This is a genomic window from Nocardia sp. XZ_19_369, from assembly GCF_015355715.1.
Classification (GTDB): domain Bacteria; phylum Actinomycetota; class Actinomycetes; order Mycobacteriales; family Mycobacteriaceae; genus Nocardia.
The window spans coordinates 401239-511683 of record NZ_JACVED010000009.1; the positions used below are offsets into that span (position 1 = coordinate 401239).

Genomic DNA, 110445 nt, shown 5'->3' on the forward strand with positions numbered 1-110445 from the left:
GGCACAGCACGAACGGCGGGTGCCTCGCCGACGACGACGTGCGCGGTGGAGCCACCCGCGCCGAACGAGCTGATACAGCCCACCCTGGGCACGTCGGTGCCGCTCGCCTGCCAGGCCGTTCCGTACTGCTGCACGTGTACGGCAGCGGCGGTCCAGTCGACAAGTGGATTCAGTTCTGCCGCATGCAGTGTCGGTGCCAACCAGCGGTGCCGAAGCTGCAGGATCACCTTCATCAGGCCGGCGATCCCCGCAGCCCCCTCCAGATGACCGATATTCGACTTCACCGATCCGATCGGACGCGTCGGATGGCCCGTCCCGAGCACCCGGGTCACCGCCTCGACCTCGATCGGATCGCCGATCCGCGTCCCGGTGCCGTGTGCCTCGATATAGCCGATCTCGGCAGGCTCGACACCCGCGTTCGCGAGCGCGGTTTTCATCACGGCGGCCTCGGCGGCGGGATCAGGCACCTGATAGCCGTTTACGCGGCCGGTGTGCCCCACTGCCGACCCTCTGATGACGGCGTGGATGCGGTCACCGTCGGCGACGGCCTGCTCGAGCGTCTTGCAGACCAGCACGCCCGCGCCCTCGCCCGGCACGATGCCATCGGCACCCGCACCGAACGGCTGACAACGACCACGGTCCGACGTCATACCGAGCTGGCGCTGTTCGATGAGGCGCATCGGGTGCGTGACCAGGTTGACGCCCCCGACCAGAGCGACCCCGCATTCGCCCGCACGCAGGCTGTGGCAGGCGAGGTGCACCGCGGTGAGCGAAGCCGAGCACATCGAATCGACGGTCATGCTCGGTCCGTGGAAGTCGAAGGCGTAGGACACTCGATTGGCGATGCCCGCGGTGGACGAACCGGTACTCACCAAGCGCCCGTTAGCCCGCTCCTCGACTCCGACGAACGAGTAGTCGCTGTACATCGTGGCGGCGAAGACACCGACCGAGCCGTCGTACTCACGCGTGAGGCGAATCGGCGGATACCCGGCATCCTCCAGCGCTGCCCACGCGACTTCGAGGAACACCCGCTCCTGAGGATCCATCAGGTCGGCGTCCATCGGGGTGATGCCGAAGAACCCGGCGTCGAATTGTTCAGGTGCGTCGAGGAATCCGCCGCGCAGAATCCCTTCGGGCCATTCGTAGCCCTTGCGGCCCGGCGGCATCGCCCCCACGGCATCGACGCCGTCGCGCAGTAGTCGCCAGAAGGAGTTGAGATCGGATGCGCCCGGGAATCGGCCGGCCATGCCTACTACGGCGATGTCCGAGGCGGAATGTGCGACGCGCGCCGGTTCGATGCCGAGCACGGTCTCACTCCGATCGGTGCGCTCGATCGCGACGGCATCGGCGACCACATCGCGCAAGGTGCGATGCGCGAAGAATGCGGTGGCCTCGACCGGCATGTCACGATCGGTCAGTGCCGCGGCGAGGCGCTCGAGCGTGAAGGACGACCAGGCGCTCGTCTCCAATGGCACGTCCAGTTCGCCGTCGTGCGGCTGCCGACCGGTCGCCTCGACGAAGGCGTCTACGAACCTTGTCCACACTTCGCCGTCGAGGCTTACCGCTGCCGGGACACCCTCGGGGACGGTGCGGCGATCCCGCGGTAGCCGCGTCCTGAGCAGTGCCGTCCTCGGCAACGAGACCGGCTGCCCGGGCGCGGTATCGGGAGTCCAACTCTCGAGCGATCCCCGCAACCACAGCTCGAGGCGTTCGGCATCGTCGTGTCCCGGCTCGACCTGACCCCGCCGGGTGGGGCGGGCCAGGTGTTCGTCCGGAAACAACAGTGCAGCTTCGATATTCGCCCGCAGTTCGGCGACGGTCCGGACAGTGCTGCCCCACCGCCAGTTCAGTGCCGCCCGCCCGCGTTGCGTGCTGAACGCCAGGTCGTCGAGCGACACCGCGGTACTTGTGGCCAGCCACTCGCCGAACTGCCTGAGCGAAGCGATCAGCTGGTCACGAGTGGCCCCGGACCAGACCACGGCTCGCGGCTCGCTCGACTCGACACTGCCGTCACTGCGATCGTGCTGCCGATGATGCGCACGCAGGAGCAGATGGGCGAAACCACCTCCGGCGGCGAAACCTTGGACGACGGTGAGTGGTTTGCCTGCGCTCAATGGCTCACCAGTCCGGCTGACCCGCACCGGAAGGTACGGCCAGGGCACCATCGGATTCAGTTCCGCAGAGGCCGCCGTCGGCAGAATCGTGCCGTTCCCAAGTTGTGCGACGACACGGGCGAGCTGGGCGATCCCCGAAGCCGCTTCCGCATGTCCCAGAGTCGATTTGACGGTACCGATCGGAACGGGCGCACCGTCCACGCCCCGCTCACCTAGGACGCGCGAGAGAGCCTCGACCTCGGCGGCGTCGGCCAGGGGTGAACCGGCGGCCGCGCACTCGATGTATCCGATGTCGTCCGGGGCGGCCCCGGCGCGGGCAAGCGTCTCGTGCAGCGATCGGACCATGCCTTCCACCGACGGCGACTCGAACCGCTGGCCGCCGCCGTGGTGCCCGGCGTGCGAGGCTTCGATGACCGCGAGCACGGTGTCGCCGGCCGACGCCGCCGCGGGCAGCGGGCGCAGCACCACGGCGCCGACCGCTTCGCCCGGCAGCCACCCGTTCGCCGCCGCGGAAAACGCCGGAAGGTAGTCCGCGTCGGGGTGTTCGACCACCAGGTTCCATTCGCGGAGCAGATCGAGGTGGCTGTCGTGCAGAATCAGATTCGCGCCGACGACCACCGCCGCCGAGCACTCGTGATGCGCCATGCTCTGGCGAGCGAGATGGATCGCGGTCAAGGTGGAGCAGCAGCCTGCGTCGACCGCGATGCTGGGGCCGTCGAAGCCGAAATGGTGCGAGATGCGCTGGCAGATATCGGAACTCAACGTGCCGGCCCGCCCCCGCGTACCGTCGGCATCCCTGCTTTTGTCGAAGTCGTGCCACATCGTTGCCACGAAAACACCGATGCGACCGGCCGAGCGCTTCAGCTGATCGCCGGTGTACCCCGCGTCCTCCAGCGCCGACCAGACGCTCTCGACCGCCAGGAGCAGTTGTGGGTCGGTCTGGGCCGCTTCGAGCGGCGTCATGCCGAGCAGCTCGGCATCGATGAGGTCGACGGAGTCCAGCCACCCACCTCTGCCGCTTACGCCGCCGGATCGTCCTGGCCCCAAACCACTTCCGTTCGTCTGGAGCAACGTCGCCAGGCCGACCTCTTGGCAGCCCGGAAGCATGGCACTGAGGCCGATCAACGCCGTGGGCGACTCGTCCAGCTGTGCGCTGGCGCTACGAGACGTTCTTTCGTTGCTCGAGGAGACAGGAACTGGAGAGCCGCCACCCAGTAGCGAGCAGAGAAACAGATGATGTTCGCCGAGGTCGAGCGCGGCCCGCAGCGGGGCGAGCGAGACCTCGCCGATCGGGCACAGACCGAGACCCCATTCGGCTTGGCGCTCCTGGAGCAGCTGCGTCATGCACCCGGCCTCGATGGCCAGATACCGAGCAGCGTTCTCGCCGTACAGGGGCTCGATACTGTCGAGGGCGCCGATCAGGTAGATCTCGAACGCCGCCTGGTCGAACAGCTCTCTGTTGTAATAGAAATGGGCCTCGCGGGGTAGGCCGGCCCCTACACGTTCGAACTCGTGCGTCTCCGGCCGGTAGTAGTAGGTGCCGGGCGCTATACCGTTCACTCGGCCGTCGCGCACGAGCACATAGGTTTGCACCCCGTAGCAGTCACCGGCCGACGGGTAGCGATAGCGCTGCACTCCGTCCACCGGTGCCGCCAGCAGGGCAAGCAATTCCCCCAGGGCGGCAACTTCTATTGTGTCCTCGGCAAATTCGCGAACACTCCGACGCATCGCCCGTTCGTCGACAGTGCGACCTGCCAGCGGAACCTTCAACCGGTCCGGCTCTGCGCGACGTCTGTTTCGATGCTCCGCCTTGAACGCGGCACGGCTGTCCGAGGAGAAGAAGTCGATCTGCCCCGTTCCGCTAGCAACGGTGGGTTCAGCACTCTCCTCCGCAACCGCTACGTGGGACATCTGGCTCACCGGCTCGGCCGAGGACCCGGACAACGCCGCGGCGATCCCGCGCAGGGTGGGCTCCTCCAACACCTCCGCCACTCCGATCGGACGCCCGAACACCCGCTTGACGTCCTCCGATACCTTCACCAGCGTGAACGACGTCGCGCCCTGGTCCCAGATGTCCAGGTCGGGATCGATCGAATAGCCAAGGGCCGCAGTGAAAGCCGCCACCAGTTCGTCGAGTACCGCGACGTCGCCGGACCGGCGCACCGACGCCGGCACGTCCGCCGCGACCGGCACGGGCCACGGCAAGGCGTCGCGGTCCAGCTTGCCATTGGCGGTGACCGGAAAAACCTCCAGGCAGACCAGATGATTCGGCAGCATGTATTCGGGCAGGGAGTCCTTGCAGAAGCTTCTGATCGCGGGCAGCGTGACCGTCGCCGCCGAAGTCCGCACGTAGGCAACCAACTTGGTGTCGCCGATATCGTCTCGCCTGGCCAGCACCACCGCATCCAGCACGTCGGGGCAGCCGCGAACATGATGCTCGACCTCGGCCAGTTCGACCCGATACCCGCGGACCTTGACCTGGTGGTCGACGCGTCCCGCGAAGACGAGCTGAAGGTCACCTCCGAGATATGCCCGGTCCCCGGTAAGGTACATGCGGGCACCCGGCCGATCCGAGTGTGGGTCCGCGACGAACGAGCGAGCAGTCAATGCGCTTGCGCCCCAATATCCTTCGGCAAGACAGTCGCCGCCGATATAGAGATCGCCTTCGACCCCGATCGGGCACGGTGCCAGACCGTCATCGAGCACGTAGTACCGCGCGTTGTCGATCGGTCGGCCATAGGGGATGCTGCGCCACTGCGGATCCACCTCGTCGACCGTGAAACGATTCGACCAGACGGTGGCTTCGGTAGCACCGCCGAGGCTCTCCACCCGAACGTCCGGGCATACCTGGCGCAGTGCGGCGGGCAGATCGAGCGGGGTGTAGTCGCCGCTCGAGAAGATCAGTCGCAGCTGCGGAAGCGGGTCCTGCAGCAGCGGGCGCAGTTGCGCCAGGGCCGCGGGCGCGGAGTTCCAGAAGGTGATGCCGTCGGCGAGGATCCGCTGGAGCGCCGCCGGATCGCGTCGCTCCGTCGAGTCGGCTACATAAATTCGTGCGCCGACGCCGAGCAGGCCGAAGATGTCGAAGACGGATAGATCGAAGCCGAGCGCGGCGACCGCCAGCCCGTAATCGTCACGGTTGAATTGGTAGGTGCGCCAGCACCATTGCAGCAGATTCGCCACGGCGCGGTGGCTGACGGCGACCCCCTTGGGCGTGCCGGTCGTACCCGACGTGAAAATCACGTACGCCAGCCGCTTCGGGTCGTGCCCGGGTGCCTGCCACGTGCCATGGCCGGCGCGGCCGTATCTCGCGGGCGAAACGTCGATATGCCGGACCTCCGGCCACGAGGGCGCACTCTTGTCGCCGAGTGCGATCGTCGCGCCGGTTTGCTGGAGCACCGAACGCAACCGCTCGATCGGAATCGTCGGCTCTACCGGAACATAGGCGGCACCGACCTTGAGAACGCCGAGGACAGCGGCGACCATGGCGGCACCCCGGTCGCAGCCGACCACGACGAGATCACCTGGAACCACGCCGAGTTCGTGCAACTCAGCGGCGATCCGGTCGGCCCACCCGTCCAACTCGCCGTAGGTGACCCGGTCCGACGCGGTGACCACCGCGACGGCGTCGGGCCTGGCGGTTGCGGCCTGCTCGAATCGGGCGTGCGCGGCTACTCCGGCATCGAACGGGTGCTGAGTTCGATTGAACGCGTGAATGACCTGTCGATACTCGGCGTGCGTCAGCCGGCCACGAGGTGCGGTTGGCGGCTCGACCCCCGCAGCCAAGCTGTGCACCAACTGCGCGTAGCGCGCGAAAGCAGGCACTTCCCAGCCGTCGCCGAAGGCCGCCGGATCGATGTCCCAGCCGAACCGAAGAACCTCTCCCGCACTGACACTGACGCAATCGAGATGGACGCCCGGTGTCGCGCTACCCCATGCGGCCAGCCGATAGTCGTCTGCCAACCGCCATCGTGCGGCGTCGACGTCGCAGGTGAAGACCAGCGTCGCCGGCGCAGCGTCGGTGGTTGCCGCGCGGTGCAAGCGGCGTCGCACGCGTAGTCCTTCGACCTGGTCGGCCGCCAGGTCGGCGACGAGCATAGTGTGCAGCTCGGCGGCCAGCTCCCGCACCGCCACTGCCGGTCGGGTGGCGGCCACCCAGCTCAGACGGGTCAGGCCAGTGGAATTGGGGTGCTCTCCCCACCGCACCACGGTGACCGGCACCTCCATCTCCAGCTCGTCGGCGCACGCGGTCAGAAACGCGGCCAGCAGCAGAGCATCGATCGTGCAGCCGACAGCGTGTGCGGTGCGCTTCAGCCCGGCCAGGTCGGCAGGCACACCTTCGAGCCTCGAGCGCCGTGCCGAGGTGCCCTGCAGGCTGGGCCCTACCGCGTCGCCGAACTGCTCGTGCAGCGCGGTCAACCGCGCCTCCCAGTGGTCCGATCGGAAAACCGGTGGGCCGGCACGTTCCTGGTCGAGTATGTCGATCGGCGGGCCGGCCAGACGGCCCAATGGTCTTGCGCCACTCAGCATTCGCATCAGTTCACGGGACAGGAAGTGGCACCAGGGGGCGTCGAGCACCGAGATGTCGAGAGCGATATGGACCTGTGTGCGGCTTTCGTCCACGCTCGCGGCGACCGCTGCGGCAGGCCATGCACCGAGCGGTCGGCTACGTTGCAGAAGCAGCGACCGCACCGCGGTATGCACATCGCCACGATGTTCCCCGCCCGCAATCACTGTGTCCCCATCGATTTCACGCACCACCGGTACCCGCCAGGCCGTCGGCGGCTCGGCGAGCTCGACCACGCTCCCAGTGCTCGTGAGCCCGACCGCAAGGAGTTCGTAGGTGCCGAACCAAGCGGCTACCGTCTCGGCCAACCGGTCCAGCGCACCCGACGGCACGTCATAGGAGAAGGTCACGTTGCAGCCCTGTGCCGTGCCGGCCTCGGTCCGCGCAACGACATAGGACTCTTGCAGCGCCGTCGGGGTAACCGGCAAGGCGACGGTCGCCGTGCCGAGACTGCGCAGCAGATTCTCGAACTCGGCCATGGTGATATCGATCGGCGTGGACCAGGCCCGCGGATCGGCTACGTCCCACCGAAACCGCAGTGCGCCTTCGTCCTGCCACACTTGGCAGTCGAGGGCGACGCCGGAGGTCACCACGGACTCCCACTCGATATGGCGGGCGAAGCTGTCGGCGTCGCGGGCCGGAACAGCGTCGATCATGCTGGTGAAGGCCAGCCCGATATCGTCGATCGCGTTGTGCGCCAGGTCTTTCGCGCCTCGCCGGGCCGCTCGTGCCACCGCGACCGCGGACAACTGCGGATTCTCCAGTCCGTGCCACACCTGGCCGTGGACAGCCGCGGCCAACTCGGCGAAATCGAGGCGATCGTCGGCGATAACCGGGATCGATGAGCTGAACGGGCCCATCGACGTCTCCGATCCCCGGGCGAGCCAGGGCCGACTGCTCAGCGTGACAGCAGCGATCACGCTGCCGCCGAGCGCGCGGACCTGACTGACGAAGAACGCCGCGAGTACCGCGCTGGGCGCGCTGATCTCGTGCTGCTCGGCCCAGCTACGCACCGACGCCCACTCTGCTGATGTCAGCGACCCGGACACGCTGTCCCGTCGCTGGCCGGTCGGCTTGGGTGGCGCAACGCAGCGCGGCGCTATGTCGCGTAGCGCGCCGAGGACTTCGCCACACGCTCGATCGAGTGGCGCCGTCGTCTTGGCGGTCAAAGTGGTGATGGCGGAACGGATTCCGCCGACGGGCGGTGCGGGAAGTGTCCGCCCCTTGTACAGCGCACCCCACTCTGCCAGCAGCAGCTCAGTGCTGTAACCGTCGAGCAGCAGCATGTCGAGCGTCAGATGCACGACCGCATCACCACGGTCGTCGACGACAACCATGGCCACCACGGCCGGGTACTTCGCTGCTTCACCTGGCTGACTAAGCGTGCTGGTCCGCGCCTCGGCATCCAGGTCCGACGGCTTGCGCACAACCGTCAGGAGCTGCCCCGGATCGACGGCGTCGACCTCGAGAACGCCTGCGGACGTCACCACCGACCGCAGCGCCTGGTGCCGAGCTGCCATCGCATTCCACGCGCCGACCAGGTGATCGACATCAACGGCAGGCAGATTCAGCCTGACGTACTGCCGGCACCCCACGGCATCGACGGTCAGTGTCGCGTTCGTGCCGATCAGATACGCCTCTTGCTGTGGGAGCAGCCCTGTCCCCGTGGCAGATTCGCCGATCTCGGGCTCGATGCCAACAGATCGCGTCGCCGTCGCCACCTGCCTGCTCAACTCGTCGAGGCCGGTGACCGCGAGCAGGGCTTGCAGGTCCAGTTCGACGCCGAACTCGGTCTCGAGCTCGACCCAGCAGCGGGTGACCGCCAGCGACGAGCGCCCGGCCAGCAAGGGCTTCCCGGTGTCTCGCGGATCGATGCCGAGCGTTTCCCGAACCACTGCTTCGACGCGGGTTCTCACCTGCTCGAGATCCATGAAGCAGCCTCCTGAGCCACTCGAGTTCTTGCGACAGCGACGCACGCGGCCGCCGGCACAGCCACGGTGCGGGCGGCTGCTGAGAGCCTCTCCCGCCCACGCCCCATCGGTCGGCCCAGAGTGGTCTTCCTGAGCGGATGCACATTTTTGCGCCCTCCGGCCCGTGGTTCGCTTGGAGGATGTGGTGTGAACCTCTATTCACACTCGAGCTGGGGGCCATAGTGGCAACAATCGGATCCGGCACAGACGCCAGGGAAAAGATACAACCGCGCAAGCCGGATTCCTGGGTCGCCCAGATCAACTCGGACAAGCACTACCAAGCGCTCAAGGTATATATCGCGCTCATCGTCGCGCACTGGGTGGAGCACGTCGTCCAGGCTTTCCAGATCTACGTGCTGGACATGCCGCGGCCGAAAGCCGGCGGCTTCCTCGGCTACATCGTCCCGGTGGTCAACAAGAACGAGTTGTTGCACTGGACCTATGCCGTGCTGATGATCATCGGATTGCTGCTGCTCCGCGGCGGCTTCCAAGCACGGAGCCGCAAGTGGTGGACCATCGCCCTCGGTATTCAGACGTGGCACTTCGCCGAGCATTCCTTCCTGCTCACGCAGTACTGGTCCGGCATGAATTTCCTGGGAAAGCCCGCGCCGACCAGCATCATTCAGACGTTCTTCCCCCGGGTCGAATTGCATCTCGTCTACAACATGGCCGTCATGCTGCCCATTCTGGTCGCATTGAGCCTGCACTGGTTCAGCCCCAAATCCGCTGGCTCGCAGGGTGATTGCAACTGCCGAGCGCATTTCCGCTGAGCATGATGAACGCGCTGAGCCAGTTTCTGGCCGAACACTTCTTTCACCTGGTTACCGGCGGATTCATCATCTGGTTCCTGCGGAAGGCGGTATCGAACGCTGTGCGTCCTGCCGAGGACGATGACGCCCCGGCCGACGAGGACACCGAAGCGAACGAGCGCGCAGGCGAGAGCGCTCTTGGATGACCTCCACAGCCCGGGTAATGGTGGCCGGCTGCTGGGCGGCGATAGTGACCGGACTGTTGCTCGCCGGAACACAGCTCACCGGTATCGCCGAACCGCCACCGCCGGAGCTGATCGCCTTCGACCCGGGGGCGATCACTCGGTGGGGCGCGCCGTTGCTCCGCTTCACCGGGACGACAGCAGCCGTTCTGGCGGTCGGCACGCTGCTGGGACTGGTGATACTCGACGGCCTCCCCCGTCATCGCACAACCGTGGTGTCGTTGCGACGCGCCACCCGACTACTGGCCTGCTCCGCCGTGGTCGCGCTGATCCTGCAAGTGCTGCTGGGCATTTCGGCGATCGTCGGCAGACCCGCGCTCACCATCTCGGTCAGCGATTACGTCGCATGCCTGACCATGCCCGGCATCCTGTATTGCCTCGGCAGTATCGCGGGATTTCTCTGCTTGGCCATGCTGACCCGCACCAGCACAACGCCCCTGAATCTGCTCGTGGTCGGCATGGTGGCCACGTGCTTGCCCTTCGCGGGCGGACACCCCAGTTCGGCCTCGAATCACATTGTCAGCCTGGGCATGATCGTGCTGCACGTCCTCGCTGCGGCACTGTGGGTCGGCGGCTTGGCGATGCTGCTGATCGTCGGCGGCATCCTCGGCGATCGGGTGGCGATGCGGACCGTGCTGCCGAAATTCAGCCGGCTGGCGCTGCCCTGCGCGATCGCGACGGCGGTCAGCGGTTTCGGGAGCCTGCTCGCGCAGGCGCCCGAAGTGGGCGGATACTCCCGGAACTATCTCCTGCTCGTGCTCGTCAAAGCGGTCGGGCTGGCCGGACTGTTCTGGTTCGGCGCGTGGCATCGCCGCCACAGCGTTCCCGCCTCCATTCATGACCCGCTGTCCGCGAGATTTCTGCGCACTGGATTGCGGGAGGTGGCGCTGATGAGCGCCATCATCGCGGTGGCGACGGTGCTCTCGCGTACTCCCCCTGGGTCGTTCGAATGAAGCCGGCCCATTCCGCACTGCGACCCGCGGTCAGGCTCCACACGGACGAAGCCCACGTGTGGCTCGCCGCCACCGAAGAAGTCACCGCCCTCGACTGTTTGAGCTCCGAGGAGCTCCGCCGATGGAGTCGCATACTGCCGCGCGAGCCGCGGCGCGCGTTCGCGGCCGCTCATGCGCTCACTCGCCATGCCCTGAGTTGGTGCGTTCCTGCCGTGCGCCCCTCGGAATGGCAACTGCGAGCGTCGAAGCCACACGGGCGCCCCGAAATTTCCGCACCGTTGCTGGCCGAGAATATCCGGGTCAATCTCTCGCACACGGATGACATGGTGGCCGTCGTGGTCACACGCGCTGTGCCGTGTGGGATAGATGTCGAGCGACGGACCGATCCATCGACGGTCGCGCGCCTCTCGGAGCGAGTTCTCTCGGCCGCCGAATCGACCAGGATGCGCGAGCTCGCGCCAGACGCCCGCGCCGACCACTTCTGCCTGCTGTGGACGCTGAAGGAAGCGACAACCAAGGCGCTCGGCAAAGGTTTGAGCCTGCCCTTCGCGACCGTCGGCTTCGATTTCGATGAAAGCCACCAGCCGCATCGGGCCGACGGAGACCGCGAATGGTCCATGAAGTCGTGGCGCGCCTCGCCGCAGCACCACGTGTCGGTTGCCGTGCATGCCCCGGCTGTCGACTTCGTCATCCATAAACTTCCGGAAGAGATCCGTGTCTGAATCAACGCTTCCTCCAGTAGTTTTCGTCAATGCGCTCGGGCAGGGCCCGGCTGCTTGGTCTCGACTGCGGGACCGGATCGGGCGCCACCCGACCTCGGTGTGGAGTCCCGAGTTGTCGTGGACCCGAACAGGGCAGGAAGAACAACTCGCACGCCTGCTCTCCGGACGCTCAGCTCATCTGGTGGCTTGGTGTACCGGTCCGAAGACCGCACTGCACGTCGCGGCGGACTACCCGGAACTGGTCGAGTCGCTGGTGTTTCTCAACCCGTCGTTCAAAGGCCCTGGGCGACCACTGGATATCGATACCGAATACGAGTCGGAGTTGGTGGACCTGCTCAGCACCGTCCGGTCGCGGCCAGGCATGGCCGCTCGTTTGATCGACGCGCTGAACCGCCGTCGCGCGAGCAATCCGAGCTCGTCCATCGGCCTGCCCGCGGAACTGGACGACCCGGGTACTTCGGTCTTTCGCGACGCGGCCACCCTGATCGCCTACGCGGAGCGGCATCTGGAATTCTGGGCTGACGATCCGCTCATGGATCCACGGGTGAAAGCGCTCGAGGTACCGATCACCGTGGTGTCCGGAGCGCAGGATGTGGTCGTGGCACCCTCGGATGTCGCCCGGATCGCAGCATCCTTCCCACGCTCGAACTCCGTCGAGGTCAGCGGCGGCCACTTCGCCCTCTACACGCACAGCGACGAAGTCGCACAGGCCCTTTCGGCCCATCTCGCCGCAGCGGACGTCGAGCCGGGATCGCTGTCATTCCCACGGTAGGCGACCGGTCTGCGTCCACCGCTCGATCCGATGCGCCACACCCGGTGCCTGCATCGCGCCCGCCAGCGCGGTAGCCGCCCTGGTTCGGGCATCGGCGGGAAGCGGGTCGTAGGTATTGGTATACGTCTTGATCCTGGCGATCGTTTCACGGTCTATCCGCACGCTCCGTCGCGTCGCGGCGGTCGCCGCGTTCTCGAGACGGTCGTTCACCTCGTCCACCAGACCCAGCCGCGCCGCGTCGGCGGCGGTCAACGTGCCGGCCGACAGGGCCAGGTGGCGCGCCGGTCCGGGTCCGATCCTGCGGCGCAGGAACGGGTACACCGCGGCGGGCAGCAAGCCCCAAAGGGCCTCTGGCAGCGAGAATGTGGCGTCGGACGAGGCCAGCACGGTGTCGCACGCCGCAACCAATCCGACACCGCCGCCGGCGACCTGTCCGCCGACGACCGCGATCGACACGACGTCGCCGCAGGCGATGCGTTCGAGCACGGCGAAGAACTCGCCGGCGTTCGCGGCCGGTTCGGCGCGGTCGTCCCTGTCCTCGAAGTCCATGCCGGAGCAGAACCATGGACCACGATGCCCGAGTCGCAGGACCCGCACCTCGGGCGAACGCTCGATGACATCGAGCGACCGATGCAACGCCGCGATCAGGGCGGCGTCGATCGCATTGCGCCGGTCAGGCCTGTTGAGGGTGAGAGTGGCAGCAGCCCCCTTGACCACCAGGTCGAGGGGGCTGCCGGGATCCATACCCATTGCCGGATCAGCTGATTCGGGGCCGGAGCCTCAGTTCATCGGCGGCGCGATGCAGAACGGGTGCCCGGCCGGATCGAGAAAGACGATCCAGTAGTCCCCGCCCGGCTGGTACTCCGCCTTCACCGCGCCCGCCGCCAGCAACTCCTTCTCCGCGGCGGCGAGGTCCTTGGCTTCGAGGTCGAGATGGAACTGCTGGGGAATCTCACCCTTGGGCCAGACCGGTGCCGCGAAGTTGTCGACCTTCTGGAAGCCCAGTTTGAGGCCGGCGTCGTTGGCCAGATACGCCACGTTGTCGTCGCGGTGGACGATATTCCAGCCGAGAACCTTGGAGTAGAAGCCGGACAGGGCGTCATGGTCCGGGCAGTCGAGCGTGGTGCAGGTGTACGACGCGATCATGGGTGGCGACCTCCTGGGTCAGTTGTCGGAGAAATATGAGATGTGCACTGCAAAACTGATTCAGGCGCGCTTGCTACGGAGCGCCTTGATGACCTTGAGCTCTTCGGACTCGAGGTACTTGCCGTACTCCGGTGAATCCTTGGCGCACAGGGCGATCCGGCCCTCCTCGTCGAAGACCAAGCCCCAGCCGTGCGTCCTGGTCAAGGGCGAGGTCCGCAGGCACGGTTGTTCCTTCGAGAAGAACTGCTCGCGCAGATCGGCCTTCTCCGCCTCGCTCACCTCGAGATCCTGGCGGGCGAACCAGGACTCGAACAACACGTCTTCCTGCGTATAGGTGAACGGGTGCTCGGACAGCATCTCGTATTGGATCTGCGCGACGGATCGTGACGATCCGCGCGGGACCGGCGTCTTCCCGTAATCGACCTTGCAGTCGTCGGCGACTGCAATGAAAGTTCCCATATAGTTCATGGCGCCTCCTTCGGCACAGCTGACAATTACCTAACTTCGGCTAACCCGTCTCATCAGCGCGGTGAGGGCCGCGCCGATACTCAAGATCCCGACCAGAATGATGGCGATGAATGCCGGGGCGAGCGCCGAGACATTCCAATCCCCACTGAGCAGGCTGCGCAGGGCCTCGAGAATGTAAGTGACCGGGTTGACGTTGGCTACCGCGCCCAGCGCCCCGTTCAACTGGTCCTTCGGCAGGAAGGTGGTGGTCAGGAAGGCGAACGGGAAGAACAGGATGGTGGCCGACGCCACTGCGGCTGGACTGGCCGTCTTGAAGGCGATCGCGTACGTGAATCCCGGGAATACCATGCCCCACAATGCCGATATGGCGATGAAGACCAAGAATCCGAGGATGCCGTTGTAGAACCCGACGCCGACGATGAAGCCCAAGCACAGCACCGGCAGCGTCATCATGGCGACGAGCACGAAATCCGCTGCCATGGTGCCGATCAGTAGCGCGAGCCGGGAGACCGGCGTCATCAACAATCGGTCGAAGTAGCCCGAGTTCAAATCCGCGACCAGCGACGCCCCTCGGCTGATGCCGGTCACCGCGAAGACGATGCCGACGGGTAGCTGAAATGCCTTGTAATCAATGGCCAGCGCCGACTCGGTCAGTTTCTCGAGCGAGCCGATATTGACCGCCATGAAGAAGACCGGAATCATCAGCGCCGGGAAAACCGCCTCCGGCTCTCTGGGTAGCTGCCGGATCGACCGCCTGGCGATCACCGCGACATCGCGCAGGAACGACGAACCGCGCGGATCGAGTTCTGGATCTACCGCGAATTCCTCGCCGCCCGCTCGTATTTTGCCTTCAGTGGACTGGCTCATGCTCATCCTCCGTGATATGGCCGCCCGTGAGTTCCATGAACACGTCGTCCAAGGTCGGGGTACGCAGTGTGATATCGGCGAGTTCCAGCCCTGCTTGCTGGATCGCGATGGCGACATGGCCGATCGCCTGCGCCCCATCGGTGACCCTGGCCTCGATGCGCTCGCCCACCGCCGAGACCGATTTGACCCCGCGAATGGCGGCCAGCGGCCCCTCCGCCTGCCGGGCGTCGCCCTTGATGTTGGCCACGACGATGTCGTCTCGGACCGTCCGCTTCAACTCCAGCGGACTCCCCTCGGCGACCAGCCGGCCGTCGTTGATGATGCCGAGCCGGTGGGCCAGGAAATCGGCCTCTTCGAGGTACTGCGTCGTCAGCAGGATGGTCACGCCGAGCTGTTCGTTGAGCCTGCGGACCTCGTCCCACATCTGCTGCCTGCTCCGCGGATCCAGGCCCGTGGTCGGCTCGTCCAGGAAAAGCACTGGGGGACGGTGCAATATCGCCGTGGCGATATCGAGGCGGCGCTTCATGCCACCGGAGTAGGTGGAGACACGCTTGTCGAAGTCGCTGCCCAGATCGATCAGCGCCTCCAACTCGGCGATCCGCTTCTTGGCGACGGCCGGCTTCACGTTGTACAACTGCGCCTGCAGGGACAGCATCTCCCGGCCGGTCTGCAGGCCGTCGATCGCCGTCGCCTGCAACGCGGCGCCGATCCGCAGGCGGACCTCGGTGGGATGGTCGACGATGTCGTACCCCGCCACCATCGCTCGCCCGGAGGTCGGCAGCAACAACGTGCACAGAATCCGCACCGTCGTCGACTTGCCCGCACCGTTCGGTCCGAGCAGGCCGTAGACCTCGCCGCGCGGGATCTCCAGGTTGAGCCCCTCGAGCGCCACCTTGTCCTTGTAGGTGCGCCCCAGGTTCTCCGCAAAGATCGCGGGAGTCATCGTTTCTTCCTCACTGTCGCTCGAGTCCTGCTGCTGGTCGTCACAGCTGGAAGAACAGCCAGTCGTTGGGTTTGCCGAGCATCGCCTTCACCGCCGACTCGTACCTCGCCTGCGAAGCGAAGGCATGCTGGCTGATGGTGTGCGCGTCCCGGAAGTACTTCTCCAGTGGGCTCGACTCACGGAAACCGGTCGACCCCGCGATCTCATGGGTGATCTCGCTGATCTCGCGCGCCGTTTCGATCACGAAGCACGCCGCCAGCTGCATGGAGATGCCGTGCTCGGTCGTGACGAACTCGCCGGTCAGCTGGTGCTGCCACAGCTCATCGACGGTGCTGTACAGATAGGAGCGGGCGGCACGGTGCTTGGCCTCCGCCTTACCGAGCTGGCGCTGAACCGACGCACTATCCCCCAGCAACTCGGTCATGAAGTTGCCCCTTTTCGTCTGGACCAGCTTGGTGACCTCGTCCAAGCTGGCTCTCGCGACACCAAGTGCGGTGGCCGCGAAGGCCGAATGTCCCGACCATAGCCGTGAGCGGTACAGCGGTGCAGTGAAATAGCGATTTGGCTCACCGAGCGTCAGCGGCGCGACTCGTGCGGCGGGGACGAAGACCTGCTGGTAGGAGTAGTCGTGGCTGCCAGTTCCCTTGAGCCCGAGCACATCCCAGTTATCGACGAGCTCGCAGTCGCGGCGGTCCATCGCCGCGAGCAGCATGACGGGCCCGGCGGGCGTCATCTTCGGCTGACCGTTCTCGACGAGCATGGCGTACGCGGTCACCCAGCTGGCGATGTGCGCGCCGGAGGCGAACGAGGCCCGCCCGGAGATCAGGTAGCCGCCCGGTGCTTCGACCGCCATCGCGGGCGGAAACGCACCACCGCAGATGACCGCGCCTTTATCGGCGAAAACTTCCTCGACGCCCTCGGCCGACAACGCCATCATCGCGAAGGCCTGGCTGTTCATATTGCCCACCAGGAAGCCTGCGCTCGGATCGACGCGGGACAACTCCTCGACCAAGCGGGTCGCCTCGAGCGGATTCAGTTCCAAACCGCCCAGCGACTTGGGCACCTGAACCTGAAAAGCACCTGCCTCGACCAGCGCCCGGGCGGCGCCTTCCGGAAGCCTTTGTTGCGCCTCCCCTTCCGCAGCGCTCGTCTGCAAGATCGGAATCAACTTCTCCAGCATGTCGTCGACGATCTGCGCAGAAGAGTCGATCCCGGAATCGCGCAAGGCGGGTTCGATCAAGGTCATGTTTCCCCACTTGTGGTTCTAGGCGTCGCCTGTCCCTCGGAAGATTAGGGGCGGCAGCCGGACGGGACTGCGCAGAATTGAGCCTTCCGACCAGATGCGTCAGGCGCTCAACCTTGAGCCACGCACGCCCCACTCGCAGTCATAACCTGCGGTGACAGTAAGGATCCCGGCCACAGTGAGGAGCTTTCCGTGCGTGAGCAGTTGCTGCACGACCTGCTCGACCGTCGGGCGAAGCTGTCGCCGTCCAAGACCGCGTTGCGCTCCGGTGACCAGACGTGGAGTTATGGACGGCTGCGACAGCTCAGCCTCGGCATGCACGGCTATCTGCGCGACCTCGGCGTCGATCGCGGCGACCGCGTCCTGTCGCTCGCTTCCGCCAGCGCGGTGGCGATTCCGCTGGTTTACGCCTGCTCGCGCGGGGGTCTCGTTTACGTGCCGGTGTCACCGGAGCTCAAACCGCAACAGCTGCGGTTGATTATCGAGGACTGCCGACCGGCGGTGGTGGTCGTCGACGCGGCGACCGCCGGCCTGGCCGAGGAAGCGGCGTACGACGTGCGGCGCATCGACATCGACGAACTCGCCGACGTCCACCGCAGATCCTCCGCGGGGCGGCATCGAGCCGCGATATCGTGCGACCCGGTCTGTTTGATCTACACCTCGGGCAGCACCGCGGCGCCGAAGGGCGTGCTGTCGACGCACGCGCAGGTTCTCTTCGCCGTGAAGGCCATTCAATCGCGGCTCAGCTACACGTCGAACGACCGAGTCCTCTGCGTACTGCCGCAATCCTTCGATTACGGTCTCTACCAAGCCTTCCTGACCACCGACGTCGGCGCGACGCTGTGCCTGGAACCGCGCGCGGCGGTCGGCGCCTCGATTCTGGCAACGCTCGAAAGAACCGGCGCGACAGTACTTCCCTGTGTGCCGACGCTCGCCCAGATCCTGCGGCTGGCCGTGGCGCGTTCGGGCGAGCCGCCCGCGCGCCTGCGCATGATCACCAACACCGGCGCCCCGCTCGCTCCGGTCGTGATCCAAGATCTCACCAATCTCATTCCGGGGCTGGCCGTCGTGCGCATGTTCGGGCTCACCGAATGCAAACGCGTGGCGATCATGCCGCTGGACCGGCTCGGTGAACGCCTCGACTCGGTCGGCTACCCGCTCGAGGACACCGAGTGCTACGTCGTCGACGAAGACGGCAATCGCTTGCCGCCCGGCCAGGTGGGCGAACTCGTCGTCCGCGGGGCGAATGTGATGTCGGGGTACTGGAACGCCCCTGAGCTGACCAAGCAGCGATTTCGCCGGAATGTCATGGGCGAGACGCTGTTGTGGACCGGCGACCTCTGCCATCTGGATGACGACGGCTATCTGTATCACCACGGTCGAATAGATGAGCAGTACAAGCAAAACGGGTTCCGGGTGTCGGCCGCCGAGATCGAGGCCGCCGCACTCGACATCTCCGGCGTCCTGCAGGCCGCACTGATCCCGCCGCACAACGGCGACCAAGCCTGCCTCGTCGTCGTCCGCGAGCCCGACTTGGCGGTGCGCGACGTGGTGGCGCAACTGGCCGACCGGGTCGAACGCAGTAAGCTGCCGCAGCGCACCGTATTTCGGGACACCCTGCCGATGAGCGTCAACGGCAAGGTCGACAAGCGGCAGCTGCGGGAGTCGTTGTGACCGGCAGTGCGTACCCGGACCTCATCCGGGAATACGGAAGTCCGTTGTATGTCTACGATTTGGGCCGGATTCGGTCCGCCTGCGCGGCGTTGCGCACGATCCTCCCCGAGGGGAGCCGACTGTATTACTCGCTGAAGGCCAACCCGCACCCGGACATCGTCGGCTGCCTGCTGGAACAGGGCTGCGACGTCGAAGTCAGCTCGGAAGGTGAGATCGACGCCGCGCACGCGGCCGGAGCCAGGTCTGCGCAAGTGCTGTTCACCGGTCCGGGCAAGACCCGATCCGCGATCTCCCACGCGATACGAACCGGGGTGCGGCGCTTCTCGATCGAATCAGCGGCCGACCTCGACCGCGTGGCCACCGAAAGCCTGGCGAACTCGACCGAGGCCGAATGCTTGATCCGGGTCAACCGCGACACCCGGCTCACGGGGAGTTCGTTGACGATGGCAGGCGTTTCCTCGCAGTTCGGTGTGGACGCCTCGGCGCTGCTCGCGCACCGAGAGCTTTATCGCTCGCGTCCGGGCGCGAAAGTCGTTGGATTCCACCTCTTTTCGGGATCGAACATCACCGCGGAGGACAGACTCGCCGACCAGCTGTACGACAACGCTCTCCTTGCCGCCGAACTGGCTGCCGCCATCGGGGTCGAGCTGCTCGAGGTGGATCTCGGTGGCGGCTTTCCCGCCCCCTACGCAGGCCGGGGCGAATCCATGAATCTCGCGTTGCTGAAGGGGCTGGGCGACCGCATTGCCGCGGTGTGGTCCGGGTGCGACGTGCCGCCGCAGATCAGCTTCGAATCCGGGCGATACCTGGTCGCGACCAGCGGGTCATTGCTTTCCCGGGTGGTCGACAGCAAGGTGTCGAAGGGCCAGTTCTACGTCGTTCTCGAGTCGGGTGTCAACCACCTCGGCGGGATGTCGGGCCTGCGCCGGCTCGCCCGGCCCAACCCCGCTGTCGAGATACTCGGGCAGCACGACGGTCTGGTGCGGGGATCGCTCGTCGGCCCCCTGTGCACGCCCATCGATTGCCTGTCCAGCGACGTCGAGTTGCCGTCCGTCGCCGAAGGTGCGGTGGTCCGGATCCCCGACGTCGGCGCCTACGGGCTCACCGCAAGCCTGATCGCCTTTCTGGGGCACCCGGCGCCGATCGAAATCGTCATCGACGGCGCGGATGTCGTCTCGACCAGCAAGTTGACCATCACCCGAGAACCCGCCGCTCGCATCTCCCGAGGAGCACTACATGAATGAGGAGTTCGTCTCCATTATCCGTGCCCGCCTTCCGTTCCTGACCGATGAGGAGCCGCTGCTACCCGACGCGAACCTCACCGATCTCGGACTCGACTCCCTCCGGACGGTGTCGCTGCTGCTCGATCTCGAGGATGCCCTCGCGATCTCGCTACCCGACTCGATCGTCGGCGATCCCGAAACCTTCAGTACCCCACAGAGATTGTGGCAAGCCGTAGACGAGGTGCGTGCGAACTCATGATTACACGATCATCCAGGACCATCCGAACAGTCGTCGGCACCGCCGTTGCCGCCTTCGCGCTGACCGCCTGCGGCAGCGCCGATACGGACCCGGCTCCGGCGAAGCCCACCGTGCCGCGGGCGCAATTGCTGCCCGGCGCTGCGGATTTCCCGTCCGGGACCGAATATCAGCCGATGAACTCGGCGGCGATCGCCGGTACGTTCACCGAGAGCTACGCGCCGCTACTGACCGGCAGCGTCACCCCGCCGCAATGCGATCGCGCGGCAAAAGCCAACGCCACCAGCGAAATCGCGGTGGCCGAGGCGGCCGATGCCGCGACCGCGATGGACGCGGCGACCGGGAGCTTCTACATCGTCGAGATCTCCGACGGCCCTTTCGATTTGCACACCTACGTCGGGAACCGGTCCGGCGCCTGCGCCGAGGTCACCGGGCCGATGGGCGTCGGCGGCCAGGTGGTCAGCAGCCACATTCGCGTCACCCCGGAGACCGTGCCGGGGCAGCTCACCGACGCGAAGGCGGCGATGTACAGCGAGGAGACCCGCGACACCGCGACCGACGGGACTACCTCCACGACGCGCAGGCTGGTCGGCATCGCGGTCGTCCGGGGTTACACGCTGTTCGTGGTGGTGCAGGGCGAAAACGTGGCACCGCAGCGCAGCACGTTCGAGGCGCTGTTCACGAAGTCCGTCACGAAGGTCGAGGAAGCGAAGTAGCCGGTTGTTGGGCCACCACAGGTTCTAAGCGACATCCATCTGGGCGACGGGTGCGGAAAAGTACCGCAGGGTGGCATCGTCGGCAGCCGAAGCGACGAGCTCCCGGTAGCCCGTGTCGTTGGCGCGGTGCACGAAGTTCCAGGTGATCGACAGGCTCGGCGACAACGCAACCGCGGCATGCGGATGGTTCTGCGGGATATAGATGCAGTCGCCGGGCGCGAGAATCACGTCGACCAGCGGCTCGGCGGGCCAGCCGGGCGGCACGACATGGGGCGTATCGATGACACTGCCCAGCGCCTCCGGATCTCGCGGGGCCGCCGTTCCCGGTCGATACAGCACAATTCGCTTGTGGCCGATCACCTGGCACAGGTACGCATCGCTGCGCCACGGGTCCACATGCCAGCGGGTCATTCCGCCCCGTCCGCACACGAAGATGCCCTTGGCCGGGAACGACTGCCGCACCACATCGGCCTGGCCGCCATAGGCCGGAAAGACATAGCCGTCGGTGGGGAGCCACTCCGGCGCATGCCAGGAACCGGCCAAGGCATCGAAAGCGTCGTCCGCCCACGGCAATCGAGCTTCGGATTGTCTTGTGTACCAACGGAGATAGGCGGGCTGCTCGGCCGGCGTAGCGGAGGTGAGGAATCGATCGTGGTAGTTACGAAACGTCGACAGGCCGATGAAATCGAACAGGCTGCCGTAGAGGGGCACGCGCTGAGCACCGACCTGCGAAACCAGAGTGTCGAAGTTCCACGGCGGTGCGCTGTTCCACGTTTTCAAACCCTGCCGCACGACGAGCGGTCGCGCCGAAGCGACATGGTGATCGACGAATTCTTGTCTGGTCGGTGGTGTACTGGTAATCATTCGATGTCTCCTGAATGACTGTTATTCGGTCCCCGCTTGCGCAGCCAGGTGTAGTTCGAGCGGTGTTCGGAACCGCGGCGACACCGTGCGACCGGCAAGGAAGTGCATGACTCGATCCGCCTCAGCGGCGATAGCGGTGCGGGCCGACGCGGTCAGCGGGGCGAGCGGCTCCCATCGCACGATCCCCCGGGCGTCCTGGCCCCAACCGCCCACTACGGCACCGCCCCACCACACCGTCGGACCGATATTGCCGGTGCGGTCGATGAGCCGGGCGGCCATGGCGGGGTCCAGATACCAGTCGCGGTGCTTCCAGCCCATGACGCTCGGGTCGAGGGAAGGGAGCAGGGCCGCGCGTCCGGTATCGACAAGAGCGTCCACCGCGGTGTCGTCGGAGAACGCCATGCCCGTACCGCCGTGCTCGAATTCGACTGGGCGAGCGTCGATCTGGGTCAACGTTCGGGTAAGTAGGCCCTTGCCCCACCCGGTCCACCAGGCCATGTCCTCGAGGGTGGCGGGCCCGTACTGCGTGAGGTAACTCGCCAGCAGCCACTCGCAGGCGGCGGTTCGGTCCACGGGTGCCGAGTCGGCCGACCGCAGCCAGGTGACCTGATTGCTCTGCCACGATCCCACCGGGCTGCCGCGCTCGATCTGCCCGTCCATCGCGAGCAACCCGAGGACCCGGCTACCGACCGACACCCACTTCGCCGAAGCTCGGCCCGGTGCCCGGACTTGCTGGGTGAGGCGGGGTTCGAGCTTTCCCAGCGCCGCGCCGGACCGGGGTACCCCGTCGGCGAGGATCGCGCAGATCGAGTCGGTGACCGATTTCAGCCAGGCCTCACTCAGGTCGGCCGACGTCAGGAGCTGCAAGATCGCCCGCCGCTCCTTGGCCGCGAGGTCGAGGACAACAGCCGCACGTAGTTTCGGGACATCCGCACGGCTGACCACGAAAACGGTGCGGCGCATCGCATGCATCTTCACGAAATTTCCGGAGCCGAACACCTCGGCCGACAAGTTCACGGCCGGCCCGGGTGCCAACCGGGCGGCCAGCCCCAAGTACACGGTGGCCGGGTCCGTGGCGTGAAAAGCGACCACCGAGCGAACGGCTTCCGCTACCGAGGAGAATGGCTGCGCCGTGAGACCGTGCCGCCGTTGCAGACGCGCACGCCTCATGGCATCCGTGATGAGTCGATTCACCATAGGCGTTGCGGCCCGAGGCATTTCGGACTCACAGAGCGGCCTGCAGTGGGTTGTGGCCTGCTTCGGGGGCGGCAACGCGCTCCGCAACGATCACCGGCTGCAGCGGGGGTTTGCCTTCGACGGTCATCGTCTTGTTGAAGTAGTCCGCGAGCGTCTGCCCCTTGCGATCCCGGAAGGGCCGGAACCAGCCGTAGCCGAGCGAGAAGTAATCCAGGAAGTGCGTGTTCTCGCGAACGAAGGCCTTCCATACGCCGATCGGTTTTCCGTGCGCCTCGTTGACGAGCGAGATGTCGAAGAACTTGCGGCCCCACGATTGACCCGTGCGTCCCATCAAGATGCACCGATTCACAAAGCCGACCATATACCAGATCACGTAAGCGACCGTGGTGATTGCCACGGCAACCCCGCCGCCGATATTGTTCGTGCCCCACGTGCTCACCACGTAGGCGAGAACCAGGGCGATCATGCTGACATGCATGTCGATGAGCCAAGCGAGGGCACGCTTCGACCAGGGCGCGACTACCATTTCGAAATCCTCCGGGTAGATACCGTCGATAGCTGAAGCGTCTCCCGGATTGCCCGCCCGTGCTGCTCAAAGTTATCCAATCGGATCGGGTACTCGATCGAGCTCGGACCGAGCATTCCCGGTGGTCTCGCCGTTGCGGCTGTCGGCGCGGACCGCCGCCAACAAGGCATCGGCAATCGTGTCGACGTGCCGATTACGCCAATCTTCCAGTGCGGATCCTTGCACCCATTCATTGAAGGCGCCGAGCGCGGGCCCGCAGTGGATCTGAAAGTCCGCGGCGAGCCCGGCATCGCCCTCGATCGCGGCGACAGTGGTGTGCACCAGATACGTGGTGAAGACCGCCGCCAGCTGCTGCCGTGGGTCCTGCTCGAGCAATCTCAGCCGGTCGGCCCGATTCTGCAGAACGTAGCGTGACCGCACCTTTTCCAGCACGTTGTGATAACTGTCCTTCAGGATCCGGCGTTCGATGCTGGACCGGGTGGGCAGATCGACATCGTCCCAGCGACCGTGCTCGCGATACACCCGCTGTAATCGGTTGGCCCGCGCGGCGAAGAGCGTGCCTTTGCGGACCACCTGCACCTGTCCGTCGACCTCGAACAGGTCGGCGGCCGGCGCCAACGCCATGTCGTGCACGCCGAGGGTCGCCAGCAGGTCCTTGACCGAGTCCGAGGTGCCTGCCTCGGGGGTGCACTGGTTTATCGAGCCGGTGAGGACGAACTCGGCACCGAGGGTCAGTACCGCGGCGATAGCCGACGGAGTGCCGAGGCCGCCCGCGGCACCGATTCGGACCTGCCTGCTCGCCGGGAACGACGATCCGATCCGGGTACGCAGGCCGAGGATGCTGGGTATCAGGATCAGTGCGGAGCCCCGATCGGTGTGGCCGCCGGAATCGGACTCGACACAAATATCGGAGGCGACCGGTATCAGTTCGGCGACCCGTGATTCCTCAACGGTCAGTAGGCCTTTCGCGCGAAGGTCATCGATGATTTCCCTCGACGGCGGCATCAGGAACTTGCGTGCCACCTCACCGCGCGACACCTTGGCGATTATTCGGTTCGGCACATAGGGCGTTCCCGCGGTCATCCGGCTGCCGGAGTAGCGGTATTGGACGAGCGGGGCGGACAGTGTGGTGTACGCCGAGGCCTCCAATACCGTCACATTGGCGCGGAGCGCTGCGTCGACAACCCACTGCTCCGCCGCCGAACGTTCGGGTTGGCTCAGTATGTTCAGCCCATAGGGCAGGCCGGCGCAGGTGCGGGCGAGCCGTGCGACGGCGCTGTCGATTTCGGTTCTGCTGATTCCGCCGGTGCCGAAGAAGGCCAGATACCCCGACTTCGCCATTCTTTCGACCAGCTCCACCGACGAGATCGCCCGGTACATCGAGCCGGCCACATAGGCGTGACGGACACGGTATGCGGCACAGAAGGTTTCCCGGGTGGGCGCTGGGGCTACCACGATCGGCGAGCCATTCGACCGGGAACCGTTGACGCTCGGGTTCGCGGCCCAGAGCTTGCGCAGCACTCCGCCCGGCCCGACCTCGTCGATCTCGGTCACGCCGCGGCGCCGCAGCGCCTGCATGCAGTCGCTCCACCGAACCGGTTCTCGCACTTGTCGTGCCAGCAACCGAGCGGCGTCCTGTGGCGTGTACTCGAGTGCCGTGACATTGCTCAGCACAGGCACTCGTCCGGGCTTGAACACGATGCCGGCGAGAACCGCACCGAGCGAGTCAGCGGCGCCCGCCATATACCGCGAATGGAACGCGGCACCTACTTTGAGCGGGATCAGGATGCCGCCGGCCGCGCGGACAGCGTCTTTCAGTAACACGAGGTCCTCGACCGGCCCGGACAGGACGGTCTCGGTACCGGAGTTCCAGTTGGCGATGTCTACCGTCGTCAAACCGCTGGCTTCGAGAACCGCGAGCAGAGCAGGCCTTTCGATCCGGACCGCGGCAGCCATGCCACCGTCCCGGACCGCGTGCATCAAACGACCACGAGCCGCCACCAATCTCAGGCCCTGCTCGAAGTCGAGGAAACCCGACACCGCGAGAGCGCTGATTTCACCGAGACTGTGCCCTGCCATCACGGCCGGCCAGCCTTCGGTCTCTCGAAGGGCCAGCGCATGCAAGTAATTGACGGTGTACAGCGTCGGCTGCAGGTGGTCGGTCCGATTCAGGTGACCATTCTCGCCTGTGCACGATTCGGCGATATCGAAGTCGAGCACCGAATCGCATAACCGCCGCACATCGGCGAATCGCGCCAGCAGGTCGATGCCCATTCCGGGGACCTGCGATCCCTGGCCGGGAAAGAGCCAGGCGCGGTTCGGGTTTCCGCGCTCAACCTTGGACAAAGCGTCGCAATACTTCCATGTGCAGGACGAGCCCGTCGGCGGATTTGGAGACCATGCCCAGCTCGTGGAACCGGTTGATGAAATATCCGATCCGCGAGCGGGTGGTGCCTACCATCTGGCCGAGTTCCTCATGGGTCAGCGAACATCGGAGCCGCGTCGAGGCATCGTGGGTTATTCCCCAATTGGTGCCCAACTGCACGAGCGTTGCCGCGAGCCGTCGCTCGCTGTCCAGCGTCACGAACGAGATGATCGTGCGCTGCCTTTCGCTCATCAACTCGATCATGTGCCTGCGCCATTGCGCACCGAACAGCGGCGTGGCAAGGAATCGTTCGAAGTCGGCGCGCGGCACGACATTGAACTGCACCTCGGTCTTCGTCACGATGTCCTCACTGCGCGAACCCTTGGCGTCCTTGGCAACCCCGAGGACCGAGCCCGGTCCTTCGATGCCGAGGACGCAGAGCTTGCCCTGCGGTGAGGTACTGAGTGTTTTGGCCCAGCCGATGCGGATCAGGCAGATCCAATCCGAGGTATCGCCGCGCCCGTAGATGCGGCTGCCGGCCGGTACTCGCCGGACCGGGCCGCGGACGCGGCCGGTACTTATTTGATCGGCCAGCGTGAGGCCGAGGGAAAGGTCGCTGAGCTGCGATCGATATGATGTCGTTGGCAACGGAAGTTGTTGCCTGGACAGCGGACTACGAGACAAATTGACGTTCAAGAGTTCCCCAGAAATGTGAACCGACGAGCGACTTTCCGGTCTATCCCGGAGAAAGCTACCGTTGGATCGGGCAAATCACGGGAACGAAAATATTCGACTCGGTGCAGTTCGACTGCACCACAAAAACTGATTGCTCTACAGCATTGAAAAGGCGCTTATTCGATCGTCTGCACCTGAGACAGTGAATTCATCCCTGGATTCCTCCCGCGAACAACTAGACGTTCCCCCGTTGAAACTAGCAATCTTCGCTTCGCTCGTCAATACCGGAGAGAAGGAGGGATAACCTCTTCCACTCATCGAAACACGAAGGGGCGCAACAACGCACCGTTGCGGTCATCGAATCCCCTCCCGTCACTTCGGTCTCGATCGGCACACGAGATCGACGTCGCGCCCTCGCTTGGTGCGCGCGACCGTCTCATTACCGAGGCGAAGACGACACCCTTACGGGCACCGGTACTTTGGCTATCGCCGTACGTCGATCGATCGTTTCAGATCGGCATCGAACGATGGGCGTCTCCGCACATAGTCGCGTGTGATGTTCAGCCGCTGACAGACCCGAAAACTGGGTGCTGGACGCCAAACGCACACAAGTGCAGTCTGATCGAGACTGCCGTGCCCGAACCGTGCGGTCTCATCAGGTGATCACATACCCGTCGTCTGCGCGGTGGTCGCGGGAGCGGCGGAGGTCGGCGATGGCGAAGGTGCGTTGCACCCAGCGGTCGGCGCCGTCGTAACGGGGGCGAAAGGCGGTGCGGCCGTGCACCGTAACGCGGTTGTCCACGATGACCAGGTCGCCGGGGGTGAGTCTGGTGGTGCGGGCGGCGGTGTTGCAGGCGTGGCCGAAGGCGGTCAGCGCGGTGACGGCCCGTGGTGTCAATGCGGTGGTCGCGATGGTGGCCATCCGGATATCGGGGTCTTCCGGGGCGCCGGACAGTAAGGGCTGGGGTGCGACGACGGTGTTGTCCACGCCGAAGGACGGCGGCGGTGCGGTGCGAAATTCCGGAGTGAACAGCACCTTTCGGCTCACCGCGGAGAGCAGTGGTAGCACTTCGCGGAGGCACGCCGTGCGCAGGCCCGCGACCCGGTCGTGGTCGGCGCGCAGGCACAGCAACAGCACGTAGTCGGGTTCGTGTTGGTGGAAGGCGTTTTCGTTGTGGAAGGTGAGCAGCACCGAACCCGCGTTGCCCGAGAAGGTTTCCTTGCCGGGCACCGGCACGACGTCCTGCACGAGGGCGCCGGATTTCTCGGCCAGGTACGCGGCCGGGTCGCCCAGCCCGCAGGCGATCATGGTGAGTACCGCTGCGGCTACGGTAGCTTCGCGCTGTACCGAATCCGGTACGGACGGCGTCGCGGGCAATCCTGCGGCATCGACCGGCAAGCCGCGAATCATCAACGCTCCGCGCGAGCCGGAGTGCCGCCGGAATTGCCGCACGCTGCGGCGTACGGACAGCGGCAGTTCGTCCCACGCATCCCGAGCGCGCGCCACCCATTCGTCGGCGTCCACCCGATCGTGGGTACCGCCGCACAGCGCGCGGGCGACCTTGTCGGTCTCGGTGGTCTCGCCGGGATCCAATGTCAGGTCGGGGATTTCGTCGGTGGGGTCGGCGATCTCGTGCATCAAGGCCCTCCTGCCCGGTGCGCCTAGCGCCGCAAAGCGGCCACGGCGTCAGCGATGTAGTGGTCGCCGAACTGGATCAGCGGCGCGTACTGGGCGGCCCGCCGGTGCCGCATCAGGCGCAATTCGCCGACGGCGTTGTCCGGACCGGTGGGCAGCTGCGCGATGGACCGACGCAATCGAACCATCGAATAGGCAAGGGTGACATGGCGTTCGCTGTCCACCAGGTCGGCCTCGAGCAGCGCGCTACGAGCGGCGGCGAGGTCGGGGTCACGGGCGACCAGGTGGTCGTAGGTATCCGGGACAGCCTTGAGCAGGTCTTTCATCGCGCCGCGAAATGTCTTGTAGCCGCGATGTTGCCGTCCGCTCAACGGAATCGCCACATCGGGCGGTTGCATGGTGGGCCGCACGGTCTCCATGTAGTAGTCCACCGGAATCGTGCTGGCGTGCGTCATCGCCGCGGGAAAGCCGCGGACGAATGTGGTGGCGTGCGCGAGCCGCGCCAACGCGGTCTCCGCTGCTCCGTCACGCAGGTGATGCACCGCGTCCGATACCGCGACCGCCGCACAGATGTTGAACAGGACGTGCACCTGATGCCCGACGAGCCACCGGGCCGTCCATTCGCTTTCCAGCGATACCTCTTCCGGCACAACAGCATCGAATGTCCGTTCACCGGCCACGTCACCCGCCGTGCTGCCGGTGAGGTCGAGTACGGCCTGACGCATCGCCGCAACTTCAACCGCCAGGTCGGCACCGGACAGCGGCGCACGACACAGGTCGAGCACACCGCGATAGACCACGAGCACCCCGTGCAGGGCCGCCTGCTGGTCGGACAGGTCCACCTCGCGAACCCGAAAGAACGACTGGCTCACCGATTCCGCGGGCAGATCCTCCCCCACGATCGCTGCACGTTCTGTCGACAGCGCGCCTACCAACCCACCGGCCGCACTGACGACCCGCTGCAACGCCGCCGTGCGTTCGACAGGCCCGGCATGCGTCGGTACCTCGGCCAGCGCCAGCGCAGTCCGCCGCGCTTCCCCTTGGACATGCTCATCGAGCTGCGGAGTGTTCCCGCCTTCACCCACTCCCCGGAATACAGCCACTGGCGGGTAAGGGGCCGTAGCCGAGGTGCCCATGCCGACCAGGGTATCCCGGTAGGAGCCGGTACCGCCGGGTTTCCAGTTTCCGTCGCCGACCGAATTTCGTTGTCCGATCAGGGATCTCGCTGTGCAGCACCGGTATCACATTTCGGTGCGATGCGAGCGGCGAATCTTCGCTATGCCGCCGAGGCCGATGAGGGCGTGGTGCTGTGGATTCCGACAATTTTTTCCTCGGCGTCGACGATAGGTGAACCCGAGGTGCCTGGGCCGCACCGTCCGCCATGCCCGCGATACCGAGCGCACCGCCGCCGACGATCGCTCCGGGCAGGGTCGCGGCCGCGGCACCGACCACAGCACCGGTGGTGGCGCCCGCGGCGCCGCGTGCGGCACCCGCCCGTGCGGCGTTGTCGGTTGTCGGGTACTTGATCCGCTTCTCGGTCGAGTCCGATACCTGGGTCGCGTCCTGCACCTGGCTCGGCGCAGCGGCGGCGGCCATGGTGACCGGAAGCGCGTCCCGTGCCTGATCGATACCCCGAAAACGCGCGCGTCGAGCGGCTGGTAGGAGGCGGTGTTCTGCACCGTCGCGACGGGCGACTGCTGGGCCATGACGGCCGCCATCGGGGCGGCGTTGCTGTTGCCTGCTGTCACACACAAGATCACGGGTATCAGATCATCGTTCGTGCGACCACATCGGCGACCCGGGATCGGAACGCGGCGGGTGCGAAGGTGCCGGCATGGCCGGCGATCGAGAGCGGGTCGTAACGGGCGGGGTCGAAATCGCGGAGGCGTCCCGCCAGGCCGTCGACCACGGCCGCGTCGGTGCCGAAGTCGACGTACTCGCCGGTGACACCGGGGCGGACGGTGTCGAGTGCGCCGCCCGCGCCGACCGCAAGGACCGGGGTGCCACAAGCCATCGCCTCCACCGGAACGATGCCGAAATCCTCGACGCCCGGCATCAGCAGCGCGCGGCAGCGCCGGTACATATCCAGCAGCACCTCGTCGGACGCGGCACCCAGGAACGTCGTCTCGGACCCGGCGATCTCCTCGAGGTACCGGCGATGCCTGCCGTCGCCGAGCACGACCAACCGGCCACCGGCGCGCTGCACGGCGCGGATCGCGAGGTCGGCCCGCTTGTAGGGGACGAGCCGACCGGCGAACAGGAAGAAGTCCTCGCGAGCGATTGCCGGGTCGGGCGTGAACCGCTCGATGCGCACGGGCGGGCTGACCACGGTGGACGGCAGCCCCCACCAGTCCTGCACCCGAGCGGCGACGGCGTACGAGTTGGCGATCACATGTGCCAACCGCGGTGCGGCCCGCGTCTCGGTGCGGCGCGCCAGATGCCCGAGTCCAGCCAGGGCCAGTCGCCCCGCCGGTCCCCCGGCCTCCTGGGCACGAAACGCGCTGTCCCAGGCCCAGCGGGCCGGACTGTGCACATACGCGATCACCGGTGCGTCGGTCGCGAACACGGCCTGCGTACCGAACGCGTGATGGCTCACGACCACGGCGTCGAAGCGTCCGGCCAGTGGCAGGCGGCGCAATGCCCGAGGCACGAACGGCAGCAGCGGTGCGTGCGCGCGGCCGCCGAGCGCGGTATGGGCGCGGCTGAGCCAGGTGTCGTGAATCGGATCCATCGGCGTTCCGACGGCCGCCGCCAGCGAGCCGTAGCCCTCCGGACTGACGATCGGCGCGAATACCGCTGCGCCGGGCCAGGTTTTGATGAACTCCGCGACCACGGCCTCGGACCCGCCGTATTCGGTGAACCGCTCGTGCACGAGGGCGACCCGTGGCGCTGTCATGTGAACTCCCTTCAGGGCCGCGGTGCCGCGGCGATCTGCCGTGGTGCGGCGGTCCGCCGGATCGCGGGTGCGACCGGACGGCCCTGCAAAAACCCGGTGACACTGCCTTGTTCGAGCGCACGTCGATAGACGACGGCAGCTTCCCGACACGCCTCGACGGTCACGTCGATGTCGTCGTCGGTGTGCGCGGCCGAGGTGACGAACGACTGCCCGAGCACCCCGCGCATCAGCAGCTCTTGCAGGAACAGCGTCCGAAATGCCTGTGAGGGCGCACCTTTCGAATTCAGTGTCAGATAGATCAGGCACGACGGCCGCCCGGCCACCCGCAGATAGTCGGCAATTCCGAGGTCGGCGGCGATCGCATTCACCGCCTCGGCCAGCCGCCGCCCGGCCCGTTCCATCCGTGCGACCGGATCGGTGCTCGCGTACGCGCGGACCACCGCACGGAACGCAGCCAGCGAGGCGGTCTCGGGCCCGTGCGTGGTCGACAACAGGAACACCCGATCCCGGTCGGTGCGCAGTCCGCCCAGTTCCATGAACTCGCGTTTACCGGCCAGTGCCGAGATCGGGAACCCATTGCCCATCGCCTTGCCCCAGCACGACAGGTCCGGGCGCACCCCGTACACCTGCTGCGCGCCACCGGCGGACCAGCGGAAGCCGGTGATCATCTCGTCGAAGACCAGCAGCACACCGTACCGATCACACAGTGCCCGAACCCCTTGCAGATAACCAGGTTCGGGTTCGGCCAGCGCGGTGGCGGCCTCCATGATCACGCAGGCGACCGGGACCGCGGCCAGCACGTCGGCGAGCGCGCTGAGATCGTGGTACGGGAACTTCACCGTGGCGGGATCGTCGATGCCGCTGCTCATTTCGGTGGTGCCGATGAACCAGTCGTCGACGGAGAAGAACGGCTGGTCGCATACAGCCACCACCACGCGACCGGTGGCGGCGCGAGCCAGCCGGACCGCCGCGGTGGTGGCATCGGAGCCGTTCTTGGCGAACTTCACCATGTCCGCGCCCGGCACCAAGGACAGGAAGTCCTCGGCGGCAAGCAGTTCCAGCTCGGTCGGCCGGGAAAAGTTCACTCCGTCGGCGATGGCGGCGGTCACCGCGTCGAGCACCGGCCGGTAACCGTGCCCGAGCGTTACCGACCGCAGACCCATGCCGTATTCGAGGTATTCGTTGCCGTCGCAGTCCCAGACGTGACAGCCGCTCCCGCGCAGCAGGATCGGCGCCATGTCCTCGGGATACTGATCGGCGCCGCGGGCATAGGTGTGCGCGCCACCCGGTACCAGGTCGTGCAACCGTGCCTGGATCGCATTGCTACGAGCGAAATTACGTGCGTTGCCCGCCATGCTCGTGTCCCTCTCGCTCAACATCCGCGCTCGGTGAACGCCTTCAGGTATCCACCCGACTGGCGCACATACATCCACGCCCAGAAGGCGAGCCCCGACGGACTCGGGCTGGCGACCATCGTCACCTCGCCGCTGAAGCACTTCTCGACGATGTACCGCGCCCTGGACACGTGTGGCGTGAACGTCACGACGATGATGTGCCGCCAGCCGAATTTCTTTGCCCTGCGACCGATTTCCTGTGCTTCCCCCTGGGTCGTCCACGGGTCCGGCACGAAACAGCTGACCTGGAAGTCGAAATGGCCGTTGCAGTACTTGTCCATGGTGTGGTCGTCCGCCCCGGTCGACCGCGAGATCAGCAGTTGCCGCGCATAGCCGCGCCGCGCGAGATCCAGGCCGACGTCGAATCGTTCGTAGGGGGTGCCGCCGAGCACGACGATGGCGTCGGCGGGGCGCAGCGGATCCACCTGTGGCCGTACGTATACCGGCCAGCCCAGCGCCACCAGCGCGACCAGGACGGTGATCAGCGCGCTCACACCCATGAGAATTCGCCGATACCCCCGTCGTGGACGGCGGGCCTCGATCGGCTCGGCTACGACAGTGTCGGACATCGCATCACCTCGCCGGTCGATTCCGGCCCAGCGCCGCGGTGGTGATCGCGCCGGCGGTGGACACCGACAGCCGCCAATACCCGCCGTCCGCATCCTTCAGCACGATCCCGCCGTCGCTGCGATCGGAAAGCCATGCGCCACTGGACAGTACCGCCGCCGACACGGCACCGTCGGCCGCCTGCACCTGGAGGATGTCGGTGTCGGGCCGACCCGCCTGTGCGACGGTGGTCCCGGTGAACCGGGCGCCGAGCTGGCTGTCCCGTCCGATCACATGCCAGCCGTCGGGGAAGGTCACGGGATCGAGATCGCGCGCCGAACTCGAGATCAGATTCACCGCCGTACCTTCCGGACAGCCGTCGCGGTCGATGCGCAGCTCGGTCGGCGGCTTGTCCAGATCCGGGTCGAACTGCACGTTCGCCAGATACGGCTGGCGGCAATACACCAGATCCAGACAGATATTCCGGGCGGCGACCTTGCAGTTGACCATCCCGAACTGAGCGGGTCCGCCGTGCTCCTTCGCGCCGATCGACAATGCCGTGTCGGCCCCTTCGAACCAGACATTGGTCAGCCACCACGCGTTGGCGGCGCCGTCGACCACCAGGTGCCGGTCGGTGGTGCGCGGATCGGTGTCGGAGACGAATTCGACATTGCTCAACGCCAATCCGGCATTGTGGTCCTTGCCGGTGCCGAGCACGCCGATCCGGTTGCTGGCGAATTTCGAAGACGTCACATAGTTCTGGATGCACGAGGTCACCAGGCCGTAGCCGAAATTATTGATGTCGCAGTTGACGAACGCGGTGCCGCCGGTGTTCTCATCCAGCACGACGCCGCGCTGCTCGACGTAGCGCGGGAAGTTCTCGCTGAGGTGGTTGCCGCGCAACACCACCGATTCGAAGGAACACCGGAAACAGTTGGACAGGGATACGACGGTGGCGGCCGGGTCGGACACGTAGAAGCCGAGGCGGGCGAAGCGCACGCGCTGCCGTTTGCGCAATGCGACCAGCGTCCCCGCACCCTCGTAGTTGATCATGGTGACGTCGCCGCCGTCGCCGAGAATCGTGGCGTAGTCGGACAACTCGGGCCAGGACGTCACCCGGTACTGCCCGGCGGGCAGATACAGCACCAACGGCCGATCGCCGACGGCCGCTGCCTTCGCGATCGCGGCGGTGTCGTCGGCCTTCCCGTCGCCCACCGCACCGAAGTCACGGATATTGCGGGCCGCGGCCGCGTCGGTGACCTGTGGCGACCGGAACTCGGGATCGGAGTCGGACCGGGACGCGCACGCGGCCAACGGCACCGCGGCCGCCACACCGAGCGATCCGGCCAGCAGCCGACGACGGTTCACGGCCTCATCGGGCCCATGTCGCGGTGGATCGCTGCGTGCTCCTGTCACTTCCGCAACCTCCCGATCAGCCGGAACAGCGAGTCGTCCGGTCTCGACACGGCGATGACGCCCGCCAGCGACGCTCCGGCGGAACCGAAGGTGGCCATGGCGCCGCGCACCTGCGTCGAGGTGCTGGTGCCGAGTTCGACGACGCCGACTGTCACGTCGCCGCGCGGTGCGATCGACAGCACGTCCGCGGCCACGGTGACCGGTGCCACCTCCACCACGACATAGTCGAAGTCGCTGCGCAGGTCGGCCAGGACCACGTCGAAGCGGCTGGTGGTGAGCGCATCCGGTGTCTCTGCACCGATCGAGCCCAGCGGCAGCATCTGAATACCGTTGTCGGGCAACAGCACTACCGCGTCGTCCAAAGCGGCATCGCCGCGCAGCAGCTCCGCGAGCCCGTGCCCGGTGTGCGCGAGCAATTGGCTCGAACTGCCCGACCCGGTGGTGTCGGCGTCGACGAGCACCACTCTCGCGCCCGCGTCGGCGAGCGAGCGGGCCAGCCGCACGGCGACGTCGGACGCCGACTTCGGTGAGAGACTTGTCAGCACAATGGTTTTCGGCTTCTCGTCGGCACTGGCGGCGGTCAGGCGGGCGCGCAGCCGTCGCGTCTCCCCCACCTCTCCGGGCAGACCTACGTCGAGGATCGCCAGAATCGGTACTGTTCCCACCGGCCCGTCCAGGACCGCCTCCAGATCGTTGGAGGTACGCAACCTGCGGTCGGTGCGATCCCGAACTAATGCCGCCGCACAGCCCAGTGCAAGGCCCGCGAACAGTCCGAGCGCGAGTAAGCGGGTGCGCCCCGATCCGGCGGGTGCGGCAGGCAGTTCGGCCCGGTCCACCACCGCGACGCGAGCGGCCGGCGCGACGCCGAGTTGCGTGGTCTCCAATTCGTCCACCAGCCGCCGGAATTGGGCCACCACGGCGTCGGCGAGATCGCGGGCCTCGACGGCGGTGTCACCGGTGACGGCGACCTGGAGTATCGCGGTCGCCGGCGGTGAGCTCGCCGCGATCCGGCCGCGCAGCTCGCCGGCGCTCATCCGCAGACCGCGATCGTCGATCACGCGCTGCGCGACGCTGGCACTGGTGAGCAGGTCCAGATACGACCGAACGCGTTGCTGCGCGGCCAAACCGCCCTGGTACGAGTCGTTCACCGACGTCCCCGTCGCCATCGACACATACATGCTGCTCGACGCCTTGTACGTCACGGGAATCGTCTGCGAATAGCCCGCCGCAGCCGCCAGGCACACCAGCACCGCGACGACGATGACGGCCCAGCGCCGCCGGATGATTCGCCAATATTCGGTCAAGCCCATTGCCCTGTCCTTTGTGTCACGGGGACCAGAGATTCGGCCCGTTCCGACGATCGGTGCGGCGGTACCTGCCCGCGCGGACCGCGGTACCACCCCACCAGCAGATAGATGAACCACATCAACACCACGGCCTGGAGATACTTGCCGAGCATCTCCATGCTGCCGAGAATTCCGCGCTCGAAGATGACCGGCAGCTCGATGAGCGCCAAGCCGAGCACGACCAGTGCGATGTGGCGCGAGTACATCGCGCGCGCCCAGGCCACCAAGAGCAGGAAGGTGAACCCGACCCCCGCCACGATCCCGGGGTAACTACCGATGAGGTAGCCCTCGCTGATCCCGCCCTCGGCCAGCGACACCGAAACCTGGCTCATATCCACCGAAGCGCCCCGCACGTCGGCGGCCCAGGCCGTCCCGGAGCGCAGCTTCGGACCGCCGAGCAACTGGACGGGGATCAGGCTCTTGGCCGCGTTCTCGGCCACCTGCGCCGGTGACAACCACGAGCCCGGCGGTGTGTAGTACACATCGGTCGCCGCCTCGAGCAGATCGAACCGGCGCAGCACACTGAGCATCGGCCGGACACCGGACGGGTAAGCCGAGTCGGTGACGGCGGCATCGACCTTCACCTCCCCCGAGGCCTTGAGCGACTGCAGCCACCCGAAGCCGCCGACACCCATGATCGAGACCAGCAGGATGGCAACGACTTTCGTCCGAGTCCAGCCACCCAGCGCGAACCGAACCCCGATCGCCAGCGCGGCGCCCATGATCGGCGTCTTGGATTCGACGGCCACCGTCCAGAGCAGCTCACCGGCCAGCAGCAGGCCGATGGCGGCCGTCGTCGCTCTGGTTCCGGCCAGCCGGAGGAAGACGATCAGTCCGATCGCGCCGACCGTTCCCAGCATCGTCACGAACGTCAGTACCGGGCTGGTGCTTTCGACCTCACCGGCCTTTCCGGCGGTGCCGGTGGCGACCATCGCCAGCCGACCGAGCGCGCCGAGGCAGTACAGCACGCACAGGGTCGGCACGAAGTTCGGATCCTCGGTGATCGCGGGATTCCGACGACGCCGATGCCGCATCCATAGCGCTAGAGCGACCACGAAGCCCGCGTAGACCCAGAGTCCGAACACGATGGGCCGCAGCACCATGGCGATACCGGGGTCGTAGCCGAGCGCGGCCAGGCGCGGGTCGGCGACGTTGTCACCGAAGCGCGGCTCGGGCTGTACCCACAGCAGCACAACAGGTCTGGCGAGATAGGACATCGCCCAGTACAGCGCCTGCGCGATGAGCAGGACCCTGGCCACGCCGGGAATGACTATCGCAGCAGCGACCATCGTCACCAATGCCCCGGCGATCGCCAGCAATTCGCTGACCGCCGCCGTCATCGGACGCCTCCCGCAGCGAGATCGCATGGCTGCGCAGAGAGTTCAGGTAAGCGCATCGATGATCTCCTCCGCCCGGTCGACGTAGCGGTGCCGCCCTCGCGCGATCCGCCGATACCCGGCCGCCGCGACCTGCGCCGCGGTGTCAGGGCGGCTCGCACACCGGGCCAGGATCTCGCGCAGCTCGGCTCGATCGGAGTACAGGAAACACTCCGACCGATCGTCTAGCAGCTCGGTGTGCTCTTCGGTGCGCGGTCCGACGAAAAGCCCACCGGCAGCGGGCACTTCGAACGTCCGGCAGGTGTGGGTGTCGCGATTGTCGGAGTTCAGCAGCACCAGGTTCGCGGTGATCGATGCGACGGACGCGGCGAATCGCTGGCCGTACACCGCGCCGCCCACCTCGGCCGAGCTGGCGCGTAGCTGCCGTACCCGCCGCCAGCCGGGCCCGCGCACGAGGAACCGGGGGCCGTACTCGTGGGCGAGGTCGATCATCAGCGCGGTGCGGTCGGGGCGGCGGGCGCCGATGAAACCGGCGAGGAAATGCCGGGTGCCGCGGCGGGCGCAGGGATGATGCCAGGCCGGATCGTAGGCGCTGCGCACGAACTTCACGTCTCGCGAGCCCCTGGCGAGGAGTTCGGACACGTTGTGGCGCTTCGTGGTGACCACCAGATCCCACGCGGATTCGTAGGCGAGATAGTCCGCGCTGGTGTTCTCGGCGTTCGACACGTCGTCGGGACTGTAGTGGACGTGCAGGGCGGCCGGGACATTCAGCAGACGCTCCTGATCCAGGTGGACCGTCTTGAAACCGAACACCATGTCAGGCTCGAATACCGAAGCCGCGCTGTCGATCTCGGCATGCACGGCGGCCGTGGTCCAGGGCGCCCGACGATCGGCGACCTTCGAGTAGAGCCAGCCCGGCGAGAGCCGCACGGGCAGCGTGACGGGCGTGGAATCGATCACGACCACCTCGTGCCCGGCCTGCCGGAATCCGTCGGCCAGGGAGCGGGCATTGCTGCCGAGCCAGTCGTCGCCTACGTACAGGATCTTCATCGCGCCCGCCCCTTCGACACCGCGAGTACTGGGCCCGCGGGGTTGTCCCGCCGTTCCCGCACGATCAACTGCCGAACCCGCACGAGATACCACAGCGCCACGGTGAATTCGGTGAGCACGGTGCCGTAGGCCAGCGCCCACACCGAGTTGTTCCGGAACGCGACGGCCAGCGCCGACGCCGCCACGCACGTGCCGATGATCGCGCCGACCAGCACACCGAGCGTGTCCTGCCGTACCGGCAGCAAGGCCGTGGTGATGAACGAGCTCACCGTCATCGCGGGCAGGATCAGCGCCTCCACTCGGAGCAGCGGTACCGTTCCGGCGAATCCGCTTCCGAAGATCAGCTGGACCAGCGTCGGGGCCAGCACCCACACCCCCGCGGCGGCAAGACCGGCGGCACACACGCTGGCCGCCAGCACTTGCAGCGCGGTGCGCCAGAACTGATCGTCCGCACTGCGCCGCGCCATCCGTGGCAGGAACGCGAAACCGACTGTGTCGAGCAGCGATTGGATCGCCCGGACCAAACGGTCACCGGCGGAGTACAAGCCGAGCGACGCCGCATCGAGCACCGCCGCGTAGACCACCGGCGCACCCTGACCGTAACCGGTGACCAGGAGCCGAGACGCGAAGACCGGCGCACCCATCCGCAAGATCTCCCGCACCGCACGCGGGCGGGACGGCCTGCCGAACCGGTGCCACGCGTCTGCCCACGTCGCGGCGACGGGCACGGTGGCCGAGGCGAGCAGGCACAGCAGCGCGACCGACGCGCTCGGCCAGCGCGGCAACAACACCACCAGCAACACGAGATAGACGATCCGGCCGGCCCCCTGGTAGATCGCCGAGGCCCCGAATCGGCCCTGCCCGATCAGCAGCCAGTCCTCCGAGACCGACCAGAAACCACCGGCGAACAGCCCGAGCAGCACCATGTGCAGCCGCGGGGGCGCGCCGGCGATCAGGCCGACCGCGAGCAGCGCGCCGAAGCAGCCGAGCACGGCCAGCCGGATCGCGAGGTAGTCGCCGCGCAGCTGGCCGATTCTCGTTGGCTGCGTGCGCATCTCGGGCACTCGCGCCGCCAGGAACGACGTGATACCGAGATCTACCGCCAGCGAGCCGAGGAAGTAGGCCGACATCCCGATCGCGAGCAGCCCTAGCCCTTCGACACCGAGCACCCTGGCGATGATCGGCAGCGTCACCACCGTGATCAGATACTGGCCGTATTTGCCGAAGCTGACGAAGCCGATATCGCGCAGCACGACGAGGCCGCCGCGCCAGCGACGCGCAGGCGGTCCCCCCGCAGGCCGGACAGTCGTATCAGCCACGGTGCGCCTCCGCCACGGAGGTCAGGAACGTCGCTGCGAGCCGGGCGGATTCGGCGATATCGAAGTCGCGAGCCCGCCGCACGCCCGCCTCAGCAAGTCTGGTGCGCAGGGCGGGGTCGGCGATGAGCGTGTCCAGCGCGGCGGTGAGCTGCGCCGTATCACCGCCGTCCACCAGCAGCCCGCTCACGCCGGATTCGACGATCTCGGCGGGGCCACCCGGCCGGCTGGCGATCACCGCACACCCCGCCTGCATGCCCTCGACGACGACCTGGCCGAAGGGTTCGGCCAGCACCGAGCAGTGCACCAGGATGTCGGCCCGGCGCAGGTGTTCCTGCGGATCCTCGACATGGCCGGTGAACGTCACCTCCAGTGGCAATTCGTCGGCCAGCTGCGTCAGTTCGGCCCGGTACGCCTCCTCGCCGAAGAAGCTGCCGCCGACCAGGAATACCTGGCGCGGTGAGACTTTCACCTCCGCCAAAGCGCGCAGCAAGACGTCCTGCCCCTTCCACGGAGTCACCCGGCCGACCATGGCGACGACCACGTCGGACGGTGACCGTTGCGGCGATCGAGCGGCGACCGGCTCCGGGTCCGGCTCGATACCCGGGTACACCACCGCCACCGGCCTGCGCCAGGTGATCAACGAGCTCGCGGTCGAACGGCTGTTGACCAGATATCCGTCACTGACGACCCACCCGAGCAGCCGAAGCACCCCGGCCAGGACTCGGCCGAAGTACTGCGCCGAGATCCGATCGTGCACGGACCAGATCAGCGGGACGCGCGCCCGCCTGGCGGCTACCGCACCGATCAGCAGGGCTTTGGAGCTCTCCGCAACCAGGACGTCTACCTCGAGCCGGCGTGCCTTGGTCCCGACTCGGCACCCCAACCGGATCAGCCCGAAGCTGCCGACGAGCAGCCGCCGCAAACCTGCGCCTTGGATGGTCATCGACCGGCTGTCGAAGTGGTTGGGTAGCAACAGTGTTCGGAGGCCGCGCGCCCGCATCCGGCGGATCATCGGGCCGTTCTCGGTGAACAGCATCACGGGTTCTACCGCTGCCCGGTCCAGTGCGGACAGCAGACGCATGGTGGCGAGCTCCGCACCCGACGGTGCTGCGGTATGGGAAATGAACAGTGCCCGGATCATCCGCGTAACTCCGTGTACAGCGCGTGGTGTCGCGCGGCGGCCGCTGCCCAGGAGAACGATTCCGCGTGCGCCCGGCAGTCATCCGGCGCGGGGACCGCCCCGCCCAGTGCCGCGACGATCCGCGCCGCGAGTGCCTCGACGTCACCGGCCGCCACGATCAACGACGGGTCCAGCCCGCGGACCGAATCGGGCAGACCCCCGCAATCGGTGACGATCGGCGCGCGCCCGCTGGCCAGGGATTCGAGTGCGATCAGTCCGAAGCCCTCCAGTGCCACCGACGGCACCACCGTGCAGTCCGCCTGTTCGTACCAGGCCGCCAGCCGCTCGTCGGTGACCCGGCCAGCGAAGTCCACGGTCCGCCCCAGATTGCTCGACGCCACCTGCGCGCGCAGCTCCGCCTCGGCGGTGCCCGTCCCGATGATCACGAGCTTGGCGCCGGGGTGCGCGGAAAGCACTGCGGGCCAAGCCTGGATGAGCCGATCGATGCCCATCCGGCGCTCCAGCCGCCGGATACACAGCACGACGGGCCCCTCTGCTGGTTCCGGGCGCGGCGTCGACGTGAATCGGTCGAGATCGACACCGGGCGCGATGATCTCGATCCGTTCGGCGGGCACCCGGTAGTCCGTCACCAGTACGTCGCGAAAATGCTCGGAAAGGACTATGAATCGTTCGGCGCCCGCATAGCGGGCCCGTTCTACGAGATACTTTGCGCGCGCGACGAATTCGGTCGCGCCCGCCATCCGGCTCTCCGCGGCCCACGGCCCGTGGAAGTGGACGACCAGCCGATGCCGGTGTCGCGGACCGACCGCCGGGGACCCGTACAGGCAGAAGTGCCGATCGAGGATCGTGGGTAATCCGAGGCTTTCCGGCGGACTACCGGCAATGCTGGTGGACACCAGGACGGATCTGCCCGTGCGGTGCAGCGTGGAGCCCTCCGTCGTCCCCCACGACCGGCCACCGGGCGGCGGGTCGCCGAAGGCGGCTGCCGAGACTACCGTGCCCGGATGTTGCCGCAGCGCACCGAACAGATCCGTGAAGTATCGGTTGAGTCCGCCCGGCACCGACCCGAACCATTCGGCACCGGTCATATGGACGCCGACCGGCGCCGTCATGTCCGCGCCCTGCCGGACTGTGCCAGGGCGATCAGATCACCAGTCACCGCGCGAGCCCGCACATTCGCGCGGTGCGCGGCGGTCCGCAGCAGGCGGCCATCGGCGGCCAGCACGTCGCGATAGCCGATGTGCTGGGGATACTCGCTGGCGATCCGGTGGTGGAACCGGAACAGCTCGACCAGCTTGCTGACCGTCGAGGTCTGGCTGCACAGGTTGAAGGTCGAATTGCGCCACGCGGCAAGGACCCCCGCCATGCCGAAGAACTGACCGATCGAGGCGATGCGGGCGAACAGATCCACGTCCATCGGGAACACCAAGTCGCCGCGGAGACCGCCTACCCGGTCGAAGTGCGCCCGCCGGAACATCGCCGCGGCGGTCGGGCCGAATTCGGCGGGGCCTTTGCGCACGATCGTCCGGAGCACGGCGTACGCGGGATGCGCGCCCACCAAACCGGGCAGCCCCAATCCCGACTCGACCACCGCGCCGCCCGCATCGATCACCTGAAACTTGGCGGAGCTGATGGCGATCGCCGGGTCGGCCATCACTTCGAGCTGGGCCGCGAGCGATCCCGGAAGCAGCACATCGTCGGCACACACCACTTTCACCAGCCGCCGGGTCGACCGCCAGATGGTGGCGTTCCAGTTGTCGCCGATGGGCAGCACGCTGTCATTGCGGAAGATCCGCACCCGTGGATCGCCGAAAGACCTTGCGATGTGCGGTGTCTCATCGGAGCTGGCGTTGTCGAGCACCACCAGTTCGAGATCGATATCCTGATCGAGGATCGACCGCATGGTTGTCGCCAGGGTTCGGCCCGCGTTGTAGGCGGGCACGCAAATAGACAGGTCGGTCATCGGTAGGTTTCCTCGTTCTGTGCTGCGTACTCGGCGGACATCCAGCGGCCCGACAGTTCGGGAAACCGAAGCTCGAGCTCCGGCAACAGATCCGGCAGGGTCAGCAGCACGCGGTCGGGCCGGGACCGGACCAGCTGCGCCGGTGCGATGATCGGAACATCGGTCCCCGGCATCCGCCTGCCCTGCTTGGCGGGTGACGCGTCGGCAACCGCGCGCACCAGGCCGCGGTGGATACCTGCCGCGCCGAACAACGCGACAGCCCTGGAGGCAGCGCCGTAAGCGTAAACAACACGGCCACTGTCGCTTTCGTGCTCGAGTCGGCGACGCAGTGAACTCGCGTGCCGCTCGGCGGACGTCTGCAACTCCCCGACCACTGCCGCGTCGGTGAGCCCCGCCTCGGCGGCCAGGATGGCCCGCACCGCGGCATCCGGCTCCCGGACGCCATGGACGGCAGCGATCAGCACGGTGCCGCCGTACAGATCGAACTCCCATGCGGTCGCGACACTCATCCCGACGCCGCGCAGTAGCCGCACCAGTGTTGTCAACGAATAGTAGGCAAAGTGCCCGTGGCGCAACGCGTTCCACTGCCGCTGCCGGACAATCGCGTGCAGCGAATGGAATTGCAGCAGCAGTACGCCGTCCGGCGCTGTCGCCCGGGCACGCAAGAGGAACGCGGCACGCTGGTCGGGCTCGTGCATGATGCCGAAGCAGTCGAGCACGACGTCGGCACCGTCCGCCTCGACGGTGAAACCGTGCTCGGCCAGCCGGGGCAGCCAGCTTCCGCCGTGCGGACTGCCGAATTCCCGCACCGTCGCGCCGCGTAACCAGCCGTCGGACCTGACCAGTGCCACGGCCGCGGCGGCCTGGTCGCGTAGCGCTTCCGGTTCGACGCCCCGTGGCTCCGCGGTATCGGTGTCGTCCTCGGCGAGCTGCGCCAACCCACAGGCCACACACAGGTCCATGGCCAGCGGATACCCGGTCTCGCCAGGCCCGACGAGGGTGTCGGCGAGCGGGAAGTCGTCGGCGGCAGGCATCCGGCCGAGATCGAGCACTCGGCGCAGGTCGGTGTCCCCGCATGCTCGGCACGCGCTCATCGACGCACCCCCGCCGACGCGTGCGGCGTGCCGTCGGGCACGATGGCCTGGTGCGCATCGAGCCGACCGATCTCGCCGACGTCCTGGTTCTCACTCCGGAGCCGTTCCGCGACGATCGAGGCCTGTTCACCCGGACCTTCGATGCCGTCGAGTTCGACGCCTACCTCGGCGCGTCCGGGACGGCGGCGGCGTTCGTCCAAGACTCCCAATCCCGTTCGGTCCGTGGCGTGATTCGCGGGATGCACGGCCGGTCCGGGCCGGGCGAGGCGAAGCTGGTGCGGTGCGCGCACGGCGCCGTGCACGATGTGCTGATCGATATCCGGCCGCAGTCGCCCACTTTCGGGCACCAGCAGGCCTTTCTGTTGGACGACAACGACTTCCGGCATCTGTACGTGCCGCCCGGCTTCCTGCACGGATTCCAGGCGCTCACCGAGGTCGCCGACGTGTGCTATCGGATCGACCGGGCGCATGATCCGGCGCAGGACCTCGGCGTCGCCTATGACGACCCCGACCTGGCGATCGCGTGGCCGCAACCGGTTACGGTGGTCTCGGCCCGCGACGCGGCGGCGGGCAGCTGGCGCGAGTTGCTCGCCCACGTCAGGCACTGACCCGGCGTAGGGAATCATCGAGCACCCCACTGTCTTTCAGTGCGTTCAGCTGTGCGAGCCGGGTGAACTTGTGCGTGAAGTCGTCGGCGGTGAGGCCGCGGGCGAGGTACTCCCGGTGCAGTTCCGCCGCGCCGTCCGCAATGCTCCACGCCGCCTCGAACGCCAGTTTCTGCCGAGCCTTGGCGAAATCGACTCGGTAGGAACGGGAGTCGGCACCGGAGGTGCCGGCGATGTCGAACCGCACGCCCGGAACGGTCTCGGCCACGATGTGCGCGATCTCGGCCACGGTGCAGTTGTTGGCCTCGGTGCCGATGTTGTAGGCCGCGCCGTGGATGGCGTCGACGGGCGCGGCGAGGCACCGGGCGAAGGCGCGCGCGATGTCTTGCGCGTGCACCAGCGGTCGCCACGGCGTGCCGTCCGAAAGTACCTGCACCACACCGGTCAGCACCGCGTAGCCGACCAGATTGTTCAGCACGATGTCGGCCCGCAATCGCGCCGAGAACCCGAAAGCCGTTGCGTTGCGCAGGAATACCGGGGCGAACCCGGAGTCGGCGAGCGCGAGCAGGTCGTCCTCGACGCGAACCTTGCTCTCCGCGTACGGGGTCAACGGGCGCAGCGGCGCGTCCTCGGTGACGAGTTCGTCGCCTGCCGCACCGTAGACCGAGCAGGTCGACGCGTAGAGGAACCGGCGGACGCCCGCCGCCTTGGCCAACCGAGCGAGCCGCACCGAGGCGTGATGGTTGATGTCGTGGGTGATCCGGGGTGCCAGTGCCCCGAGCGGATCGTTGGACAGCGCGGCGAGGTGCACCACCGCGTCGAATCCGGCGAGCTGGTCGAGCGTGACGTCGCGCAGGTCGACGGCGAAGCCCGGCGGATCGTCCACCGCCGCACCGAGCACGCAGTCGGCGAAGTAACCGACGTCCAGTCCGGTCACCTCGTGTCCCTCGGCCCGCAGGACAGGCACCATGACAGTGCCGAGGTAGCCCTGATGTCCGGTGACGAGTACCCGCATGTCACGCCCCTCCGAACTCGACGACGGCCTTCTCGGCCACGAACGCCTCGGCATACTCCGCGTGGCACTGCACGCCACGCACCCGCGCCGAGGCGAGAAAGGCGCTCTCCGTGAACCAATCCCGGTCCTGTTGCGAGGGATAATGTTTCAGCAGCAGACGCGCCTTCTCCTCGGCGATACCGGGCAGCAGCGGATGAAAGACAGTGGGGCGCACGGTGTCGGTCTCCCACTTGAGAATTTCGTAGCCGAGCACCAGATGGTCTCGGAACTCGGTCGGCACCAGCTCGGCGAGCAGCCGGTGGTCCTGATGCGCGTCGTCGCGGTGCGGGGCGAACACGAGATCCGCCTCACCGCGGCGGCGCAGGGCAGCGACCGCGTCTTTCACCCGCTCCCAATGCGCGGGCGCGCGACCGTCCGGCACATCCAGGACAGTGAGTTCCACTGTGGCGGCACCACAGAACGCCGCGAATGCCGCATGCTCCTCCGTCTCCCGGCGAGTACCGGCACCACTGAGCACCAGCGCTCGAACCATCAGCGCCGGAACGCTTTTCACCAGGGTGAGCAGTGTGCCGCCGAGTCCGATGGCGATATCGTCGCAGTGGGCACCGAGCACCGCTATCTCGGTAATCGGTGCGAGGCCTAGGGCTTTCACGACACCACCTCTAGAGCCGCACTGCCCTCCCAGACCATCCAGGGGCGCTCGCCGCGGTGGTAGCCGTCCTCGAGTTCGGCGCGCTCCTTGAAGGTGTCGGCCGGTTTCCAGAATCCGAGATGCCGGTAGCCGAACAGCCTGCCCTGTCGCGCGAGCGTGCCACAGGCGTCTTCGACCAGATCGCCACCGGGCGGCAGCAGATCGAACACCTCCGGAGTGAGCACGAAATAGCCGCCGTTCTCCCAGATCGGCAGTTGCGCAACGGGAGTGATGTTCTTGACCTCCCCCTCGGTGCTGATGTCCACGCAGTGGAACGACGACTGCGGCGGGACGATCAGCATCGACGCGGCCGCGCCGGTGTCGACGAACTTGTCGATCATCAGGTCCAGCGGCGCGTCGGTGAGGACGTCGGCGTAGTTCGCGAGAAAGTACTGTTCGCCGGTCAGATGCCCGCTGACGCGCCGCAGCCGTTCGCCGATGGCGGAGTCGACGCCGGTGTCGACGAAGGTGATGGTCCAGTCGCTGATATCGGAGTCCAGCAGCTCGACCTGTCCGCCGCGCAGCACGAAATCGTTGGACTCCGACTCCTGGTAGGTCAGGAAGTAGTTCTTGATGTGGCTGGCGCCGTAACCGAGGCACAGGATGAAATCCTTGTGCCCGTAGTGCGCGTAGTAGCGCATGACGTGCCAGATCAGCGGGCGCGGTCCGACCATCTGCATGGGTTTGGGGATCACATCGTCGGTGCCGTTGCGCATGCGCATGCCGTAGCCACCACAGAACAGGACAACTTTCATGACAGCTCCGCGCGACGCAGGGTGGGCAGTGGGTAGACGAGTTCGCCGCCCCAGTCGCCGATGTGGCGCAGCTGGGCGGTGAGCTCGGTTTCGAGATTCCAGGGCAGCACCAGCACGACATCGGGTTCGTCGGCCTCGATGCGCTCCGGCGGGTGGATCGGGATCCGGGTGCCGGGGGTGAAGCGTCCGTGCTTGTAGGGATTCCGGTCGACGGTGTACTCGAGCAGGTCGGTGCGGATGCCGCAGTAGTTGAGCAGGGTGTTGCCCTTGCCCGGTGCGCCGTAGCCGACGACGCGTTTGCCCGCGGCGCGCTGGTCGAGCAGGAAGCGCAGCAGATCATGGCGGACCGCCTCGGTGCGCGGGCGCAGCTGGGCGTAGCCGTCCACCTGATGCAGACCCGCGGCCGCCTCTTGCGCCAGCGCCGCGGCGACCCGCCGACCCGGCAGGGCGACGGCGTCCGGCCTGGCCCAGATCCGTATCGAACCGCCATGGGTCGTCAGGTGTTCGACGTCGACCACGCTCAAGCCGGCGGTGGCGAGCGCGCGTTGCGCCGAAAGCACCGTGTAGTACTGGAAGTGCTCGTGGTAGATGGTGTCGAACTGGCCCAGGCGCACCAGGTTCAGCGCGTGATGCACCTCGATGGACAGCCAGCCGTCGTCGGCCAGCAGTTCGCGCAGTGATCGGGTGAAGCCGAGCAGGTCGGGCACGTGGGCGTAGACGTTGTTGGCCACCACCAGGTTCGCGGGTCCGTGCTCGGCCCGGATCTTGCCCGCCAGCTCCTCGTCCAGGAACGCGGTGACTGTGGGGACCTCGCGCGCCCGCGCTGCCGCGCCGACATTGACCGACGGTTCGATACCCAAGCACGGCACACCGGCCGCGACCACATGCTGCAGCAGATAACCGTCGTTGCTCGCCACTTCGACCACCAGTGACCGGGCATCGAGGTCGAAGCGCGTGATCGCCTGGTCCACGAAGGACTTCGCGTGCCGGACCCAGCTCTCGGAGTAGGCGGCGAAGTAGGCGTATTCGGTGAACGTATCCTCCGGCGTGATCAGCGCCGGAATCTGCAGCAGCAAGCATTCCGGGCACAACCGCAAATGCAACGGGTAATTCACCTCCGCTTCATCGAGTTCATCTGCTGTTAAGAATTTCTCGCAGGGCGGGCAAGAACCCAGGTCGAGAACACTCACCAGCGTCGATTCGCAAACCCGACAAATCACGCGAACTCCCGCCTGGTCCAGCCGAACAGAAGGCTGCTGACAATCGGCAAACTTCACTCCTATTCGGCGACAGAACTCGGACGGGCCATGCTCACATGATTTCGGCCGGATAGCAATGACTCAACCCAGATATACAACACACAGCACACTTATAGCAATCCACATACCCCTGCGGATTTCCGCCAAACCCGGCCCCTACCAGCGCATCCGACCAGCGGAAAGGCAGGACCCTCCCGTCGCGACACTCCGCCGTAAACTACCTAATACCGCACAGCAACGTACTGGTAATTCACAATCTTAAGCGCCATATAAATGTCAGCTTCAAGTTCGATCCGACCCGGCTGCGCACCACTTTCTGCAGCACAGAGGTGGTTTCGCAAATATATAGCTAACTCCACTTCCTGTGAGCCGCATCTCAGTGGCAAAACGGTCGTTCTCATTCCGAACACGATCTGCAACACTCGGCGCACAGTTCTCTTCAATCCCAATTTCCGCCATGGATCGGAGAATAACGACCGTCCATATCCGGGAATCAGTCGATGAAATAGGAACGTGGGCCCATGCGTTTAGCCATGCGCAAGTCGCGCGTCGCCTCCGGACCGGCCGCCGACTCGGCCACCACCCCGGTGGGCCGGACCGAGCCCCTCGGCAAGACCGCCTTCGACGTGTGCTTCGCCCTCCTCGCGATCCTGGCCCTGGCGCCGACGCTCATCGTCATCGCGCTGCTGGTGAAACTCACCAGCCGGGGACCGGTCTTCTACCACTCCGAGCGGATCGGCAAACACGGCAGACCTTTTCGGATGATCAAGTTCCGGAGCATGTACCTCGACGCGGACCAGCACGTGGCTGCGCTGATCGAGGAGGCGGGCGGTAACCCGGTCTTCTTCAAGCTGCGCAACGATCCGCGCATCACGCCGTTCGGCCGCGTCCTGCGCAAGTACAGCCTGGACGAACTCCCCCAGTTCTTCAACGTCGTACGCTGCGAGATGAGCATCGTCGGTCCGCGTCCGCAGGTGCGGCGCGAGGTCGACGCCTACGAGGAGGTCATGCGGCGCCGGCTTCTCGTCAAACCGGGGATCACCGGGCTGTGGCAGGTCAGCGGGCGGTCGGATCTGTCGCCCGAGCACGCGATGCGGTTGGACCTCTACTACGTGGACAACTTGTCGAAGGGCATGGATCTGAAGATCATCGCCAAGACGATCACCACCGTCGCGAGTGGCGCCGGGGCCTACTGACCATGAGTGGATTCGGCATGGGCGCCGATCAGATTCGAGTGCTGGTCGAGAACGGCGAGTACGCACTGCGCAATCGGGGTGACATCGCGATGATGGCGGTCACCGTGCGCCGGTTGCGGGAGCACTGGCCGGACGCGCGAATCGGAATGCTGACCGATCAACCGCGAGTTCTGCGGGCGCTGGTGCGCGGTGCGGAGCCGATCTGCCCCGAATCGGGTGGGCAGTGGAGCCGTGCGGGTTCCGGCGCGGCGGCGTGGACCGGGTCGGCGGCGCTGCGGTGGCGGGCAGCCTCGGATGCGCCCAAAGAGCACCTGCGACGCCTGCGCGATACCGCGAAGAACGCGATGCGCAGTCACGTGGCCGCGACGGACTTCGAACTACCACCGGTGCCTGCCGCGGTCGCGGAGGCGGACCTCGTGATCGCACAGGGCGGCGGATATCTGACCGACATCGACCTGTACCAGGCTCATCGCACCCTGAACCTGCTGGAACAGGCTGTCTCCCTGGGCATTCCCACCGCGATGATCGGGCAGGGCATCGGCCCGATGCGCAATCCGCAGCTGTTGGAACGGGCGGCTGCAGTGCTACCGAGTATCGGCCTCATCGCCCTACGAGAGGGCCGGCGCGGACCACAACTGCTCGCTGATCTCGGTGTGCATCCCGACCGAATCCTGGTGACCGGCGACGACGCGGTCGAATTCGGTCACCGACTGCGGCGTGCCGAGATCGGTACCGATATCGGCCTGAGTCTGCGGGTCGCGGACTATTCGAAGATCGACGGGACGACCCGCGCCGTCCTCGGTTCCGTACTGCGTTCGCAGGCAAGGCAATTCGCCGCTCCGCTGGTACCGCTGATCATCTCCGAGTACGACTCCGAGGACCGCCGCGCCACGCTGCCACTGCTCACCGGCGCTACGCGCACCCGTCCCGCCGTGGGCCGGGCCGGCACGCCCGAGGAGGTGGCACGTCAGCTCTCGCGGTGCCGAATCCTCGTCACCAGCACCTACCATCTCGCGGTTTTCGCACTGTCCCAAGGCATTCCGGCGGTTGCGCTCTCGTCGTCGCAATACTACGACGACAAGTTTCATGGCTTGGCAGGCATGTTCGGTACCGGACTACGCATCGTGCACCTGGACGACACCGCGCTGGAACAACAGCTCAGGCACGCCATCGAGGACTTGTGGACGACAGCGCCGGAGTTGCGTGATCCGTTGCACCGCAAGGCGACCGAGCAGATCGTTGCAGGTCGCACCGCCTTGGAACGGGTATGCCGGCTCAATGAGAGCCGCCCTGCCGCCTTCTCATGAGTTGGGCCCGGGCTGCCGATCCCTGCCGATCGACAGCCACCGTGGTCTCCACCTCGCTCGTGCCGACAAACTACTTCGGCCGTGCCTTGACCTTCGGGACCGCGCGCGTGGCGCTCGGGCGAGCCGTGATGCCTCGACGCGCGAACCGGTGTCGTTCCGGCGGTGTCATCCCGCCCCAGACCCCGAAGTTCTGATCATGGTCCAACGCGTAATTGAGACACTCCCGGACTACATCGCACGACGAGCACACGCGTTTGGCGTCGCGTGCGTTGCCGCCCCGGTCGGGGAAGAACGCGTCGGGATCGGTCTCGGCACACGCGGCCTGCCGGTGCCAGGACTCCAGCTCGTGCTCTACCGAGCCGAACCATGAGTGCGCATTGATCATTCGCAGCTTCATCTCAACCCCCTGGGTCGTCTGTGCCGTCCGGCACCTGAAACAGAGTCGGGCGATCGCGGGTCGCCCGCAATGAGCGGAACACTGCCGAGGTACGGGCGAGTACATAGCGCATGTTCCGACCAACCTACAGTGACAGCTAATCGCTGGCAACAGCTCCGCATCTGTGACATCTACGGCAATGTTGCGACGCAAGTGAAATCACGCCGGGAAGTCAATTCAGCAGTCCGACTTCATGACCGATGATTGCGCGGACGCAGGCGCTTGTCGACACCGCTGAGCGCAGCGCAGTGACCGGCACATTCGACCCCGTCCCGGTCACAGCGGATACTGCTCAACGCAATTCGTGCAACCGGCGGCCCTTTCTCGGCGCTCGGTGGACTGCTGCGGCAAGTATCAGGCGTTGTGCTTGCTCGCCGAACGAGGCCTGCTCGGCCAGCCGGCGAAAGGTGCGCTCATAGAGCAACAGCTCGAAGGACATGAGAGCGATGAGGCGTCGCAGTTGCGCGAACATCAGGTCATCGCCACCCACGCTGGTATACAGGGCTTGCTCACCGATGTGCAGGTGGAATCGACGATTGCCTTGGCGCAGCACCTGCTGGTGATGGACCCGGGCCGTGACCGCCACCGCGACATCGTGATATCCCCGGCGCGAGATCGGGCTGGCCATCAACGCGGCCGCCGCATACTCGCGGGTCCGTATCAGTCCGGGGATCAGATCGGGCGCGTAACCCCGGACCAAAGTTCGAATCGGCCGCGATGTCCTCGAAGAACAGGGCTCTATACCGGCGAATTCCCTGTCATCGCCAACCGGCCGATCATGGACAGTGACCCCGACTAGCGCACACGGCACGATCGCCGGATTTACGGTGGGCTGACCTCGCTCACAAGCCGGGCCCAGCTCGGGAGCGTTTGCCGCGGCGTTGAAGCAAGCACTCGATGGCTCGTTGCGCGAAGTCAACTCACCTGATTCGAACCGTACCGTCGGCGACGGCGGGACAATCGGCTGTGTGCGCACGTTGGTTCGGCTGACGGTGCACCGCAGTCGATTCAGCGGTGATGAAGGAGGATCGACATGGTGGTCGTGCTGGACACCGATGCGCTCGCTCCCGCGGATCGGGTGGAGGCGGTGGTCGCGACCGTGCAGGAGGCCTCGGCGCCGACCCACGTGGTACTGAAGCCGTCGGATCGCCCGGTCCACGCACACCTCGATGCGTGGCAGTTCGGTCCGGTCAGCCTGGTTCAGGCGCAGATGCCGGACCTCGAGCTGATCCGGACGCCGAAACAAGTTCGGGTGACGCCGAGTTCGCTTGTCGCCGTCGAGGTTCAACGGCGCGCCTGTTCCCGGCTGACCCAAGGCGACGTGCAACACGAGCTCACGCCGGGCGACCTGTTCTTCATGGATTTCGACCTTCCGTACGAGCTCGACTGGCACGGCGGCGGAACCACGGCACTGTTCCTGCCGGAAGATCAGCTGGGAATACCCAAGGCGATGATCCGCAGTGTCCTCGGCACCGTTCGGCACAGCGCGCTCGCTTCGCTGGTCACGAAACAGATTGCGCTGATGGGGGAATCAGCCGAGGCACTGCATGCGGATCCGGCCGCACCCGAGCTGGGTGCCGCGTGCATCGAGATGGTGCGCGCCTTGTTCAGCTCGGCGGCCGGCGGCAGCGAAGACAGCACGGCGCTGCCCGAAGATGTTCTGGTGCAACAGGTTCGTGACTATGTTCGGCGACATCTGCTCGACCCGGACCTCTATCCTGCCAGTATTGCTCGCGCCCACCACATCTCGGTGCGCTACCTGTACAAGCTCTGCGAGCGCGCCGGACTCAGCCTCGAACAGTGGATCATCACCGAACGCCTCGAGCGTGCGCGAAATACCCTGGCGCGCCCCGACGCGAGGCAACGCTCCATCGCGGCCGTCGCCCACCACCACGGCTTCCGAGATCAGACACATTTCGCCCGCCGCTTCCGCGCCGCCTACGGTATGGCGCCGAGCGAGTGGCGGCGGGCGAACAATTCCGCCACAGATACGACGATCCGAGCCGCTCGGCCGAACCGCTAGTGCCGCCGTCGTTCGCGGACTCAACACCCCGCGACAGGCAGAATGGCCGGGTGGATGTCCCTGTTGCTCGAACCGAATCGACGTCGGCCGTCTCGATCGAGGCGCAGCTCAGCGCCTTGCTCGGCCCACTGCGGCGGGCGGTGCTGCGCCGCACCAGAGCCGCGGAAGGGTTGCCGGATCTGCCGGAGGCGCAGATCGAACTGCTTCGCCTCCTGGTCGGCACCGAGGGGATGCCGCCGAGTCTCGCGGCCACCGAACTGAAGGTGGCGCAGTCGACGATCAGCAATCTCATCCGGACGATGACCGCAGCGGGATTGGTCGAGCGGGTGCCGTCGCCGACGGATGGACGGGCGGCGGTGCTGGTGGCCTCGCCGACGGCACGGGAGCTGCTGGCCAGATATGACCGCGCGAGCGCTGCCATGCTGCGCGAATCCCTCGCGAAGCTACCCGCCGCCGAGCGCCGACGGCTGGAGTCCGCGCTACCCGCGCTACAGCAGTTGCTTGTCGTGTTGAGCGAATGACCGTGCCGGAAGCCCGATAACGGTTCCCTGGGAGCCCGGAGTGCCTTACAGTGCTTTTGTTTCAAAAGTATAAATACTGTGGGAGCTTTCATGCGGGCACGCACCGCCACGACCCGATGGTCGTCCTTGGCCACGGTCCTGATCAGTCTCGCCGTCACAGCGTCCGCGGTCGCACACCCGCGCGCCGACGCGGCCCCGACCACCGCCGACACGACGGTGACCGTCACCGGCGGCCCGATCCACGGCATGCACACCGACGGCATAGTGAAATACCTCGGCGTGCCTTTCGCAGCCCCCGCGGCCGGCGAGCACCGCTTCGCACCGCCACAGCCTGCCGTTCCGTGGACCAATGTCCGTCCGGCGATCGCGCACGGCCCGCAATGCCCGCAGTCGTCCCCGCTGCCGATCGACGTGGCGTTGCAGGAGTCGAGCGAGGATTGCCTGAGCATCGATATCTACGTGCCCCAGCACGCCGCGGACACCGCGCTCCCCGTCATGGTGTGGTTCTACGGTGGCGCTTTCGTGCTCGGCTCCAACGCCCAATACGACTCCCCCGCCAGGCTGGTGCGCGAAGGCAAAGTCATCGTGGCCATCCCCAATTACCGTGTGGGGCCCTTCGGTTTCCTCGCCCTCCCGGAGCTGGCCGACAGCAACGGCGGCATCGCAGGCACCTACGGCACCCTCGACCAGCAGGCCGCGCTGCGCTGGATCCGCGACAATGCCACCGCATTCGGCGGGGATCCGGGCAATGTCACCATCTTCGGCGAATCAGCAGGCGGCATGAGCGTGTGCACCCAAATCGCCTCCCCGCTGGCACGTGGGCTTTTCGACAAGGCCATCATCGAAAGTGGTTCGTGCGCACGAAGTCCGCTTCAGCCACCTACCAAGGACGTCGCCTACCAACGCTCCGCCGACTACGCCGCCGGTCTCTGCTGCGCCGACCCGCACACCCGGCTGCACTGCCTGCGCACGCTGCCTGCCGACGCGCTACTCAACTCCCCCGCAACAGCATTGACGTCGATGGCGGTGGGTTGGAGCCCGGTCCAGGACGAAGTAGTGGTGACCACCGGGCCCGAACAAGCCCTGGCCGCCGGCGCAGCCCAGGACATGCCCCTCATCGTCGGCAGCAACGCGGACGAGGGCGCCACCTTCATCGCTCTTCTCGACTACGCGCAAGGAACCATCCCCACCGCAGCCGACTATCAGAACTGGGCACAAAAACTGTTCGGCGACAACAGCACTCAGGTTCTGGACCGATACCCGCCCTCCAGCCTCGCGACCCCCGCCGCAGCCAAGGAACGGGTCATCACGGACGGATTCTTCGCCTGCCCAGCCCTGTTCACCACCGAAGCCGCACGCCGAGGTGGCGCACAGGTGTGGCAGTACCAGTTCAACGACGCACCGTTGGGCCGGAACCCATTGCTACCAGGGGCCTTCCACGGCGCGGAGGTGCCCTACGTCTTCTCCGGCCTGATGGGCGTATACATCCCCCTACCCCCGCCCGCCGATCTCCTCTCCCAGCGAATCCAGCAGAGCTGGGCACAATTCGCGCACACCGGCGACCCGGTGACCCCGGACCTCACCCCATGGCCGACCACCGCGGGCAGCACCCTCGAACTCGCCAGCGACCACATCACCACCGCCGACTCGTTCGCCCAACAGCATCACTGCGACCTATGGTCGGGCATCCGCCACATCGGGTAGCCGGACTACTACCCCAACTGTGCCGGCGCACGCGCCGCAACCCAAGCCCGCAGCGAACCACGGCTACCGGGCGAAAACTCAACCGGGACAATGACGGAGTCGAATGCGATCAGACACCCGAGCCAGCGCTCCGCCTGCTGACGAGCGGAGTCGATACAGTCACACCGGCCACGTCGAAAGTGCCTACCTGTCGGTGCGTTCGTTCCAGATGTGCAGGAGTAGGTGCTCATTCACCGGGACCAAGCGGGGTGAATAGCCGGGCGCGGCGGCCCGATACGGATCATGCGGGCCAGGGATCTCATAGAGCCGCACGTGTACCCGTGCGCGCCCGGGCGGTGTCAGCGGCGCGGCCAACTCTCCCTGGCATTCCGCGAAGTAGCAGTCACCGATTCGTTGACACCCCAGCTCTGTGAGATAGCTGCTCTCCTCGATGAACTCGGCGTCCGCCGGTTCGGCCGGGAATCCAGCGGCCGCGACTTCCACACTGATTCGTGCGAGATGACCGTAACTGCGGTCGTTGACGGTTTTGATCCCCATTGCCCCGACTCCGGGCCGCAGACGTCCGGTGTCGAGCGCGGGGATGGTATCCGTCTGCTTGGTCAGGTCGTCATCGAGAAGGTAGATCGATCCGCCGTCGTAATCGATGATGTCGGTTGCCCTCACGATGACCTCCTGCGTTCACATCGAGGGGTCGGCTCGGACGTAGAACTTGTCGCCGTCGCGGACTCGATTGTCATAGTAGAACCGGGCAATGACTGTCGCTTGTAATCCGTTGGCGTCGAACGGGTCTGGACGCAGGCTATCCCCGGCGACGGCCCAACTGTCCGGACCGAAGACTTCATAATGGATGTCCTCTGCCATCACGCCCTTTTCCAGCAGCGCAGCACGCATACCGAGCATGAACGGCAGCGGTCCGCACAAGTAGGCCCTGGTGTTGCCGGCGACAGTGATTTCGCCGAGATCGGCGCGGCCTTCGCGGGGCCCGTGCCCGGAGCGGCGAGTGCCGAGGTCTTCGTACCAACGGTGCATCACCGCGAACGGCAGGCGCTCGACGAGCTCGGTCAGTTCCGCGCGATGGGCATGACTGCTGGGTGAGCGATCGGCGTGCAGCACTGCGACAGGGTGTCGGCCGTGTCGGCGAGCTGACGGAGCATCCCCATCATCGGTGTGCAGCCGATGCCCGCGGAGATCAGCAGCAGCGGTGCGTCGTCGTCCTGCAGCACCAGGTCACCGAACGGTGTGGTCACCTCCAGCACGTCGTCTTCGAATACGTTGCGGTGCAGGTAATTCGACACTTCGCCGGCATACCCCGCATCCGCGCTGCGAACACCTTGACGCACAGAGATTCATGACCGGCATTGGAGGGGTCGGCCACCATGACCTCCACGCTGCGCGAGGACCCGCGTTCCCGCCACGAATTCTTCGCACTAACCGGCGTCAACGCCTGATCACTCGGTACCCACTGAGCGCGGCGGGGTGAAAGCGTTTGCCGACGGAACGAAGGCGCCTGCCGCTGCGGCAAGCGCAGCACTCACGGCCGCACGGTCGGGCAGGTGCGGGTCGGGGGGCGTGCGCAGCAGCACCAACTGATGGTAAAGCGGTGCGGTAGCGGCGATCAGCAACGCACGCGCGTCGACCTCGGGCGAGAGTTCGCCGCGCTGCACCGCGCGCTGAATGATGATCTCGGACTGCGCATACCGGTCCTCCCACAACCGCCGCAGCGCGCGAGCGGCTTCCTCGGAGCGGAACGACACCGCGATCAGCGCCACCGCGATCGAGGACTCCTCGCTCAGCGAATCCTGGATCTCCTGGTTGAGCGCCGCCAAATCCCCACGGAGCGAACCGGTGTCGCGCGGTTCCCACGGCTGCTGACTCGCCGCATCGAAGACGTCGGCGAGCAGCCCGCCGACATCGTGCCAGCGGCGATACACCGTCGCGCGATGCACGCCCGACCGCGCGGCGATGGCATCGATGCTCAACGCGTCGTAACCATGTTCGGTCAGCTCCGCGCTGACGGCTTCGAGCACTTGGTCGCGGATGCGGGCGGTTCGCCCACCCGGGCGCCGGGCCGGCTCGGCCGGTGGAGGTGCGTAATTCATGGTCGGCAGTCCGATTGCTTGACGGGATGGAGTCCCCACGATACCTTAGTGCGACAGTCGTCGTATTAAGTGAGGTTGCCGATGTTCCTTCGAAGTGTTTCCCCGGCCCTGCGGTCCGTGCTGACCGTGTCGTCCTCGAACGCTTCGGAGAGTGCATATGCCAACCCAGATCACCGCGCGAGCGGTCAGCAAATCCTTCAACGGCACCACGGTTCTCGATGAGGTGACGTGTTCGCTCGCCGCGGGCGAGCGCACCGGGATCATCGGCGAGAACGGATCCGGCAAGACCACTCTGCTGCGCCTGTTCGCCGGGCGGGAGCAGCCCGATCACGGCGAGATCGTCGTGCACGCCGACGGCGGGATCGGCTACCTCGCTCAGGAGGAAGAGCTGCCACCGCACTCGACCGTGCAGGAGGTCATCGATCGGGCGTTGATCGAACTCCGTGCTCTCGAACAGCGGATGCGCCGCCTCGAGGTCGCGATGGCCGACGGCGACGAGTCCGGGATGGCCGAATACGGCGAGCTGACAACAGTTTTCGAGCTACGCGGCGGTTACGACGCCGACGCTCGGGTGGAACGCGCGTTGCACGGTCTGGGTTTGAGCCTGGTGGACCGCACCCGCACGGTCGGCGAACTGTCCGGCGGCGAGCAGGTCCGACTGCGCCTGGCCGCGATCCTCGCCGCCGGCACCGAGGTGCTGCTACTGGACGAACCCACCAACCATCTCGACGGCGACGCCCTGACCTGGCTGGAAGATCATCTGCGCACCCGCCGCGGCACCACGGTGACGGTCTCGCACGACCGCGCCTTCCTCGAGCGGGTTGCGACCAGCCTGCTCGAGGTCGACGCGGACCGGCGACAAGTCATCCGCTACGGCAACGGCTATGCAGGATTCCTGGCCGAGAAGGCGGCGGCGCGCCAGCGGTGGGTCCAGTCGTACACCCAATGGCAAACCGACACCGAGCGGCTCTGCGAACTCGCCGCCACCACCGCCCGCGATGTCGCACCGGGCCGGGCCATGAAGGACAACAACAAAATGGCCTATGACCGGGCCGGTGGGCGGGTGCAGCAGTCACTGGCCAGCCGGGTTCGCAATGCCGAGGAACGACTCCGCCGCCTGCTCGCGGATCCCGTTCCGCCGCCACCACAACCGCTTCGGTTCGCTCCCACACTGCGGGTTGGTGGTGCGCGCGGCACCGTGCTCGACGCCACCGATATCGCTGTCGCGGGCAGGCTCGACCGGACGAGTCTCAAGGTCACAGCGGGCGATCGGCTGCTGATCACGGGCCCGAACGGTGCGGGCAAGTCCACGCTGCTGCGCGTACTGGCCGGTCGGCTCGAGCCGGACACCGGCACGATCATTCGTCACGGCACGGTCGGTTACCTCGCGCAGGATCCGCCGCCCACCGAACCCGGGCAAACCCTGCTGGCCGCCTTCGCCCGCGGCCGCACCGGCGACACCGACGCGCACGCCGAACGATTACTGTCCCTCGGCCTGTTCGACCGTGCCCGCCTGACGACGCGCGTCGAAAACCTGTCCACCGGACAGCGGCAGCGTCTGGCCTTGGCGCGGCTGGTCACCGAGTCCGTCGACGTGCTGCTGCTCGACGAGCCCACCAACCACCTGTCGCCGGGCCTGGTCGAAGAGCTGGAAACCGCACTGGCCGAATACCGTGGCGCCCTGGTGATCGTCAGCCACGACCGCCGGCTCCGCGCCCGCTGGCGCGGTGCTCAGCTCGACCTGCGCGCGTCGGTATCCGTCTGATCCCCCACCCCCCGAAGGAGTTTCGCGTGCCCGACAGCCCCATCCCCGCCGACCCAATGGTGTTGCACCCCATGCCCGGCCAGCCGCGCGTGATCCTGCTGAAGCCGCTGGTCACCTCACCACTGATCGAAGTCGGCGAGTTCTCCTACTACGACGATCCGGACGACCCGACCGCCTTCGAAACCCGAAACGTGCTCTACCACTACGGACCCGAGAAACTGATCATCGGAAAGTTCTGCGCCCTCGGCACCGGCGTCCGCTTCGTCATGAACGGCGCCAATCACCGCATGGACGGCCCCTCCACCTTCCCCTTCCCCACCATGGGCGGCTCATGGTCGAACCACTTCGACCTGCTCACCGACCTCCCCAGCCGAGGCGACACCATCGTCGGCAACGACGTCTGGTTCGGCAACGGCGCAACCGTCATGCCCGGCGTGCGAATCGGCAACGGCGCCATCATCAGCACCGGATCCGTGGTCGTCGGCGACGTACCCGACTACGGCATAGTCGGCGGCAACCCGGCCCGCCTCATCCGCACCCGCTACAGCGACGAAGACATCGCCCGCCTGTTGGCCGTCGCCTGGTGGGACTGGCCCCTCGACCACCTCACCGAACACGTGCCGACCATCATGTCCGGCAGCATCACCGACCTGGAAGCCGCCCGACGCGCAGTACCCCACTCAACATCGGAAGGGTGAACTCGCCACTGGAGGTCTCCGATCTGCTCGCGAGAAATGCGCGAATGCTGCCGAGCGTGGCCTGTCGTTCCGGCTCCGGCATGACCAGCACGCCCGCGCGGGTTCCGAGCGTCGCGACGAGGGAGTCGGCCGTGCGGCGCTGCCCGTGCGGAAACTCGGCTTGCTCCGGCGACCCGAACCGGGGATTCAGACCGGTCGCAGGAAGATACAACCGCTCCGTCGCCTCCCGCCAACTGCTGAACGTGTCACGCGGACCGATGGCCACACTCCCGCCGACCCGCTCGAGTCCGGCCACCCAGCCGACCCGGTCGTCCATAACATTCCACAACCCAGCCAGAATGCCCCCGGGCGCAAGAACTCTCGCGATTTCGGGCCCCGCGACAGCCATATCGAACCAATGCAACGCATTCCCCGCCAGCACAGCATCAACCGACCCATCCGGCAGCGGAATCTCCTCCGCACTACCCGACAAGGCACGAACTGCCGGCAGCACACGACGCAACTCGGCCAACATCGCCGAATCAGGCTCGACCGCAACAACATCAACACCCAAGGCAACCAGCGTGCCAGTCAGCTTCCCGGTCCCCGCCCCGAGATCCAACACCCGCGATCCCGGTGCGGCCGCCAACGCCCAACGCACCGCGTCAGCCGCATAGTCCGGCCGATGCTCGGCATAGGCGGGCGCCGCCGCCCCGAACGACGAGGAATGCCGCAGCCGCACATGGTCTTCCATGCAGTCACCCTAGTCGCGATGATCACCGAATTCCGAGCACCAGCAAAGCCGATCCCGATCCATCGCAGAGACCGGCTCCCACATATCCGTAAATCGGCAGCAGCATCGTTTCCGACTGCGGCGCGTGGTCGACCTGTTACGAAGAACCGATGTGTGGGCAGCGCTCTCGCCCCTCGCCGTTACCCGCTGCGCACGGCGCCCGCACCCACGGCCCTGCCCGATACTTGCCGGGTTCTCACTGTTTTCTGGCCACGGCGACGAACCGAGCTCTAGGGGATGCGGACGCAGCGATCCCCTCCGCGCGTGACGGAGCAGCCCACAAGGAAGTTGCCGTTGGCTTCGTCTTTGAGCCAGACCTCGACCACCCTGGCTCCACCCGCCACGTCTGCCGTGAGGTGGATCTCCCGATGAACGGGCCCCGTGCACGTGGCGCTCGTAGTGTTGTAGTCCAAAGTCCCGCCGTCGGCAGTTTCCGCACTAGCCCATCCCCGGCGACAACCGGTGCTCAGGCCTCGGAGGCTGCCGGCGACGATGACCGACCGATTGTAGAATTCGATCGTGCCACGGTAGTAGGTCGCACCGAAGGTGAGATCGAATATGGCCTGATCGTCGGCAGCCGCGTTGGGCGCCCCAGCCAAAGTCAAACCCCCGACAGCCGCAAGCGTCGCTACGACCGCAGCCGCCCTCTTCGATGTCCGTAAGATACGTGGATACACGGTAACCCCCATTTTTTCAAAACAATTGTTGTGAAACACTTTTCACCCTGAGTATAAATCGACCTGTGGCACTTCACCGGAGCTTCAGGAATTATCGGAGGATTATTCGCGAGCCCTGACGCGACGCTGGCGCTGTGCCGCGGCGACGCGGACGGCGTCCTGAGTGGTCAGAGAATTGTGTTGCTACACAACAACTCTCAGCAGAGGCTACCTGACATGTATCAGGCCAACAGATTTCGTCGTGATCAATTCGGCGGGCCGCCGGATCGAGCTACTCCACCGTGCGGCAGCCGAGCTTGTCCTACCCGGTGCGGTTGGCGAAGGGCCGCTTGCCATACATCGCCACGAACTCCGCCAGGGATCGACCAGCCGACCTTTTCGGGCCAACGGCCGATGGCGCGTAAACGTGGCTGCCCGGTGGGCTGGGCGCCGATTCACACCAGGCTGTCGTGTTCCCACTCCGCACGAGTGATCTCGTAGCGAACCTCCCCGTGCTCGGAACCCTCGATCGTGGGTAGCTCGGGGTGGTACGTCTTCACATGCGTCATGCCGAGCTTCTCCATGACATGCCGCGAACCGCGATTGACGAACATTGTTTCGGCCCAGACCATGCGCACGCCGAGTTCGGTGAACGCTTTGCGGAGCAAGGTGGTCGACCCCTCGGTCGCGAATCCTTTGCCCCAGGCCGACTTACGGAAACGGTAGCCGAGTTCGACTTCGTCGAGCGGGCCGTCGGCTGCGGGGCGCAGGATGAACCAGCCGATGAACTGGCCGTCGGTCTTCTCGTGCGCGGCGATCGTGCCGTAGGTGTTGTTCCACTTCTCGTATTGGCCGAGCAGCCGGGGAATCGTTTCCTTGCGGATCTTCTCCGGCGGTGTGGGCACGCCGCCGGAGAGGTAGCGCATCACGTCGGGGTCGCTGTCGAGCTCGATGAGCAGGTCGGCGTCGTTTTCGGTGAAGTGGCGCAGGGTCAGTCGGTCGGTCTCGAGATAGACAGCCATACGCGATGCTCACATGGAGCGGAGCGAATGATCCAATGGTTTTCTACCGGACCACGATCTCCGCAGCCTCGATGACAAACGTGCGCGCGGACAACGGTTTCCGCGCCGGCCCGCGCACCGCGGACCCATCCCTGATGCTGAATCCACTACCGTGACAGGCGCATTCGATGGCACCGTCGCGGACACGGGCGACCAGGCAACCCTGGTGTGGGCAGGTGGCCGAGAAGACTCGGATATCGCCGGCGACCGGCTGGGTGACGACCAGGTCTTGCTGCGGGTAGATCCGCCCGCCACCGACGGGGACCTCGGCCAGCGGCACCCGCGCCGGTGCGGTGTCCGCGTCGCCTCGGCCGCAGCCCGCAGCAGTGGTTGCCGCGACGGCCACCGCGGCACCGACAAGCACACTGCGCCTGGTGCAGCCGCCGCAGGATGGCCGGCCGGAATCTGGTGCGTCGATCATGCGGTCACCAACAACCCAGTCGCATACATCACCAACAACCCGATCGAAACACCGCCGAGCGTCGACACCGCAATCCCCTTGCCCTCCGGTTCCCGCAGGCTCGGCACGATCTGCACGATCACCTGGACGATCGCGCCGACACCGACCCCGAGCAACAGCGCGGACAGTTCCGCATTATTGACCGTCGCCCCGAGCACGGCACCGACGATGGCAGGAGCCCCCGCAACAAGACCGAGTCCGAGCAGGGTCAGCAGAGGCGGTCGCCGCTCGGTCAACGGTGCGACAACGGCAAGCCCTTCGGTGGTGTTCTGAATGGCGAAGCCGATCACCAGAAACGTCCCGAGCGCCAATTCCCCTACGGCATAGGCAGATCCGATGGCCAGACCTTCACCGAGATTGTGCAGTCCGATACCGATGGCGATCATCAACGCCAATCGCACGCCACTGGCCCCCTGCACCGCGGCCGACTGCCGACGACTCCGCAGCCACTGGTCCACCGCGGTCAACCCGAGGAAGGCCAGTACCGCACCGAGCACGACCAACGCGGTACCACCGAAGGCCCCACCGGATCGACCCGCCAGCTCGAAGCCTTCGCTGGTACCTTCCCAGGCCAGAAAAGCCAGCAACCCCACGGTCACCGCGAGCAATACCCGCACGACCCGACCACCGGCGGCCCGCATCACCGGCAGGAACAGCATCCCGAGCACCACCGGAATGATGCCGACATAGGTCCCGAGCAAGGCCATCAACCCGAAGAACGACGCATTGGTCGCAGGCGTCTCGACCGCGGCGGGGATATCGTGCTCGATGACCAGCCCGGTCGAGGTCAGCATCGACACCAGGTAGGGCTGACCGTCCTGCCACGGATAATCGATCCGCACCCGCGCCGATTCCAAGCGCCCGATCGGCTCGTCCAACCCGGTGAAGTCGACGTATGCGTCATTGACGAAGATCTGCCCCACCGATACCGGATCAGCTCCGGTATTGCGCAGCGTCAAGTCGATCGACCCCGGCTCGAGCCTGGTCTGCTCGACCGCGATCTCCTCCACCGGCGGCCCGGTACGTTCCGGCAGGCTGCGCCCGCCCAGCACGGCCAAGCCGACCAACGCGATCGCCAGCAATCCGACGGAGACCAGGCCGAGCAGCCACGGCCTGCGGGTGCGCTCGATGTCCACCATGGCTACTCCGTCACCTCGAACATGCCCATCCAGCCGAGCTCGGCGAACTCGGTCTTGTGCGCATGGAACATGTACTGTCCCAGATGCGGAAACCGCAGTTCGCAAATGCCGCGCTGCCCTTGCCCCTGCACGATGGTGTCGGTGAATTCCGTTGGCTCCAAACGCGTTCCGGTCGGGAAGTAGTCGAAGAAGTTCCCGTGGATGTGGAAGCTGTTGATGGGGTCGTACTCCAGCACGTTCACCAGGTAGATGCGCACCAGCGCATTGCGTTTCACGCGGATCGGCTCGTGCATGTAGTGGAACGGGATGCCGTTGACCGCGTAGAGCTGATTGCCTTCGCCGTCGAAGGTCGTGTTGTAGCCGTGCTGCACCATCACCATCTCGTCGGCGGCCGGGCGCGGCTGCGGCGGATCGACGATGAACGTCCCGTACATGCCGCGCGCGATGTGCTCGGCCAGCGGCCCGACGTGGCAGTGGAACAGGTGCAGCCCGAACGGGGTGGCGTCGAACTCGTAGGTGAAGCTCTCCCCCGGATTGATGATGCCGCGGCCGAGGCCGGGAATGCCGTCCATGTCGGCCGGGTGGATGCCGTGAAAGTGCAGCGTGTGCGGGTGTTTCGAGCCGTTGGTGAAATTGACCCGCAGCAGGTCGCCTTCCCGGCAGCGCAGGGTCGGTCCCGGAATCCGCGAATTGAGCGTCCACGCCGGGAAACTCACCCCCGGCGCGATCTCGATGTCCTCGTCGCTGGCGTACACATCCCATTCCCGCAGCGTGCGGCCGTCGGGGAGGGTGGTGACCCGGCCGTAGTCGAAGTCGCGCAGGATGGCCGTCGGATCGAATCCGTTCGCCTCGTGGTCGACGACGCTGCCCTTGCGGAACGTGGGCCCGGAAGCTCCCCCGCCGTGCTGATCCGCGCCGTGCTGGTGCACCGGCCGGTCGTGCTCCCGCGCCCGGGCCGGCGCCGAGTCCAGGACACCACCTGCCCCTAAAGCCACACCTACCGCACCGGCAGCAGCCCCGCCGGCCAGGAATCGGCGCCGAGTCGGAATGTCCATTCAGGTGTGCCTTACTTCGTGAATCGATGGAACGGTAGGTAAAGTTTGGGCTACCGAACTCTAAAATTCAACCTATCGAACGCAGCAGGTCGGATCGACATCCGGCCGGAGCCTGGACTACCAGCTCAACTCGCGCTAAATGCTGCGCAACCCGCCGAAGAACCCGACGATCCGGCGGATCCGCCCCGCCGCCGAGACCTCCACGAAGTCCACCCCGTCCGGCAACGCCGTGCCATCCGCCTGCACCAGCCGCCAGCCGAACCGAGCCATGTCGTGGTGCGCATCTATCCGGCTGACCCGCAGCACCCGCATCCCCGGCTGCTGCGCGAACACCCCGTCGATGTGGGCCGCCAGCTCCTCGACCCCGACCGCGTGCACGGTCGGATCGGTATACGTCGCGTCCGCCGCCAACGCCGCGCCCAGAAATTCCCGCCGCCGGACCGGATCCGGATCACTCCATCCCAGACAATACGTATCGATCAACGCATCGAGCGGACCATCGATCTCAGCCATTCGGTCATCCTCACCTGCTATTCGACAATGTCCCCAGTCTGCCCCAACCGGGGTATTCGAATCGCCGGGGGCCGCGACAGCGATATCCGACAACCGGGGAGTCACTGGGGACACATCGCTGCAAGTCTCGGGTCCTCACCAGTTTCCTTGAGGCACTGGATATCCCGGCTACACATCAATGAAAGTTGTACTTCTTTCGCCACTCGGCCCCTTGCCCGGCCCGCTGTGCACGACCTATCGTCATTGGCACATTCGAGCTCGAAATACCTTCGCCGACAAGGCGTTTGGCTACTGAGCAGCACAACAGCCCGCTGCTCGGATTGCGAGTAGTGCAATGACCCATTGCCGACGGATGTGACACCTGAACACTCCCGCCCACCCTCTCGCGAGGAGATCACAATCATGAGCACCGACCATTTGCCGGATGACGACACCGAACTCCCCCAGGCGATTACTCGGAAACGCCTGCTGCAATTAGGTTTGCTGGCCGTGCCCGCCGCGGCGACACTGACCGGTGCCGCCGTCGGCATCGGCAACGCCGACGAAGGTCAGCAGGCCGTACCGGACGACCTCGAACCCACCCCGGCCTGCCACGACGGGGACGCACCCACAATTTCACAAACCGAAGGCCCCTACTTCAAGCCGAACTCGCCACTCCGGAACGATCTGGTGATACCCGGCTCCCCGGGCACCCGCCTGACGGTCAGCGGCTATGTGTTCACCCGCTCCTGCCGCCCGGTGGCCCAGGCACTATTGGACTTCTGGCAGGCCGACAACGCAGGCGCCTACGACAATTCGGGCTACAAGTGGCGCGGCCATCAATTCACCGACGCGAACGGCCAATTCAAACTGTCGACCATCGTGCCGGGCCTGTACCCGGGCCGCACCCGCCACATCCACGTCAAAGTGCAGGCCCCCAACCAGCGGGTGCTGACCACCCAGCTGTATTTCCCCAACGAGCCACGAAACAACACCGATTCCATCTTCGACCGCCGGTTGCTGATGACGGTCCGTACCGTGCCCACCGGGCGGGAGGCGACGTACGACTTCATTCTGAACTTCCGCTGACGTAAGGGTGGCCGGCGCGGTCGGCGTCGGCGGCCCGTTCCCGATGGACTGGACCGACGACGCCGACCTGGAGCGGTCAGCCTTCGCATTCGCCTCGACTGGGGAGCGCCACTGGTGATCATTCTCTTGTCGCGCAGACCGACCGGTCCTACGGTGGGACGCGCTATCCACCGATCGGAAGGAAGTCGAATGCACAAGTCGCGCTTGGCAATTGCCGCTGCCCTGGTCGCCATCGCCGGTTCGGTCGTTGGTGCCGTACCAGCCGGTGCGGAGACCTCCGACGCCCAGAAGCTCTCCGTGGCGAACGCGGCGCGCGCACAGTATGGGGCTCCTCCGATGACCTGGAACTCGGGCTTGTCCGCCGACACACAGCAATACGCCGCGGCATGCAAGTTCCAGCACTCGGATTCGCGCGGCCGCTACGGCGAGAACCTCTATGCGGGCACCGGCAATCGCAGTTTCGAAGACGCGATGAAGAGCTGGATGGCAGAGGCGAGCAAGTACGACTACAACAATCCCGGCTTTTCACCCGAGACAGGACATTTCACCCAGGTGGTGTGGAAGGCCAGCACGCAGCTGACCGTGGGCATTGCTTCATGTCCCGCAGGCACCATCTTCTCGCAGCCCAGCACCTACATAGTCGCCCGCTACACCCCGCCGGGAAACGTCAGGGGACAGTTCCCGCAGAACGTCGGTCGTCCGCAGAACTGACCTCCCCCCTCTCCCGCGGCTCCGCTGGCGTGGATACGCGGGAGAGGGGGTTGGGCCACCAGATTTTCGGCCCGGTGAGGCTGAAAAGCGCTGGGATGACTACGGTCCGGACCAGGAAGGTGTCCAGCAGGATACCCAGCCCGACGATGATTCCGAGCTGCGTGAGGATGATCAACGGCAGGACGCCGAGCACACAGAACACGGCGGCCAGGACGATGCCCGCACTGGTGATGACGGCGCCGGTGGCGGACACGGCGCGGACGATGCCCTGGGTACTGCCGTGGTCGGGTGTTTCCTCGCGCGCTCGGGTCACCAGGAAGATCGTGTAGTCGATACCCAGGGCTACCAGGAAGAGGAAGGCATACAGCGGCGCACTGGTGTCCAACGCCGGAAAACCGAAGACGTGCAAGCCGATCCAGGCCCCGAGCCCGAGCGCGGCCAGCGCGCTGAGCACCGAGACGCCCACCAGCAGCACAGCGGCGGGGACGGCACGCAGCAGGGCGAGCAGGATGACCGACACGACGGCCAGGATCATCGGAATCACCACGCGCTGATCGTGTTCGGCGGCAGTCCTGGTGTCCAACCCCTCGGCGTCACCACCACCGACGAGTGCCCCAAGTACCGACGACAGCTCGTTTCGCATCGACTCGATGGTCGAGAAGGCTTGCGGCGAACCGGGTTCGGCGTTCAGCACGACCGACCACCGCATCAGCCCGGCCGGCGAGGTTCCGGTCGGCGTTACCTCGGTAATGCCCGGCGTCGCATGCAGCTTCTGTTGGACCTCGGCCCCCACATCGGCCTTCGCCAACACGATCGTCGGGTTGGCCGCACCGACCGGGAAATGCGCTGACAGAGTGTCGAATCCTTCGACGGATTCGGCGCGGACCCGGAACTGATCGGTCTGCGACAACCCCACGTCGGTCCCGATCAATCCTGCCGCGAACCCACCGAGTACCACCAGCGTGCCGCAGGCGACGATCACCGGCTTGCGCACGACCCACGCAGCGATCGCATGCCACATCCCCTGCTCGGCCGCCATCCGATCGTCCGCTTGCGGCACGAAGGGCCAGAAGACATTGCGCCCGCACAAGGCCAGCGCGGCAGGCAGCGCCACCAGAACGAACACCAGAGCCACCACCAACCCGGCGGCGGCACCCACACCGAGACTGCGGGTATTGGGCAGCGAAGCGAGCAACAGCGTCAACAGTGCGGCCACGACGGTGACATTGCTCGCCAGGATCGCCGGTCCGGCGTGCCGCACCGCGTGGCGCAACGCCGCCCGATGATCGGCATTTCGATGCAACTCGTCGCGGTAGCGCGAGACCAGCAGCAGCGCATAGTTCGTGCCAGCACCGAAGACGAGCACGCTGGTGATGCCCGAGGTCGAGCCGTCGAAGGCGAGCCCGGTCACCCGGGCCAGTCCGGTGCCGACGGTGGCCGCGACCCGATCCGCCGAGCCGACCACGAGCAGCGGCACCAGCCACAGCACCGGCGACCGGTAGGTCACGATGAGCAGCAACGCGACGACGGCAGCCGTCACCGCGAGCAGGGTGATGTTGGCACCGGCGAAGGAATCGGCGATGTCACCACCGAACGCGGGCCCGCCGGTCACCTGAATGTTCAGATCCGCCGGTTGCCCGGCTTTCACGGACTCGCGCAGTTCGTCGATGCGGTCGGTCAAAGCGAACCCGCTCAACTTCGCGTCGACCGGCAGCCGTCCGATCGCGGCCTGCCGATCGGGCGAGATGGCCAGTTCACCCAGCCGCACCCGCAGCGCCGCCACCTCGTCGGCAGCCAATTCGGCGCCGTCGGTGCGCGTCACCACGACCACCGCGGGTGCGGTACCCGCATCCGGGAACTGGGTGAGCAGTTCTTTGACCCGCGCCGATTCCGCGCTGCCGGGCAAGGAGTTCGGGGCCTCCCCCGCGGCGTCGTTACCGCCGATCCCCCCGATCAACCCGGCCGATACAGCGGCGAGCAACACGAGCAGCAACCATGACCTACGGGCGGTGACCGCGGTCGCGAACCGATCCCACATGCGCATCACCACACGATGGCAGAACCGCTGCCGAGGCGCGCGTTGTCACCCCGGCCACGTGGGGATGATCACGGCCCGGTAGGCACGGCGCAGCGATCAGTCGAATCCGTAGATCTTGGCTACCTGCATTTGCTCGGGGTCGAAGGTCGTCGTCTCGACCCTCCCGAAACCCGGTGTGACAAGGCTGATCGTGGTGTCGCCGGTGAAGGACACGCGCTGCGGGCACTCGTCCTCGTTCCAGACAGTGTCCTGCCTGCTGAGCAGTCCACCCCGCTCACGAAGCACGACGCGGCAACCGGGCGGGTGGTTGTAGATCTTGTGCGATTCCGTGACGACTTCGTGGCTTCCGTCGGGACTCACGGCGACGGCCACGACCTTGCTGTCGTCGGCGACGAACCCGTGCACGAACATCGAAACCGCCCACACGGGCACCAGCACCAGCCCCAGGGTGGCGGCAACCGCAAGCTGACCCGGACTGCGGCGCGGACCCACTCTCTGCACGGCGAGGAGTAGCACGGCGGCCGTCCAGCACGCGGCCGGCGCCCACACCGGGACCCAGTCGAATCGATAGAAGCGGGATGACTGAAACCATGCGGGCCCGGCCGCGACGCCCACCGCGAAAAGCGCCAACACAGCGAGCATCCAAATGATCCGCTGTCTGCGACGCACCCGGTCGGTACCGCTGCCCGCCTCGTCCGGCACCGGAGACACGTCGTCGTTCGTCGTCGCGGTCATCAGACTGCCCACCTCGTGCACATCACGTCCGACGTCGGTTCGAACACCTGGTGAGCTTAACTGAATCATCGAGAAAGTAATGGGGGCAACGTAACTCGGGGCGTGCGGGCGACTTCTGGCGCCGGATAACTTGATGGCATTCCGCATCAGCATCCACCGAAGGAGATCGAATGCCCACCTCTCGAACCGCACTGCGCAGCACTGTCGTCGGCGCCGTCTTCGTGACCATGACCGCGATCACGGGAGCGAGCGCTTACGCCGAGTCGACCGTTCCGACGGAACCGCAGCCGAACCCGGCCGTGAAGTCGATCGATTGCAATCCGAGCAACTTCAACTTGATAACATGCCTGCTCAGCGGCTCGTCCTCGCTGTCGGCGAAATAGCCTGACTTGCCACGCGGACCCGGCTCGAAGCACTGAAGTTCGAGCCGGGTGACCGCATGAACAAGCTAGCCGCGTCCGATCAGTGTCCGATCACTCCACTCAGTTCGTTCGGCGTGGCGGCCAGGGTCGCGCTCGCGGCCACCGCGCCGGTGCTCAGGTCGATCCGGTGCACCTGCTTGGTCGCCGGGTCGGACACGTAGGCCATTCCGTCGCGGCTGAACAGGGTCGGGCGGGGATCCTGCCACTTCAACGGTTCCTGCCACGGCGCGAGCACCGGGATGGAGCGGGTGATGGTGCCCGCCACCGGGTCGATCACGTGCAGGCGGCCGTCGGTGCCGAGCACCAGCGCCTCGCCTTGCGGCCCGCGGGCCAGCGAGCGGAAGGTGTAGCTGGTGCCGATGTCGACCAGACGCAACGAGCCGCTGACCGTGTCGATGAGCGAAATCTGCTGAGGGCGTTCGAGTTCGGCGTCCTTGTCCTGCTTGTAGTCACCGAGCACGATCGGCGAGACATCGCTGCCCGCCGCATTCCCGATGCGGCCGTAAGGCGTCGGGCTGGTGACCTTGGTGATGGCTCCGTTGCGGTAGACGAGAACGCCTGTCTGGCAACCGATGACGATCGCCTCGTCCTTGGCCGCGGCTTCACCGTGCACGCCGGGGCAGTCCTCGTTGCGGGCGATCTCCTTACGCTGCGCGTCCAGCACCACGGCGCCGACCCGCTTCTCGTCGGTGCCGAGCGTGACCAGCAGGTTGCCGTTCGCCAGCTGCACCGCGACACCGTGGTGCGGGGTGGGCGTGCGATAGACCTCGGTCGCGGGCTTCTTCCCTGACTCGAGCGCGGCGGATTCGAAGGCGGTGACCTCGCCGGTGGCGTCGGCGAACAGCACCGTACGGCCCGCATGACGCACCACGTGACCGGGCTTGCCTGCGGGGAACTCGGTGCCGGTGAACTCGGCGGTGGCCGGATCGAAGACCCGGAAGCCGTCCTTGACCGTCACCATCAGATGCCGGTCGTCGCCGGCCGGGTTGAGCCGGTTGAAGCCTTCCAGCTGCACCTCACCGGTCTTGGCCAGCGTGGTCGGGTCCAAGACGTAGATGCCGCCGTCATAGGTGAGCGCGATCGGCTCGGCACCGTGCGCGGGTGCCGCCGACTCGGTGGAATCGTCTGTGCCGCAGCTGCTTACGGCGACAACCGAGGCGACGATTCCGGATAGAGCCACTGCTTTGGTGGCTCGGGACCGCATGTGCATGTACTTACTCCGTGTTCTCGTGGGGTATCAGGTGGGAGGTGCGGTGAGACCGCGCACGATCGCCGCGGTATTCGCGCGCGTCATCTCCAGGTAGGTGGCCGCACCGCCGCCCGGTGCGGTCAGCGACTCGGTGTGCAGTGCGATGACCTGCACCCGCACCCCGACTTGCTCGGCCAGCACGCGCGCGAGCTTGTCGGGCTGGGACGAATCGATGAAGATCGCGCCGACGCCGGCGGTCCGGATGGCATCGGCCAGCGAGCTGAGGTCCGACGAACTCGGTGAGGCAAGCGCCGTGCCGCTGGGCATCACCGCGCCGACCACCTGAAAGCCGAAACGCTGTGCCAGATAACCGAAGACGTGGTGGTTGGTGACCAGCTTGCGGCGTTCGGCGGGAATACCGGCGAACTGGTCGGTGACCCAGTGGTCGAGCTGATCGAGCTCGGTCAGGTAGCGATCGGTGTTGGCGCGAATCGTCGTCGCATCGACACCGTCGACGTGCTCGATGATCGAGGCGGCGATCGTCTCCACGGCCACCCGCACCCGCTTGGGATCGGTCCAGAAGTGCGGATCGACACGCCCTGCGGATTCGTCGGAGGTGTAGCTGATCGGGTCGACGTGGTCACCGACCGCGAGCGTCGGAACTCCGGCGCTCTCGGCGGCCGCCACATGGCGCGCCACCCCTTCCTCGAGGCCCAAACCGTTGTGCACGACGAGCGCGGCACGGTCGAGCTTCGCGGCCTGCTGGGCCGAGGCCGCGAACGAGTGCGGGTCGGCATCGGGGGCCATCAGCACCGTCACCTCGGCGGTGTCACCGGCGATGACGCGGGTGAGATCACCGAGGATGTTGGTGGTGACCACGATTCCGACGCGATCACCGCCGCTGCCGGTGCACGCGACGAGCAAGGGGGCCAGGACGGCCAGCGCGGCGACTACGCGCAGCAGGGTTTTCATTCGCCGGTCTCCATCATGTGGGTCGGTGCGAGGTCGGCGGTGAAGGTGCGGGCCAGGCGCAGGTTGTCGTTGTAGGCGATCTCGTAGACCTTCCCGCGGGGTGCGTCGTTGACGTACGCGCGCTGGGAGTCGACCAGGATCGCCGGTGCGGCGGCGCCGTCCGCGAGCGGTTCGAGCAGCGCGACCTTTGTTGTCTCCCTTGCGGTTCCGGGATCGAAGCTGTGCAGCACACCGTCGCGGGTGAGGGCGAGCAGCGCGGCACCCTCGCCCGCGGTGTTCACCGCGACGACCGGGCCGACCGGTGCCAGCGTCCAATTCTTCTTCCGCACGTCGAGCGTCCAGAATCCCTGCTCGCCGGCGCGGGCGGTGAGCGTCGCGCTGCCGGGGCGGTGGGTGAACTCCACGGCGCGATCGGCGGCGGCGACCTCGGCCGGGTAGCGGATCTTCTGTCCGGTGAAGGTGCCTTCCTCCCCCGTCACGACCAAAGCGCCGTCGGCACAACCGAATACGGCGCCACGGCGGGTCACCGCACGGCCGCGCGGGTCCGGGCACGGTTCGGCGATCGTGGTCACCGCGGCGTTGTCGCGGGTACGCACCTCGACCTTGTCACCCGTCGCGACCAGCAGGTGCGCGGCATACGGCAGCGCGGCGCCCCCGGCGATCCGGCCGCGCTCGACGATCGAGCCCTGATCGAGCGCGGGGCGATCCAGCAGCACCGTGGCGCCGTCTTCGAGCACCAGCGCCGCCAGCACCGGATCACTGTGCGCGGCCACCACCTGCCCGCCGAGGGTGCCGACTTCGCGGACCGGCGCACGGTAGTAGTGCACGTGATCGCCGTGATCGACCATCCAGCCGCCGCTGTCGACTATGCGTGTCGAATTACCCACGCTCACATAGCCGTAGCGACCGTCGCCGACGATGCGGCGCACGCCCTCGGCCCGGCCCGCGTCCACCGACTTCTCGGTGGTCAGATCCAGCACCTTGATCGCGCCTGCGCCACGGTCGGCGAGGATCAGCCGTGATTGCGGCTCGGCGGCCTCCTCCGCACCGGCCACATAGCCGTGCGGCGTCTCGACCGGCGGGGCGGGCTCGGGGCTTGTTCCACAACCGGCCAGCGGGACCACGGCAAGCGCACTCGCCGCTACCGCCGCTGTTCGAATACCTTTGCCGCGCAGCCGGTCCCGCGCCGCAGCCGCCAGCGCGGACAGGAAGAACAGGGCGACCGCGACGGCGGCGATCGTCGCGCCGCCCGCCGTCCCCGCGTGCCAGGAGATCAGCAGCCCGGTCGTCGTGGCCACACCGCCGAGCACCGCGGCGAGCAGCATCACCATCGGAATCCGGTCGGCCCAGTACGTCGCGGCCGCGGGCGGTGCGATGAGCAGACCGAACACCAGCAGCGTGCCGACGATATGGAAGGACGCGACGATCGCCAGCGTCACCAGTCCCACCAGTGCCACATGCGCGAGTTGCGGGCGCAGGCCCAGCGTGTGCGCTTTGCGCGCATCGAAGGTCAGTGCCACGAACGCGCGATGCCCGATTGCCGTGACGAGCGCCGCGATACCCAGCGCCACAACGAGATACAGCAAATCCCGGTCCCGCACCGCCAGCACGTCACCGAACAGGAACCCGGTCAGGTCGACCGCGAACGACTGCGAGCGCGACACGATGATGACACCTGTGGCGAGCATGCCGACAAACAGCAAGCCGATACCGGTATCGGCCGACAACCGCTTGTTGCGGCCGATCGCGGAGACGCCCACCGCCATTGCCGCACAACTGATCGCGGCGCCGACCAGCAGATTGCCCCCGAGCAGCGAGGCCACCGCGACGCCGGGCAGCATGCCGTGCGCCATCGCGTCCCCGAGAAAAGCCATGCCGCGCACCACGACCCACGTGCCCGCGAGGGCGCAGATACAGGACACGAGCAGGCCGCCCCACAGCGCCCGTTGCACGAAAGCCACCTCGAACGGGGCGAACAACCACTCCATGCGCCCTACAGTAGAATGAAAACGATTGTCATTACAAGTGAGGTGAAATGATCCACACGGAGACCCCGAGCGCGCTGCGCCTGCACGGCCTGTCCGCGGGTTACGCAGGTCGCACGGTGCTGCACCAGGTGAGCGGCGTGATCCCAGCCGACCAGGTCACCGCGATCGTCGGCCCGAACGGGTCCGGGAAATCGACGCTGCTCGCGGTGCTCGCCGACGTACTCGCCCCCTCGGCGGGGACGGTCGAGCGGACCACCGAGCGCAGGCCGGCCTTCGTGATCCAGCACACCGTGGTGCCCGCGACATTGCCGATCACGGTGCGCGAGACGGTGGCGATGGGCCGCTGGGCGCACCGCGGCCCGTGGCGGCGGCTGACCAAAGCCGACCGCGCCCTCGTCGATACCTGCCTGGAGCGTCTCGACATCACCGACCTGGCGGGGCGCCGACTCGACACCCTGTCCGGCGGACAGCGTCAGCGCGCCCTGCTGGCCCAAGCGCTGGCGCAGGAGGCCGAGGTTCTGCTGCTCGACGAACCGGCCGCCGGACTGGATTCCGGTTCGCAACAAGAAATTTCGCGCGCCATCCGGGAGATCAGCGCGAGCGGGGTGACCGTCGTACAGGCCACCCACGACGCCGAGGAGGCGGCCCGCGCCGACCACTGCCTCTACCTGCGCGACGGCACCTTGATCTCCGAGGGTGCGCCCGATGACGTTCTCATCCGATACCGCGCGGTGCCCTCCACAGCGGACGAAAGGACCCTAGAATTGACCTGACGGAAAGGGGCTCCGCGTGTCCGACACCTTCCCCTGGCGAACTCGGTTGCTCTCCACCACCGCGCCGGCCGCGACGATCTGGATCCGCCTCTACGTAGGTGTGGTGTTCTTCTTCGAAGGCATCCAGAAGTTCCGCTACCCCGACACCCTCGGCACCGGCCGCTTCGACAAAGCCGGTATCCCGGCCCCAGGATTCTTCGGCCCACTCGACGGCGTGTTCGAGATCGTCTGCGGTGCTTTGATTCTGGCCGGGCTCCTCACCCGCGTCGCAGCGATACCGATGATCGTGAACATGCTCGGCGCCCTGCTGATCACCAAACTCCCGATCCTGTGGGGTGACGCTCCCCTGTTCAGCGGCAAGTCCGGCTGGTGGGACTTCATCCACGACTCACGCACCGACCTCGCCCAACTGTGCGGCAGCGTCTTCCTCCTCATCGTCGGCGCCGGAGCCTGGTCGATCGACGCACGCCTCGCCCGTCAGGGTGCCCGCCCCCTCGCCTACTGACTGCCCCCGCATGCACCATCGCCGCCGATCGACAGCGCCCAGCCCGGTCGGCGCGCCGCGCAACTCCCGAGAATCCGCACTGGCTCTCGGGATCCGCACCGACTAGGGGCGCCCCTAGTCGGTGCAGATCCCGAGAGTCGGTGCGGATTTGCTGCTGGAGCGCCGCTGGCACAGTGCCGAGTACTCAGGTCTGCTGGACGGGCTCGTAGATTTCCGCGCCGAGTCCGAAGGTCCATGCCACGCCTTCGCGGGCGGTGCGGGTCGCCGGGGGGACGCGCAGCCAGTAGGTGCGGTGGGTGCCGTCGGGCTCCGGGGTGGAGTTGACGACTTCGACCATCACCACGTCCTCGTCACCGACGAGCTCGATCCGCCAGAGCACACCGGTTTCGTCGCGGTGGATCGGTTGCGCGCCCGATTCGTCGAGATAGCGGTCGTAGCCGTAGTACTCGAGCATGATTCGGCGCAGCTCGGCATTCTCTTCCGCGCGGATGCGCTCCGGAGTCAGTGTCCGCAAGCTGTCGAGGAATTCGGCGCTGACGGACATGCCGCGCCATGCGTGTAGCTCGAAGCCGTCGGAATAGGCCAGCGCGGGGCCGTCACCGCGGTCCAGGCGACCGGCTTCGTCGCGGTGCAAGGCCGTCGGGCGCTCGCTGATCAGGGCAACCTTCTCGTACGGCCACCACCAGCCGGCTTCCCGGGCCACCGCGGCCAATCCACCGAGTGGCGAGCCCGCGTCGGTGTCGAACGAGCACAACCATGCGGAATCATGTTGGCCGAGTACTGCATCCAGCAGCAAAAGGCGGACCTGTGTGCGCTGCTCCGACGTGCTCGCCGCAGCTTCGATGACACCCTCACGCACACGTTCGACCACGGTCTGCGTCAGCTCCCACAGCCCCGCACCGGTGGCCTGCCAGTGTTCGTTGAACGCCTTCGATCCCAATTCCGCATGGACGCGGGCACGTTCGGCCGCCCACGGTGCGCTACGCACCGCTTCGCGCACACTGGCGCCGCGCTCCGTCAACCCGCCCGCCGACAGCATCCGCACCGCCGCCAAAGGCGAACCGACCCAGACGATCCGCTCGGGCTCGGCCAGTCCCGCCAGCCGGTAGGCCGCACGCACCCCGGCCTCCGCCGCCGCTCGATCACCGGCACCGGTCGTCGCCGAAATCGCCCGCCACACATCACGTTCCGTCACGTCTTCACTCTTCCTGTGTTCGTAAGGTTGTCTGACGCTGTGATGTTCAGTCGGCGACGATCCGTACCGAACCCGGCACGTACTCCCGCTGGCGCACCACCCGATACCACCCCTTCGGCAGCGTGATGGCCGCATGCTCTTCGTGCACGATGCGACCACCCTCGGGCAGGTGCAGCAGCATCGGCCCGAACACGCTCGCCTCACAAATCAACCTGCCGGGACCGGCAATTGCGTGCGCGTGGCCGGTGACTTCGCCGAGCGCCAGCACCAATCGCCCTCGGCCGTCGCGGGGTTCCGACGCCGCGTGCACGGCCGTTTCGGGCACCGCGCTCGCCGCCAACGGAACGATCAAGACGTCGCCTTGCCGATACATGATTTCTCCTCCCACTGCCGACCCGAGATCGGTGCCGTGCCCAGGACGGTAGCGGCGGGCACCGACAAACCCCGCCCGCTGCCCCGGATGTCGGTGGGGCTTGGTAGAACTCACCTCATCACTATCGAAACAGGACAGAAGGGGCGGGGACGTATGAGCGAGCGAATCGTGTCGCAGTGCGCAACGCGCATGCCGGAGCCGAGCGCCAGCGAGGTGCGGGCATGAGCGTCGGGGACCACTTGCAAGAGTTCGGCGGCTTGCCCACATACGACTTTCCGACCGCCGATACGGGAGGCCCGGGGAAGTCCGCAGGCGTCGTACTGCCGGTCACCGACTCGGTCGCCTGGCGCATCGGCGTCCCCTCCTACGAACCGGAAGAATCCTGGGGCGCGGCCTTCGCGGAATTCCTCGACACCGTCGACTCCACCGAGGTGCGCGCGCTCATCGTAGGTTGCTGGACCGAGGCGTACGAAACCAAGCCGGACGAGGTGTTCGAGGCCTTGCTCGCCGCCAAGGATCGGTTCCCCGCGCTGCGCGCCTTGTTCCTCGGCGACATCGTCGGTGAGGAGTGCGAGATCTCCTGGATCCACCAGGGACAACCGACGGTGCTGCTCGAGGCCTTTCCGCAGTTGACCGAACTCGGCATACGCGGCGGCCAGCAACTGGTGTTCCCGGCGATCCGCCACGAGCGTCTCCGGAAGCTGACCGTGGAGACCGGCGGTATGCCCGCCGAGGTGGTGCGCGGGATCGCCGCTAGCGACCTGCCCGCACTCACCCACCTCGACCTGTGGCTCGGCACCTCGGAGTACGGCGGTGACGCCGACACCACCGATCTCGCCCCGATCCTGGCCGGCACCCGGCTACCGAGCCTGAAGCACTTGGCGTTGCGCAACAGCGAGATCCAGGACGAGGTCTGCGCCGCGCTCGCGTCGGCGCCGGTGGTGGCCCGCCTCGATGTCCTCGACGTTTCGATGGGCGTGCTCACCGACGACGGTGCCGCCGCCCTGCTCACCGGACAGCCGCTCACCCATCTCAAATTCCTGGACCTGCACCACAACTACCTGTCCGCGGCGATGCGCACCCGGTTGACCGAAGCACTCGCGCCTGCCGGGGTGAAGCTGAATCTGGAACCCGACGACGCTTACTCCGACGAAGACGAGGACGCGGGCACTGTCTGGCGCTTCGTCGCGGTCGGTGAGTGAGTCGCGACGCTGGGTAGTCGTCGGCAACAGCGAGAATCGCCGGGCCGGACTGTTCATCGATACCGCGCGCGCGGCAGGTATGGCCGCGCCGCGGGTCGTCGAGTGGCGTGACGTGCTGCGCGACGGCGGGCACGACTTCGCCGACGACGAAATCGTCCGGCTCGATTCGCCCGGGGAGAACCCGGAGGTGGACGAACTGCTGCGCGGTGTGAAAGACCCGACCCGCGTGGAAGGTTCGGCACGGTGGTACGCGCGGTTCCGCGACGCGGTCGGTTCGCTGCGCGGTGGCATCCGGCTCGACGACCCCGCGGAACTGGCGGTGCTGTTCGACAAGCGACTGTGCCATGCCCGCCTCGACGCCGCGGCCGTACCGGTGCCAAGGTCGCCCACCTCCGGCGCCGCAGCCCCCGTGCGAGGCTGGTCCGACGTGCGCGACCACATGCGCGACGCCGGCCTGCGCCGCGTCTTCGTGAAGCTCGCGCACGGATCCTCCGCATCGGGTGTGCTGGCGATCGAATCCACCAGCACAGGCCGGCTGCGGGCGACCACCTCGGTGGAGGTCGCGCCCGGCGGCCGACTCCACAACTCGCTCAAGATCCGTTGCTACACCAGCGAATCCGAGATCGCCGCGATTGTCGACCGGCTCGCACCCGATGGGCTGCACATCGAACCGTGGGTGCCGAAGGCTGCGCTGGCCGGTCGGACCGCCGATCTGCGGGTGCTCGTCGTCGCGGGCCGCGCCACCCATGCCGTGGTGCGCACCAGCCGGGCGCCGATGACCAACCTGCACCTCGGCGGCGCCCGCGGCGACCTCGCCGCTGTTCGCGCGGCGGCGGGTATGCACTGGGACGCAGCACTGTCGATCTGTGAGCAGGCCGCCGCCTGCTTCCCCGGAACGCTCTGCATCGGTGTCGATTTGCTGCCCTCGATCGGCTGGCGGCGGTTCACGGTCGGCGAGGTCAACGCGTTCGGTGATCTCCTTCCGCGACTCACCGGACTACCCGAAGGCCCCGCCGCAGGCATGGACACCTACACCGCACAACTGCTCGCAGCACCATATTTCCTTGCCCGACAGCGGGATTCATCGAAGGAGGGGTATGCACCGGCCTGACATGAACGAGGTCGTCGGCCGCGACGATCTGCTGCTACTCACCCTCGACACCCTCCGCTACGACGTCGCGGCCGAGCTCGCAGCCGCCGGCGAACTGCCGAACCTGTCCGCCCATCTTCCCGGCGGCACGTGGGAGCAGCGACACGCGCCAGGCAATTTCACCTACGCCTCCCATCAGGCAATATTCGCCGGATTCCTACCGACGCCCGCGGCACCGGGCCCACACCCCCGCCTCTTCGCCGCCCGCTTCGCCGGTAGTGAGACGACCGCCGACGGCACCTTCGTCTTCGACTCCCCCGATCTCGTGACCGCGCTCGCGGACCGCGGCTATCACACGGTGTGCATCGGCGGCGTCGGGTTCTTCAACAAACAAGGCGCGCTCGGGAACGTGCTGCCCGGACTGTTCGCCGAAAGTCACTGGGAGCCGGAGTTCTCGGTCGCATCGCCTAGTTCGTTCGAATCTCAGGTGGCGCGCGCCGAGAAAGTGGTCGCCAACCTACCCGCCGAGCAACGACTCTTCTTGTTCCTCAACGCTTCCGCGCTCCATCAACCCAACTGGTTCCACCTGCCGGGAGCCACCCACGAAACCGGTGACAGCCGCGAAACACACGCTGCCGCTCTGCAATACATCGACGGACACGTCGGCCGCCTCTTCGACGCCATGCGCTCCCGGCGGCGCTGTTTCGCCATCGTCTGCTCCGACCACGGCACCGCCTACGGCGACGACGGCTACACCGGCCACCGGCTCGGCCACGAATCCGTATGGACCGTCCCCTACAGCCATTTCTTCCTGGAGCCTTCCGCATGATCGACACCATCGCGCTACCGCGGCCCTACCAGAACTACGTGTACGCGTATCCGCACAAGACCGCGTATCGACCGCTGACACCGAGTCCCGCACTCGCCGATCTGTGGGCAGACCAACCGAGACAAGCGCTTTCGCTGTATCTGCACATCCCGTTCTGCGAAGTGCGCTGCGGCTTCTGCAATCTGTTCACCCGGGTCGGCGCGCCGGACGGGCTCACCGGCCGATACCTCGACGCCCTCGCCCGGCAGGCGCAAGCCGTGCGGGCGGCCCTCGGCGACCGAGAACCCGTGCGGTTCGCGAATGCCGCGTTCGGCGGCGGCACGCCGACCCATCTCGAGGCCGCCGAGTTGTCGCGACTGTGCGATATCGCCGAGGTGCTCATGGGCGCCGACCTGCGGTCCATTCCACTGTCGGTCGAGGCCTCGCCGAGTACCGCCACCGCCGATCGCCTGGCCGTACTCGCCGAGCGAGGAACAACACGGCTGAGCATCGGCGTGCAGAGCTTCATCGACGAGGAGGCCCGTGCCGCCGTACGACCCCAACGACGCACCGAGGTCGAGGCGGCCCTCGGACGCATCCGCGACACCGAGATCCCGGTCCTCAATATCGACCTGATCTACGGCATCGACGGTCAGACCGAGGCGAGTTGGCGACTATCTCTCGATGCCGCCCTGGCCTGGCGACCCGAAGAGATCTACCTCTATCCGCTCTACGTGCGCCCGCTGACCGGCCTCGCCCGCCAGGCCGATCCCGCTGTCGCAGACCGCGACTGGGATGAGCAGCGGCTACGCCGCTACACCGAGGGCCGCGATCATCTACTCGCGCACGGTTATACCCAGGTCTCCATGCGCATGTTCCGCCGCACCGACGCTCCCCTACAGGGACCCGACGATTACGCCTGCCAGACCGACGGCATGATCGGACTCGGTTGCGGCGCCCGCTCCTACACTGCCGAACTGCACTACTCGTTCGACTATGCGGTCTCCATGCGAGAGGTCCGCACCATCATCGATACCTACACCGCCACAACTGATTTCAGTCGCGCCGTCCACGGGCGCGTGATCGATCAGGACGAAGCGAAGCGCAGGTTCCTGCTCCAGTCGCTGTTGCAAGCCGACGGCTTCGCGACCGCAGACTATCGACTTCAGTTCGGCAACGACCCCTGGCAGGACTTCCCCACCCAATTGCAGACACTCGGTGACCGCGGCTGGCTGTCCGGCACCGAATCCGACCGCCTCCGCCTCACCCCGAACGGCCTCGCCTACTCCGACGCGATCGGTCCCGAATTCTTCTCTCCCACAGTGCAAGCGGCCATGGCCGCCTACGAACTGAGATAGCCGTGGACCTGACCATCCTCTATCGCGGCCCACTCGCGTCCTGCGACTACGACTGCCCGTACTGCCCCTTCGCCAAACGCAGAGACAGCACCGCGCAACTGCGCGACGACCGCGCCTGCCTCGAACGATTCACCACCTGGGCGCACCAGCAGACCGGCGACCGGCTCTCCCTCCTCTTCACCCCGTGGGGCGAAGGCCTGGTGCGCTCCTGGTATCGCCGTGCCCTGGTCGAGCTGTCCCACGCCCCGCACATCGACCGCGTCGCCATCCAAACCAATCTCAGCTGCCGCACGAACTGGTTGTCCGACGCCGACCCCGACACCCTCGCCCTCTGGTGCACCTACCACCCCGGCCAAACCCCCTACCACCGCTTCCTCGACAAAACCCATCAGCTCGCCGGTGCCGGAATCCGCTTCAGCGTCGGAATAGTCGGCGTCCCCCAACATTTGGAACGCGCGCAACGGCTACGAACAGACCTCCCCGACCACATCTACCTCTGGGTGAACGCGGCCGAAGGACACACCTACACCGACGCCCAAGCCGAGCCTTGGACCGCCCTCGACCCCCTCTTCCCATTCAGCCGCCACCCACACCACTCCGCCGGACAGGCCTGCCGAACCGGTTCGTCCGTCATCTCCGTCGACGGCGACGGCACCGTCCGCCGCTGCCATTTCGTCCGTGACCCCTTGGGAAACCTCTACGACAACTCCTACCGCACCGCGCTGACTCCCCGCCCCTGCCCACTCACCATCTGCGACTGCCACATCGGCTACGTCCACCTCGAAACGCTCCCGCTCTACGATGTTTTCGCCGGCGGCGTCCTCGAACGCATCCCCGCTCGACGCGGTGCCACCGACCTCGGTGTCCCGCAGCGGCACGGAATTGCCTGACTCTCCGCGCGGAAACCTCGTCCCGCCCGATCTCGAACCACCCCTGATCGCGGCACAGCGGTCGCACCTGCACGACACAGGTCTACGGCCGATCCCCACCGTCCGGCGCAGCCCGACCAGGCAACGGATGCGCCATGAACCCATCGGCAAAGAACATCGTCGACCCGCACCGATCACACCGATAAGCATGCTGCTTGACCACCTGCTGCCCGAATTCGCTCGGATGATCGGTCAACAACCCGGCATGCCCGGTGACAAACCCCAGCACGCCGATATAGGTCCGCTGCCTTTCACACCACTGGCACATCAAATCAACAGCTTCCCGCCGCCGCCGAATCTCGGCTTCCCGCAACGCTATCCGCTGCTCCACCTGCTCGACATACCGTCTGCCATCCTCCACCGACAGCCGCTCCGGCTCACTCCACGGCCCCTCATACCCCCCGTCCACCGCCGTCCGCAGCTGCACGAACTCCGCCTCGGACCGCCGCACCACCCGCGTCCCCCGCAACCCACCCGCCACCCGAAAACTGATCTCCGCCCGCGAAACCCCACCAGGCAACCCCCGCGACATCCGCACCCGCTTAGGATCTTCCGCATCCGGCTTGTACTCGATGCCCCCATCCGCCACCCCCGCACGATACCGCGATCACCCCCTCCCCAAGTGACACCCCGGTAACCGTCAACCAAACGATCCCGCCCCACTCGTCAGCGACCCGACCACGGTTGAGCGGGCACACCGTTACCACTCGCGACTGGCGGTCAATTCTTCTGGATCCGCATCTTCGAACCCGTAAGCGTCGGCGATAAAGCAGAATTCCTCGCAGATCTCCTCGCGGGCAGTGGTTTCGATTTCACTGTCTGCCGCTTCGAACTCCGCTTCCAGCGCGTTGAACTCCTCGGTGGCGCGCTGGGTGAGTTCGTAAAGTTTCGTCAGATCGGCAGGCGGTTCTGCTTCGATCTGCGCGCACAGCCGCCGCAGGATCTCGGTGCCTTTGTCCAGGACGTGGTTCGGGAAGTACGGGTCCTCGTACATCATCTGCAGGAACGCATGCTCATTCACCTGCTGATTCGTGATCGACACTGTCACTCTTTCTCCCGCTCGAACCGGCCATCGGCCTGCGGTCACTGTAGCGGGAGGCCTCAGCTGTCTTTACTCCCCTCAGCGTGGGACCAACGGCCCTGCCTATCGTCCGCGAAACGCGAGAACCTGGGAACAGACCGGCGGGAACACCTTCCCGGAGCGGCGACCACCTCGCAGCACGAAGGGCAGCAACGACTATGGCTACACCACACGGCAATCCGCACCGACTCGCGAAGGCCCCGGTTGTCGTCGGCGTCGACGGGTCGTTCGGCAGTGACCTGGCAGTTCGATGGGCCGCCGAGCTCGCCGCGCAACGTGGCCGCACACTGCTCATCGCGCACGGCCTCGATCTGGCGGCCATGCGTTCGGTGGTCGGCGGCTACGACATAGCGGCGGCCGCGTTCATCGACACAGCCCGCGCCCAGGCAGCCGAGACCGTCGCCGACGCACACCGGCTCGCCACCGAAGTCGCGCCCGACCTCCACATCACCACGGAGACGACCGACGCATCAGCCGCCGAAATGCTGATCCAGCACTCACGCACCGCCTACCTCGTCGCGATCGGCGCCACCGGGACTCTGGGCACCATCGCCCACCTCGGCTCCACATTGCTCGCTGTGGTCAGCCACGGTCACGGCTCGATCGTCGTGGTCCGCGACACCGGCACCGAACAGCACATCCGAACCGACGGACCGGTGGTGGTCGGCATCGACGGCGGCCCGGTCAGCGAAGCCGCGATCGAAGCGGCCTTCGCCGAGGCCTCCGCCCGCGGCACCGACCTCATCGCCACGCACTCCTGGAACTACTGGCAACTCGGCGATTTCGCGGGCGAACCCTACGTCCTCGTCACCGGCGAACAGATCGAATCCACTGAAGACGCGATCCTCACCGAACGCCTCGCCGGCTGGCAGGAGAAGTACCCCGACGTCGCCGTCACCCGCAAGGTCTACCGCACCGAGCCCACCGAGCAACTCGCCGAATGGTCCAACAGCGCCCAGCTGATCGTCGTCGGCAGCCGCGGCCGCGGCGGTTTCACCGGCATGCTGCTCGGCTCCACCAGCCACTTCCTCGTCCAGCACGCCCACTGCCCAGTCCTCGTCGCACATCCGGCGTAGCCGGGAAAGAAAATGGTCCGCTTGCGAGGCAGGCGGACCATTTTCGCGCCGCCGGTCCGGTCGACCGCACATGCCGGCCGCACCGCACTCCGCCTACGACCCGACCAGCGCCGGCGCTCCGGTGACGTGCGCGACCAGTGCGGTCACGACGTGTTCGTCGTCGCGGTGAACGCCGCGCAGGGTGTTGGAGGAGAACGAGCGCTGGAATTCCAGCCCGACGTAAACCAGTCCGGGGTGGGTCACGGACACCCCGTCCCGGTGCAGCGGATAGCCATCGTTCAGGGCGCCGAGCGGGGTGAGGTAGTCCAGGTGCGGACGGTATCCGGTGGCGAAGATGACCGTGTCGGCGTGCTCACGGGTTTCGTCGGCCCAGACGATCGCGTCGTGGTCGAAGGCGGTGAACATGGGGCGCCGGTCCATCCGGCCGCTGTCGAGGGCCTGCTGATAATCGCCGGTGTCCATGACCAGCGTGCCGCCGACGTAGCGGATCAGCCATTCCGGGGGCAGCCGGTCGAAGCCGGTGCCGACCAGCCAGTGGTGGATATCGTGCCCGTCGCGGCGCTGCGGGAGGAAGGTGATCGGCCGATGGGTGGCGAGGGTGACGGTCGCGGTCTCGGCCAGTTCATAGGCGACCTGGATCGCGGAGTTCCCGGCGCCGACGACGATGACCCGTTGGCCTGCATAACGTTTGGGGTTGCGGTAGTCGGCGACATGCAACAGGTCGCCGGCGAACTGCTCTTGTCCGGCCAGCCGCGGGTGGTGGGGATTGCCGAAAGAGCCGGTGGCGGCCACTATGCCGGCGGTGTGTAGCGTCGCACCGGTGCCGGTGTGGACGAGGAATCCGGTATCGGTATGGGCTTCGACCGCTGTAACCGGGGTTTCGGTGCGGATGTCGGCGTCGAGGGTATCGACGTAGCGGCGCAGGTAGCCGACGACTTCGTCACGGTGCGGGTAATGGTCTGGGCCGCTGGGGAATTCAAGGCCAGGCATGGTGCTGTGCGCGGCGGGCGAGAACAGGGTGAGGCTGTCGTAGTAGCACGGCCAGGACCCGACAGGCTCGGGGCCTGCTTCCAGGACTACCGGGGCCAGCCCGTGGTCGAGCAGGGCGCGGGCGGCGCTGAGACCGGATTGTCCCGCACCGATGACAACGGCATCGATCATGAGAAGTGCTCTTTCCGTGGTTGTTTCGGGATGCTGGCCAGTGACAGGAAGGCAGCTGCGGCGGCGAGCAAACCAAGAATGAGGAAGGCGCGCGGGTACCCGCCGACAGCTTCGGCCACGGCGGTGGCGGCGAACGGAGCCAGAGCCAGACTGATGGTTACCGGAGCGGTCAGGACTCCGTTGAGCCGGCCATAGTGGGCGGTGCCCCAGCGATCGGTGATGGCGGTGGCCTTGAGCAGGGTGAACACGCCGCGCGCCATACCGGCCAGGACAGCGACGGCGATCAGCGCCACCGCGGAGGTGAATACCGCGAGCAGTGCGGTGGTGGCTGCGATGGCGAGCAGGATCGCGAGTGTGCGGGTGCGCACGCTGGTGCGTGCCGCGAACGCGGAGTAGCCGAGACGGCTGACGACCTGCCCGGCACCGCCGAGACCCAATGCGACAGCGGCGATTCCGGTATCGAAGCCGCGTTCGACGAGCAGCGGTACCAGGGTCACCACCGCCGCGAACGAAGCAAACCCGGTGACACTCAACGAGATCGCCAACGCCCAGAACGCGGGGCTGCGGGCCGTGTGGCCGGGATCGGTGAGGTGCGCATACTCCGGTTCGGCCGCCGGGCGGGCCGGCCACGGCAGGGTCAGGCCGAACCAATGGCCCGGAATCGTCACCACGGCCAGCAGGACCGCGAGTACCAAATATGTTGTGCGCCAGTCGAGATAGGCCGACAGCACCGCGGTCAACGGCGCGAACACGGTCGAGGCGAGCCCACCGACCAGGGTGAGGGCGGTCAGTGCCCGGATCCGGTCGGGGCCGTGCCAGCGGGTGACGGCGGCGAAGGCCGGTGGGTAGAGCACCGCACCCATCGCCGCCCCGACGAGCAGCCAGCCGAGGAAGAACCACACCGGAGTCGGTGCGAGCGCCACCAGCGCCAGCGCCGGAACCGCCAGCACCGAACCAGCCGTCATCACTACCCGTGGTCCATGCTGATCGAGCCAGCGCCCGACCGGGATCCCGACGAGGGCGGCGACGAGCTGCCCGGCCGAGAACGCCGCCATCAGCGTCGTGGCCGACCAGCCGGTGTCGGCGGTGATGTCACCCAGCAATACTGGGAAGGCATAGAACAGGATGCCCCAGCTGATGATCTCGGTACCGCACAGGACCACCAGCACCCGCCGCAGTCCGGCCTGGTTCGCGACGGGTGCAGGTAGCGCCGAAACTGCTTGCATCGCAGCGCTTCAGCGAGTGACGGTAGCCGACAGCGTCAAGTTCTGAAGCGCTACGGGCGCGGACAGCTCCGCGGGCGCCGCACAGCATCCACCACCACCACTGCTTTCCTCGGCCGGCGCGTCGAACAGCCCGGACCCACCACAAACCCCGGTGTCGGGCAGCACCAATTCGACCCGATCAGCGGCCTCCTGATCACCGGCCAGCGCAGCCGCGATCGAGCGGACCTGCTCGTACCCGGTCATCGCCAGGAAGGTCGGCGCACGACCGTAGCTCTTCATCCCCACCAGGAACACCCCCGGCTCGGGATGCGAAAGTTCCCGCACGCCATGCGGATACACCGTCCCACAGGAGTGCACGTTCGGATCGATCAGCGGCGCAAGCAAAGTCGGCGCCTGCAAGGTGGCATCCAAGCCGAGCCGCACCTCCGCCAACCAGGACAGGTCCGGCCGGAACCCGGTCAGCACCACGACCTCGTCCACCCCGCGCACCGGTTGCCCCTCGGCGGGGATCAAATCCAGCCGCCCCTCGGCGTCGCGCTGCACAGTTTCGGTCCGGAATCCGGTGACCACGCCGATGTGCCCGGCGGCGACCGCTTCCTGCGCACGCAGCCCGAGCGCGCCACGCGCGGGCAGTTGGTCGGCCGCGCCGCCGCCGAACGTGGCGCCGATCTCCCCGCGGCGCAGCAGCCAGGTGACCCGGGTGCCGGGATGCTGTTCGACGAGCCCGGCCAACACGATCAACGCGGTGAGCGCGGAGTGCCCGCTGCCCGCGACGGCGACGTGTTTGCCCGCGTACCGAGCCGCACCGGCGGGACCGGAGAGGTCCGGCACCCGATAGGAAATGCGCTCTGCCGCAGCAGCTTCCCCGATCGCGGCCAGTCCGTCGCCGCCTAGGGGGCTGGGAGTTGTCCAGGTTCCGGACGCATCGATCAGGGCGCGAGCTGTGATTCGTTGCTCGCCGTCGGCGGTGCGCACGTGCACGGTCAGCGGCTCGCTGTCGCGCCCGGCATCCACCACCCGGTCGCGGCCACGCCGGGCAACACCGACCACTTCGGCCTCGAACCGCACCCGATCACCGAGGGCGGCACCGAGCGGACGCAGGTACTGCTCCACCCATTCCGCACCGGTCGGATACGACTCCGGGTCCGGCTCCTGCCAGTCGTGGGCTGCCAACAGCGGACGCGCGGCCGGTGCGATGAGCTCTCCCCACCGGGAGAACAGCCGCACATGGTTCCACTCGCCGACCGCCGCGCCGGCGTGCGCGCCGCGTTCGAGGACCAGCACGGGCAGCCCGCGGGCGGTGAGTTCGGCGGCCGCTGCCAGCCCACTCGGGCCTGCACCGACGACAACAACGGGGTGAGTACTCATGACCTTCTCGCTTTCATCGATCTGTATCGATCAAGTGCGACAGTATCGACCAACGTCGATGAATGCAACCATCGATAGAAATCGATATACTCGGTGACATGCCCATCGCGTTGCCGCAAGCCCAGGTCCTGCCGCCGAGCGAGGCCGCCACCTACGCCGAGTGGTTCGCCTGCCTGGCCGAGCCGGTGCGGGTGCGACTCCTGCACGCGGTGGCCACCACCCCGAAGGGCATCACCGTCGGCGCGCTGACCGAGATCCTCGGCACCAGCCAGTCCACGACCTCCCACCACGTCCGCAAACTCGCCGACGTCGGCTTCGTGCACCTGCACAAGGAGGGCACCGCCACCATCGTCACCGTCAACCAAGCCTGCTGCTCGGGCCTGCCGCACGCCGCCGATGCCGTCATGGGGTTGCTCGCGCCGCGCCCCTGCTGTCCCGACGACGTACCCACCGATGTCACGGTGCGCGCCCTGAGGGCCGCGGACTGGACCGCCGTGCGCCGCATCTATGCCGAAGGCCTCACCACCGGCCTGGCCAGCTTCGAGACCACCGTGCCCAGCCGCACCAGCCTCGAATCCCACTGGCTGCCCGAGCACCGCTGGGTCGCCGAGATCGACGGCGAGGTCGTCGGGTGGGCCGCCGCGAGCCCCGCCTCCACGCGCGCGGCCTATTCCGGCGTCGCGGAGACCTCCGTCTACGTAGGCGCGGAATACCGCGGTCGAGGTGTCGGAAAAGCGTTGCTGCACAAGCAGGTCACCGCCGCCGACGCCGCGGGCCTGTGGACGTTGCAGTCCTCGATCTTCACCGAGAACCGCACCGCGCTCGCCCTGCACCACAGCGCCGGGTACCGCACCGTAGGCATTCGCGAACGCGTCGCGCGACTCGACGGCGTCTGGCACGACACAGTTCTCATCGAGCGCCGCTCACCGGTGAACTGAGCGCGTGTCGGGGTTCGTCCGTCTACTGTGCGACTTCAGGGCGATGGTCAACCGTTGAGCGCGCGCGCCGAAACCCGTTGCAGCACTGAGAAACCCACTCTGACATCTTGACTGTCGTTGAGCACCTCGCCGTACAGCTCCGTCCACGAGTGGAAGGAATAGCGGGGGTTGGTGGAGGTCCGCTCGCGCGCCACGATGACTTCGGCCGGTAGTCCGATGGCCGAAAGATATGTTCCCAGTGAGAAGGAGCGGGGCAGACACAATCCGTTGGGCTGCAAGGTTCGCAAAACCAGCTGGCTGAACAGGATCTCGCGCCGGACAAGCCGGATCGCCTCCGCCGGTGACAATTCGGCGGACGTCTGCCAGCCCGGTCCGGGTCGCAAGTCCCGCAGGTAGCGATGGGCCGGTCCCCACCCTTGCGTGCCGAGCAGGCGTAGCGCCCGCCAGGTGCTCCGCACCGCGTAACCACGAAGCCGATACGACGGGCGCGGCGGTGCCGGTACACCATCGATATCGGACAGCATCGACTCCAATTGCTGTGCCAGCTCGGTCATTTCGCGGCATCCGTTCGCGCGAGAAGCCGGTGCTCGGCGAGCTGGTCGACCAGCTTGCCCAGACCGGCACGCAATGTCTCCGCGCTCGCATCGATGCGTTGCTCGAGCTCGCGGACCGCGTCCTCGACGGTCTCGCAGCTCATCGCGGCCTGAACCATCAGCGTGGCAACGGGATTGAGTTCGAAGTAGACGCCCGCCCGGGAGTCCATGATGACGCCGACGCCGTCGGTGGTGTCCAGGATGGCGTCGTCGCCGAGTTGCAGCAGTGGCATGGTGATCAGCTCCTCACCGGATGCGCGGTCCGGCTTTCCAGACTGCGCAGGAATAGTTCCGTCATGGCCGTGCAGATCAGGCTCTGCGCGTGGCGGCGGGTCGACAACGGGTGGCCGAGCACGGCGACGACCTGGGCCGGGTCAACGATGTTCAGCCGAGCCAGCAGGGAGTCGGGCCCGAGTAGCCCGGCGAGCGCCTGCGGATGGTTCAGGCAGAAGTTCTCGTGCGGCGAACCCAACCACAACCGACCATGCCGACGCCAAATCATCGGCGGCAGCCGGTCTTCGAGCATCAACCGCAGCACCGGTTTGTTGATATTTCGGCCGCCATAGGAAATACACCGGTATGCCCTCGGCATGCCGGTCATCAGCTCGTACATCGCCCGATCGGCCATCGGGGAGCAGAACTGGACGCCGTGCGGCCAGGCCAGGGCCAGATCGGTGGTCTGTTCCTCGGGGACGAACTCCGGGTTGGGCAACTCGAACCGCACGCCCGGCATCGGAACGAGAAAGTCGGGGTGGCGCGTGTAGTCGCCGAACGCCGAGGCATCGATCGCCAGCGAATACGAGCGACGGACGCTCTTCAGCAGATCCGTCAGCGTCCAGCGTGAACAGAGCAGTCCGCGCAGCATCAAACGCTTCTCCGACAAGCTCAGCCGCCCCTGCAGCACATCGCACACGCCATAGTCGGGGGCCGGACTGAACAGCAGGTCACCGTCCCGGCCCCAGGTCAGCAGTTCCACGCCGTCCTGGTGGACCCGCTGCACGATCTGCTCCAGCCAGCGAAACCCGGTGTGGTTGTACGGATGCGAGAACCGCCAGTCCTCGTTCACGTGCCCGGCACCGGTGTCGGTCATGATCGGCACGAACGGGATGGACAGATATCGGCACACTTCGCGGGCGTACTCGGACTCGTCGGCGAGCGGATCGTCGGTGGCCAGGTGGTAGGCGGTGACGTCGGCGCCGTTGGCCACCAGCGCGGCGGCCACGGCGGAGGAATCCATGCCGCCGCTCAGCAGTAGTCCGATGTGACCGTTGTGCGCGTACGGCCCGGTCGCGGCGAGGAGAAGTTCCCAGGCCCGCTCCGCGTAGTCCCGCGCGGTGCTGCCGCGCGGCAGCGGCTTCGGCGTGATCCGGTCGTACTGGACGACCTCGGCCGACACACCGTCGAACACCAGCAGGTGGCCGGGGCGGAGCAAGCCCAGCTCGGGATAGGCGAAGATGCTGTCGCCGCGGCAGATTCGCCAGATGGTTTCCCGGTCCAGCCGGTCGAGGCCGTCGGGGACGAGGTCGGCGGGATCGCTGGACCATGCCAGCGTGTGGCCGGACTGCTTGTAGAACAGCGTGTCCCGGGTGAACAGGCTGCGGAACAGGAAGACTCGATCGTCGGTGACCAGGCAACCGACCAGGTCGCCCGGTAGCTCCGCCAGATCCGCGTACCGTCCACTCCTGAGGGTGGCGGTGATCCGTTCGGCGAGGGCATCGTCCAGAACTCCGGTGAGGGTGCCGCCCAGCGCTAGATGGGCCCGATCGCTCGGGTGCGCGGGCCGGACAGTCGGGTGCTTTCCCGCTTTTGTCCACTGCCGCAAGTAATTCGGGCTCTCCGGGACACCGCGCGCGGGGAAGGCCGCGAAGGGCACGCTGGCGTAGTCGACGGGAGCCCCGGCGCGGGGCAGGGTCGCTCGGCCGGCGCAACCGAGGTAGTCCACGGTAAGTGGGGAATGGTCCATGATGGCGGAACCTCTCATTCGCCGATAAATGTGGTCCCCTCCCCGTCACGTGCCGAAAGGAGGGGACCACGGGTCGATCATTGCCTGCGACTAGAGCAGGTTGCCGTGGCTGACCAGATCAGGCACGCCGCGGAAGAGGATCGTGGTGTGGTCCTCGACCGCACCCAGGCAGATCACCAGGGGCTCGATGTAGGGCATCTTCGTCATTGTATTCACCTCCTTTCTTCAATGTCGTTCTCATGGACCCCGGCGGCGCAATACGCGCGCCGGGGACAGCTCGAATTCTCCGGGATTCTCATTGCGACAAGACCGTGCGCAACAACGTTTCAGATGCACTGGGAAATCACACCGAATACATACCGACCGCTCGAATTCGTAAGGGGCGCACTGTGATGCGGCGATCCGAATATTCGGCATATGAGGACATGACTCCACCTAAAAATACACAGAGGTGGTCGACTGCTGGGACCAGGCAGCGGACTTCGGTGTCCCACAATAGGTCTCGGCGTCGAGACAGATTCGGGACGAGGGCTGGTAGGTCACAACCATAGTCCCCCATGGCCTTTGCGTCGACCCCTACTGCGCACCCGAATAGTGTCGAATTCGTAAGCACGCCGAATAGAATCGGCGACCGACGATGCCGACTGGTCGGCGGGTACGGCCAGCACTCAATTACCCGCGGATGAAGATATTCACAATGGAAGTTCAATGCACCCGACCGACCGAGCGCAATGCCCCGCGGTGTCGTAGTCACGCGGGGCCGGCCGCCTGCCGGAGCGCGGGCACGGCGCCACGCGCTCATCGGCAAGTCGGTGTCTTACACTGCTTAGCGAAGCCGTCCTGACGAGATCCATTTGGCGCGCGATGAATCATCGATAAGCGAGGAACAAACGAGTCAGTTGGTCGGCTGCGGGCTGATGGTGACGCTGAATTTGTTCTCCACCGTCTGCTGCCAATCCCGTTCGCATTGATCGATTTTCGCGCGGTCGTTGCCTGCGTCGCTCACACAGTCGGTGAACTCGTCACCGCCGGTGTAACTGAAAAGCGCGAAGCCGACGGCTATGGCGATCGCTGTCACGACCAACGCAATTATGCTCAACACCAAGCCCGTTATCGCCATAGCGGAACCCTCGGCGGCGCCTTTACGGGCCCGCGCCGCGGCGATGATGCCGATGACGAGGCCGGCGAGGCCGAACAGGATGCCGCCGATCACCGTCCAGAAGGTGAGCAGCGCGAGGATACCCAGCACCAACGCGGTGATGGCCAGGCCCTTGCCGCCGGGCCGCCGATGCGAACCAGGGACCGGCGGCGGGTACTGGCCCGGTGCCGTATAACCGGGGGGAAATTCCTCCGTCATGGCTGTCCTTTCTTTGCATCGGTTTCCAGTGCGCCCGTTCGATGGCCTCTCGAATGCTAATGAAATTCGAGCCGAGTGCACGCGTGCCACACGCAGCCTTATCGAAAGAATGGTCAGTGACGCGTGCTGGAGCGCCGGATAATCGACCACGGCTCGGCACGGGAGTCGAGCCGCTGCCCGAGCGCGGCGCGGGCGCATAAAGCGCCCTGTTCGCGCAATGATTGCGCGACGGTGGTGAGGTCGAGCCGCGCGGCCACGGCGGCATCGTCCCACCCGGTTACGGCGAGTTCGCCGGGGATGGCGCGACCGAGCGCACGGGCGGCGCGGACGACGCCCGCCGCGAGTTCGTCGCTCATCGCCGCGATCGCGTCGGGCGGTTCGGCGGAGGTCAGAAGCGTGGTCGCGACGCGTTCCGCCTCGTCCGCGTCGTTACGCGTACACACCGCGACGGTCACCTCGGCCCAAGCAATGCCGGCCTGCTCGGCCGCCTGCCGATACCCCTCGAGCCGCTGCCGCGTCACTGGGAACGAGACGTCCGCAATGCCCGTGCCAGGCGTTATCGCGCCGACTCGCTGCCTGGACAATGGGAAACTCAGCACCGCGGCACGCTCGGCGCCCGCGAACGCGACGGCACCCACCGCCTGCGCCGCCGCCCGGTTGTCGATGGTGACCAGACCCGATCCGGGCACCGCCGGTCCGCCGTGCACCACCGCGGGACGCTTGGTCGCCTGCACGGCGGGCAGGATCGGGTCGTCGTCGGTGGTGGTCCACACGATGAACCCGTCGACCGCCGCACGCTGGATCCGCTGCGGATCGTCGGCGGCGCCCGTGATCGGCAGAATCGTTATGCCGTAACCACGTTCGGCACACACATCGGCGATTCCGGCCAGAAACGACACCGCCTGCGGATCGTCGAACGCGTAGCTCAGCTGCTCGCCGAGCACGACGCCGAGCGTGCCGGTGCTGCCGCGGCGCAGCGAGCGGGCACTCGGGTCGGGTCCGGCGTAACCCAGTTCGTTCGCCGCCGCCAGCACCTTCGCACGAGCCTGCTCGGAGACCCGGCTCGGCCGGTTGTAGGCATAGGAGGCGGTCATCACCGACACTCCGGCCCGCTCGGCCACCTGCGCGAGCGTCACCCGCTTCGATCCGGCAGAGGAAACCATCGGCTCAGCATAATTGTGTATCGTTACACACATGGCTCGACAACCCGCCGACTCGCCGCGCCCGCTGATCACCTCGGCTTATGTGGCGTTCGCGGCCTTCGGCTCGTTCTGGGGAATCTGGGGCGCGTCCGTGCCACGGGTGGCCAAGCAATCCGGCCTCGGCGCAGGCCAACTCGGGTTCGCCTTGCTGTTCGTCGGTGCGGGCGCGCTGCCCGCGATGCTGCTGGCGGGTCGAGCGTTGGATCGATGGGGATTGCGGGTCGCGTCGGTGGCCATCGGCGCGCTGGGTGGCGTGGGTGCCGGATTGGCGCTGACCGCCCGGGATCTGGTGAGCCTGTGCATCGGGCTGGCGTTCGTCGGGGCGACCAGCGGAGCGGCCGACGTGGCCATCAACGCGGTGGCCGGACGGGCGGAGCGGAGCGCGAGTCGCCCCGTCATCACCCGGGCCCATGGCGCGTTCTCCAGCCTGGTGGTGCTCGGCAGTCTTGCCACCGGATTGGCTGCCGCGGCCGAACTTCCGCTCGCGGTCCCCTTTGTCGTGGTCGCCATCGCCTCGATGGTGACCGGTGCCGCCACGTTCCGGATGCTGCCGGGCCGCGACATACCGGAGGACTACGAGGACTGCACCGCAACAGATTTCGCCGACTCCCACCGATGGCGGATCGCTCCTTTCGTACTCATCGGGGCACTCGGCGCGCTGGCCTTCGCCAGCGAGAACGCGCATCAGAGTTGGAGCGCGGTCTTCGCCGAGGCCGAACTGCACACCGGGCCGGGATCGAGCGCGGTCGCGCCCGCCGTGTTCGCGGGCACGGTCGCGCTCACGCGGTTCGCCGTCGGCGGCGTGCGGGCCGATATGTCCCGCACCGTACTACTCGCCGGAGCTGCGGCCACCGCGGTCGGCACCGTCCTCATCGCCTCGGCGCCAACACTTTTCGTCGCCGCAGCCGGTCTCGCGGTGGCCGCGGCCGGGACCGCGGTGCTGTTCCCGACGCTGCTGGCCGTGGTCTCGCGCAACGTCGACGAGGCCCGCCGCGGCCGCGCGACATCGATCGTCACGATGGTGTCCTACCTCGGATTCCTGCTCGGGCCGGTCTATGTCGGACTCTGGGCCGACGCCGTCGGGCTGCGCGGTGCCATGCTGGCCGTCGCGGTACTCGCTGCCGGACTGTTCCTGCTGACACCGGTATTGCTGCGCCGCAGCGGATTCGGTAAACGCGGTGCGGCCGATCAGGTCGACTCGGCAATGAGGTGGAGGTAGGCGGTGTCGAGCGGGATATCGACCGCATACCAGGCTGCGGGTCGGTCGTCGTCGCGGGGACACCAAGCGGACGCGATGCACAGCCGGGCCACTTCCCCTGCGGCCAAGCCGGGGAGATGCCACGCGATTCCGGCCGGATCTGCATATCGCACACCGTAATCGGTGCTGTCGTCCGAGCCGGTCGACAACAGCCGCGCCCACCTGACGGGCATCAGCCGACCGTCCGCGGCCTGCATTGCGAGCAGCTCCGCATCCGGGCCGCCGATCGACACCATGAAGTGCTCGTTCTCGACACTCACCGCCGCGAGGCATTCGCCGGAGTCCTGGCCGCCGTACGCATCGGCGGGCAGGTCGGTCAGCGCGGCCGAGACGACCAGTCCGGACACCTCGGCGCGCGCCTGCACCTGCCAGATTCCGGCCCACACGGGGACCGGTGGGCCGTCGTCCCAGGGCTTGACATCGATGCCGCCGATCAGCAGATCGACCGTTGCGGTCCGGTGCCGCCAGCGATGCAGATGGGAACCATTCGCCAAGCGCCACAGGGTATTCGACTCCGCCGGTAGCACATCCGCCGCGAGCGTGACGGAGAACTCGACGGTGCCGAGGGGCGTGTCGATCACCGCTGGGCGACGGTCTGCCTGAGCCAGCTGGTCGGTGGGGAGCATCCGCCTATCATCCAGGGTTGCCGACCGGCGTATCCCGGATACCCGAACGTACCGCAATCCGGCTGCTCGTCGGCGTCAGGAATAGCAGACGGTATGGTCTGAATCCGGCGTAGGGAACACCGGTGCGAATCCGGGGCTGTCCCGCAACTGTCACCGAGGAGCGATCCGCCGATTCATGGTCACGGCCTACCCAGGCTGGAAGACCGGCGGGGAGCGTTGATCCGGGAGCCAGGATACCTGCGCCGTGGTACCGGGAACTCACCCACGAGGATGGCAATGGACAAGTACACAGCGGTGCGGCCCGGGCTCGGTCGCCGTTCCTTTCTGCTCGGGAGCGCGGGTGCGCTCGCGCTGGGCGGCCTGCTCGCGGGTTGCGGCACCGAAGGCGGCCCAGCGGCGCCGGATGGACCACCGCGAGCGGGCGGACGCCTGCGGTCGGTGATCGCGGGGCGGTCGGCGAGCGCGGACGTGCTCGATCCGCACGAGGCCGGTAGTTCGGCGGGTGGCGCGGTGTCGAAGAACGTGTGGGACAAGCTCGTCGCCTACAACAACGACCTGACGTTGCGCTATCGGCTGGCGGAGTCGTTGGAGCCCAATGCCGACGGCAGCCAGTGGCGGATCACGCTGCGCCGTGGCGTGGTGTTCAGCGACGGCTCGCCGTTGACGGCGCGGGATGTGCTGTGGAGTTTCGAGCGGATGCTCGACCCCGCCAAGAAGTCGTCCGGCGATCTGGCCAACATCGACATGTCGCGCACCCGCGCCGACGGCGATCTCGGTGTGCTGGTGACGATGAAAACGCCGCTGGCCGACTTCGGTTCGGTGCTGGCGGGCTGGTACTGCTACATCGTGAAGGAGGGCACCGGCACCATCGATGGATCATCGCTGCCGGTGGGCACCGGTCCGTTCGCCTTGCAGCGGTGGTCGCCCGGCGACCGAACACTGTTGCGGCGCAACGACCGATACTGGGACGGACGGCCCCTGCTCGACGAGGTGGAGATCATCCAGATCGCGGAGACCGAGGCACGGGTCAATGCCTTCCTGTCCGGGGAAGCCGATGTGGTGCACGAGATCTCGTACTTGCAAGCGCGCACCCTGGAGCGCGACCCCGGTACGACCGTGGTGGTCCCGCCCGCCGGCCTGATGGGCGCGTTCCAGATGCGGGTGGACACACCGCCGTTCGACGACGTGCGGGTCCGGCAGGCCATGCGTCTCGCCGTGAACCGCCAGGCCATGGTCGATTCCGTGTATTACGGCTACGCCGAGATCGGCAACGACGTCTACGGCAAGGGTACGCCCTTCTACCACGACGGTCTGCCGCAGCGGACCTATGACCCGCAGCGCGCGCGAGAGCTGTTGCGGGAGGCGGGCAAAGAGAATCTGACGGTCACGCTGCCGACCGCCGACGGCTCGCCGGGCATGCTCGACTCCGCGACATTGTTCGCCGAGCACGCGAAGGCTGCCGGGATCAACATCCGGCTCGAATCGGTGCCCGCGGACACCTACTTCTCCCAGGTCAGCGGTAAAGCACCGCTGTCGCACATCGGTTGGTGGAACTACAGTCTCGATTACTTCTACGGCCAGACCATGACCAGCACCTCACCCAGCAACGGCACCGGCTGGCGGCGGCCTGGGTGGGACGCGAAGTTCGCCGAGGCGCGCGCCGCGATGGACCCGCAACGCCGCCGCACGCTGTATCACGAACTCCAGGAAGAACTCTGGAACGAGGGCGGATACATCCTGCACAGCTTCGCCAAACGTCCCGACGCGGCGAAGAACCATGTGCGCGGCGTACGCAGCGGGGTGCCCGGCACCGACGACTGGGCGAACTACGCCACCACCTGGTTGGCGACGTAGCAGCGCCGTGATCGCCTATATCGCACGGCGTGTCGGCGGTGGGATCGGTGTGCTGTTCGCCGTCGCGCTCGTGGTCTTCTGGTTGTTCGAAGCACTGGACTCGGATGCGGCCACGGTGCTGCTGTCGCGCGACGGTGGCGGCGACCCCGCGCCGGAGCAGTTGACCGCGTTGCGCGCCGAGCTCGGGCTGGACCGGCCCGCACCGGTGCGCTTCGCCGAGTGGCTGTTCGCTTTTCTCCAGGGCGATCTCGGCCATTCGCTGATCTCGGGGCGCCCGGTGAGCGATGTCCTGCTCGGCCGCGCGACCAACAGTGTCACCCTCGCGCTGCTCACCGCCGCGCTGCTGATCCCGCTGGCGCTCGCGCTCGGACTGGTGGCGGGAGTCCGCGCCGGGACCCGGACCGATCGGGTGATCAGTGCGGTCGCGCTCGCGGCGGAGTCGGTGCCGTCCTTCGTGTTCGGTGTGCTGCTGGTGGCGACGGTGTCGCTGTCGCTGCACCTGTTGCCAGCTGTCTCCCTATTGCCGACCGGCATGAGCGCGTGGCAGCGGCCGGAGATCCTGGTGCTGCCGGTGACCTGTCTGTTGATCGGGCTGGCACCGCATCCGGTGCGGATGGTGCGGGCGCAGACCGCGGAAGTCATGGCGGGCAACTACATTCGGACGGCCCGGCTCAACGGCATCGGTGGACTGCGGCTGCTGCTGCGGCATGTCGCGCCCAATGCGGTATCCGCGTCGATCTATCCGCTCGCCGGTTCGGTCGTCGGGTTGATCGGCGGTGTCGCGGTGGTGGAGACGCTGTTCAACTATCCGGGGTTGTCGCAGGAACTGTTGCGCGCCATCTCGGCTCGCGACTTTCCCTTCGTCCAGTCGGCCGCAGTACTGATGGCGGCCGTCGGGATCGCGATCTACCTGATCGCCGATCTGCTGACCCTGCTGGTGAGTCCGCGGGCCCGCCAGCTGGCGCTGACGGAGCGAGCATGAGGGCGCGACGCCGGATTCGCTCCGGCTGGCTGCTGGTCACCGCACTGGTGCTGCTTCTCGTGCTGCTCGGTCCGGTGTTCGCGCCGTACGCGCCGACCGCGGTGGTCGCGCCACCGTTCCAGCCGCCGACGGGGCGCCATCTCTTCGGCACCGATGTGGTCGGCCGGGATGTGCTGTCGCGGGTACTGCACGGCGGCCTGCCGCTGCTGTCGCTCGCCGGGCTCGTGCTGGTCGTCGCGTACGCGCTCGGCCTGGGGCTGGGTTTGCTCGCGGGTCTGCGCCGCGGACTGGACCGCTGGATCATGCTCCCGGTCGACGCGATCGTCGTCGTGCCGTGGTTCCTGATGCTCGCGGTGATCGCGACCGCGCTGGGGGCCGGTCCGGTCGCGATCGTGGTGACCGCGGCGCTGGCCTCGGTGCCCTGGATCATCCGGATCGTCCGCACCTGCGTGCTGGAACTCGCTTCCACCGGGTACGTCGAATCGGCCCGGGCCAGAGGGGAACCGCTGTGGCGGCTCGCGGTGGTCGAGGTGCTGCCGAATCTGCGATCGGTGGTGCTGGCCGATGCGGGAGTGCGGATGTCGGCGAGCATTTCGATGGTCGCGGTCAGCGGCTTCCTCGGCCTCGGACTTCGCCCGCCCTCCCCCGACTGGGCGCTCATGATCACCGAGAATCGGCCGGGTTTCGGCGTGCAGCCGTGGGCGGTGCTCGCGCCGGCGCTGTTGATCATGGTGCTGGTGGTGTCGGTCAATATGGTCACCGACCGGGCCTTCGAGGTGAATCGCCCGGCGGCGTCGGGCGTTTCGGCGGTTTCTACGGCGGATGGCCTGACGGTCGACGGACTCACGGTTCGCGATGCTTCAGGAAGCGTTGTACTGGAAGATATTTCGCTGCGTCTGCCGTCAGGGCGCGGCCTGGCCGTGATCGGTCCTTCCGGAGCGGGCAAGACCACCTTCGCGTTGGCGGTGCTCGGCGCGCTGCCCGCCGGGCTGACGGCCTCGGGCACCGTCGGCCTCGGCGGGGCCGGTCGCACCGTCGGCTATGTGCCGCAGGACCCGTCGACCGGTTTGAATCCGGCCATGCGCATCTGCACCGCCCTGCGCGAAATCGCCCGTCTACGCGGCACATTCGATACTGACCCGGTCGCCCATGCCTTACGCGAAGTGGATCTGCCCGATGATCGTGAGTTCCGGCGGCGCTTCCCCCACGAGCTCTCCGGCGGCCAGCAGCAGCGGGTCCTGCTCGCGATGGCACTGCTCGGCAACCCCGCCCTCGTGGTGCTGGACGAGCCGACCACCGGGTTGGACGCACAGACCCGCGAGCAGTTGCTGCGGACGCTGCACAAGATCAAGGACAGCACCACCCTGCTCGTCATCACCCACGATCTGCCTGCCATCGCACCGCTGATCGACGAGGTGCTGGAGCTGGACCGGGGCAAGCTCGTCGCGATCGGACCGTGCCACGACCAGAAGCCCACCGCCCCAACGCCTTCGCTCGCATTCCGTCCGAGAGCCGCACCGGCGCTCCGGGTCGAAGGCCTCGTCGTGACACACCGCAACTCCCACCCGGTCGTGGATGGCGTCTCCTTCACTCTGCACCCCGGCGAGTGCCTCGCCATCACCGGCCGTTCCGGCGCGGGCAAGACCACGGTCGTCCGAGCGCTGGCCGGCCTGCACGCACCTGCTCGCGGCCTGGTCGAACTCGACGGCGCCCCACTGCATCCCAGCGTCGATCGGCGAACCGTCGAGCACCGTCGCGCCATTCAACTGGTCTTCCAGAACCCTGGGACCTCCCTGAACCCGTCCTATCGCATCGGCAGCCAGATCGGTCGCCCGCTGCGTCTACTGCACGGCATGGACTCCCCCGCCGCCCGCGACCAGACCCTTCGCCTGCTCGGAGCGGTCGGCCTGGACGACCACCTGACACTGCGCCGGCCCGATCACCTGTCCGGCGGCCAGCAACAGCGCGTCGCCATTGCCCGTGCCCTCGCCGCCGAACCGCGCATTCTGATCTGCGACGAAGTCACCTCGTCACTGGACCCGAGCACGCAAGAACTCGTGCTCGAACTGCTCGACGGGCTGCGTCGAAAAGGCATGGCCCTCATCGTGATCAGTCACCAGGACGCCGTCATCGACCGCCTCGCCGATTCGATCCTGCCGCTCGGCGAGATCGCTACGACCCCACCGAGTGAGCCGCTTATGTCCCCAGAACTTCAGGCTCGCAACGAAGTTCGAAGTTGACCGAATTGGCGATGAAGCAGAGCTCGTGGGCGCGCTCATGCAGGGCCAGCGCGCGCTCATGGTGCTGGAGATCGGTGATCCGTACCCGCGGCCGCAGCACTACTTCGGAGAATCGGCCGCCGCCATCGGGGTTTTCGACCATGGTGCCCGACGGGTGGTCGGTGTAGTCGGTGACCACGATGCCCGCTCTGGCACACAACACGAGGTACCAGAGCATGTGACACTGCGACAGCGAAGCCACCAGCAGCTCCTCCGGATTCCAGCGCTCCGGCACACCGCGGAACGCCGGGTCCGCGGTGCCGGGGATCACCGGCTTGCCGTCCGCACTGATGGTGTGCGAGCGCTCGAAGTCCCGGTAACCGCTGGTCCCCGTGCCCGTATTACCGGTCCAGGTGACATCCAGTTCGTAGTCGTGCGTCTTGGACACACTTCCGACCCTAGTCGAATGTCGTTCACGCCCCCGGCGATCGACGCACGAAGTCCACGTCATCCTTTGCCACAGTTTTAGCGAGACCGAGCCGGGTCCGCACCGCACCACCCGCACAGGCGATGACCACCAACCCGCCTGCGAACGTGAGCCAGCCGATCCGTTCCCCGAGTAGCAGCGCCGCCCAGCAGATACTCATGACCGGCTGAACCAGCTGCACCTGACTGACCCGTGCCATCGGCCCGATCGCCAACCCGCGGTACCAGGCGAAGAAGCCGAGATACATGCTGACGACCGAAAGGTAAGCGAAGCAGGCCCATTCGACCGCAGTGGCTGCGGGCGCTTGGTCAGCGACGGCGACACCGGCAAGCGTGAGCATCAGCGGCGCGGAGAGCACCAGCGCCCACGACACGGTCTGCCAGGAGCCGATTTCCCGGGCGAGCAGGCCACCTTCGGCGTACCCCACGGCAGCCGCGACCACCGCGCCGAACAGCAGCAGGTCGGCTCCGTGGATTTCACCGAAGCCGCCACCCTCCACCAGGGCGAACACGACCGCGGCGATCGCGCCCGCGAGCGAGAAGAGCCAGAAGGCGCGCGCCGGACGCTCGCCGGTGCGCAGCACAGCCATCACCGCGGTGGCCGCGGGTAGCAGCCCGACCACGACGGCGCCGTGACTGGCGGGCGTCACCGTGAGGGCATACGAGGTGAGAACCGGAAAGCCGACGACCACGCCCGCCGCAACGACCGCGAGCCGCACCCACTGCGCACCCGAGGGAAATGCTTGACGCGTGACCGCCAGGGCCACACCCGCCAGCACGGCAGCGACCACCGCGCGACCGGATCCGATGAACAGCGGCGACAGTCCGCCGACCGCGATGCGAGTGAGCGGCATCGTTAAGGAGAAGGCTGCGACACCGATGAGTCCCCAGCTCGCGCCGGACAGTGTGGGCGGTAGCGGTGTGCGCACATCGATAGTAGCGCTACTCTGTACTGACATGTTCAACGATAGCAGCAGTCGAATCGCCACCGGCATCCGCGCGTGGATCGCTAACGCCGCACCGGGCGCGCAGCTTCCGTCCACCCGTCAGCTGGTGACGGAGTACGCCGCCAGTCCGGTCACCGTGCAGAAGGCCGTCCGCGCACTCGCCGCCGAGGGCCTCATCGAGAGCCGCCCCGGGGTCGGCAGCTTCGTTCGCGCACCGCGGCCCATGGGTCCACAGGATTTCGGCTGGCAGACAGCGGCTTTGGGCACCCCGCGCCGCACGCTGCCGAGCGTCGGCGGCACCATGCGCACCCCGCCACCCGACGCGCAAGCGCTCCATTCCGGCTACCCCGAGGCAGACCTGTTGCCCGAGCGGCTGGTTCGGGCGGCCCTGACCCGCGCGGCGCGCGGTTCCCTGGCCACGACCCGACCGGACTCCGCCGGGCTCAACGACCTTCGGACCTGGTTCGCGACCGAGCTGGCCGACAAGACACCCGCCGGCCTCGCCGCCCCCACGGCGAACGACGTCGTGATCGTCCCCGGCAGCCAGAGCGGACTCACCTCGACATTTCGCGCACTGGTCGCTCCGCGACAACCGCTACTGATCGAGTCCCCCACGTACTGGGGCGCGATCCGCGCGGCGCACCAGTCCGGCGTCCGGCTCGTTCCAGTGCCGAGCGACGTCGAAGGACCCGATCCGGCCGGGCTGGACCGGTCCTTGCGGGAGACCGGCGCCAGAGCCTTCTACGTCCAGCCGAACTATGCGAATCCCACTGGGGCACAATGGTCTCCGGAGCGCGCCGAGGCGGTCCTGGAGGTCGTCCGGTCACACGGCGCGTTCCTCGTCGAGGACGACTGGGCGCACGACTTCGGGATCGATACCGACCCTCGGCCGGTCGCAACCCGAGACACCGCAGGCCACGTTGTCTATGTGCGATCCCTGACCAAGAGCCTGTCACCGACCATCCGGGTCGGTGCCGTCATCGCTCGCGGTCCGGCCCACGATCGAATCCTGGCCGACCAGTCCGCCGAATCCATGTACGTGAGTGGTCTCCTCCAGCAAGCCGCCCTGGAAGTCCTCACCGATCCCGGCTGGCAGACCCACCTGCGCAGGCTGCGCGGTCAACTCCGCGAGCGTCGCGCGTTGCTCGTGGACAGCCTCGTCGAGCACGCCCCTCGCCTGCGCGTCGACTACGTTCCCCGAGGCGGGCTTCATCTCTGGGCACGCCTGCCGGACAACACCGACACCGACCGACTCGTGCGCGATTGCGAGGCGCGAGGTGTGTATGTCGCTTCCGGTCACGAATGGTTCCCGGCCGAGCCATCCGGGCCTTATCTGCGCCTGAACTTCACCGGCCCGAACCCGAACGGGTTTCCGGCGGCCGCGCGGACCATCGCCGCGGCACTCGCCGCGCAGGATTGAGCCGACGGGTTGGGTTCGGTGGTGAACAGGATCGCTTACAGCCCAAGGTTATTCGCGAGGCATCCGAAACTGCCCGGCGCCCACCAGCGGATCAGCAGGGCTGATACCCAACTGTGAATGGCCGCTCAGCAGGGCCAGGTGGGTGGTTTGCGCGATTGGTGACGGTCATAGTCAGGCTTCGGTCGATGCAAGAGGACGTTGATCCTTCGAGGCTGAGATAGTCGCGAGGGTCTGTAGTAACCAGGTAGTCGACATCAGGCGAGCCCAGCTCCGCGACGATCGGAAGATGTTTCTCAGCAAGCAGTTTCACGTCGTCGAGATCCTGCGACCGGAGCTGCTCGGTAACGCGCGGCCGCTTCGAGTACGTCGTCAGGTCGGCGGTTGTTGCCATCCGCACGGTGTGCGGCACGGTTTGGTCTTCGTTGAGTCGATGCCAAACAGAGAATTCGAGATCGGACGGATACCGGTTCGCCACGCTCAGAGCCCCACTCCCCGCGGCCGAGGGTCCGATCTCCCATCGAGCCCCAGCCAGCTCCAGGAACTCCCGCATCAGGCGCCGGTATGTTTCGGTGACGGCATTGAAGTCGTTCGCGTGCACCAGCTTCAGCGAGATCTCGCCGACTCCGACGTCCATCCTTTTGAATTGATCGCTCGACCCGTACGAGTAGTGGGACCACGTGTGGTAAGTCCATTTCACCTCGTCCTCGGGAAACGCCTCGCTCAACGCAAACCACAGACCAGCACGCTCCGGTGCCTCACCGAACCCCGCCTTCCCTGCTTTGAACGAGCTGTTCGCCGCTCCCCGGCGGACTTCGATCTCAGCCTCCCACCGATCGAAATCCGATGCGGCTCTGGTCCGGTCGCGGAAGGCTCCGACCACCGCCTTGGCCTGCTCGTTCGACGCTTCCTCGCTCAGTACGACCACCGCGGAGAACATCCCGTCGACCTCGGTCGAAACCTGCTGGACTCCCGGCAGCCGGCCGAGCACAGTCTCGATGTCCCTCGCCTCCCGAGTGAGAGCCGGTCGGTCATCGAAAGGATCGAAGGTCATCAGTGTCCATCCGCTGCAAGAGGAAACGACCACCCACCACCGCGACCACCGCCCACATGAACCGAGGCCGCCCCCGACGTCCCCCGCGATAGAGCATCACCGCGGCCACAACAAGCGTGATACCAACGCCAACAACGATCACCCCCAGCGAAAAAGACAAGGGCGCCACCGTTTTCCGGCACTCCAGGTAGTAGCAGCCATCCCCGAACACCACCCACAGCGGCACGAGCACACCGATCGCAGCCGCGACACCATAGACAATCCAGGCCGCGCGAAACCCACCATCACGCTGCCAGAACTTCAGGTTGAACATCCCGCCAAAGTAGCTGGTTCCGAAGGACTCTGGGGAGCACACCTGTGGAGGTTTCGTGCAGATCCGGTAGCGCTAGCGCGCACACCCACCGCGGATGCGGCGTTTTCGCCAGCTATTGCGTCAGAAGCTATTTGGCGCGTTGGGTGAGAAGGCGCTGGAGGGGTGGTCATGGCCACCGGACTCCCGCCTTCGCCATAGGCGTCGACGTCCCCGCGCCGTCCGAACCCCACCCGCAACTGCAAGTAACTTCACGGCGCGAACGCCCCGCCCGCGACCGCGCTGCATTGCCGCGACCCGCGCGTTGGTCATTCGCCCAAACGCGCTGGCCGCCAGTACTTCTCAACGCGCGGTCATGCCGATGACCGAGTGCTCGTGTAGGCAGAAGGTTTATCTGTGAGGGGTAGGCGAACACGGTCGCCAGTCAGCAGGTTTCGCCGGTCGCTACTGCCTTCGCCAACGGTGCTGTCAGTCGAGCGGGATGCTGAGTTTGTGATGGAACAGGTTGTCGGGGTCGTATTTTCGCTTGATGGCCTTCAGTCGAGGAAGGTGGTTGCCGAAGTAGCTGACGAACATGTCGCGGCCGTGGTCGCCTTCTTCGTAGTCGTCGTCGCCGATGTAGCCGCCGGAGAGAATGGGGTAGAAGATCTCGTACGCTTCATGGAGCCATTGGTCGCGTTGCTTGCCGAGGGCGACCATGGTGTCGATGTCGTCGACCTCTTCGAGGAAGATGGCCGAGGACGTGCCCATCAGCCAGTGGCAGCCGCGGTTCTTGATGGCGGTGGCGTCGACCGGTAGGCCGGAGTTGGGATCCAGGCCCAGGATCTGGATGCGAACGCCGTCGCTGGGTTGGGTGATCGCGTGCTCGGCCAACTTCTGGATGAACTCGTCGGTGAACGGTTCGGCGACGAATCCGGCCTTGATCTTCATGTAGCGCAGGTGTTCTCGGCGTTCGCGGCGGATATCGGTCAAGTCCGCGTAGAACGGTGCCGAGGTGTCGACCAGCGCCTGCTGCCGCATGGTCTCCAGGTAATCGACCCGCTGGATCTCGAATTCCTCGGTCGGGGGAAGCTTGTCGCGCATGTCGGTGATGAGTGCTTCACGATCGGTCTCGGTGTCGGTGGCCAGGCATCCGAGGATCTGCAAGTGTTCTCGCCAGATGACGATCATCGGGTTGAACGACAGTGGCGCGTTCAGTGAATAGTCTTGCAAAGCCTTGAACGTGCGGGGGAACGAATCAGTGTCGGTCAGCGGGTATTTGACGAAGAAGTTCGCCGGGGCCGCGGGAGCCTTATTCAACCGCAGGGTGAGTTGGGTGATCACCCCGTAGGAGCCGGTGCCGCTGCCCCGGATGGCCCAGAACAGGTCAGGGTTGCGGTGCTCGTCGGCAACGACGGCCGAGCCGTCGGCCAGCACCATCTCGACCCGTTGCAAGCGGTCGACCTGGATACCGTGCGTGCGCGCGTAATGGCCGTAACCACCACATTGGACCTGTCCGCCGACCCCGACTGCGAGGCAGTTGCCACCGGGCAGCATCAACCCACCCTGATTCCACGCCTGCACAGTGAGGTCGCCGAGCAGAGTGCCACCACCCACGGTTGCGGTCAGCTCGCTACGGTCGATGGTGACGTCTTTCATTTCGATCATGTCGATCACCACCGCGTGCCCGTCGCGCCCGCCCAGGCTGCCGCCCTCGAAGGAATGCCCACCGGAGCGGATCGCCAGCTGGGTAACCCCGGCGTCGCGGGCACAGCGGATCACTTCCTGTACCTCTGCGGTGGAGCGCGGGGCGACCACGCCGACCGGCTGAGTCTTCACCTGGTAGCTCCAGCTCGCCGTGGCGTCGTCGAACGTCGAATCTCCCGGGAACGACATCGGTATCGACGCAAGACGCTCATGCACCAGATCCTTGAAACTCACCATTACGAACACCGTCTTTCGGTCGATGTCGAACGCGTGACCAGCCCAGGGCAATGTTGCTTCACATTAGCTGACGCGCTGCGGCTGATCGGCACTTCACTCCCCTGGCAGCACCCACGACTTCCACCTAAGCGAGCCGATCTGGCAACCACGCCGCGCATCACGAACACCCGCACCGCAGACTCCGCCATCCTGCAATGCCGCGTGGCGCGCGCTGGTCAGCCGTCCGAATCCGTTGGCTGACAAGGCTTTCAACGCGCGCTCATGCCGCGACCCGCGCGGTTCGAGTCGGCCATCTGGCTCTTCGGAAGGTCAACTCGCCGAGCCCATCTCGGTTGGTCTGAATACGCGGCTATCGATGCCGGGGCATTTTCTTCCGATGGCATCGCGCAGTTCCACGCAGAAGCGCGGTTGCTAACGTTGGGTAGTGCCGTCTCGCTATCACGTAACGTCGGCCCTGAACCGAGCCTCCATCACGCGCTTCGGTCTGGACTGGCGTCGGATGGGCGCCGCGCGGGGCATTGCCGGCAGTCATCGGCCTGAGCAACCGCGCACAGACTTTGACGATGCCTCGATTCACGAACTCGCGCGCCGCATCTTCGTGAAATACACCGCCGGTTCCCGCGTGATCAGCCCGTACCCGCCGTCCGGAGTCGCCGCGAACGGAGCGGGCAGATACAGCACCGGCAGCACCTCACCGATCAACGGCCGCTGCTCCCGCGTGATCCGATAACCGATCTCGACCACCTCGGGCACATCAACCTCCACAACCGCACCGCCCTCGTGCCGGACGCACCGATGCGGTTCGAGCCGCACCGTCCGAATCGCCGTCCGCGCCCAACGGAACAGCACACACTCACTCGCCCCCGGCCGCGCGTACTCCACCAACCCCACACCATCACCCCAGAAGACGAACTGCTCATCCTCCATCGAGCTGTGATACCCGGCCTCCACACTCCACTGACCGATGATCTCGTCACCACGCATCGAGCGATTGAACCACCGCGCCACCCCGCCCAACGAGCATGTCCGCAAATGCCGCCGGGCGCGCGTTGGTCCAGCGTCCAGATTTGTTGGTCAGCAAGGCTTCCCAACGCACGCAAATGCCGATTCCAGGACGTTCTGATCGACCACTTCCGGGCGCACCACAGCATCGCCGAACCATGTATCGCAGGCGGGAGTCTTCTGCCTGACAGAGCGATCCGGGGCTCGGATTAGGCTTTGCCGGGTGGGTTTCAGATTGGCGGCATACGCCGTCTGCAATGCACATGCGGTGGCGTTCCCGCCGTGGTTCCTGCGGCGAGCCGGTTGTGACGATCTCGCTTTCGCCGAACAGATGGCGCATTTGGTCTCCGCCCAGAAGGCCACCGCCGCATGGATACTCGACCGTAAGCGACAGGAGGCGCTGCCCCACGCTCGCGAGCTCGCCGGACAAGTCGCAGCGGCACCCATCCGGGAGGTCAACTGCTCCGAATACAGCATCGACGGCCCAGGGGAGCTGGCCGAATATTCGGCAACTTTGCGAAAGAGAGTCCTGATGCAACGATCGCACTATCGCGGTATGTCTATCGTCTGCTGTACCGCTCTGGCCGTGGCCGGGATCGCAAGCGGCGAAGCGCACGCGGCCGAGGGATTCCCACCGACGTACAAATGCAAAAGCATGAAATTCGATGCAGCGAAGAAGACCGTGACAGGAAAGGAATACTGCGCCGCCGAATTTGGAGCCCGTGGAGAAGGGAATTATTCGGATGAGACCGTGGGGTTTCGTTTTGCATTAAACGATAATGTAGGTGTAGCCCGCTTCGACTACTACTGCAAAAAAGTAAACGCCTACACGCCCGACCGCGTCACAGGCGGTGAGTGTGCCGCCCCGATGGCAGTTATTGGCCGCTGCGATAAGATCGTCTTCGATGGGAAAGAGAAATTGGCGGTCGGCCGGGGTTGCGAATTCTCTGGCATCAATGCTGGTCAGGCTGAAATTCGAGGAAATATATCAATTTTGAATCCGAATTCCGGCAGGAGAGGAAAGCGTCAATTCCTTTGCCATTAGGCCGTGGTGGATGAGTCGGGTACGATGACCGCTCAATATTGTAGTGGCGCTCGGTGAATAAAGCGGCGACCTAAGTTGGTTCGAATTGCCCGGTTAATGCCGCAGTCGGTATAAGTCTTTGCTGGCACGAACAAGGCCACATCGGCCTGGTCGCACAGCGCCGCTCCATTGCGCCGGCCCCTTTTCGAACAGTGTTTGAATCTACCGCCGACGACGGCACACAAGCCCGGTGAGGCCGTGGCAATCCAATGCACGGAAATGCCGCTGGGTGCGCATTGGTCGGCCGTCTAGATCGATCTGTTGGTCAATAAGGCTTCCCGACACACTCAAACCCCGAAGACCCTGCGCGCTCCAATCCGCTTGCGGACCGTCTAATCGATAAGCTGTTGTCGTGAAGGAGACGTTAGGAAAGGGCGATGGCTGTGAACTGCCAGCCGTAGCTGTCTATTGGCTCAGCGACGACCCGCAACCGGGCATCGTCTTGGTCGAGTTGGTAGATGCGCACGGCCGACCACACCAACTGGTCGACAAGACGGCCTCGTTCGGTGGGGATTTGCTTCCTACATCCGCCTATCCATGCCCTACCACGATCCAGTGCACCATCGAGGACATCGACGACGGCATCGCTACCGTCAGCACATGGTGGCTGTCCGGCGGCCCCGAAGACGTGCCGTTCGTCTTCGATGTACGACTGGACACCCTCAGGTCAACTGACCGCCTACCGCCGCCCAGGCTTCCGATCTAGGGGGAATCAACGTCCGCACATCAGCGTAAGACGTTATGTGTCAAGCGGTTCGGTCGGTGGCCCCGTGTTTGTCGTCGTCCCGGCATAGCGGTAATGGGGTTGGTTCCCGGCAGCGTGTAATCGGGTTGTGTGACGACAG

General features: G+C 66.5%; 100 protein-coding genes, 2 pseudogenes and 1 riboswitch (1 of these 103 only partly in view). Of the genes and pseudogenes, 37 read left to right on the forward strand and 65 right to left on the reverse strand.

Annotation, left to right across the window (positions count from 1 at the left end):
• Nucleotides 1-8609: the 5' portion of an amino acid adenylation domain-containing protein gene (locus IBX18_RS32350; RefSeq protein ID WP_194837273.1), read on the reverse strand. The gene continues 4033 nt to the left of window position 1, outside the view; only the first 8609 of its 12642 coding nucleotides appear in the window; its start codon is at nt 8607-8609; its stop codon lies beyond the left edge, outside the window.
• A gap of 221 nt (nt 8610-8830) precedes the next feature.
• Here IBX18_RS32350 and IBX18_RS32355 point away from each other — a divergent pair, with 221 nt between their 5' ends.
• From IBX18_RS32355 to IBX18_RS32375, 5 genes are read left to right on the forward strand one after another with little or no spacing between them, the layout of a single operon-like run.
• A complete protein-coding gene (locus IBX18_RS32355) occupies nt 8831-9418 on the forward strand; it encodes a hypothetical protein (protein ID WP_194837274.1) in 588 nt (195 codons plus the stop codon).
• Nucleotides 9419-9420: 2 nt separating this feature from the next.
• Nucleotides 9421-9603, forward strand: a complete 183-nt coding sequence (locus tag IBX18_RS32360; RefSeq protein ID WP_194837275.1) for a hypothetical protein — start codon at nt 9421-9423, stop codon at nt 9601-9603.
• Nucleotides 9600-10592 carry a copper resistance D family protein gene (locus IBX18_RS32365; protein WP_194837276.1) on the forward strand — a complete coding sequence of 331 codons (993 nt, stop codon included), beginning with the start codon at nt 9600-9602 and terminating at the stop codon, nt 10590-10592. The genes IBX18_RS32360 and IBX18_RS32365 overlap by 4 nt, the downstream gene beginning before the upstream one ends.
• A 56-nt stretch (nt 10593-10648) precedes the next feature.
• Nucleotides 10649-11314: a 4'-phosphopantetheinyl transferase superfamily protein gene (locus IBX18_RS43250; protein WP_194837277.1), complete on the forward strand. Its 666-nt coding sequence runs from the start codon at nt 10649-10651 to the stop codon at nt 11312-11314.
• A complete protein-coding gene (locus tag IBX18_RS32375) occupies nt 11259-12086 on the forward strand; it encodes an alpha/beta fold hydrolase (protein ID WP_228542105.1) in 828 nt (275 codons plus the stop codon). Before IBX18_RS43250 ends, IBX18_RS32375 begins: the two co-directional genes overlap by 56 nt.
• Here the strand turns inward: IBX18_RS32375 and IBX18_RS32380 are convergent.
• From IBX18_RS32380 to IBX18_RS32405, 6 genes are read right to left on the reverse strand one after another with little or no spacing between them, the layout of a single operon-like run.
• Nucleotides 12072-12836 carry an enoyl-CoA hydratase-related protein gene (locus tag IBX18_RS32380; RefSeq protein WP_194837279.1) on the reverse strand — a complete coding sequence of 255 codons (765 nt, stop codon included), beginning with the start codon at nt 12834-12836 and terminating at the stop codon, nt 12072-12074. The two genes, IBX18_RS32375 and IBX18_RS32380, sit on opposite strands and share 15 nt — an antisense overlap.
• 30 nt (nt 12837-12866) lie before the next feature.
• A complete protein-coding gene (locus IBX18_RS32385) occupies nt 12867-13232 on the reverse strand; it encodes a VOC family protein (RefSeq protein ID WP_194837280.1) in 366 nt (121 codons plus the stop codon).
• A gap of 60 nt (nt 13233-13292) precedes the next feature.
• A complete protein-coding gene (locus IBX18_RS32390; RefSeq protein WP_194837281.1) occupies nt 13293-13700 on the reverse strand; it encodes a DUF6157 family protein in 408 nt (135 codons plus the stop codon).
• A gap of 30 nt (nt 13701-13730) precedes the next feature.
• Nucleotides 13731-14567: an ABC transporter permease gene (locus IBX18_RS32395; RefSeq protein ID WP_194837282.1), complete on the reverse strand. Its 837-nt coding sequence runs from the start codon at nt 14565-14567 to the stop codon at nt 13731-13733.
• Nucleotides 14551-15510, reverse strand: coding sequence for an ATP-binding cassette domain-containing protein (locus IBX18_RS32400; RefSeq protein ID WP_194837283.1), 960 nt, complete (start codon nt 15508-15510; stop codon nt 14551-14553). The genes IBX18_RS32395 and IBX18_RS32400 overlap by 17 nt, the downstream gene beginning before the upstream one ends.
• Nucleotides 15511-15550: 40 nt before the next feature.
• Nucleotides 15551-16756, reverse strand: coding sequence for an acyl-CoA dehydrogenase family protein (locus IBX18_RS32405; RefSeq protein ID WP_194837284.1), 1206 nt, complete (start codon nt 16754-16756; stop codon nt 15551-15553).
• Between the two features lie 189 nt (nt 16757-16945).
• Here IBX18_RS32405 and IBX18_RS32410 point away from each other — a divergent pair, with 189 nt between their 5' ends.
• Genes IBX18_RS32410 through IBX18_RS32425 form a run of 4 tightly spaced genes read left to right on the forward strand, consistent with a single transcriptional unit; the run spans nt 16946 to nt 20622 of the window.
• Nucleotides 16946-18427, forward strand: a complete 1482-nt coding sequence (locus IBX18_RS32410) for a class I adenylate-forming enzyme family protein (RefSeq protein ID WP_194837285.1) — start codon at nt 16946-16948, stop codon at nt 18425-18427.
• A complete protein-coding gene (locus IBX18_RS32415; protein WP_306796512.1) occupies nt 18424-19671 on the forward strand; it encodes a type III PLP-dependent enzyme in 1248 nt (415 codons plus the stop codon). Before IBX18_RS32410 ends, IBX18_RS32415 begins: the two co-directional genes overlap by 4 nt.
• Nucleotides 19664-19909 (forward strand): phosphopantetheine-binding protein, encoded by a 246-nt coding sequence (locus IBX18_RS32420; RefSeq protein ID WP_194837286.1) that lies wholly within the window; start codon nt 19664-19666, stop codon nt 19907-19909. The genes IBX18_RS32415 and IBX18_RS32420 overlap by 8 nt, the downstream gene beginning before the upstream one ends.
• Complete coding sequence (locus IBX18_RS32425; RefSeq protein ID WP_194837287.1) at nt 19906-20622, forward strand: hypothetical protein; 717 nt, start codon at nt 19906-19908, stop codon at nt 20620-20622. Before IBX18_RS32420 ends, IBX18_RS32425 begins: the two co-directional genes overlap by 4 nt.
• Before the next feature lie 24 nt (nt 20623-20646).
• Here IBX18_RS32425 and IBX18_RS32430 read toward each other — a convergent pair whose 3' ends face one another.
• The 7 genes from IBX18_RS32430 to IBX18_RS32460 all read right to left on the reverse strand — a co-directional run bounded on the left by IBX18_RS32430 (nt 20647) and on the right by IBX18_RS32460 (nt 28970).
• Complete coding sequence (locus tag IBX18_RS32430; protein ID WP_194837288.1) at nt 20647-21486, reverse strand: cupin-like domain-containing protein; 840 nt, start codon at nt 21484-21486, stop codon at nt 20647-20649.
• A gap of 21 nt (nt 21487-21507) precedes the next feature.
• The gene (locus tag IBX18_RS32435) at nt 21508-22656 is read right to left on the reverse strand and encodes a DNA glycosylase AlkZ-like family protein (protein ID WP_194837289.1); all 1149 of its coding nucleotides are present in this window, start codon (nt 22654-22656) and stop codon (nt 21508-21510) included.
• 55 nt (nt 22657-22711) lie between these two features.
• Nucleotides 22712-23209, reverse strand: coding sequence for an RDD family protein (locus tag IBX18_RS32440; protein WP_194837290.1), 498 nt, complete (start codon nt 23207-23209; stop codon nt 22712-22714).
• Between the two features lie 72 nt (nt 23210-23281).
• Nucleotides 23282-25555, reverse strand: a complete 2274-nt coding sequence (locus tag IBX18_RS32445) for a PfaD family polyunsaturated fatty acid/polyketide biosynthesis protein (protein ID WP_194837291.1) — start codon at nt 25553-25555, stop codon at nt 23282-23284.
• The gene (locus IBX18_RS32450) at nt 25542-26222 is read right to left on the reverse strand and encodes a Crp/Fnr family transcriptional regulator (RefSeq protein ID WP_194837292.1); all 681 of its coding nucleotides are present in this window, start codon (nt 26220-26222) and stop codon (nt 25542-25544) included. The genes IBX18_RS32445 and IBX18_RS32450 overlap by 14 nt, the downstream gene beginning before the upstream one ends.
• 682 nt (nt 26223-26904) lie before the next feature.
• Nucleotides 26905-27888 (reverse strand): TauD/TfdA family dioxygenase, encoded by a 984-nt coding sequence (locus IBX18_RS32455; RefSeq protein ID WP_194837293.1) that lies wholly within the window; start codon nt 27886-27888, stop codon nt 26905-26907.
• Between the two features lie 23 nt (nt 27889-27911).
• Nucleotides 27912-28970 carry a hypothetical protein gene (locus tag IBX18_RS32460; protein ID WP_228542106.1) on the reverse strand — a complete coding sequence of 353 codons (1059 nt, stop codon included), beginning with the start codon at nt 28968-28970 and terminating at the stop codon, nt 27912-27914.
• A gap of 296 nt (nt 28971-29266) precedes the next feature.
• Here IBX18_RS32460 and IBX18_RS32465 point away from each other — a divergent pair, with 296 nt between their 5' ends.
• Entirely contained in the window at nt 29267-29509 is a 243-nt protein-coding gene (locus IBX18_RS32465) for a hypothetical protein (RefSeq protein ID WP_194837295.1), read from the forward strand.
• A 141-nt stretch (nt 29510-29650) separates the two neighbouring features.
• Here IBX18_RS32465 and IBX18_RS32470 read toward each other — a convergent pair whose 3' ends face one another.
• Genes IBX18_RS32470 through IBX18_RS32525 form a run of 12 tightly spaced genes read right to left on the reverse strand, consistent with a single transcriptional unit; the run spans nt 29651 to nt 43387 of the window.
• Complete coding sequence (locus IBX18_RS32470; protein WP_194837296.1) at nt 29651-30781, reverse strand: glycosyltransferase; 1131 nt, start codon at nt 30779-30781, stop codon at nt 29651-29653.
• Between the two features lie 11 nt (nt 30782-30792).
• Complete coding sequence (locus IBX18_RS32475) at nt 30793-32136, reverse strand: glutamate-1-semialdehyde 2,1-aminomutase (protein ID WP_194837297.1); 1344 nt, start codon at nt 32134-32136, stop codon at nt 30793-30795.
• 17 nt (nt 32137-32153) lie between these two features.
• On the reverse strand, nt 32154-32744 hold the full coding sequence (locus IBX18_RS32480; protein ID WP_194837298.1) for a YdcF family protein: 591 nt from the start codon (nt 32742-32744) through the stop codon (nt 32154-32156).
• A gap of 4 nt (nt 32745-32748) precedes the next feature.
• Complete coding sequence (locus IBX18_RS32485; RefSeq protein WP_306796513.1) at nt 32749-34089, reverse strand: glycosyl hydrolase family 28-related protein; 1341 nt, start codon at nt 34087-34089, stop codon at nt 32749-32751.
• A 44-nt stretch (nt 34090-34133) separates the two neighbouring features.
• The gene (locus IBX18_RS32490) at nt 34134-35447 is read right to left on the reverse strand and encodes a Wzz/FepE/Etk N-terminal domain-containing protein (RefSeq protein ID WP_194837299.1); all 1314 of its coding nucleotides are present in this window, start codon (nt 35445-35447) and stop codon (nt 34134-34136) included.
• Nucleotides 35438-36823, reverse strand: a complete 1386-nt coding sequence (locus IBX18_RS32495; protein WP_194837300.1) for a hypothetical protein — start codon at nt 36821-36823, stop codon at nt 35438-35440. The genes IBX18_RS32490 and IBX18_RS32495 overlap by 10 nt, the downstream gene beginning before the upstream one ends.
• Before the next feature lie 42 nt (nt 36824-36865).
• A complete protein-coding gene (locus tag IBX18_RS32500) occupies nt 36866-37870 on the reverse strand; it encodes a glycosyltransferase (protein WP_194837301.1) in 1005 nt (334 codons plus the stop codon).
• Nucleotides 37867-39189, reverse strand: a complete 1323-nt coding sequence (locus IBX18_RS32505; RefSeq protein WP_194837302.1) for an oligosaccharide flippase family protein — start codon at nt 39187-39189, stop codon at nt 37867-37869. Before IBX18_RS32505 ends, IBX18_RS32500 begins: the two co-directional genes overlap by 4 nt.
• Nucleotides 39182-40330: a glycosyltransferase family 4 protein gene (locus IBX18_RS32510; protein WP_194837303.1), complete on the reverse strand. Its 1149-nt coding sequence runs from the start codon at nt 40328-40330 to the stop codon at nt 39182-39184. Before IBX18_RS32510 ends, IBX18_RS32505 begins: the two co-directional genes overlap by 8 nt.
• Nucleotides 40327-41418 (reverse strand): glycosyltransferase family 4 protein, encoded by a 1092-nt coding sequence (locus IBX18_RS32515; RefSeq protein WP_194837389.1) that lies wholly within the window; start codon nt 41416-41418, stop codon nt 40327-40329. Before IBX18_RS32515 ends, IBX18_RS32510 begins: the two co-directional genes overlap by 4 nt.
• Before the next feature lie 20 nt (nt 41419-41438).
• The gene (locus tag IBX18_RS32520) at nt 41439-42293 is read right to left on the reverse strand and encodes a glycosyltransferase family 2 protein (RefSeq protein WP_194837304.1); all 855 of its coding nucleotides are present in this window, start codon (nt 42291-42293) and stop codon (nt 41439-41441) included.
• Nucleotides 42290-43387 carry a class I SAM-dependent methyltransferase gene (locus IBX18_RS32525; RefSeq protein WP_194837305.1) on the reverse strand — a complete coding sequence of 366 codons (1098 nt, stop codon included), beginning with the start codon at nt 43385-43387 and terminating at the stop codon, nt 42290-42292. The genes IBX18_RS32520 and IBX18_RS32525 overlap by 4 nt, the downstream gene beginning before the upstream one ends.
• Nucleotides 43388-43437: 50 nt before the next feature.
• Between IBX18_RS32525 and rfbC the strand changes: the two genes are divergently transcribed.
• Nucleotides 43438-43995: a dTDP-4-dehydrorhamnose 3,5-epimerase gene (gene rfbC / locus IBX18_RS32530; protein ID WP_194837306.1), complete on the forward strand. Its 558-nt coding sequence runs from the start codon at nt 43438-43440 to the stop codon at nt 43993-43995.
• Here rfbC and IBX18_RS32535 read toward each other — a convergent pair.
• From IBX18_RS32535 to IBX18_RS32550, 4 genes are read right to left on the reverse strand one after another with little or no spacing between them, the layout of a single operon-like run.
• Complete coding sequence (locus IBX18_RS32535) at nt 43985-45007, reverse strand: NAD(P)-dependent oxidoreductase (RefSeq protein ID WP_194837307.1); 1023 nt, start codon at nt 45005-45007, stop codon at nt 43985-43987. The genes rfbC and IBX18_RS32535 overlap by 11 nt on opposite strands.
• A gap of 1 nt (nt 45008) precedes the next feature.
• A complete protein-coding gene (locus IBX18_RS32540; RefSeq protein WP_194837308.1) occupies nt 45009-45659 on the reverse strand; it encodes a PIG-L deacetylase family protein in 651 nt (216 codons plus the stop codon).
• Nucleotides 45656-46453, reverse strand: coding sequence for a glucose-1-phosphate cytidylyltransferase (locus IBX18_RS32545; RefSeq protein WP_194837309.1), 798 nt, complete (start codon nt 46451-46453; stop codon nt 45656-45658). The genes IBX18_RS32540 and IBX18_RS32545 overlap by 4 nt, the downstream gene beginning before the upstream one ends.
• The gene (locus IBX18_RS32550) at nt 46450-47673 is read right to left on the reverse strand and encodes a class I SAM-dependent methyltransferase (RefSeq protein WP_194837390.1); all 1224 of its coding nucleotides are present in this window, start codon (nt 47671-47673) and stop codon (nt 46450-46452) included. The genes IBX18_RS32545 and IBX18_RS32550 overlap by 4 nt, the downstream gene beginning before the upstream one ends.
• Nucleotides 47674-48305: 632 nt before the next feature.
• Here IBX18_RS32550 and IBX18_RS32555 point away from each other — a divergent pair.
• Nucleotides 48306-48908: pseudogene (locus IBX18_RS32555) on the forward strand (sugar transferase); the annotation flags it as partial.
• A gap of 17 nt (nt 48909-48925) precedes the next feature.
• A complete protein-coding gene (locus IBX18_RS32560; RefSeq protein ID WP_194837391.1) occupies nt 48926-50215 on the forward strand; it encodes a polysaccharide pyruvyl transferase family protein in 1290 nt (429 codons plus the stop codon).
• 70 nt (nt 50216-50285) lie between these two features.
• Here IBX18_RS32560 and IBX18_RS32565 read toward each other — a convergent pair whose 3' ends face one another.
• Together IBX18_RS32565 and IBX18_RS32570 are read right to left on the reverse strand one after the other, a co-directional pair.
• The gene (locus IBX18_RS32565) at nt 50286-50612 is read right to left on the reverse strand and encodes a WhiB family transcriptional regulator (protein ID WP_306796514.1); all 327 of its coding nucleotides are present in this window, start codon (nt 50610-50612) and stop codon (nt 50286-50288) included.
• A gap of 331 nt (nt 50613-50943) precedes the next feature.
• Entirely contained in the window at nt 50944-51351 is a 408-nt protein-coding gene (locus tag IBX18_RS32570) for a Scr1 family TA system antitoxin-like transcriptional regulator (protein ID WP_194837311.1), read from the reverse strand.
• Nucleotides 51352-51684: 333 nt separating this feature from the next.
• Here IBX18_RS32570 and IBX18_RS32575 point away from each other — a divergent pair, with 333 nt between their 5' ends.
• From IBX18_RS32575 to IBX18_RS32585, 3 genes are all read left to right on the forward strand, one after another.
• Nucleotides 51685-52674, forward strand: a complete 990-nt coding sequence (locus IBX18_RS32575; protein ID WP_194837312.1) for a helix-turn-helix domain-containing protein — start codon at nt 51685-51687, stop codon at nt 52672-52674.
• Between the two features lie 50 nt (nt 52675-52724).
• Entirely contained in the window at nt 52725-53195 is a 471-nt protein-coding gene (locus IBX18_RS32580; protein ID WP_306796515.1) for a MarR family winged helix-turn-helix transcriptional regulator, read from the forward strand.
• Between the two features lie 90 nt (nt 53196-53285).
• A complete protein-coding gene (locus IBX18_RS32585; protein ID WP_194837313.1) occupies nt 53286-54899 on the forward strand; it encodes a carboxylesterase/lipase family protein in 1614 nt (537 codons plus the stop codon).
• 183 nt (nt 54900-55082) lie between these two features.
• Here IBX18_RS32585 and IBX18_RS32590 read toward each other — a convergent pair whose 3' ends face one another.
• The 3 genes and pseudogenes from IBX18_RS32590 to IBX18_RS32600 all read right to left on the reverse strand — a co-directional run bounded on the left by IBX18_RS32590 (nt 55083) and on the right by IBX18_RS32600 (nt 56998).
• Nucleotides 55083-55562: a hypothetical protein gene (locus tag IBX18_RS32590; RefSeq protein WP_194837314.1), complete on the reverse strand. Its 480-nt coding sequence runs from the start codon at nt 55560-55562 to the stop codon at nt 55083-55085.
• A gap of 150 nt (nt 55563-55712) precedes the next feature.
• A pseudogene (locus IBX18_RS32595) lies at nt 55713-56203 on the reverse strand (hemin transporter); the annotation flags it as partial.
• A gap of 144 nt (nt 56204-56347) precedes the next feature.
• The gene (locus IBX18_RS32600) at nt 56348-56998 is read right to left on the reverse strand and encodes a TetR/AcrR family transcriptional regulator (RefSeq protein ID WP_194837315.1); all 651 of its coding nucleotides are present in this window, start codon (nt 56996-56998) and stop codon (nt 56348-56350) included.
• 157 nt (nt 56999-57155) lie between these two features.
• Here IBX18_RS32600 and abc-f point away from each other — a divergent pair, with 157 nt between their 5' ends.
• Both abc-f and IBX18_RS32610 read left to right on the forward strand, forming a co-directional pair.
• Entirely contained in the window at nt 57156-58763 is a 1608-nt protein-coding gene (abc-f, locus tag IBX18_RS32605) for a ribosomal protection-like ABC-F family protein (RefSeq protein ID WP_194837316.1), read from the forward strand.
• Nucleotides 58764-58789: 26 nt separating this feature from the next.
• A complete protein-coding gene (locus IBX18_RS32610) occupies nt 58790-59461 on the forward strand; it encodes a CatB-related O-acetyltransferase (protein WP_373889244.1) in 672 nt (223 codons plus the stop codon).
• Here the strand turns inward: IBX18_RS32610 and IBX18_RS32615 are convergent.
• The 6 genes from IBX18_RS32615 to IBX18_RS32640 all read right to left on the reverse strand — a co-directional run bounded on the left by IBX18_RS32615 (nt 59406) and on the right by IBX18_RS32640 (nt 65117).
• Nucleotides 59406-60194: a class I SAM-dependent methyltransferase gene (locus IBX18_RS32615; RefSeq protein WP_194837317.1), complete on the reverse strand. Its 789-nt coding sequence runs from the start codon at nt 60192-60194 to the stop codon at nt 59406-59408. The genes IBX18_RS32610 and IBX18_RS32615 overlap by 56 nt on opposite strands.
• Before the next feature lie 1150 nt (nt 60195-61344).
• Complete coding sequence (locus IBX18_RS32620) at nt 61345-61911, reverse strand: GNAT family N-acetyltransferase (protein ID WP_194837318.1); 567 nt, start codon at nt 61909-61911, stop codon at nt 61345-61347.
• Nucleotides 61912-61954: 43 nt separating this feature from the next.
• Nucleotides 61955-62371, reverse strand: coding sequence for a Rieske (2Fe-2S) protein (locus IBX18_RS32625; protein ID WP_194837319.1), 417 nt, complete (start codon nt 62369-62371; stop codon nt 61955-61957).
• A complete protein-coding gene (locus IBX18_RS32630; RefSeq protein ID WP_194837320.1) occupies nt 62368-63549 on the reverse strand; it encodes a ZIP family metal transporter in 1182 nt (393 codons plus the stop codon). The genes IBX18_RS32625 and IBX18_RS32630 overlap by 4 nt, the downstream gene beginning before the upstream one ends.
• 2 nt (nt 63550-63551) lie before the next feature.
• The gene (locus tag IBX18_RS32635) at nt 63552-64604 is read right to left on the reverse strand and encodes a multicopper oxidase domain-containing protein (protein ID WP_194837321.1); all 1053 of its coding nucleotides are present in this window, start codon (nt 64602-64604) and stop codon (nt 63552-63554) included.
• Nucleotides 64605-64739: 135 nt separating this feature from the next.
• On the reverse strand, nt 64740-65117 hold the full coding sequence (locus IBX18_RS32640; RefSeq protein WP_194837322.1) for a nuclear transport factor 2 family protein: 378 nt from the start codon (nt 65115-65117) through the stop codon (nt 64740-64742).
• 402 nt (nt 65118-65519) lie between these two features.
• Here IBX18_RS32640 and IBX18_RS32645 point away from each other — a divergent pair, with 402 nt between their 5' ends.
• Nucleotides 65520-66185 (forward strand): dioxygenase, encoded by a 666-nt coding sequence (locus tag IBX18_RS32645; protein ID WP_194837323.1) that lies wholly within the window; start codon nt 65520-65522, stop codon nt 66183-66185.
• Nucleotides 66186-66374: 189 nt separating this feature from the next.
• Nucleotides 66375-66896 (forward strand): CAP family protein, encoded by a 522-nt coding sequence (locus IBX18_RS32650; protein WP_194837324.1) that lies wholly within the window; start codon nt 66375-66377, stop codon nt 66894-66896.
• Here IBX18_RS32650 and IBX18_RS32655 read toward each other — a convergent pair.
• Together IBX18_RS32655 and IBX18_RS32660 are read right to left on the reverse strand one after the other, a co-directional pair.
• Entirely contained in the window at nt 66853-68940 is a 2088-nt protein-coding gene (locus tag IBX18_RS32655; protein WP_194837325.1) for an MMPL family transporter, read from the reverse strand. The two genes, IBX18_RS32650 and IBX18_RS32655, sit on opposite strands and share 44 nt — an antisense overlap.
• Nucleotides 68941-69030: 90 nt before the next feature.
• Nucleotides 69031-69669 (reverse strand): hypothetical protein, encoded by a 639-nt coding sequence (locus tag IBX18_RS32660; protein ID WP_194837326.1) that lies wholly within the window; start codon nt 69667-69669, stop codon nt 69031-69033.
• Nucleotides 69670-69839: 170 nt separating this feature from the next.
• Here IBX18_RS32660 and IBX18_RS32665 point away from each other — a divergent pair, with 170 nt between their 5' ends.
• On the forward strand, nt 69840-70052 hold the full coding sequence (locus tag IBX18_RS32665) for a hypothetical protein (RefSeq protein WP_194837327.1): 213 nt from the start codon (nt 69840-69842) through the stop codon (nt 70050-70052).
• Between the two features lie 79 nt (nt 70053-70131).
• On the opposite strand, the gene aztD is transcribed toward IBX18_RS32665, so the two are convergent.
• The 3 genes from aztD to aztB are packed head-to-tail and all read right to left on the reverse strand — an operon-like array spanning nt 70132 to nt 74240.
• Entirely contained in the window at nt 70132-71301 is a 1170-nt protein-coding gene (aztD, locus tag IBX18_RS32670; protein WP_194837328.1) for a zinc metallochaperone AztD, read from the reverse strand.
• Nucleotides 71302-71328: 27 nt separating this feature from the next.
• Nucleotides 71329-72252 carry a zinc ABC transporter substrate-binding protein AztC gene (gene aztC / locus IBX18_RS32675; RefSeq protein ID WP_194837329.1) on the reverse strand — a complete coding sequence of 308 codons (924 nt, stop codon included), beginning with the start codon at nt 72250-72252 and terminating at the stop codon, nt 71329-71331.
• Complete coding sequence (gene aztB, locus IBX18_RS32680) at nt 72249-74240, reverse strand: zinc ABC transporter permease AztB (protein WP_194837330.1); 1992 nt, start codon at nt 74238-74240, stop codon at nt 72249-72251. The genes aztC and aztB overlap by 4 nt, the downstream gene beginning before the upstream one ends.
• 47 nt (nt 74241-74287) lie before the next feature.
• Between aztB and aztA the strand changes: the two genes are divergently transcribed.
• A complete protein-coding gene (gene aztA, locus IBX18_RS32685) occupies nt 74288-75013 on the forward strand; it encodes a zinc ABC transporter ATP-binding protein AztA (RefSeq protein WP_194837331.1) in 726 nt (241 codons plus the stop codon).
• A 16-nt stretch (nt 75014-75029) separates the two neighbouring features.
• Entirely contained in the window at nt 75030-75518 is a 489-nt protein-coding gene (locus IBX18_RS32690) for a DoxX family protein (protein WP_194837332.1), read from the forward strand.
• 184 nt (nt 75519-75702) lie between these two features.
• On the opposite strand, the gene IBX18_RS32695 is transcribed toward IBX18_RS32690, so the two are convergent.
• Both IBX18_RS32695 and IBX18_RS32700 read right to left on the reverse strand, forming a co-directional pair.
• Entirely contained in the window at nt 75703-76713 is a 1011-nt protein-coding gene (locus IBX18_RS32695; protein ID WP_194837333.1) for a DUF6745 domain-containing protein, read from the reverse strand.
• A gap of 46 nt (nt 76714-76759) precedes the next feature.
• On the reverse strand, nt 76760-77200 hold the full coding sequence (locus IBX18_RS32700; protein WP_228542107.1) for a hypothetical protein: 441 nt from the start codon (nt 77198-77200) through the stop codon (nt 76760-76762).
• A gap of 107 nt (nt 77201-77307) precedes the next feature.
• Here IBX18_RS32700 and IBX18_RS32705 point away from each other — a divergent pair, with 107 nt between their 5' ends.
• Genes IBX18_RS32705 through IBX18_RS32725 form a run of 5 tightly spaced genes read left to right on the forward strand, consistent with a single transcriptional unit; the run spans nt 77308 to nt 82434 of the window.
• The gene (locus IBX18_RS32705; RefSeq protein WP_194837334.1) at nt 77308-78288 is read left to right on the forward strand and encodes an STM4015 family protein; all 981 of its coding nucleotides are present in this window, start codon (nt 77308-77310) and stop codon (nt 78286-78288) included.
• The gene (locus IBX18_RS32710) at nt 78281-79399 is read left to right on the forward strand and encodes an STM4014 family protein (protein WP_306796516.1); all 1119 of its coding nucleotides are present in this window, start codon (nt 78281-78283) and stop codon (nt 79397-79399) included. Before IBX18_RS32705 ends, IBX18_RS32710 begins: the two co-directional genes overlap by 8 nt.
• Nucleotides 79386-80207, forward strand: a complete 822-nt coding sequence (locus IBX18_RS32715; RefSeq protein ID WP_228542108.1) for an STM4013/SEN3800 family hydrolase — start codon at nt 79386-79388, stop codon at nt 80205-80207. Before IBX18_RS32710 ends, IBX18_RS32715 begins: the two co-directional genes overlap by 14 nt.
• Nucleotides 80204-81544, forward strand: a complete 1341-nt coding sequence (locus IBX18_RS32720; protein WP_194837335.1) for an STM4012 family radical SAM protein — start codon at nt 80204-80206, stop codon at nt 81542-81544. The genes IBX18_RS32715 and IBX18_RS32720 overlap by 4 nt, the downstream gene beginning before the upstream one ends.
• Nucleotides 81545-81546: 2 nt before the next feature.
• A complete protein-coding gene (locus tag IBX18_RS32725) occupies nt 81547-82434 on the forward strand; it encodes an STM4011 family radical SAM protein (protein WP_194837336.1) in 888 nt (295 codons plus the stop codon).
• 82 nt (nt 82435-82516) lie between these two features.
• Here the strand turns inward: IBX18_RS32725 and IBX18_RS32730 are convergent, their stop codons facing one another.
• Nucleotides 82517-83062 (reverse strand): hypothetical protein, encoded by a 546-nt coding sequence (locus tag IBX18_RS32730; RefSeq protein WP_194837337.1) that lies wholly within the window; start codon nt 83060-83062, stop codon nt 82517-82519.
• A 111-nt stretch (nt 83063-83173) separates the two neighbouring features.
• Nucleotides 83174-83515 carry a DUF5713 family protein gene (locus IBX18_RS32735; RefSeq protein WP_194837338.1) on the reverse strand — a complete coding sequence of 114 codons (342 nt, stop codon included), beginning with the start codon at nt 83513-83515 and terminating at the stop codon, nt 83174-83176.
• Between the two features lie 197 nt (nt 83516-83712).
• Between IBX18_RS32735 and IBX18_RS32740 the strand changes: the two genes are divergently transcribed.
• A complete protein-coding gene (locus IBX18_RS32740; RefSeq protein WP_194837339.1) occupies nt 83713-84630 on the forward strand; it encodes a universal stress protein in 918 nt (305 codons plus the stop codon).
• Nucleotides 84631-84723: 93 nt separating this feature from the next.
• On the opposite strand, the gene IBX18_RS32745 is transcribed toward IBX18_RS32740, so the two are convergent.
• From IBX18_RS32745 to IBX18_RS32755, 3 genes are read right to left on the reverse strand one after another with little or no spacing between them, the layout of a single operon-like run.
• On the reverse strand, nt 84724-85791 hold the full coding sequence (locus IBX18_RS32745) for an NAD(P)/FAD-dependent oxidoreductase (protein WP_194837340.1): 1068 nt from the start codon (nt 85789-85791) through the stop codon (nt 84724-84726).
• The gene (locus IBX18_RS32750; RefSeq protein ID WP_194837341.1) at nt 85788-87017 is read right to left on the reverse strand and encodes an MFS transporter; all 1230 of its coding nucleotides are present in this window, start codon (nt 87015-87017) and stop codon (nt 85788-85790) included. Before IBX18_RS32750 ends, IBX18_RS32745 begins: the two co-directional genes overlap by 4 nt.
• 9 nt (nt 87018-87026) lie before the next feature.
• Nucleotides 87027-88385: an NAD(P)-binding domain-containing protein gene (locus IBX18_RS32755; protein ID WP_194837342.1), complete on the reverse strand. Its 1359-nt coding sequence runs from the start codon at nt 88383-88385 to the stop codon at nt 87027-87029.
• A 98-nt stretch (nt 88386-88483) separates the two neighbouring features.
• On the opposite strand from IBX18_RS32755, the gene IBX18_RS32760 reads away from it, so the two are divergent.
• Nucleotides 88484-89323 carry a GNAT family N-acetyltransferase gene (locus tag IBX18_RS32760; protein WP_194837343.1) on the forward strand — a complete coding sequence of 280 codons (840 nt, stop codon included), beginning with the start codon at nt 88484-88486 and terminating at the stop codon, nt 89321-89323.
• A 47-nt stretch (nt 89324-89370) separates the two neighbouring features.
• Here the strand turns inward: IBX18_RS32760 and IBX18_RS32765 are convergent, their stop codons facing one another.
• From IBX18_RS32765 to IBX18_RS32785, 5 genes are all read right to left on the reverse strand, one after another.
• Nucleotides 89371-89877, reverse strand: a complete 507-nt coding sequence (locus IBX18_RS32765) for a lasso peptide biosynthesis protein (protein ID WP_194837344.1) — start codon at nt 89875-89877, stop codon at nt 89371-89373.
• Nucleotides 89874-90149 carry a PqqD family protein gene (locus tag IBX18_RS32770; RefSeq protein WP_107655861.1) on the reverse strand — a complete coding sequence of 92 codons (276 nt, stop codon included), beginning with the start codon at nt 90147-90149 and terminating at the stop codon, nt 89874-89876. The genes IBX18_RS32765 and IBX18_RS32770 overlap by 4 nt, the downstream gene beginning before the upstream one ends.
• A 5-nt stretch (nt 90150-90154) precedes the next feature.
• Nucleotides 90155-91879 carry an asparagine synthase-related protein gene (locus IBX18_RS32775; RefSeq protein WP_194837345.1) on the reverse strand — a complete coding sequence of 575 codons (1725 nt, stop codon included), beginning with the start codon at nt 91877-91879 and terminating at the stop codon, nt 90155-90157.
• A gap of 895 nt (nt 91880-92774) precedes the next feature.
• Nucleotides 92775-93236: a DUF4190 domain-containing protein gene (locus tag IBX18_RS32780; RefSeq protein WP_194837346.1), complete on the reverse strand. Its 462-nt coding sequence runs from the start codon at nt 93234-93236 to the stop codon at nt 92775-92777.
• 113 nt (nt 93237-93349) lie between these two features.
• Nucleotides 93350-94399: a LacI family DNA-binding transcriptional regulator gene (locus IBX18_RS32785; protein ID WP_194837347.1), complete on the reverse strand. Its 1050-nt coding sequence runs from the start codon at nt 94397-94399 to the stop codon at nt 93350-93352.
• 31 nt (nt 94400-94430) lie between these two features.
• On the opposite strand from IBX18_RS32785, the gene IBX18_RS32790 reads away from it, so the two are divergent.
• Entirely contained in the window at nt 94431-95657 is a 1227-nt protein-coding gene (locus tag IBX18_RS32790; RefSeq protein WP_194837348.1) for an MFS transporter, read from the forward strand.
• Here the strand turns inward: IBX18_RS32790 and IBX18_RS32795 are convergent.
• Nucleotides 95627-96322 (reverse strand): hypothetical protein, encoded by a 696-nt coding sequence (locus IBX18_RS32795; RefSeq protein WP_194837349.1) that lies wholly within the window; start codon nt 96320-96322, stop codon nt 95627-95629. The two genes, IBX18_RS32790 and IBX18_RS32795, sit on opposite strands and share 31 nt — an antisense overlap.
• Nucleotides 96323-96377: 55 nt before the next feature.
• A riboswitch (cobalamin riboswitch) is annotated at nt 96378-96582 on the forward strand.
• Nucleotides 96583-96598: 16 nt separating this feature from the next.
• Here IBX18_RS32795 and IBX18_RS32800 point away from each other — a divergent pair.
• Genes IBX18_RS32800 through IBX18_RS32810 form a run of 3 tightly spaced genes read left to right on the forward strand, consistent with a single transcriptional unit; the run spans nt 96599 to nt 101398 of the window.
• Nucleotides 96599-98176: an ABC transporter substrate-binding protein gene (locus tag IBX18_RS32800; protein WP_194837350.1), complete on the forward strand. Its 1578-nt coding sequence runs from the start codon at nt 96599-96601 to the stop codon at nt 98174-98176.
• A 7-nt stretch (nt 98177-98183) separates the two neighbouring features.
• On the forward strand, nt 98184-99158 hold the full coding sequence (locus IBX18_RS32805) for an ABC transporter permease (protein WP_306796517.1): 975 nt from the start codon (nt 98184-98186) through the stop codon (nt 99156-99158).
• The gene (locus IBX18_RS32810) at nt 99155-101398 is read left to right on the forward strand and encodes an ATP-binding cassette domain-containing protein (protein WP_194837351.1); all 2244 of its coding nucleotides are present in this window, start codon (nt 99155-99157) and stop codon (nt 101396-101398) included. The genes IBX18_RS32805 and IBX18_RS32810 overlap by 4 nt, the downstream gene beginning before the upstream one ends.
• Here the strand turns inward: IBX18_RS32810 and IBX18_RS32815 are convergent.
• Together IBX18_RS32815 and IBX18_RS32820 are read right to left on the reverse strand one after the other, a co-directional pair.
• A complete protein-coding gene (locus tag IBX18_RS32815; protein WP_306796518.1) occupies nt 101355-101825 on the reverse strand; it encodes an OsmC family protein in 471 nt (156 codons plus the stop codon). The genes IBX18_RS32810 and IBX18_RS32815 overlap by 44 nt on opposite strands.
• Before the next feature lie 25 nt (nt 101826-101850).
• Complete coding sequence (locus IBX18_RS32820) at nt 101851-102822, reverse strand: DMT family transporter (RefSeq protein ID WP_194837353.1); 972 nt, start codon at nt 102820-102822, stop codon at nt 101851-101853.
• Here IBX18_RS32820 and IBX18_RS32825 point away from each other — a divergent pair.
• On the forward strand, nt 102821-104230 hold the full coding sequence (locus tag IBX18_RS32825) for a PLP-dependent aminotransferase family protein (RefSeq protein ID WP_194837354.1): 1410 nt from the start codon (nt 102821-102823) through the stop codon (nt 104228-104230). The genes IBX18_RS32820 and IBX18_RS32825 overlap by 2 nt on opposite strands.
• A 91-nt stretch (nt 104231-104321) precedes the next feature.
• On the opposite strand, the gene IBX18_RS32830 is transcribed toward IBX18_RS32825, so the two are convergent.
• The 4 genes from IBX18_RS32830 to IBX18_RS32845 form a co-directional block, all read right to left on the reverse strand.
• On the reverse strand, nt 104322-105218 hold the full coding sequence (locus tag IBX18_RS32830) for a hypothetical protein (protein WP_194837355.1): 897 nt from the start codon (nt 105216-105218) through the stop codon (nt 104322-104324).
• Nucleotides 105219-105258: 40 nt separating this feature from the next.
• Nucleotides 105259-105594, reverse strand: coding sequence for a hypothetical protein (locus tag IBX18_RS32835; RefSeq protein WP_194837356.1), 336 nt, complete (start codon nt 105592-105594; stop codon nt 105259-105261).
• Nucleotides 105595-106059: 465 nt separating this feature from the next.
• Complete coding sequence (locus IBX18_RS32840) at nt 106060-107514, reverse strand: FAD-binding oxidoreductase (RefSeq protein WP_194837357.1); 1455 nt, start codon at nt 107512-107514, stop codon at nt 106060-106062.
• Between the two features lie 573 nt (nt 107515-108087).
• A complete protein-coding gene (locus IBX18_RS32845) occupies nt 108088-108498 on the reverse strand; it encodes a hypothetical protein (protein WP_194837358.1) in 411 nt (136 codons plus the stop codon).
• 241 nt (nt 108499-108739) lie between these two features.
• On the opposite strand from IBX18_RS32845, the gene IBX18_RS32850 reads away from it, so the two are divergent.
• Nucleotides 108740-109561 carry a hypothetical protein gene (locus tag IBX18_RS32850; RefSeq protein WP_194837359.1) on the forward strand — a complete coding sequence of 274 codons (822 nt, stop codon included), beginning with the start codon at nt 108740-108742 and terminating at the stop codon, nt 109559-109561.
• A gap of 391 nt (nt 109562-109952) precedes the next feature.
• Nucleotides 109953-110306 (forward strand): hypothetical protein, encoded by a 354-nt coding sequence (locus IBX18_RS32855; protein WP_194837360.1) that lies wholly within the window; start codon nt 109953-109955, stop codon nt 110304-110306.
• The last annotated feature ends 139 nt before the right edge of the window (nt 110307-110445 follow it).

Coding starts and splice junctions, on each gene's coding strand:
- IBX18_RS32535 (WP_194837307.1), bottom strand. CDS start 45,007: ATGCGGGTACTCGTCACCGGACATCAGGGCTACCTCGGCACTGTCATG.
- IBX18_RS32785 (WP_194837347.1), bottom strand. CDS start 94,399: ATGGTTTCCTCTGCCGGATCGAAGCGGGTGACGCTCGCGCAGGTGGCC.
- IBX18_RS32660 (WP_194837326.1), bottom strand. CDS start 69,669: ATGACCGCGACGACGAACGACGACGTGTCTCCGGTGCCGGACGAGGCG.
- IBX18_RS32760 (WP_194837343.1), top strand. CDS start 88,484: ATGCCCATCGCGTTGCCGCAAGCCCAGGTCCTGCCGCCGAGCGAGGCC.
- IBX18_RS32790 (WP_194837348.1), top strand. CDS start 94,431: ATGGCTCGACAACCCGCCGACTCGCCGCGCCCGCTGATCACCTCGGCT.
- IBX18_RS32755 (WP_194837342.1), bottom strand. CDS start 88,385: ATGAGTACTCACCCCGTTGTTGTCGTCGGTGCAGGCCCGAGTGGGCTG.
- IBX18_RS32515 (WP_194837389.1), bottom strand. CDS start 41,418: ATGACCGGTGCCGAATGGTTCGGGTCGGTGCCGGGCGGACTCAACCGA.
- IBX18_RS32520 (WP_194837304.1), bottom strand. CDS start 42,293: ATGACCGACCTGTCTATTTGCGTGCCCGCCTACAACGCGGGCCGAACC.
- IBX18_RS32375 (WP_228542105.1), top strand. CDS start 11,259: ATGCCCCGGCTGTCGACTTCGTCATCCATAAACTTCCGGAAGAGATCC.
- IBX18_RS32840 (WP_194837357.1), bottom strand. CDS start 107,514: ATGGTGAGTTTCAAGGATCTGGTGCATGAGCGTCTTGCGTCGATACCG.
- IBX18_RS32380 (WP_194837279.1), bottom strand. CDS start 12,836: ATGGGTATGGATCCCGGCAGCCCCCTCGACCTGGTGGTCAAGGGGGCT.
- IBX18_RS32525 (WP_194837305.1), bottom strand. CDS start 43,387: ATGAGCGCGTGCCGAGCATGCGGGGACACCGACCTGCGCCGAGTGCTC.
- IBX18_RS32480 (WP_194837298.1), bottom strand. CDS start 32,744: ATGTCCGACACTGTCGTAGCCGAGCCGATCGAGGCCCGCCGTCCACGA.
- IBX18_RS32455 (WP_194837293.1), bottom strand. CDS start 27,888: ATGCACGAGATCGCCGACCCCACCGACGAAATCCCCGACCTGACATTG.
- IBX18_RS32625 (WP_194837319.1), bottom strand. CDS start 62,371: ATGATCGACGCACCAGATTCCGGCCGGCCATCCTGCGGCGGCTGCACC.
- IBX18_RS32465 (WP_194837295.1), top strand. CDS start 29,267: ATGCCCGCGATACCGAGCGCACCGCCGCCGACGATCGCTCCGGGCAGG.
- IBX18_RS32400 (WP_194837283.1), bottom strand. CDS start 15,510: ATGACTCCCGCGATCTTTGCGGAGAACCTGGGGCGCACCTACAAGGAC.
- IBX18_RS32800 (WP_194837350.1), top strand. CDS start 96,599: ATGGACAAGTACACAGCGGTGCGGCCCGGGCTCGGTCGCCGTTCCTTT.
- IBX18_RS32575 (WP_194837312.1), top strand. CDS start 51,685: ATGGTGGTCGTGCTGGACACCGATGCGCTCGCTCCCGCGGATCGGGTG.
- IBX18_RS32715 (WP_228542108.1), top strand. CDS start 79,386: ATGCACCGGCCTGACATGAACGAGGTCGTCGGCCGCGACGATCTGCTG.
- IBX18_RS32770 (WP_107655861.1), bottom strand. CDS start 90,149: ATGCCACTGCTGCAACTCGGCGACGACGCCATCCTGGACACCACCGAC.
- IBX18_RS32780 (WP_194837346.1), bottom strand. CDS start 93,236: ATGACGGAGGAATTTCCCCCCGGTTATACGGCACCGGGCCAGTACCCG.
- aztC (WP_194837329.1), bottom strand. CDS start 72,252: ATGAAAACCCTGCTGCGCGTAGTCGCCGCGCTGGCCGTCCTGGCCCCC.
- IBX18_RS32490 (WP_194837299.1), bottom strand. CDS start 35,447: ATGGGCTTGACCGAATATTGGCGAATCATCCGGCGGCGCTGGGCCGTC.
- IBX18_RS32385 (WP_194837280.1), bottom strand. CDS start 13,232: ATGATCGCGTCGTACACCTGCACCACGCTCGACTGCCCGGACCATGAC.
- IBX18_RS32630 (WP_194837320.1), bottom strand. CDS start 63,549: ATGGTGGACATCGAGCGCACCCGCAGGCCGTGGCTGCTCGGCCTGGTC.
- IBX18_RS32810 (WP_194837351.1), top strand. CDS start 99,155: ATGAGGGCGCGACGCCGGATTCGCTCCGGCTGGCTGCTGGTCACCGCA.
- IBX18_RS32470 (WP_194837296.1), bottom strand. CDS start 30,781: ATGACAGCGCCACGGGTCGCCCTCGTGCACGAGCGGTTCACCGAATAC.
- IBX18_RS32845 (WP_194837358.1), bottom strand. CDS start 108,498: ATGCGTGGTGACGAGATCATCGGTCAGTGGAGTGTGGAGGCCGGGTAT.
- IBX18_RS32585 (WP_194837313.1), top strand. CDS start 53,286: ATGCGGGCACGCACCGCCACGACCCGATGGTCGTCCTTGGCCACGGTC.
- IBX18_RS32425 (WP_194837287.1), top strand. CDS start 19,906: ATGATTACACGATCATCCAGGACCATCCGAACAGTCGTCGGCACCGCC.
- IBX18_RS32705 (WP_194837334.1), top strand. CDS start 77,308: ATGAGCGTCGGGGACCACTTGCAAGAGTTCGGCGGCTTGCCCACATAC.
- IBX18_RS32545 (WP_194837309.1), bottom strand. CDS start 46,453: ATGAAAGTTGTCCTGTTCTGTGGTGGCTACGGCATGCGCATGCGCAAC.
- IBX18_RS32390 (WP_194837281.1), bottom strand. CDS start 13,700: ATGAACTATATGGGAACTTTCATTGCAGTCGCCGACGACTGCAAGGTC.
- IBX18_RS32420 (WP_194837286.1), top strand. CDS start 19,664: ATGAATGAGGAGTTCGTCTCCATTATCCGTGCCCGCCTTCCGTTCCTG.
- IBX18_RS32510 (WP_194837303.1), bottom strand. CDS start 40,330: ATGATCCGGGCACTGTTCATTTCCCATACCGCAGCACCGTCGGGTGCG.
- IBX18_RS32775 (WP_194837345.1), bottom strand. CDS start 91,879: ATGGACCATTCCCCACTTACCGTGGACTACCTCGGTTGCGCCGGCCGA.
- IBX18_RS32500 (WP_194837301.1), bottom strand. CDS start 37,870: ATGAAGATCCTGTACGTAGGCGACGACTGGCTCGGCAGCAATGCCCGC.
- IBX18_RS32720 (WP_194837335.1), top strand. CDS start 80,204: ATGATCGACACCATCGCGCTACCGCGGCCCTACCAGAACTACGTGTAC.
- IBX18_RS32635 (WP_194837321.1), bottom strand. CDS start 64,604: ATGGACATTCCGACTCGGCGCCGATTCCTGGCCGGCGGGGCTGCTGCC.
- IBX18_RS32820 (WP_194837353.1), bottom strand. CDS start 102,822: ATGTCAGTACAGAGTAGCGCTACTATCGATGTGCGCACACCGCTACCG.
- IBX18_RS32765 (WP_194837344.1), bottom strand. CDS start 89,877: ATGACCGAGCTGGCACAGCAATTGGAGTCGATGCTGTCCGATATCGAT.
- IBX18_RS32495 (WP_194837300.1), bottom strand. CDS start 36,823: ATGACGGCGGCGGTCAGCGAATTGCTGGCGATCGCCGGGGCATTGGTG.
- IBX18_RS32640 (WP_194837322.1), bottom strand. CDS start 65,117: ATGGCTGAGATCGATGGTCCGCTCGATGCGTTGATCGATACGTATTGT.
- IBX18_RS32600 (WP_194837315.1), bottom strand. CDS start 56,998: ATGAATTACGCACCTCCACCGGCCGAGCCGGCCCGGCGCCCGGGTGGG.
- IBX18_RS32440 (WP_194837290.1), bottom strand. CDS start 23,209: ATGGTAGTCGCGCCCTGGTCGAAGCGTGCCCTCGCTTGGCTCATCGAC.
- IBX18_RS32360 (WP_194837275.1), top strand. CDS start 9,421: ATGATGAACGCGCTGAGCCAGTTTCTGGCCGAACACTTCTTTCACCTG.
- IBX18_RS32745 (WP_194837340.1), bottom strand. CDS start 85,791: ATGATCGATGCCGTTGTCATCGGTGCGGGACAATCCGGTCTCAGCGCC.
- abc-f (WP_194837316.1), top strand. CDS start 57,156: ATGCCAACCCAGATCACCGCGCGAGCGGTCAGCAAATCCTTCAACGGC.
- IBX18_RS32650 (WP_194837324.1), top strand. CDS start 66,375: ATGCACAAGTCGCGCTTGGCAATTGCCGCTGCCCTGGTCGCCATCGCC.
- IBX18_RS32620 (WP_194837318.1), bottom strand. CDS start 61,911: ATGGCTGTCTATCTCGAGACCGACCGACTGACCCTGCGCCACTTCACC.
- IBX18_RS32475 (WP_194837297.1), bottom strand. CDS start 32,136: ATGGCGGGCAACGCACGTAATTTCGCTCGTAGCAATGCGATCCAGGCA.
- IBX18_RS32825 (WP_194837354.1), top strand. CDS start 102,821: ATGTTCAACGATAGCAGCAGTCGAATCGCCACCGGCATCCGCGCGTGG.
- aztA (WP_194837331.1), top strand. CDS start 74,288: ATGATCCACACGGAGACCCCGAGCGCGCTGCGCCTGCACGGCCTGTCC.
- aztB (WP_194837330.1), bottom strand. CDS start 74,240: ATGGAGTGGTTGTTCGCCCCGTTCGAGGTGGCTTTCGTGCAACGGGCG.
- IBX18_RS32665 (WP_194837327.1), top strand. CDS start 69,840: ATGCCCACCTCTCGAACCGCACTGCGCAGCACTGTCGTCGGCGCCGTC.
- IBX18_RS32430 (WP_194837288.1), bottom strand. CDS start 21,486: ATGATTACCAGTACACCACCGACCAGACAAGAATTCGTCGATCACCAT.
- IBX18_RS32740 (WP_194837339.1), top strand. CDS start 83,713: ATGGCTACACCACACGGCAATCCGCACCGACTCGCGAAGGCCCCGGTT.
- IBX18_RS32365 (WP_194837276.1), top strand. CDS start 9,600: ATGACCTCCACAGCCCGGGTAATGGTGGCCGGCTGCTGGGCGGCGATA.
- IBX18_RS32435 (WP_194837289.1), bottom strand. CDS start 22,656: ATGAGGCGTGCGCGTCTGCAACGGCGGCACGGTCTCACGGCGCAGCCA.
- IBX18_RS32645 (WP_194837323.1), top strand. CDS start 65,520: ATGAGCACCGACCATTTGCCGGATGACGACACCGAACTCCCCCAGGCG.
- IBX18_RS32795 (WP_194837349.1), bottom strand. CDS start 96,322: ATGCTCCCCACCGACCAGCTGGCTCAGGCAGACCGTCGCCCAGCGGTG.
- aztD (WP_194837328.1), bottom strand. CDS start 71,301: ATGCACATGCGGTCCCGAGCCACCAAAGCAGTGGCTCTATCCGGAATC.
- IBX18_RS32395 (WP_194837282.1), bottom strand. CDS start 14,567: ATGAGCCAGTCCACTGAAGGCAAAATACGAGCGGGCGGCGAGGAATTC.
- IBX18_RS32655 (WP_194837325.1), bottom strand. CDS start 68,940: ATGCGCATGTGGGATCGGTTCGCGACCGCGGTCACCGCCCGTAGGTCA.
- IBX18_RS32750 (WP_194837341.1), bottom strand. CDS start 87,017: ATGCAAGCAGTTTCGGCGCTACCTGCACCCGTCGCGAACCAGGCCGGA.
- IBX18_RS32560 (WP_194837391.1), top strand. CDS start 48,926: ATGGGCGCCGATCAGATTCGAGTGCTGGTCGAGAACGGCGAGTACGCA.
- IBX18_RS32405 (WP_194837284.1), bottom strand. CDS start 16,756: ATGACCTTGATCGAACCCGCCTTGCGCGATTCCGGGATCGACTCTTCT.
- IBX18_RS32835 (WP_194837356.1), bottom strand. CDS start 105,594: ATGTTCAACCTGAAGTTCTGGCAGCGTGATGGTGGGTTTCGCGCGGCC.
- IBX18_RS32615 (WP_194837317.1), bottom strand. CDS start 60,194: ATGGAAGACCATGTGCGGCTGCGGCATTCCTCGTCGTTCGGGGCGGCG.
- IBX18_RS32565 (WP_306796514.1), bottom strand. CDS start 50,612: ATGAAGCTGCGAATGATCAATGCGCACTCATGGTTCGGCTCGGTAGAG.